A 115,343-nucleotide genomic window follows, 5' to 3' on the forward strand; every position below is an offset into this window, starting at 1 on the left:
GCATAGAGGATACCAACATTCGCCATCCCGGAAATTCCGTCGGGGTTAACCAGATAAAAGTTTCCATAGAGCTCGCGTAACTTATCGTTCATCAATCTGGCTCCAACTCCCAATGAACCCTGATCTGAATTTTCAAAACCGAAGTTCTGCACGTGCGCATTGAATCCTTTGAAAATGTAATTGCTCTTATCAAGCTTTTCAGCATTTCCTCCCATTTTCAGGTTTAGCCCTGCAGAACCATCATCATCATCCTCATCCCTCACAACAACATTCCCGTCCGTGTATAATTCATCGATGCTGCGACCACAATCAGACCCATCTGGCAAACCTCCTTTTTGTGCTGCTTCTTTGAAGAGTGATTTCAGGTCAATCTCCTCTTTGATAAGGGCCAACGCACCTAAATCTTCTTTTAAGGCCGAAATATCCTCGTCTCCGGTGATTTCATCCTGACCTTCTCGCTGCAATCTCAAAGAAGTGATTTTCAATTCTACCCGACGATTTTTTTGACGCCCTTCTTCCGTTTCATTGGAGGCCACAGGAAGTGTTTCACCATAACCAACCGCATCAATTCTTTGTCCGTTGATGCCCTTTTCGATGAGGTAATTCCTTACTGAATTTACCCGAGCCTGTGAAAGTTGCTGATTTGCTTCATCGGATCCCACATTATCAGTATGACCTCCGAATTCAATAACGATCTCGGATTTTTCCATGATGTCATACAGGTGGTTCAATTCTGTTTTTGATTCCTCTCTTAACGTGGCCTTGCCAAAATCGAAAAACAAATTGTCAACATTGAAAGATGCTCCCACTTCTATTGCCTGTACCTCATGGTCCTGAGTGATGGTTCTTTGATTTTCCAGCTCCAGTAAATAGGCATATTTGGCCTCTCTTAACAACTGTCGCACCTTTTCACTTTCAAGATCATATGAATCTGTAAGCTTAATGAAGTCATCAAAGTTCTGGAGCATATCTCCTTCAGTAGTTGCTGATAGGTGTACATTAAATGATCTATTAAACGCCTTGTAGTTACTCTCAGAAGTCTGTAGTTGGGCAAATTTGTCACCTACGATCTCTTCGAAACTTCTGATGGGATAATACTTTGATAAGTCATTGAGGTCCAAATCCGTATCGTAATACAAATACCCTTTCATGTCTACAATTACGTCATATCTTTTGTATGCGGGCAATGAAAGTGCATAGCTACCATCGTTTTCATCACTTACGGTCAGCCCAACTTCTTCCTTCGTTTCATGATCATAGTACCGAATAATAACTGGCACACCTTTGGCCTTCTCATTGACCACTGTCCCTTTGACATTAATAAATGTCTCTGGCCTTAAACTTGGAGGCAGAATGAATTCATAGATATTTCGATTTTTCGTAATACTTGTTTGATCATAGGCACCAATATACCCTCGGGTACCCGAAGAAGGTATCGCCAAGTATCGATCGGAATCTAAGGTGTTGATCTCTTTACCCATGTTGATGGGTTCTGACCAATTCTCCCAGGTATCATCCAGTCGGCGTGTTACAAAAAGATCTTGGCTTCCAAAAGAAAAGTACCCTGAACTAGAAAAATAGAGTGTTTCATCATCTGCAGCGAGGTAAGGGGAATACTCGCCTTCCGGGGTATTGATCCCCGACAAATTGATGGGTACTGACCACCCTTCACTACCGATAGTGGTCATATATAGGTCCGTTCCTCCTTTTCCTCCAGCTCGATCACTGACAAAAAGCAAATATTTTCCACTACCACTTAAAGAGGCCTGGGCTTCCCAGTCGTCAGTATTGACCGATCCTCCAAGGTTACAAGGGAATGTCCAGGTTTCTTCTTCTTTCACAGAATAAAACAAGTCACCCCCACCGAAGGACCCGGGATAATTCCCGAACAAAATGACGACATCCTGATCTGCATTGATCCCTAACAAACCTTCATGTGTTGTGGTATTGAGCACATCAAAATTGATCGGATTGCCCCAGTTTCCATCATCGAGTCGGTTGGTATAGAACAGATCCTCTCCCCCTTTCCCATCATCCCTGTCACTCCCCGTAAAGTACAGTCTACTACCATCCTTGCTGACCACAGGGTAGTATTCTAGTTTATCGGTATTGATGTTATCGATGGATCGAAGCTCTATGTCCTCATCTTGCCTTTTCAGTAATTCGATATATTTCCTGGCGTAAATAATATCTGCGCCACTATATTCATCCTTGTATTTTTCCATGGCGGAAATCGCCTTATCAAATTCTTTCAAGGCGAAATAACTTTTGGAAAGGTTCAGGTACTTGGATGCATCATTCCTAACTTCAGATTCATAGTAGCGTGCTGCATTGTAATAGTCTTTATTTTCAAAGTAACTATTACCATCTTGGGCGGCTGCAAATGTCAAACCTAGTAGCATTATGCAGGCGGTGAATATATAATGTTTCATGGCTTTAAGATTTAAACCAAAGGTCCTATTCTTTCACGGCCATGGGTATACCGTATTTACGGTATTTACATCCGTTTTATTACGTAATTAGTAACCAATAAGCTTGAATGGTGCCCAGTAATACGGATGATTAAATTGCTCTGATTGGATCAGTTTGATCTTTGCTTTTTGCAGAGATTGGGCATAATTCCCTGTGATTAGCAATTCATTGTAAAAGTTGATCATCAGTTGTTTGGTGCTTTCATCATTGACCTTCCATTGAGAGACCAGTACCCTGCGGGCTCCGGCTAAAAAGAAACTTCGGGAAAGCCCCACGACACCTTCTCCCATGAAATAGGTGCCGAGGCCTGTTTCGCAAGCTGAAAGGGAAACCAACTCAGCATTGAGTTGAAGCAATTCAATCTCATTGGCGAATAAAATTCCATCCTCGGCATTGTTAGAACTAGGATCAAGGAAAAGACCTGACTTGTTAGGATTTAGCTCATTAACAAACCCATGTGTAGCAAAATGCAGGTACTTTACTTTGTTATAATTCAAAGCTTTCACTCGATCCTCGCTAGCCTCGGATTGAAGGAAGTATTGGGCATTGATCGTGGCTCCTTCAAAAAGGTTATTCAATTGTTCTACCTCAGATTTTGTACCCGGAAGCGGCTGAAGCTCCTGATCGAATGAGAAAGATCTTGAAGTGCCTAACGATGGAGCCATGGCCTCTCTAACAAAACGGCTTGCATCCAGATTCAGTTTATTGTTTTGATCAAAAACCGGAGCAAAGGCGATCATTTCATTAGGCTTTTCCTTTACTTCTCTAGCTGCTATGGCTTCTCTTAGTGAAAGAGAATTGTGGTAGGTGATTTGATAAGTTTCTATCAAAAAGGGATGGTCCTCCGACTTCCTGAGTAATTCAAAAGGTAAGGTATTCAAAGGCCCTGAGGGAATGATAATCAAATTCGAAATGGATTCGCCTTCCAGATATCCTACAATTGGATCAAGAAGCGATCCATAAATTCTCTTACCAGCGGCATCTAAGGCAGCGCTTATTTTAAATAACACGGAGTTATTGAGTGCTAACAGGCTCTTTGAGAAAGTGTTTTCATCATAGTTGTGATAACTAACTTTTACGTTTTTTTTGGTGATCAGAATTGATACCAGCGTATCCCTGGTAAAGTCATATTGAAGCACAGCCGATCCTTCCTCCAATGATTTTTGTAAAGCTGAGGTAGAAATTCTCCCGGGTCCGTCCACCCACTTCCTAGTAGATTTTTCCAGAGACTCTATCTCGGTTAGTATCTCCAGTTTACGATCATGCAGTCGAGTAATCACTGAAGGTTGTTCTGCTAAAGCCAAAGCCGCATCTACTCGCACCAGCAGTGCTTTTTTTTCAAAAAGCTGTCGATCAGATTCCGTATTGGCAAGACTTCTATGCGAGATACTACGAGTCAATACAGAAGACTTAGAAGCCTCCATGAAATGGAGAATTCGATCCAAATTCTTCTCTGAGGGTGCCCTATCATGTGCTAACATCGCAGCTTCCAACCCTAGTGTATTACTGGATGAATAGGCGTTCGTAATTTGATCTGACTCATTCAATAACTGACTTTGCCCCTTCTTTTTGAAGTCATTGGCCAAAGCAATGGTTTCGAAAATGGGCTCTAATTGGTCGCTTTCGAATTCCAACAGGTATTTTGCTTTCTGTACGTAGAACAGATAACGCTGATGATAGGAAATTTTTTCGGCGAATAATTTCAAATCCCGCTCAGTTCTCTCGATCAATGCTTTGGCTTCTGGTAATTTCCCATTGGCCTTTAATGCTCCAATCAGAATATGCCGAACCCTTGTCTTTTCGCTTTCATCGTTGTGGGTTTGTGTCAGGATTGCCATGGCTTTATTCAGCAAAATCACTTCCTCGTTATACTTTTCAAGCACCTCTAAGGCAAGCGACTTATTCACCAAACAGGCATAAACTTTGCTGGACATGCTCCCATAGGTGCTCTCATACAGTTCGATTGCTGAATCGTAGTGAGCAATTGCCTCTTCCTCGTGACCAGCTAAGTCATAGAATCGTGCGCATTTTTCATACAGAGATGCCAATAATGTTTGATCGCTCAATTGCGTGGTAAGTGGAATGAGCTTCTTTAACGCTTTCAATGCCGCTTCATAGTCATACCCTATGGCTTCAATCGCATTGATACGGACCAAAATAGCATCACGACTATTATTCCCATAGATGTCCTCATATAGCTGAATGGCACTTTCATACAGCGTTTTTGCTTTGAATTCTTGATTAATATTTTGATATACCGTGCCCAGGTTGTTGTAGCAAAGCGCCACATCTTTCGAATGTGCATCGACACTTCTGTAAATGTTCAATGCCTTCTCCATCATTTCAATCGCTTCGTAAGGTCTTCCGATGTTGTCCAGCAGAATCCCATAATTCAAGTAATCGCCAGCCAATTCAGGACTATTTCTTTCGAAACTAGATTCAGAAATATCAACAGATCTCTTTGAGTGAGTCAATGCTTCCTCGGATCTTCCCAGATGCATCAGCGCCATAGCATAGTTGTTCAGCGCATAAGTCGCATTGTGATCCTCTTCACCGTACAACTTTTCTGTAAGCTCGATCGATTTTTCGTAAAACATTGTGGCAGAATCGTACAATCCCAAGTCTGCATAGCACAGTCCGAGGTTATTATAAAGGCTTATTTTGAATGGATGGTTTTCATTCAGCCCTTGTTCGGCCAGTTGTACCGCCAACTTAAATTCACGCAGTGCCTCCCGAAGCTGATTTAACTCTTTTAAAATAAATGAAAGGTTACGATGGATAGGATAGCGCTCTCTGGGATTCAGGTCAATTTTATCTGCCAGGGAAAGGGCCTTCTCCGCAAGGGATTTTGCTTCAAAAAATTGATAGTAGTCGTTGAGCGCCTTAGCAAAATCCGACATGCATTTGATGTGCCATTTATTTAAGGTGTCCACCTGGAAGTAATCCAAAGCAGTTTGATACAAAGCAATTGCTTTCTCGGTCTGATCCAGATCTGAGTAGCAATTAGCGGCATCCTGATAAGTCTTGGCTGTGAGTAGTGAATCGGAATCTGGCATCTTTTCAATGATCTCAATGTTCTTCAGATAAAGGGGAAGCGCCTCTTGCTCACGATCAAAGCTATTTAATGCATCCGCTAATCGCTCTCTTTCTCTTAGTGTCATGCGATGAGAATCATCATAATTAGCCTCAAAAATTTTAAGTGACTGACTATAGTGTGTTATTGCTGCCCCGAAATCCCCGTTGTTGTAGTAGTGATTTCCCTGACTTGAGTAGGCCCTGGCCGTTCCCTGAGCATTCTCTCCTTCAGTTTTTCTTCTTAAGTTGACAGCAACTTTTCCATGATAAATACTTTTTTCATGGTTATCTAGCGCATCGTATGTATTCCCTAGATTGTAATGTATGGTGGCTGCTTCCTGAGATGCATTGCCTTTCAGTTTAATATAAGCCTCAAGTGCTTGCTCATAATAGATGATCCCCTGCTCAGGATTCTTTAACCCATCACTATACACCACACCAATGTTTTGCAAGGTCCTGGCCACTTCTATACTGGCGGGACCATTTTTTACTTTTCCTAATTCGAGGTTTTTGAGATGTATGTCCAGGGCCTTTTGGGATTGGCCAATATTCTGCAAACAGAGGGCATAGTTATTGTAGAAATTGACCATCCATTTCTTGTCGCCACCTATTTCATTCAACAGGTATTCGTAGGCTTTTTCATAATAAAAAACCGCACTATCCGATTGGTCCTGCCAATTGTACATATCTCCCAGACTCTCATAAACAAAGCCCAAGAAATGCTGTGCTTTTTTCGTTTGCGGTTGAATCAAGGCAACGGACGAGTGAAAATATGCCGCGGAAGAATCATATTGCTCCTGCCAATAGAAATACTGACCTAGCAAAAAATTAAAATAGCCAGCTTCAGGAGATTGCTCTCCGTATCGGGCTAGCAACGGCTCTACGTCATCATCAATCGTCGCAAAAAACGCATCGTAATCGTCAAAAAGTAATTCCAACCATGCTCTCTCTGCCTGTGACACATAGTAATTCTCCCAATCACCAGCGGCTTTCAACACCTGTGATGCCTGTGCGTATTCTTGCAAAGCTGTGCTGTAATTCAACTCATAAAAGGATTTCTGAGCCATTTTAAGCGCTTTCTTCCCGGATTGAGCGAAGACGGAATAAAACCCGAAGATGAATAAAATCGATAGAATACGCATTTTCCTAATCATTTAACAGGAAAATTATCTTTTTGGAAGTAGTCTCGAAATACCGTGATCATGGTATTTTCGTAGAAGCCAATTGCCAGGTCACCTAACCACTTAATCCTTGACCAAGAAGATTTTCATTGTGGATGACCATCAAATTATGATTGATGGTCTTGAAAAAATCATCAATGAGATTGATGACGTTGAGATTGTAGGTATAGCCTGCAATGGCAAGGAAGCAGTTGATAAAGTCCCGATCATCCGTCCTGATCTTGTACTAATGGACTTAGACATGCCCATCTTGAATGGGCTGGAGGCTTCGCGTATCCTTTTAAAGGAGGTTAGTCATCTAAAAATTGTTATTCTCACTATGCATGGGGAGCGATCAATTGTGGAGAGAATGATGAAACTAGGTATCTATGGGTACCTTATCAAAAATGCGGACAAAGAAGAGTTGAAGTTAGGTATAGCTCGGGTGTTGAAAGGAAAAAAGTATTTCCAGACGGAGGCTATTGAAGGATTTGTTAGAAGCACCGAATCTAAAGCAACACTAGAAATGGGTCAATTGTCCGTGTTGTCTGATCGTGAAGTCGAAATTCTTTCGCTGATCGCAAAAGGAAAAACATCCACAGAAATCTCCGAAGAATTACATATTTCCTCCCGCACCGTAGAAACTCACAGAAAGAACATTCATCAAAAACTAGACATCAGGAATATTGCCGGTTTGGTAAGGTTTGCCATCCAGGTTGGTCTGGTTCAATAAAACAATCAATTTGAAATGGAATCTGGGAATAAGTCCCAGAATTCACTTCTAGTAACCAGCATGATCTTCTAGCAATGGAACAATAAAATAAATGCGTTTCTACCTCATGAACTTCGGGAATCACTGATTGGAAGCAGCGACCTGAAAGTATCGCGCGATGTTTACTGGTTCACCAGTATTCGTGATACCCCTTATTGAAACCTGATAATTCCCAACTAACCTTGAGGTGGTGAATTCTAGCACAAAGGAGCCTCCTCCGTGGCGATGCATTGGCTTCCATAAAACATTCCTCTCGTAGTGAGGCAGGTTTACAGTGGCATTGATCTCATATTCCTGATTGAAATAGGGCTGGTACTCAGATAAGGAGAAAATTTCACCTAGTCCTGGCATATTCTTACCCGATTCATCAAAAGTATGTGCAGAAATCACACCTTTATAAACCTGATCATCAACAAAATAGTAAGCGGGTAACACTTCTATTTTTTCAATATCATTTGGGTTTTGATCTAAAAGTGTTCTCGCATCGACACGCAATCCATCCAATAAAATCATAGGGGAATTGGCGTTAGAAGCCATTCCTGGCAGTTGCTCGCACCTTACAAATATTTTGTCACTCTCCTCAGATTTAGATACCCCAATAAGGATCGTCAGTTCGATGAAGGTATCCCTGATAGAGGTAAATCTTTTATAATCATCCAAATGATAAACAATGACATCCTCTCTGTTCAAATAAGTATTTCTAACCGATTGTTCGGATTGCTCCGGCAACAGATAAGCATTTTGAATTTGAGCATAAATACTTCTGTCAATCAAGGTAGACATGAAAACAGCGTCCAATACCGTCTTGCCTTGATTTAATACTGGGTAGCCGATGCGAAACTCGTCGATCAAATCAAATTCAATCGATTCATTTTCCGTTTGAATCTGAATTGAGCCATTTGAAGTTAACTCAGGCTTATAATTCATCCAAAACCTACCATACTCATCGGTTACAGTAGTGGCAACCTGAAAAAAATCACCTTTTACGGTCATGTTGATTCTTTCACCAGCTTGGTCACCAGCTATCGCTTTAATCCGCCCTTGCACTTGGGCATATTTATAGTCTGGGAGAATATTGTAGGACTCAATGGCTGCTTTTGGGCGCTCTAAGTTGATTTCATTGGTGTAAAAAAGATTAGGCTTCTTTGATACAGTGATCGAAAGTGACGATGGTTCTACGTCTCCAAGATTCATCGTAACCTGCTGTAGTTGACCATAGGTTTCATTTCTCGGATCATTGGCTTTGACCTGTACGGGAGTTCCTGAGATTTCATAGATTTTGGTTAAACCTATGTAAGGGTTTAACACGAGCAGCGATTGCTCAAAATAGGCGTCATAGTTCCTCATCCACTTAGTATATGCGACCACTCGGTATGTATTGGTTAACCAAGCCGGGTTGATGTATATCTTTCCTGCCCCTCTACCACCCCTGAGACCGACTTTGGTCTGATGAACTGGATTACCTTTCTGATCAATCAATTCGACATACAACAAGCTGCTAAGTTCACTCAGTTGTTTGGTCTTATTACTGTAAACGAAGACCGAAAAATGTAGTGTTTCACCAACCAGGATATTCGTAGTATTCAGACTTAGATGGACTTCTTCCTGGAAATCTTGTGTTTGTGCATACAGATCGAGCATCATGAAGCCGATCCCAACGATAATAATACTCCTTAGTCCCAAAATGATGGCCTTTCTAGTGATCCATAAGTTCTGCAGTCGCTACATATTTTTGGCGCCAGAATAATCGCCGTATTGTAAAATGTACCTGGCACAAAATTATCCGTAGGAGCAAAGTCATAAATGAGGCGATTACTAAAATCAAAATCACCGGCCAGGATGTCCACTGTAGGCACTGTTTCAGTCAACTCATCACAAAAATCCAATATCTTATCCACTGCAAAACCTTCGTCTCTCCATGCCCCGCCTTCAAAAACTTCAAACGTCTCTGTTACGCCAGCTACTTCGAAATAACCTAACACCGGCTCTGTTATGTCATTGACATTTTGAATATTGCCAATAAGCTGGCCCTTTTGTCGATCGAAAAAAGACCCAGCAGACTCGTTATTTTCTTGAAGGTCCTTGTAATACTGATATGCTGCCCCTGAAATGCGAAAAGCTTTGAGTCTTAATGAGTATCTCCCAAGTAGATCTGGCTCATCAGTCTTGATAAATTCAATGGGAAACTCAAGTAAATCACTATTCACTTGCCCACCTGTTGTAGCAATCAGGAGGCTCTCTGAAGGTTTATTGATGTAGCAGCGCTCAAGATCAATAAGCCTGCGATCTATTTCACCTGTAACAACATTATACTCATATAAAGACGCAAACGGCACCAGAATCTCATGGTCTTCTACATACTCAAATCTGTAATTATGATTTGCTCCACTCACCCCTGCTATGTCGGTTAAAAACTGGATGCCTACATCAAACCCTCCACTGGTCTCTGAACGAAGGGTTAAAAATCTACCATAAATATCCACTTCCTGAACCGGTGACAATAGTTCTTCTTCCCTGGATTGATATTGTTTGCCATCTGGAGTTCCAATGGACAATTGATATTTCCTTCCCACGATCCCTACAAATGAAGCATCGGGCTGATAAAGTCCGGAACCATCTCCCAGAAAATTAATTGTATTACCAAGATCATCCCTAAGGACTATGGTAGCACCTGTTAAAGCCTCGGGCTCAATTCCATCCAGGGCATATGAATATTGTAATTGGACAAATTGCTCTCCCGGGACATTGGCGACTTGTGCGTCTATCACCAACACTCTCCGTGTATCTATCACCTCAAATTCATGAGGATTGACACAAGCAGAGACGCTAAGAACGATTATAAACAAGTAGTTTCTCAAAATTTAAAATTGTAAGTCACCGTGGGTATAGGGGTTGGGAATATGCTCAGTTCATACCCCTTTATTTCGTCTTCATCAACCTCAAAAAAGATTGAATAAATGTTATCTCTGCCCAGCAAATTGTACACTGAAAATGACCAGGAAGAATGCGTAAACTGCTTCAATTTGTGACTCGCATTGATATTGATGCCCAAATCGACCCTGAAATAATCAGGTATCCTGAATTCATTTCTTTCAGAATAAAGAATATTCTCTGATGACTTAAAATCCCACTTACCCACAGGATAGGTGATGGGAATACCGCTTGCATAAACCACATTAAGTGTCATGGTAAACCTGCTCGAAAACTTATAGTTGGTCACGGAGTTCAGGTAATGTGGCTTATCGTAACCTGTCGGGAAAAAGGATCCACCGTTGATAATCTCTGACGGATCAGTACCATCGAGGCGAATAAAAGACCGGGAAAAGGTGTAGTTCAACCAGCCACTCCACCACCCTTTGGCTTTTGAGACAGAAAACTCTACGCCATATGATTTACCGTCTCCTTGTAACAAATCTGTTTCTAATGTGGGATTGAATTGGAGCTCAGCTCCTGTTTTAAAATCAAGGAGGTTCTCAATGTTTTTATAGTATGCCTCCACGGAGACTTCAATTAGGTCTTTATCGAAGATGTTTCTGAAATAGCCAACGGAAAACTGATCCGCCAGCTGAGGGGCAATAAATGGACCAGAAAGTCGCCAAACATCTGTTGGGGCGATGGATGCTGCATTTAGCAGCAAGTGTAAATTCTGCCTGGTTCGACCGTAGCCAAATTTCAGGGAACTGGAAGGATCCAATATGTACCTCCCTTGAAGTCTGAATTCCGGTCCCTGGTTTAGATGAATGATATCGCCTTGTTCATAAGTTTTGCGATCTATCACGGTCGATGACTGCCTGGGCTGCCCTTCTTCGTAAATATTGATTGTTGTTGGGCCGTAAGAAGTGAAAACGGAGTACCTGATACCTCCATCGATCGCTAACTTCTCAGATAAGTTATAGGAAGCTGTTAAATAAGGTGCTACTTCCAGGGCTTTTTCTTCGTCTATTTGCTCTTCTTCTATCAAAGAAGCGGAACCTTTCGGCGCCTTCTCTCCCGGACTAAGTGTATAAGATTTTGTTTCTGCTCCAAACTTGAAGTTCAATTTGGAATTGACGAGGTAGTCAAACTTGGCAGCTGTTCTAAATTCATTTACAGACAAATCAACATTGAAAGCCTGCGTAGGTAATACGTCAAAGCTGGAGCGATAACCAAAGTTGCTGTTTCCTACTTCCAGAATACCAAATAGCTGGTCATTAAAAACATGCTTCCAACTTGCTCCCAGAACCTTATTTTCGTAAGAGAAATCACTAAATGACAATAGTGTATCAGACTGAATTTTGAATGCATCGTAGCTGTAATACCCAGTGACCGCCAACTCATCTTTTTTACTTAGTTGCGTATGGGTTTTTACTGTAAAATCGTAAAAGGAGGCTTCATTATTGCCAAGTGTGGAATTCTTAAACTGATCCAGTATGTATTGAGAATACGTTCCTCGCCCATTCACGAAAATGCTGGTCTTCGCTTTATTGATGGGCCCTTCAAGCTGAAGTTGAGAGGTAACCAGACCAATCCCTCCACTCAATTCAAATTCCTTGTCATTCGGCCTTTTCGTCTTGATATCGAATACGGACGAAAGCCTCCCACCGTACTCTGCAGGAATCCCATTTTTGTACAATGATAGCCCCCCTACTCCCCGAGAATTAAAAGCAGAGAAAAACCCAAAGAAATGGTTGGTGGTAAATACCGTGTTATTATCAATCAGGAACAGGTTTTGATCGGCCTTACCTCCTCTGATGTTGATCCCAGCCGATCCTTCGCCCACATTCTGTACACCAGCGGTAGAAGTAGCCACACGTATGATGTCTTTTTCTCCCAGAAATGTGGGTAAAATTGAGATTTGCTTCGGTTCAATCTTTGTCAGCCCGACTTGTATCGCCTCGATGTTTTGATCTCTTTCAGCACTGACCACCACCTCTTCTAAAGCCACAACATCTATTTTCAGCTTCACGTCAAGTGATCCATTCGAAAACAAATTCAACTTGCGGCGAGTATCTATGGTCGTAATGGACTGAAAATTCAACTCATTGATACCATTTGGCAATGTGATACTGAACCGTCCCTCTTCATCGGTGATGGTACTTACGAATGGCTTGGAAGAGAAAATATATATTCCTTCCATGGGGCCATTTTCTGTCGTTACCTGCCCCCTGACCGAACTAGCCTTACCTCTCTCGAACTTCTTGATATCGCCAATGACATGCATTTTGTTCTCCACATCACTATCGTCGGTATTCACTTGAAAAATGAAGCTCTCCAGGATTTCAGAAGATTGCGATTCCCTCTGAACCTCATTATCCTGGATTTCAGGTACGACTATGGTTGTATTAGAAAGAAGGATTACGTCCTCATTATTCAGGTAAAAGTTGAGCCTGGTATCTTGTAATAGCAAATCAATGGCTGCTTCGTCGTTGAGTTGTGTATTGACTTTCTGCCTAATGATTTTGACATTTCTGATCCATTCATCGCGGTAAAAGAAGTTCAGGTGACTTTTCGATTTTTCGACCTCTTTGATCGCTTCAAATAAAGAGATACTATCCGTTACTGCGGGTGTTTCCTGAGCTAAACAAGCATCGACCGTAGCCAGTATTAGCAATATTTTGACTACCCACCTCATTTGACAATCGAATCACAATAGTTCAGAATGGAACGAAGAAATACTTCCTTCTTCTTTCTGGACAAGATGAATAAACTATTCTCTCTAATGTATTTTTTGATTTCCTTCCTATGAGCTGGAAATATCTTATATAATGATCCCTTCTGTCGGTAAGGGTGGATTTCGTCTTTGTACTTGATGTAAAAATTCGTCTTTGGGTTGAATTCGAATACAGTCCCTGCAGGTTGACCGGTTTTGGATTCCTTCGCAAAGCATTCCATGCTTTTCCCACGAATGATCAACTTATAGAATCCGGCCGATCCTATTTTAGCATGGGTGAAACGTAAAAACTTATCGTTGTGAATAGTAAAGGAATCAATCTTACTTTGCTTGATCAGCAATGATCGCTCCCCAGCCTTTTCCATGTTAAGATTCCTGATCAAGAGAAGGTCCTCAGAGGTGTTATAGATGATATCTACTCTTGGAAATAACCTTCCTTCATAAGTAATCTGTCCATAATAATCCCATCCTGTTTTGTAAAATGGTGTGTGGTATTGTGAGATCAATTCCTCATGCTCATCATAGTAATATGTCCCATTCATGAGCGGAGCCTCACTGTTTGTGGTAATTGCTTTATACCAATGTGCTATGTCCCCACTCAACGATGGAAACTGATCAAAATCCTGCGCACTCAGCTCACTGATTGTGTGAACACAAAAAAATAGAATCAGTAATTTCTTCAACAGCTTTGTTAGGTTTCGAAGGTCATTCAGAATCTCTGAAACAAACGAACCCCTACTTCACCCCTAAGTGATGAGAACGATCCCTTGAAAAACATGAGCGACTTTACAGCAGCGGCATTTTCGTTGTATCATCAGCGATAAAACAGCTCGAAAAGCCTTCGTTGAAATACATTTTTTCACAAAAACTACGGGAATCACGGTATTGACTGATATTCATTAAACACATTCCTTTGATAAAAAGAAGTCATGGAATACGCTTTCAGAAAATCCGCATTTGAAAAAGAAAAGACCTACGTACTCGCCAAGGAAGGTATTGAAGTGACTGATCACGAAGGAAATAAAGTCACGTATCAATACTCAGATATTGTTGAAGTGCATACCTCTTACGCCGCATCAAAAAACAATGCCTTTTATCAATGTGTGCTAAAAATGGCCAATGGTGCCTCGTTACAGCTCAAATCGCAACATTATAGGGGTATTGCCGATTTTGAGGACCGTAACGAAATGTATAGTGCCTTTGTACAGGGGCTTCACCAACTGTTGGCACTTGCCAATCCTGCCGTAGCTTACAAAAAAGGAGTTGGTATAGTGGGTTATGTCGTTAGTATGATCGTTTTCATTATTGCAGGCTTGTTATTCCCCATCATTTCAGTATTGGCACTTATTGCCGGTAGTCTTTTGTACGGTATTATCGGAGTGATAGGAAGCATCTTCCTTCTCATTAAAATGGTGAAATACACGAAAAAGAACAGGCCCGGGAAATACACGCCGGATAGTATTCCCGGGAATTTGTTGCCAGCCGCCTAAGTTTTTTGACCACTGCTTTAGGATTCCAAATAGAATATGAAAAAAACAAGTCCTCCCCGGCGAACCGAAGAGGACATTGATATGGTTTGTATAGCGAAAAGGCTACAACACTACATTATTGCTTCTTTTTAAATTTTTCAAAGGCGTTATCCCCTTCCACTTTAGGAAAGACGTTGTTATTCATGTCCACATCAGCAATTTCCTGATTGGGGTCCACTACGATACTGATCACTTCTTTCTCTTTGAGGAAAGAATGCTTGTATTCTGCCTCATTGTGTCTCCATACTTCTGCGGGTAGCACTTCTCTCTCAGTGGTACCATCAGCATAAGTCCATTCAATGATAATGGGCATGACCAACCCTCCTCGGTTTTTGAACGTAAGGACGTAGATGTTTTTCCCAGATAAAGACGCTTGTAGTTCATCCTCGTTAATACGACTAAGGTATTGTCCATAAGAACCATCCCCGGTAGGCAACACAGAAATCATTTCCGGGCCATTGCTAAAATCGTTCCCTTGCGAGTTCCCAGAACCAGAAATCTTCGAAGACTTACCTTTCCTTGGCCGGTTTTCAAGGCTGCCTTCTTCCTGCATGGTCTGCATCCACTTCACTTCTGCCAGCTCAATGTCTACATTATCCGTGGTAAAATACCATCCTCTCCAAAACCAGTCTAAATCCGTTGCTGTCACATCTTCTATGGTTCTGAACATATCAGCAGGATTAGGGTGTTTGAATTTCCATCGATTGGCGTATTCTTTAAAAGCCTCATCAAACAACTCCTGTCCAATGATAGAATTTCTGAGCATCTGAAATCCGACGGTAGGCTTCTGGTAAAAGTTGCTACCCATCTGAGAGAGCAAATCATTGTCCGCATTGGTCATGATCGGGCGAAGGATACTTTTGTCTCCTTTCATGAAAGGAACAATGCTCTTGGGCTCGGTATGGCTCCACTGAGGATATCGTTCAGCCAGTGTTTTTTGATGAACATAGGTATTCAATCCTTCGTCCATCCACATCCACTTTCGCTCATCAGAACTCACGATCATCGGGAACCAGTTATGCCCCACTTCATGCACGATCGTACTGGTCATTCCACGTCGAGCTCCTTCGGATATTTCTCCATTGACCGGGCGACCACCATTAAAGGAAATCATGGGGTACTCGATACCGATATTTGAAGTATTGACCGAAATACAAACTGGATAAGGGTAGTCAAAGGTTGTCTCGGAATACACTTCCAGCGCATTTTTGATGGCCATCGTAGACTCTTCTGTCCATACTGGAAGCCCTTCTTTAGGATAGAAACTCATGGCCAGGACATTGTTAGTAGGCAGTTTCACAGCCATAGCATCCCAAATGAATTTACGGGAAGTAGCAAAAGCCACATCCCTCACGTTCTCGGCACGGAATTTCCAGGTTTTCGTCGAGCTAGATTTCTTTTTCTCATTTTTTCTAGCTTCCTGAGGAGTCACAATCATTACCAGTTTGTCTGTGGACTGTCTGGCCTTCTTTAATCTTTCTATTTGCGTTGAGGACAGTACTTCTGACTCATTGATCAGTGCGCCTGTAGAAGCCACAATGTGATCTGCAGGAACCGTGATCTCCACATCATAATCTCCAAACTCCAGGGCAAACTCACCTAATTTCTGGAACTGCTTGTTTTGCCAGCCATCGGTATCATTGTAAACCGCCATTCGAGGAAACCAGTGGCCCAACAAAAAGACCTTGTTATCGTCCTCCGGAAAGTACTCATAACCTTCTCTTGAAAGTAAAAAATCTGCTCTATTCGTGATATAATTCTTCCATTTGATAGAAAAAGTAATTTTCGAATCAGGCTGCAACGATTCTGGAAGGTCCAATCGCATCATGGTCCTGATCTCACGGTATTTCAAGTTTTTACCTGCTTCATCTTTGACCGAAATAATCTCTGTGCCTGCAGGAAAATCAATGGCTCTCAAAATCCGTTGGGCCTGTAGCGATGAGATGCTATCTTTTACCCCGCCAAAGACATAATTGAAATCCGAACCGTCTTTCCTGTTGATATTTTGCTCGAGGTTGATCCACAAGAATTTCAGGGCATCAGGAGAGTTATTGTAATAGGTAATGGTCTCTTCACCCTCCAGGACATTGTTCTGTTCATCGATGGAGGCTTTGATTTGATAGTCAGCGCGTTGTTGCCAGTATTCTGCACCAGGAGTTCCCGAGGCCGTCCGATAAGGACTAGGTGACTCGATCAAGCGATCAATCGCTTCAAATTTTCCTGAATAAGGAGGGGTTTCCTGTGCAACCAGAGAAAGACTGACCGCAAACACAAGCAGCGTGCTTAATACTATGTTTTTCATAAGAAAGAATTTCGATCAGCCAAGATATACGGTTTGAATTGGCTCATGAGAGGGATTGTGGTTGACCGGTGCATTTCTTCCGTAAGTGATCATTCGCAATTCATTATTTTTATGAATTGAAACCACAGCGCATAGACACAAATGGGATTACCAGAAAACTCCAAACTCCTTGTCACGAAGGAAGGAGATCAATTAACCGTTGAATTGACACACAGATCTTTCAAAAACACCCTGTTTTGGTTCTTCATGACTGGTCTATGGGGTTTTACTTTCTGGGGCTTTATCACCAATGACGCGCCCATCGTATTTCTATTTCCTATTGGTCTTATGATGCTGTTATCCCCAATCGTATTTCTTTTCTTTTTAATCGGAAAACGAATGATTATCATCGATCAGGAGTACTTCACCTTTATCTGGTCACTCTTTGGATTTAATCGTACAAAAAAGAGAAAATGGAAGAATCTGAAAGAAATTCGGAAGGTGAGCATGTACAAAAGCAAACGAAAATGGGTCTATGGCATTGGACTCTATTTTAATGGAGAAAAAAAGATCAAATTCGGCTCGTATTTGAGTGATGAAGATCGAAATTTTTTGATGCGAACATTGGAGAAGCTTAAGTAGGGGTTAGAAAACCTCACCCCGAGATAATGCATTTCAAAATGACATCCCTTCATTAACGGGATGAATATCATCACAGCCTTCATACTCAAACGAGACCTCTCCCCTCTTCGCATTAAGTACCAGCCTATGCCTGGCTCCAATGACACGAGCATCTGCCGTACCATATCCCGCATCGCCTTCGTACATGCAAATGAAAGCGCTTTCTTTCTGATCAATCACAGGTAATACAAATACGGGTTTTAGCTCGTTCATAGCTTGTTTCGCCTCATTCACAGAATTGCACTTACTGATCAACTGTAAACTCATGATTGTCGGAGGCATCATCGCCAACTTACCTGCTTTCAATTCATCAATCGCTGCCTGCGGGTGTATCCAGAGATGTTGTTTGATTTCTTGATCATCGATGATCACTTCCGGGGCATGATCGGGTAATGCTCCAAAGAAAAACCAGGTCGCAAACCGACGAGGTTCCGCCTTGGGTGTCGTCCAATGCCTGAAGAAAAACAGATCATCCGCAAAAATGTCTACACTGGTCTCTTCTTTGGTCTCTCGAACTGCAGCAATTTTGGCGGCATCCAGATCATCTTTTCCTCGTTCAGTTTCCGAATTTTCTACCTTTCCTCCCGGGAAAACCCAAAAACCACCAGCGAAATTCAGCTTTTTACTTCTTCTCAATAATAAGACTTGTAATTCACCTTCGTGATCACGGCATAGCATGATGGTGGATGCTGGTAGGGCTTCTGTCATGGGAAGGTAAACTTAGCTTTTAGTAGGGAATATTTGGCGTAAGGGCCGCGCAACCTCGCATATATGGGATGAAAAAATACAACGGGAATTGAATAATCGCTTGATGAAAGTCGATCGCTTCAGACTAACACCGGAAAAACATACCTGACTAAATCAAAAAAACCATCCTGGAAAACCAGGATGGTTTAAATATGTTGTGCGAGGTGAATTGTTATCGAACTTCTTGGAGGGTTTAACAGCGTTTACTTAATGGGCCTATTTCTTTTTGAGCGTTGAATTGCAGGCAGATAATTTGGTTCACTTCAGCTATTCAAATCTTCTAAAGCCATTTTACTATCATTCATGCGAATCAACGTACGATTGATAATATCGGTAATGGCGATGGTTTCATCATGCAAAAAAAAGTGGCCTCCATCGAAGTAATGGGTACTACAGGTGCCAGTTGTATGTTTTTCCCATTCGCCACACTGTTCCGGGGTTAAATCATCTTCTTTTCCAAGAAACACCGTCATATTCTGGCTCAAGGCTTGAATTTCACCCTGGTGCTCATAAGTTTCAGCGATTTTAAAATCGTTTTTCAACAAAGGCAGGAATAGCTCGAGTAATTCAGGATGATTGAAGAACTCAGGTGGGGTACCTCCCAAATTGATCACTTCCTTTTTGAAATCTTCATTATCCATTAGATGATATTTTTTTTCATCTTGCCTTTCAACATGAGGGGCCCCTCTTCCGGCGAAGAATAAATGCATGGGTTCCGCTAAGGAAGTGTGATTAATTTTATGGGCCAATAGATGTGCGATTATGGCTCCCATACTATGTCCAAAAAAGGCATAGGGTGATTCAATTAGTTCTTCGTATATATGATGAAAAATGTCATCTGTTGCTTCATATATATCATTATACAAAGGTTCCTGAATTCGCTTTCCTCTACCAGCCAATTCAATGGGTCTTAGTTCTATTGAAGGATCCAAATGTTGTTTCCACTTCTTGAAAATTACGGCCGAGCCTCCTGCGTAAGGGAAACAAAATAGTTTTAGTTTATTCATATCAATCAATTCAATACGGTTCAAATCAAACCATTCACATTAATAAGGATCAAGTTTTATCCCTACTTTAATTTTATTAATTCGAGATTATTCAAATATGCCTAATCCTCATAATAGCCTGGGTATTCACCCTCTTCATTAATCTTTGGCTCGTGTTCTTGTGCCCATTCATTGACTATTTTTTGCCTTTCTTCTGCTGAAGAGCCGTTCAATAATTCATATTGTACCATTTTTATCCATGGTCCCTGAATGAACGCTTTCATAGCTTCGTTCAGCGGGTTTTCAAAGATATTTTTTATCTCTTTTTGAAGGTTCTCCGTTTCGGAAATGTATCTGCAGTTTATTGGCTTTTCATCAACAATAGCGAAAATTCCAAATACTGCTTTCTCTTCCGGCAATTCTTCCAGGTTATCTTTTTTCTCAAGATTGAAATCTTTGTGATAGACTTCCTGTCTGATGATTGTTTCCGTTGCTTCCATAGATTTATTACGTTACATGTGTATAATTTAATAGTAAGACTAGCGTAGTTGGCACATAGAATTACAGGTTTGTGATCTTTATCCGCTTCAACAAGTCGACTAATGTGATTTACCAAATCAACCCCGGCCTGAGACCTCATACCTCCAACTATCCCTATGGTGCTCTCTTTATTAAGATCCAATGGTATACTCTTAATTGGTCTTAGTTGTCATGTTGAGGCTTTCCTTTCGTGTCTCAGGTTCCGGGTAACCACCGCATTCCTAAGCCGGAAAACGGCATTACTTCTCGTTAAATTGACAAAGGAGGATCAGAAATAGATATTTTTCTCAGCACCAATTACGGTTCCTCTGAATTGTGTATTGAAAGTGTTTCTTACGATGAGGGGAATGTTATTTTCAGCAAGTAGTTCAATGGCTTTATTGTGCACCAATACATTTGAACTGCATTTTGATAAATGCAACAGTTCTTCAAAACTAATTCTATCTAATGTTTCCGGATTATTTGAAATTTTTGGATCAGCTGTCATTACTCCATTCACATCTGTCCACTTTGTAACAGATTCAGCACTCAATGCAATTGCAAAAATAGCTGCAGTATAATCCGATCCACCTCTGCCTAAAGTTGTCGTGGTTCCACCTGGGGTTGCACCTATAAATCCAGTAGCTACAAAGTCACCAACATTTTGACTCCAATGATCTATGATATTTTTTATAGATGTGCTAAGATTGACATCTGCATTACCATGTTTTTCATCAGTTAATATAACCCGACGGGTATCCAGAAAGCTTACGCGTGAACCCCCGCTATTCAAAAAACGGGTAATTAGATTCGCTGATAATAATTCACCATAAGCCAAAATCTTATCGGATTCCACTTTTGAAACTAATCCATTGAGGTATGATTCTTTTGTGAAAGAAAACAGCTCTTCTGTAATCAGAGAAAAATGCTTTTGGAATGAAATAACATCTTGTTGTTCAAGTAAAGCATTGACAAGTCGGTAATGAATTTTGAAAATATCATTCAAGACCGCTTCATAACCGCCATTTTTTTCAGTGATTAGTTTGATCACCTCATTAAGTTTATCCGTTACCCCCTCCAAGGCGGAAACTACAATTACAAAGGGTTGACCTGCTTCCTTCAACTCATTTGTAATCATTAATATGTTTTGCAAAGATTTATATGAACTTATAGAAGTGCCTCCAAACTTTAAGATCTCCATCAATTACGTAAGGTTTATAAAATTGTGTATGTTTTGAAATGCCGGATAGTACATGATCGATCTGATCTAGCAGCGAGTACTATCAAAATTGAGAATATCTGATACCAGAGATTAAAGCTCTACTGTATTCCATAAATTCTCACCTGAATGAACTTCGAGCTTACCCCTGTTCATTTTCAATACCTTATCCGCTACATCGAAATAATGATCATCATGGGTAATAGCAATGACGATTTTACCAAGCTTTTTCATCTCCGGCAAAAGTGTTCGATAGAAAAAATTACGGTATTCGGGATCTTGATCTGCGGCCCACTCGTCAAACAAATAAATAGGGGAATTTTCAATATAGCATTGCAGCAATGCTAATCTTTTTCGCTGCCCACCTGAGAGCTTGATCGTACTATAGTGGTTATCGATAATCTCAACTTTATCCTCCAGATCAAGCGTATTAAGGTATTGTTTAATTTCGTTTTCTCTGTCTTTTATATCACAGTCATACAATTTTTCAAAAAGATAAGACGGACTAAATACCGTTGAATAATATTCGCTTAATTGTGAATTTTTTAAAGCGGTATTATTGATTGATAAATGGCCTTTGTCCGGTTGATAAAGACCCGTAATTAGCTTAGCAAGCGTTGTTTTCCCACTTCCGTTCCCGCCTATGATGAACAATATTTCACCGCTGCTAACTTCCAGGTCGATGGGGCCAACTCTGAAGCCGTTTTTGTCCCCTTCCTCATTTTCAAATTGATATTCTATTCCCTTCGCTTCCAGATGATCTATCCTGTTAAATAATGGTTCAGGGACAAGGTCAAGGTCCAAGTTAGCCGGTATCTCACTGAGGAATTGATGGATGCGCCTCCAGGCTATTCTCAAAGTCATCAAGGCGGGGACACTACCCAAAATACCATTGATAGGCCCAATCAAATACAGCAGAACGATTACAAAACTCATTACAGCATACCACTGTATGTTAGGAAACAGTTCCGACATTCCTATGGAAACGACTCCCAAGAGTATTACCAGCAAGGATTCTCCTACCAAAAAAGCATTGACAAAACGAATATCTGCCGTAGATATTTTTTCCTTGTATTCTCGAGCGCTCGCAGCTACGTCTTCCTTATATTCCAATTTTTTATTGCGATGTAAACTGATCTCCTTAAACCCATCGATCATGCCATTGACCAAACGCATGAAGACATTTCGAGAATCGCGGGCCTCTTCAAAATAAATATTGGTGCTTTGAACTGCAAAATAGTAAATGGTAGATAGCGTAGCGATCAATGAAATGGTGAGTATCGTCGCCCAAAAAGCAATTGATGCCAAATAAAGAAAAGCTCCTATCGCGGTAATAATGCTAGTCGCCAATGAAACAAACAGATTTGTTGACCGGCCAATGGTATTGACATCATCATTTAAAGCGGTATAGACCCTACCGCGATCCATCTTCTCAAATTTGTCATAAGAAGTTGAGAATATTTTGTGAATCAACTTTATCCTCAAATCGTATACCAATCCCCTGGTAAATTTGATTAGGTTAACCTGAACAAACCGTCGACCAGCCAGATAGAGGCCTATTATGAGTCCGTAATAAAAAATCAGGTATTCTATTTCTGTTTCTGAATTAATGGCTGAGGTCACCATGATAATGACAGCTACATTTGAAAGTCCCGAAAGGATGCTTATTAGTAGTATCTGGGGTGCTTTTCTCTTATATTCATTTTTTTCTGGAAAACATAAACTGATCAAAAATGCAAAATATGTGAAGGCTATTGCGGCTAAAATGGCACCGATCAGTACCGTAAAGCTCGCAGGAGTCCATACCAAAATAGCTTCCCATGTGAATCCAGCGATGGCTTTAGGAAGCAGGTAAAGCCCCAACAAGAAAGGCAAAATAAGAATGAATGATTTGGCAAACCTACCGAAATCTACCAGGGATATTCCTTGCAACGATCTCCTTCTTTTCACGACATCAACGACGATCAGCAGCAAAAATGAAATGACGACCATGATGTAAATCACAAGAGCAATTGAGATGCTTGAATAAGTCTTATCGTTCCCATCACCTGGGTCCAGTTCTCGTTCAATTTCTTCGCCAGCTAATAACTTCATTAGTTTATTGCCCATAAAAGCGGTGTAGTTGCTATTAGAGTTGGCAAGTATGGCGATTGCCAGCTTTTCATTGGGACGAAATGTGATGTAGGAAGTATAGTTCGGGTTCAAACCTCCATGATAAATTTCTCCCGTGCCATCAAGGGCAACATTCCATCCTCTTGCATAGGATGACATGCCATGAAGCGCCACTGTTTCATCCCGTTGATGTGTGACTTTAGCGGCCTCGTATAGCTCTGTATCGATCATTCCCATTTGGAATTTTACCCACCTGGTGATGTCCTTGACGTTTGATATTACATACCCTGCAGCATTGTTTCCTTTATATACAGGGGCTTCATATTCTTTTGCTGCAAAGAAGCCTATTTTATATCCTTTCGATAGTATGGTACTGTCTTTGGGTTCTCCGATGGTTGTACTGTTCAACTGGAGTTGATCAATGATATTTATCTGCACATATTCTTCAAAGGGCTGACCGGTCACAACCTGAACAATAAGCGCCAAAACATCGTAGTTGATGGTAGCATACTTGAACTCTTTTCCGGGTGGTTCGTTCAACTCCTGCCCGATCAACATCCGGACAGTCCGTTCAAGGGCATCGGGGGCATTGGTTGCCGGTATTTTAGCAATGGTTTCCCAGGGAATGCCACTGGTATGATGCAACAATTGTCTAATGGTGATGACTGCCGCAGCGTCTTCAAAACTTACCCTGAACCAGGGAAGGTAGTCGGATACCTTATCATCTAAATTAATTCTGCCCTGCAGTTCCAGGTTGGTAACTGCCAGGGCTGTAAACGCTTTGCTACAAGACCCTATCTCATACAGTGTATTGGAATTAACAGGTACTTGGTTTTTCAGGTCGGAATACCCGTAATTTTTTGTGAACTGCCGGTCACCTTTTATGATTACAAGACTCAACCCCGGAATGTCCCCTTGTTCCATTAATTTTTCTACTTCCTGCTCAACCTTCAATAAAAAGTCTTTATCAATCTCTTGTGAAACAGAAAAATGACAGCTGACCAAAAGCACAAAAATTAAAGCATTTACTACAAGACTTTTAAAACCCATCTTCTTTAGTTCTATTTTTAGTGGTTGACTCAAAAAGTACATTTCTGCGACATCATGTTTCTCTAAGGCTCTGTGGACGCAATGAGCCTATTTATTCCCTTAACAACTATGTGATCCGTTTTCATATGAACACCATATGATCAAACGTTCATTTTTTTTTGACTACTCATGTATCACATGGAGAATCAAATACCCGCATCTACTAAGTTTGATTCTGGGCTTTGGATGTTTTCCTCAACCAGTTTTGCCAGCCCCTGAACACCTGGTTGCTGAAGAATAGAAAAGTGATCTCCTTCAACCTCCTCAAAGGTTACTTTAGTCTCGAAATACGTTGACAATGAACGAACATCAAAAGCTGACTCGGTCGCACGGATATAAACCAGTCTGGTTTGCAATTTTTCAATTGGTTGAAACCTGAGAGCTGCACGCTGCAGAGTTCGGATGGTATTGAGATAGTACATCATACTTCTGATGTCAATTTCATTAAAGTGAGGTATAAGCGACCAAAAATCTTCGGGAACTAACTTTCTGATCTCTTCGCCTTTTTCTTCCCGCTTCTCGAAAGAGTCCACTGTCTTGAGCCAAAGCTCTTCAATGGTCTTTGCACTTTCTAATTCTTCGATCGAATGAGCTAAACCTTTATGAAGAAGTTCCCTTTCCCCTCCTAACGAAAATGACGGCTCCCAGCCATTTGAAGTATGCAAAGAAAAATGGGAATCTATCATGACTATTTTATCCACCACTTCTCCTCTTGATTCTAGTTGATGAGCAATCTCATAGGCGATCACTCCACCCAAACTCCAACCCAGGATAGAATAGGGACCTTCTGATTGTATCTCCTTCATTGCCTCGATATAGCGTGTAGCAACTTCCTCTATGCTTATATTCCGAGGTGCAATATGATGGAGTGTCTCACTTCTCAAACCCCAGCAATTGATATCTTTTATTAGTTTAACAAGTTCAAAATAACCCTGAACATCCCCACTACCATCGTGGATCATGAACAAGTTGCTTTGAGCACTGTGGTACTGACTTAGCAAGGTTAACAAGTCACTCTTCTTGGATACTTCACCACTATTTTTATCAATTTTAAGCGCCAGGGCTTTGATTGTCGGCTTAGAGAAAAAGTCAATCAAAGGAATTTCAACTCCGAAGGACCGTAAAACCTTATTCACTAATACGGTAGCCCTTAGTGAATGGCCACCCAGCTCAAAGAAACTCCTGGTTACACTGATTACTTCCTGATCGAGTTTTAATACCTCGCTCCATAGCTCCACCAGGCGCTCTTCCACTTCATTCGACGGAGCCCTATAATCTTCACCTGCTTCGATCTTAGGATCCGGCAAGGCTTTCTTATCCAGTTTGCCGTTGCTAGTCAGTGGCCATTCTTTTAAATGGACATAGAATGATGGCAACATATATTCCGGCAATCTTTCTGACAGGTATTCCTTCAATGCTGACTCATCCAATTTCTCATCAGATAAATAATAGCCAACCAGATATTTCTCTTCTTCATTATCAATGTCTCTGACAACCGCTACGGCTTCTTTTACCAGATCATAGGTTGACAATTGGTGCTCAATTTCTCCCAATTCTATCCTGTAACCTCGGATTTTTACCTGATCATCTATTCGTCCCTTATATAGGATCGTTCCATTATCAAGCATTTGTACCAAATCACCGGTTCTGTACATCTTGGTTCCCTCCACGAATGGGTTGGCCAAAAAGCGTTGGTCGGTCAACGCTTCATTATTTACGTAACCTCTGGCAACTCCCAATCCTGAGACATACAGTTCTCCCTGGATGCCGACAGGAACCGGTCTTAAATAACTGTCCAGAATGTATATCTGTGTATTATTTACAGGGTGTCCTATCGGAACCGACTGTAATTGCTCATCAGGGACAAAGCGATGGATCATACAGCCTACTGTGGCTTCGGTAGGGCCGTATTCATTATATATTTCAACCTTTCCCTCAAACTTGCTATGAATTGACTGGGCCAGGGAGGTCTCCAACTCCTCGCCTCCTACGACTAGCTTTCTTATTTTACTAGAGGCTGGTAAGACATCACTGTCATTTAGGATTTTTAGATGTGAGGGGGTGAGTTTCAAAACACTTACTTCACCTTCTCTGAGCATTCTTTCTACCACCAGGCCACTTTGCTGCTCTTGGTAGATAATAATCTGATTACCGGAAATCAGGGGGGTGAAAATCGATGTGACTGTTAAATCAAAAGAAACTGATGTATACAATCCAAAAGTTGCGTCTTCTCCATCGAGATAGTAATCAGAGGCCCAACCAACGTAATTGATCAAAGCGCCATGTTCTATCATGACACCTTTCGGTTTGCCAGTAGAACCTGAAGTATAGATAACATAGCATAGATCAGAAGCCGTAATCCTATTTTCTACTTCTTTTACCTCAGTAAGATTTTCAGCATCTTCTACGAAAAACGTCGGAATTGTGCATTCAAGATTACCTTCTAATTCTTTTGTGACTAACAAAGCATTTGCCCCGCTATCCTTAAGCAGGTATTCTTTTCGTCCATTAGGAAGATCAGTGTCAATGGGCAGGTAGGCACCTCCGGCTTTTAGAATTCCCAAAATCCCTATGACCAAACTGGGTGACTTCTGCGTCATTAGCCCAACGATACTTCCCTGACCAATACCTCTTTCTATCAAATACGAAGCCAGGCCATTACTTTTCTGATCGAGTTCCTGATAGGTTAGTGTTGTCCCTTCAAATACCAATGCCGTCCTGTCAGGGTGTTGTATCACCTGCTCTTTGAACAAAGTCAGGGCGGTTTTTCCTTTCGAATAATCAACTTTAGTATCATTAAATACTTCCAGTATTTGAAGCCTTTCCTGCTCATTGATGATCACTATGTCGGATAATGCTGTTTCAGGGTTTGAAACGACTTGCTCCACTATCCTTAGAAAGTAGGTGTTGAATCGTTCAATCGTGTGTTTTTCGAATAATTCACTGGAATACTCGAAATTTAAATGAAGCTGTTCAACGTTTTCTGATACTGTCAATGTCATATCAAACTTGGAGATACTATGACCGCTGTTCTGAGCCGCTAACTTCAATCCAGGCATCTGCAGAGAGGACTCTTCAAAGTTTTGATAGGCAAACATGACATCAAACAGTGGGTTACGACTGGTATCGCGTGCTATTTTCAGTTCATCAACCAGCTCCTCGTATTGATAGCCCTGGTGATCAAAACAGGCCAACGTCCCGGATTGGACTGCCGACAAAAACTCCCTGAAACTCATCGTTCCATTGGGATAGTTGCGAAGGGCCATGGTGTTGACGAACATCCCGATCATGTCATCAACATCAGCATGCTGACGACCGGCTGTGGGGGTTCCAATCACAATGTCTTCCTGGTTGCTTAACTTGCTCAACAGGATATTGTAGATCGAAAGCATCAGCATAAACAGAGTAGCTCCTTCTGATTCGGCTATCGATTTCAATTGAGAAGTTTGCTTTTCTTCTATGACAAATCCCAAATTGCCACCCCGGTGATTCTTCACCAGAGGTCTTTTGCGGTCATACGGTAACTCAAGGACCGGGGGCAGGCCGGAATATTCTTCTAGCCAGAATGCTTTTTGTTGCGACAATGCGGATTGTTGCGCTTCGGCCTGTTGCCATACCGCATAGTCTTTGTAGTGTAAATGCACGGGAGATAATTCCTCTCCACCGTAAAGGGACATGAAATCCCTGGTCAAAACCCCTTGGGAAACGCCATCGGTAATGATGTGATGAAGGTCTACCATTAAAATATGGGTCGCAGCTTCTTCGTCGGAATCCTCCGCTACCGAAATCAATCCCACCCTGATCAAGGGTGCCAAAGACAAGTCAAAGGGGCGAATGAACCTGGTGATTACCTCCTGTACTCCCGCTTCGCCTGACTGGTAGTGTTCCAGATGGAAATCAATCTGGTCGGTTATACGCTGGACAGGTTCGTCGCCCTGCAAGACAAAGGAAGTCCGTAAACTCTCATGACGGGCAACCAGTTCTTTAAATGCCTGTTCAAGACGTTCTTTATCCAGTTTCCCTTCCAGACTTACCACCTGGGGCATATTATAGGTCAGCGCGTGCGGTTCAAACTGGTAGAGGAAGTGTATTCGGCGTTGTGCCGATGATAAGGGATAGTATTCCCGCTTTGCTGCAGGTGTTATGGATTGATAACTGGTCTTTTTTGCATCAATGATGTACTGACTCAAACTACGGATGTCCTGATGTTGGAAGATGACCTTTAGCGGCACTTCTACGGACAACACCTTAAAAATCTTATTGACCAGTACTGTCGCCCGCAGGGAATGACCTCCCAGCTCAAAGAAGCTTTGGGTCACACTGATCACTTCTTTATCAAGCTTTAATACCTCGCTCCATAGCGCTACCAGCTGTTCTTCTGTTTCATTCGAAGGGGCCAGATAATCGTCCCCGGCTTCAATCTTAGGAGCCGGCAGGGTCTTTCTGTCTATTTTCCCATTTGCCGTCAATGGAAGCTTGTCCAAATGCACGAAATAGTCGGGAACCATATAGTCGGGCATCCTTTCTGACAGGTAATTCCTAAAGCCGGAGGATTCCAGGGCTTCTTCGGATACATAATAGGCCACCAGGTATTTTTCTTCGTCTTTCTCTTGGGCTAACACCACCGTCTCTGTCACTTTATGATGATCAGTGAGATGATGTTCTATTTCTCCCAGTTCTATCCGGAACCCCCGGATCTTCACCTGGTCGTCTATCCTGCCCAAAAACTCCAGGTTTCCGTCCGGTAGCCACCGGGCAAGGTCGCCAGTGCGGTATATTCTATCGCCAGACTTAAAGGAACTCTCTATGAATTTAGCTCTGGTTAATTTTTCATTATTTAAGTAACCTCGTGATAACCCAATCCCTCCTATGCACAACTCACCATGTATTCCTACTGGTTGCAGAGAATTGGATTTGTCCAGAACATAAAGATTGATGTTATCTATCGGCTTTCCTATCGGGATTGTATCATGGCTTATTTCATCACCGATATTGTAGTATGATACATCAATGGTTGCTTCTGTGGGGCCATACAAATTAATCAACCTGGTTCGATTGGCCTCATAAAGTAGTTTTTTGAAGTGCTCAGCATGCGCCAATTTCAGGGCTTCTCCACTACAAAATACTTGACGTAATGAGTGAAGGTGAGAGATATCGCCCCTACTTTCAAAATAGCCTAAAAAAGCTTGTAGCATGGAGGGCACAAAGTGCATGGTACTTACTTTGTGGTCGGATATTGTTTTAGTTAATATATCCGGGGCCTTCTCTCCACCCGGCTGTAACAAACACAAGGCTGCTCCCTGCTGCGACCACCAAAACAGCTCCCATACTGACACATCGAATGTAATGGGTGTTTTTTGTATAAGAACATCCTGTTCTCCAATCGGATACTTCCGGTTCATCCAGTGAAGCCTGTTCATTAATGACCCATGCTCCACCATGACGCCTTTTGGATTCCCCGTACTTCCGGAAGTGTATATTACGTAGGCAAGCTCTTCCGGTCTGGCCCTGCTTTCTATTATTGCAGCATCTGTTGACGTATTGTTTGACGGGTCTATGAATACAATCTCTACCGATTCTTTAACCTCACCTTCAAAATCAGTTGAGACAAGCAGCCGGGTTGCACCACTATCCTGAAGGATGTAATCAATTCTTGATTGAGGATAATTGGGATCAATTGGCAAATAGGCCGCCCCTGATTTGAGAATACCAAAGATTCCTACCATCATATCAAATGAGCGATCGCACATGATCGCCACAAGATCTCCCTGGTTAACTCCGCTCTGGATAAGCATTCCGGCCATTCGGTTTACGCTACCCTGAAACGATGCATAACTCAACGATTCCTCCTCAAAAATCAAGGCTGTCTTGTCAGGAGTCTTCTCTACCTGCAATTCAAACAAATCAATGACGGTTTTGTCCTTCGGATATTCCGCTATCGTATCGTTAAATTCCGTCAGTATTTGTTGTCTCTCTGGTTCAGTTATTATTGCTATGTCAGACAGCAAGGTCTCCGGGTTTGAAACTACTTGCTCCACAATCTTTTCCAGGTAGGTATTGAACCTTTCAATGGTATGTTTTTCGAATAATTCCGAGGAATACTCGAAATCCAAATAGAGTCGCTTGACGCTTTCCGATACGGTCAAGGTCAGATCAAACTTAGAGATACTATGACCACTTTTTACGGAGGCTAATTTCAATCCAGGCATCTGCAGAGTGGACTCTTCAAAGTTTTGATAAGAAAACAGGACATCAAACAGCGGGTTACGACTGGTATCACGTGCAATTTTTAGCTCATCGATCAACTCCTCGTATTGATAGCCCTGATGATCAAAACAAGCCAACGTCCCGGATTGTACTTCCGATAAGAATTCCCTGAAACTCATCTCGCCTTTAGGATAATTCCTTAAGGCCAGCGTATTGACAAACATCCCGATCATGTTGTCCACATCAGCATGCTGACGACCAGCTGTGGGGGTTCCAATCACAATGTCTTCCTGGTTGCTCAGTTTACTCAAGAGGATATTATAGATCGAAAGCATCAGCATAAACAGGGTAGCTCCTTCTGATTCGGCTATCGATTTCAATTGAGCGGTCTGTTCTTCTTCTAAGACAAAACTCAAATTGCCCCCACGATGATTCTTCACGAGGGGCCTTTTATGGTCATAGGGCAACTCCAGGACTGGGGGTGTTTCGGAATATTCATTCAGCCAGAAAGCCTTTTGTTCTGCCAAAGCGGATTGTTGTGCTTCGGCCTGTTGCCATACCGTATAGTCCTTGTAGTGTAAACGCACAGGAGTTAAGTCCTCTCCATTATACAGGGACATAAAATCCTTGATCAAAAGGCCCTGGGCAACACCGTCGGTGATGATGTGGTGAAGGTCTACCATTAAAATGTGCGCCGAAGCCTCTCCAGCGGAATCATTCGGTACTGAAATCAGTCCTACCCTGAGCAAGGGAGCCATAGACAAGTCAAAGGGACGAATGAACCTTGTGATTACCTCTTGCACTCCTACTTCGTCCGACTGGTAATGTTCCAAATGGAAATCAACCTGGCCGGATATTCTCTGGACAGGCTCCTCTCCACGTAGGACAAAAGAGGTCCGTAAATTCTCATGTCGGGATACTAGTTTCTTAAAGGCTTCTTCCAATCGATCCTTATCCAACGCTCCTTCAAGCCTCACCACCTGAGGCATATTATAAGCCAGCGCCTCCGGTTCAAACTGGTAAAGGAAATACATCCGGCGTTGCGCCGATGATAAGGGATAGTATTCCTGCTTTGCTGCAGGTTCTATGGATTGATAGTTGGTCTTTTTTGCCTCACTGATGTACTGACTCAAACTACGGATATCCTGATGTTGGAAGATGACTTTTAGAGGCACTTCCACCGACAAAGCTTTGAATATCTTATTGGCCAGTACGGTAGCCCGTAGGGAATGACCTCCCAATTCAAAGAAGCTTCGGGTCACACTGATCACTTCCTTATCAAGCTTTAGTACCTCGCTCCATAGCGCTACCAGTTGCTCTTCCGTTTCATTTGAAGCATATACATAGTCTTCACCAGCTTCGATTTCCGGTTCGGGTAATGCTTTTTTATCTGTCTTACCATTGGCATTCAAAGGAAGCTTGTCCAGATGCACATAATAACCGGGAACCATATAGTCAGGCAATCTCTCTGAGAGATAATTCCTTAATACGGATGGTTCCTGAGTTTCTTCTGACACATAATAAGCCACCAGGTAGTTCTCTCCCTCTTTCTCTTTGGCTAAAACTACACCCTCTTTTATCTCATTGTGACTGACCAACTGGTGTGCTATCTCGCCCGGTTCTATCCTAAAGCCCCTGACTTTTACCTGATCGTCAACACGGCCCAAAAACTCAAGATTCCCGTCGGGAAGCCAGCGGGCCAGATCCCCTGTCTTGTACATCCGCACACCGGAATGAAAAGGATTCTCAACAAATTTCTCCTTTGTCAAGTCCTCATCGTTCACATATCCCCTGGCCAAACCATCTCCGGATATGTACAGTTCTCCAGCGACTCCTTTTGCTAGTAAGCGCTGACTGTTGTCAAGAATATAGACTTTGGTATTGTCAATGGGCTTGCCTATGGGGACAATCCCATCATCAACCATACCTTCAGACACTTTACAACTTACTGAAGAAATAGTAGCTTCAGTAGGCCCGTATTTATTGAAAAAATCATATCCTCCAATAAACCTCTTAGCCAGTTTCACGGAACAAGGTTCCCCTCCGGAAATGATTCGTCTTAGGTTGTTGGAATTATTGAATGTGATAGCCTGCAAAAATGACGGAGTAGCATGCAGATGAGTTACTCCATGGCTTATGATGTAATCACTAAATTTAGCAGGGTCATTGATTGTCTCTTTGTCCGTGAGCACAAGTGCGTAGCCATTCAATAAGGCTAACCAGATTTGTTCAACTGACGGATCGAAGCTTATGGTGGAGAATTGAAGTATTTTCTCCTCTTCCCTCATGCCCAACATTTTCTTCTGTGAGTAGATGTAGTTTACTACAGATTGATGCCTGACCTCAACACCTTTTGGGCGGCCTGTGGAACCGGAAGTGTAAATGATATAGGCGATTCCAAGAGGTGAAACCGAAGATTGTATTTCCTTCCTGCTCTCGCCAGAAATTTCACGATCATTTACATCAACAACATCTATATATTTTCCATATACCTTCCCTCTTTCACTATCTGTCAGCAAGCATAGCGCCCGGGCCTCTTTCAGCATTCCCTCTAGCCTTGTTTCCGGATGACTTGTATCTAGAGGCAAATAAGCGCCTCCCGCTTTAAGAATCCCTAATATGCCAATGATCATCTCCACTGACCTGTCCAACATAAGGCCTGCAGTGCTTCCCGGTTTCAATCCTTTATTTCTAAGATAATGCGCCAGCTGGTTGGCTCTTTGATTTAGCTCCCGGTAGGTAACCTTCTCTTTATAATAAGATAAAGCCGTTTTTTCGGGTGTAGCATTAACCTGCTTCTCAAACAGAGATACGAGGGTTTCTTCCCGAGGATAATATGCCTCAGTGTTATTGTATTGATCTAATAATTGGTGCTCTTCTGCTTCAGGAAGGAATTCTATAGCTGAGAGTTTTACATCAGCATCAGAAATAACAGTTGCTACAATGTTTTTAAGGTAAGCAACAAACTTTTCAATGGTTTCCTTTTCGAATAATTCAGTTGAATAATCAAAATTCAACTGGAGTCGTTCAACAGTTTCTGATACCGTCAATGTCAGATCAAACTTGGAGATACTTTGATCACTGTTCAATGATTTTAGTTTCAATCCGGGTATTTCAAGTGTCGACTCCTCAAAGTTTTGATAGGAAAACATCACATCAAAGAGCGGATTACGACTAGTATCACGATCTATACTCAATTCATCGATCAACTCCTCATACTGGAAGCCTTGCTGATCAAAACAGGCCAGGGTCTTTGATCGAACTGCAGATAAGAATTCCTTGAAATTCATCGTCCCTTTGGGATAATTCCGAAGAACCAGTGTATTGACAAACATTCCGATCATGTTGTCTACATCCATATGTTGACGACCAGCAGTAGGTGTGCCAATCACAATGTCTTCCTGGTTACTCAGCTTGCCCAGTAGAATATTGTAGAGCGAAAGCATCAGCATAAACAGGGTGGCACCTTCTGATTCGGCTATCGATTTTAGTTGTGCGGTCTGTTCTGCATCTATGACAAAGCTCAAGTTGCCGCCCTGATGATTCTTCACCAAAGGCCTCTTGTGATCACAGGGTAGCTCCAGAACTGGGGGCATTTCGGAATATTCTTCCAGCCAGAAAGCTTTTTGTCGCGATAAAGTGGATTGTTGTGCTTCGGCTTGCTGCCACACCGCATAGTCTTTGTAGTGTAAACGCACAGGAGACAATTCCTCTCCACTGTAATGGGACATGAAATCCCTGATCAAAACTCCCTGGGAAACTCCGTCGGTGATGATGTGGTGAAGGTCTACCATCAAAATATGGGTGTTAGCCTCTCCGTCGGAATCCCCGGCAACCGAAATCAATCCCACCCTGATCAAGGGTGACTTAGATAGATCAAATGGACGAATGAACTTATCGATCACCTGCTGCACTCCCCTTTCGTCCGACTGGTAGTATTCCAGATGGAAATCTGCCTGGTCGGTTATCCTCTGAACGGGTTCGTCGCCTTGTAAGGCAAAAGAGGTCCGTAAGCTCTCATGACGGGCAACTAGTTTTTTAAGTGCCAGGTCCAGGCGTTCTTTGTCCAGTTCCCCTTCCAGTCTTGCCACCTGGGGCATGTTATAGGTCAGCGCGTCCGGTTCGAACTGATAAAGGAAGTACATGCGATGCTGCGCCGAAGACAGTGGATAATACGCCTGCACAGTTGCAGGTGCTATCGGTTGGTAGATGGTCTTTTTTGCCTCACTGATGTACTGACTCAAACTACGGATGTCCTGATACTGGAATACGGCTTTTAGCGGCACCTCCACGGACAAAGCCTTAAAGATCTTATTGACCAGTACGTTCGCTCGAAGGGAATGACCGCCCAGTTCAAAGAAACTTCGGGTCACACTGATCACTTCCTTATCAAGCTTTAATACTTCACTCCATAGCGCTACCAGCTGCTCTTCCGTGGTATTTGCAGGTGCTATAAAATCTTCACCAACCTCGATCTCCGGTTCAGGTAATGCTCTTTTGTCTACTTTCCCATTAGCATTCAAAGGAAGCTTGTCCAGATGAACATAATAACCTGGGACCATGTAGTCAGGTAGCTTCTTTGACAGGAAATTCCTGAAGACGGATGGTTCCTCTGCTTTTTCCGATACATAGTAGGCCACAAGGTAGGTTTCTCCCTCTTTCTCTTTGGCTAAAACTACCGTCTCTTGCACGTGATCATGACCCGTGAGTTGATGTTCTATCTCTCCCAGTTCTATCCGGTAACCCCTGATCTGTACCTGGTCGTCTATCCTGCCTATGAATGCTATATTTCCGTCTGGCAGCCAATGGGCAAGGTCTCCGGTTTTATACATCCGCTCACCGGGACGAAAAGGATTCTCAACAAATTTGGCTTCCGTAAGTGCATCACGGTTCAAGTAGCCTCTGGCCAACCCCACCCCACCAATGCACAACTCACCGTTTACACGTGTAGGTAATAATTTACCATAGCTATCCAGGATGTATACTTCATGGTTGGAAATCGGTTTCCCGATAGGAATTTCCGGTGTGGCCTCATTAACCTCAAAACTGGTCGTGACCACTGTATTTTCTGTAGGTCCGTAATTGTTAACAAGTTTATAGCTAGCATCCTCAATAGATGTCAATTTATCGCCACCGGTAAGCAGGTATCTTAGTGAGTTGTTCTTTAATCTGACAAACTGCTCACACACCTGTGTAGGTAAAAAGGATATGGTGATATGATGTAACTCAAAATATTCATTGAGTTTATTAACATCCGTTCTGATCGATTTGTCAATGATGTGGATGCAGGCACCTTTAACCAGGTAGGGAAACAACTCCCATACCGTAGCATCAAATCCAACTCCGGCATATTTTGTACTATTATCCAAATGGCTCACCTGATAATAATCATTGTGCCAATGGCAAAGATTAACCAGTGATTGGTGTTCGATCATGGTCCCTTTGGGCGTACCTGTACTGCCTGAAGTATAGATAATATAAGCCAGGTCTGATCCTGTAATAACCGGATCAGGATTTGCAGAGGAACCTTGAAAAAAGGCTGTCCTCTGAACATCCAGGAAATCCTCCTCAATGCCGGTACGCTTTCCCAGAGATGAGGTCGAGAGTATTAACCGGGGAGCACTGTCTTTTAAAATATAATCTATCCGTTCTTTGGGGTATTCAGAGTCTATGGGAAGAAAAGCTGCTCCGGATTTAAGAATAGCCAGTATTGCGATGACCATCTCAGGCGTTTGATCCAGCAAAATAGCAATGATATCATTTGGCCGGGCTCCCAATTCTCTGAGAGCAACGGACAAGCTATTGGCTTTTTCATTTAAATCACGGTAGAGAAGCTTTTCGCCATTAAATACGATGGCTATCTCGTTCGGAGTATTCTCAACCTGCTCTTCGAACAGCTCTATGACTGTTTTGCCATGTGGATAATCAACAACTGTATTATTGAACTCTTCCAGTATTTGATGTCGTTCCTGCTCGCTGATGATCTCTATGTCAGACAATGATATTTCAGGGTTTGAAACGACTTGCTCCACTATCCTTACAAAGTAGGTATTGAACCTTTCAATAGTTTCCTTTTCGAACAATTCAGTGGAATACTCGAAATTTAAATAGAGCTGTTCAACATTTTCCGATATCGACAATGTCAAATCAAACTTGGACACTGTATGACCGCTGTTCTGAGAGGCTAATTTCAACCCCGGCATTTCAAGAGAGGACTCTTCGAAGTTTTGAAAGGAAAACATGACATCAAACAACGGGTTACGACTGGTATCTCGTTCTATTTTCAGTTCATCAACCAACTCCTCGTATTGATAGCCCTGGTGATCAAAACTGGCTAAAGTCCCGGATTGTACTGCCGATAAGAATTCCATGAAACTCATCGTTCCTTTGGGATAGTTGCGCAGTGCCAGTGTGTTAACGAACATCCCGATCATATGATCCACATCGGCATGCTGACGACCAGACGTTGGAGTGCCAATCACAATATCTTCCTGGTTACTTAGCTTGCTCAACAGGATATTGTAGAGTGAAAGCATCAGCATAAACAGCGTTGCACCTTCTGATTCGGCTATGGATTTTAGTCGAGCGGTTTGTTCTTCTGCTATGACAAAACGCAAGTTACCCCCCTGGTGATTCTTCACCAGTGGCCTTTTATGGTCATAGGGTAACTCCAGAGCTGGGGGCAGGTCGGAATATTCCTCCAGCCAAAAGGTTCGATGTTGTGACAATGCGGATTGTTGTGATTCGGCTTGCTGCCATACCGCATAATCCTTGTAGTGTAAACGAACAGGAGATAATACCTCTCCATTGTATAAGGACATGAAATCCCTAATCAAAATTCCTTGTGAAACCCCGTCCGTGACGATGTGGTGCATATCGACCATAAGCACGGACGCTATTTGTGTTTCATCGGATGACAAGGTGATCAACCCAACTCGGACCAATGGAGCTTCAGTCAGATCAAACGGACGGATGAAGTCTTTGATCACCTGTGGCTCTCCCTCTGCATCTGAATGATAATGTTCTAATCGGAAATCTAACTGATCTACTATCTTCTGTACTGGTTCTCCGTCAATCGAATCAAAGGATGTCCGTAAGCTCTCATGTCGGGATACCAGTTTCTTGAAGGCATCTTCCAGTCGATCCTTATCCAACGCTCCTTCAAGCTTCACTACCTGAGGCATATTATAGGTTAGAGCGTCCGGTTCAAATTGATGAAGAAAGTATAATCTCTTCTGGGCCGATGAAAGCACATAATTTTCTTTCGATTCAGCAGGTGAGATATGTTTGTATGACCTTTGATTTACCGCTTGAATATATTGTACAAGTTTTTCTTTGTGACCCTTTATTTCATCAAGTAAATCTTTGGTCATTACTCCGGGAGGAGCATTTATTTTCAACTTTCCTTCCTCTACACTAAGTTCTATTTTCAGCTTACGTAATCTGCTAAGAATGACCTTCATAATAATCTTGGTTCCCTATTGGTTTATGGTCAACAAACTTTTAGTCGATAACAAATTCCTCTCCCTTAGGTGAGTTTTGTTTGTCATTTTTCCTAATCCACATCTCATTTTCTATATACTCGGCCATTTTATGGACGGTGCTTTCTCTAAATACTTCTCTCAATGGAACTTCCACATTCATTTCTTTAAAGATTTTGTTCACCAGCAAGGTAGCTTTCAGGGAATGCCCACCCAGTTCAAAAAAGCTTCTGGTGACACCAATCACTTCTTTATCGAGTTTTAATACTTCACCCCATATTCCAACTAACTGTTCTTCTGTAGCATTCGAGGGAGCTACATAACTGTAAGTGGATCCGATCTCAGCGTCGGGCAAAGCTTTTTTATCTACCTTACCATTGGCATTTAAAGGAACCTTGTCCAGATGGACATAATAAGCGGGAACCATGTAATCAGGCAAATTCCCTGATAAGTAATCTCTTAGCCCCATCGTTTCTAAGGCTTCTTCTGCCACATAGTAGGCCACCAGGAAGTTCTCACCATCTTTCTCCTTGGCTAATACTATTGCTTTGTTTACTTGATCATGACTGGTGAGATGATGTTCTGTTTCCCCTAATTCGATCCTGAAACCTCTGATCTTTACCTGATCGTCTATTCTACCCAAAAACTCAATGTTCCCATCTGGTAGCCAGCGAGCCAGGTCGCCCGTGCGGTACATCCGCTCTCCAGGCCTAAATGGATTCGCAACGAACTTTTCGCGAGTTAATTCTTTGTCGTTCAAATATCCGGCTGCAAGGCAGTCTCCTCCAATGTACAATTCACCCCCAACTCCTTTCGGCAATAATTGCTGATGCACATCTAGCACGTACACTACTGTATTGTTTATGGGCCTACCTATGGGAATGCGTTCATTCAATGGCCTGTCAATCAAATACTCAATAGAGGTGACTGTGGCTTCCGAAGGCCCATATGCGTTATAAACTTTGTACTTCTTCCATAGCTCGTCGGCTATCTGAACTTTGCAACGCTCTCCACCTATGACTATCCGTCGAAGAGTTGGGTGAAAATCCGAATCCAGGTTCTCCAGAAATGATGGCGTTACATCAAGATGTGTAATATTAAAATCGGAGATGTAATCATTGAAATTCTCGTGATTAAGTATGACTTCCCTGCTCGCCAGCACTAGTGTTGACCCGCTTAACAAGGCTAACCATATCTGCTCCATGGAGGCATCAAAAACAATATTTGAAAATTGAAGAATCCTTTCATCATCACTTATGCCAAAGGTCTCCTTTTGAGAATGAACCAGGTTGATTACCGACCGATGACTGACCATTACTCCTTTCGGTTTTCCAGTAGAGCCAGAAGTATAGATTATATAAGCAATGCCTGATGACGAAAAGGATGAAATTTTCAAATCTCTCTCATCTCCCGGGTAGATATTGGGTTCATCCAGGGTGACAACATCGATATAGCTTTCATATGCGAACCTGTCATGCGTACTTGTCAACAATAGCGTCGCATCGCTTTGCTGCAAGATATCCGTGTTTCGTTTTTCCGGTTGTGATGTATCCAGTGGTAAATAAGTACCGCCAGCTTTTAGTATACCCAACAGGCCAATGATCATCCCTACTGACCTGTCCAGCATCAGCCCTATAACACTACCTTCGCCTACTCCCTTACTTTTCAGTAAATAAGCTAGTCGGTTAGATTTTTCATCTAATTCCCGGTAGCTAATTTCGATCTGGTTATGAATTAACGCCAGATTATCCGGTGTGGCTCTAACCTGACGGTCAAACAGGGATGCCAGCGTTTCTTCCCGAGGATAATCAGCCTTTGTGTCGTTGAATTTGTGCAGCAACTGATACTTTTCTGATGCTGAGATCACTTCAATGTGCGACAGTCTGATCTCTGGGTTGGAAATGATAGTGGTCACTACGTTATTAAAGTAAGTGACGAATCTTTCTATGGTTTCCCTTTCAAATAATTCGTTAGAATACTCGAACTCCAAAAAGAGTTGTTCAACGCTTTCCGATACAGTCAGCGTTAGATCAAACTTAGAAACCGATTGCCCGTTGTTCAAGGAGGATAACTTCAATCCCGGCATCTGAAGAGAGGATTCCTCAAAGTTTTGATAGGCAAACATCACATCGAACAAAGGGTTACGACTGGTATCGCGCTCTATTTTCAACGCATCAATCAACTCTTCGTATTGATAACCCTGATGATCAAAGCTGGCCAACGTCATGGATTGTATTGCCGATAAAAACTCCCGGAAACTCAGCGTTCCTTTGGGATAACTGCGCATGGCCAACGTATTGACGAACATCCCGATCATATTTTCCACATCAGCATGCTGCCGGCCAGCGGTTGGGGTTCCGATCACAAGGTCTTCCCGGTTACTCAGTTTGCTCAACAAAATGCTATAGACCGATAGCATTACCATAAACAGGGTGGCTCCTTCTGATTCGGCTATCGATTTTAATTGAGCGGTTTGCTCTACTGGTACCGAAAAACTCAAATTACTACCCTGGCTGTTTTTCACCATCGGCCTTTTATGATCATAAGGTAGCTCCAGGACGGGAGGCAAGTCAGCATATTCTTCCAGCCAGTACGCTTTTTGTTGGGACAATGCGGCTTGCTGTTCGGCTCTTTGCTGCCATACCGCATAGTCCTTATATTGTAAATGCAGAGGTGGTAGCTCTTCGTTGTAGTAAAGCGACATGAAATCGTTGATCAGGATGCCCTGAGAAACGCCATCAATGACAATGTGATTCATGTCAACCATCAGGATGTGTGCCGTGGACCCCTGTTCAGATGACTTAATTTCCGTAATTAATCCCACTCTGATCAAAGGAGCTTTAGCCAGGTCAAAAGGACGAATAAACTTATTGATCACCTGCTGAACTTCCTCTTCATTTGACTGGTAATATTCCAGCTGGAAATCAACCTGCTCTTTTATCTCCTGTACCGGTTCATCATCAATTAATTTAAAACTGGTTCTCAGACTCTCATGTCGATCAACCAGCTTCCTGAAGGCGTATTCCAATCGATCTTTATCCAGTTCTCCATCCAACCTCACTATTTGAGGCATATTATAGGTCAGGGCGTGCGGTTCAAACTGGTAGAGGAAGTACATGCGGTGCTGCGCTGAAGATAAGGGATAGTATTCCCGCTTTACAACAGGTTTTATGGGTTGATAGACAGCTCCCAGCGAGTTGAAGAATTGTATAATTGAGGGCTTTTTAGCTTTAAGTTCGTCGATTATTGACTCAGTTAGGTCTCCCTCAGAAGCTTCAACTTCAAGCTGGTTCTCCTTTACCGAAACAATGATATTGTTACTCCTCAAATGAGTAATATATTCGTCGATACTCATATTAATGTTGTAGACTTTTCACCTTTACTTACTTCGAGCTTCTTAGTTGTTTAATGGTAATGATGGAACCAGATAAATCTCGTGTTGTATGTTTCCGAAAGATTTCTCTCAAGGGAACTTCAACCTCCATTATCTCAAAAATTTCACATTTAATCTAGAATAAACTCCTCCCCTTCAGATGAGTATTGTCTGTCATTTTTCCTAATCCAGATCTCATTTTCTATGTACTCGGCCATTTTAAGGACAGTATTTTCTTTAAATACTTCTCTCAATGGAACTTCCACATTCATTTCTTTAAATATTTTATTCACTAGCAAAGTAGCTTTCAGGGAATGCCCTCCCAGTTCAAAAAAGCTTCTGGTGATACTGATCACCTCTTTATCGAGTTTCAATACTTCACTCCAAATTCCCACTAATTGTTCTTCTGTGGCATTCGAGGGAGCTACATAATTGTCTCCGGCGCCGATCTCCGCATCAGGCAAAGCTTTTTTATCTATTTTACCATTGGAATTCAAAGGCAACTTATCCAGATGCACATAATGACCTGGAACCATATAGTCCGGCAGCTTCCCTGATAAATATTTTCTTAATTCCGTCGTTCCTAACACTTCTTCCGACACATAATAGGCCACCAGGTAGTTCTCTGCTCCTATTCCGCTCGATACCACCGCTGATTCTCTCACCTGTTCATGGTCCGAAAGGTGGTATTCTATTTCTCCCAATTCTATCCTGAAACCCCTGATCTTTACCTGGTTGTCAATCCGTCCCAGGAATTCGATATTCCCATCCGGTAACCAACGGGCCAGGTCGCCAGTCTTGTACATCCGCTCACCTGACAGATGAGGGTTCTCCACAAAATTCTTCTGCGTTAATGAACTGTTTTTAATATAACCCCGAGCCAATCCAGCTCCTGAAACGCACAATTCTCCTGGAACAGAAATGGGACATAAGCCTTGATTTTGATCAATAATGACGACCCTCCTGTTTGGAATTGGTTTACCGAGATACGGAGTTTGATCTAAACTATCTATTTTGTTGTATGTAATACATACTGTTGATTCAGTAGGGCCATATGTATTATAGACTGGATAGTATTCAATTAATTGATCAATATATGAGGGAAGCAACAGATCACCACCACTGATCACAACTCTAAGATTTTTAATCTCTTCTGAATAGTGATTAAGCTCATTCAACACTAATGGTGTTGTACTCAAAATAGTTGCTCCCTGGTCTTTGATAGCTCCTACCAGATAATTGATGTCACGTCCCATATCGGGCATGATTAGTAGTGATGCTCCTGATATCAGTGTAGGGAAAATCTCTTCAATGGCTGTATCAAAGGACAGTGATGCTTGTTGTATTACCTTGTCTTCCTTAGTTAAAGAAAAATGTTCCCTAAAAGTCAGACTGTAGTCCAAAAGAGACGAATGTTCGATTAATATCCCTTTGGGAATTCCTGAACTTCCGGAAGTATAGATAATATAAGCTGAATGGCCTGGTTGTATCAAAACTTCTGGATTCGATCCACTCATCTTGTTTATACGATCCGAATCCATCACCAGGTCTACTACCGGAACCTTAGCATTAAAGCTTCTCAACTTACTGCACTTGTCGGTTACAATAAACCTCAGATCGGAATCGTCAATAATTTTGTTATTTCTTTCATCGGCGTATTCGGGATCGATGGAAATGTAGGCTGATCCTGATTTTATTATTGCCAGTAAAGTAAAAATCATGGAAGCAGACCTGTCTACATAGATGCCGATTACATCTTCGGCCTGAATTTTCTTCACATTCAACAGGTAATTGGCAAGTTTATTTACCCGTTCATTTACTTCTTCATAAGTGTATTTCTCCTCTTTAAAACTGATAGCTATCCCTTTAGGATCTTTTTCTACTTGTTTTTCAAACAAAGAAATGACAGTAGCTTCGCCTACCTGATAATTCACTGAGCTGGAGTTAAACTCATAGAGCATTTTGTTCCGTTCTGCCTGCGATAGAATCTCGATATCTGAAAGTTTCAAAAGCGGATCTGAAACAACTTGACCAACTATCCTGGTAAAATATTGGGCAAATCTTTCTACGGTACTCTTTTCAAATAATTCGGTCGCGTATTCGAATTCCAAAAAGAGTTGTTCAACGCTTTCCGATACAGTCAGCGTTAGATCAAACTTAGAAACCGATTGCCCGTTGTTCAAGGAGGACAACTTCAATCCCGGCATCTGAAGTGAGGATTCCTCAAAGTTCTGATAGGCAAACATCACATCGAACAAAGGGTTACGACTGGTATCGCGCTCTATTTTCAACGCATCAATCAACTCTTCGTATTGATAGCCCTGATGATCAAAGCTGGCCAACGTCATGGATTGTACTGCAGATAAAAACTCCCGGAAACTCAGCGTTCCTTTAGGATAACTGCGCATGGCCAACGTATTGACGAACATCCCGATCATATTTTCCACATCAGCATGCTGCCGGCCAGCGGTTGGGGTTCCGATCACAATGTCTTCCCGGTTACTCAGTTTGCTCAACAAGATGCTATAGACTGATAGCATTATCATAAACAGGGTGGCTCCTTCTGATTCGGCTATCGATTTTAATTGAGCGGTTTGCTCTACTGGTATCGAAAAACTCAAATTACTGCCCTGGTTGTTTTTCACCATTGGCCTTTTATGATCATAAGGTAGCTCCAGGACAGGAGGCAAGTCAGCATATTCTTCCAGCCAGTACGCTTTTTGTTGGAACAAAGCGGCTTGCTGTTCGGCTCCTTGCTGCCATACCGCATAGTCCTTATATTGTAATTGCCGAGGTGGTAGCTCTTCGTTGTAGTATAGCGACATGAAATCGTTGATCAGGATGCCCTGAGAAACGCCATCAATAACAATGTGATTCATGTCAACCATCAGGATGTGTGCCGTGGACCCCTGTTCAGATGACTTAATTTCCGTAATTAATCCCACTCTGATCAAAGGAGCTTTAGCCAGGTCAAAAGGACGAATAAACTTATTGATCACCTGCTGAACTTCCTCTTCATTTGACTGGTAATATTCCATCTGGAAATCAACCTGCTCTGTTATCTGCTGTACCGGTTCTTCGTCAATTAATTTAAAACTGGTTCTCAGGCTCTCATGTCGATCAACCAGTTTCCTGAAGGCGTATTCCAATCGGTCTTTATCCAGTTCTCCATCCAGCCTCACTATTTGAGGCATATTATAGGTCAGGGCGTGCGGTTCAAACTGGTAGAGGAAGTACATGCGACGCTGCGCTGAAGATAAGGGATAGTATTCCCGCTTTGCAACAGGTTTTATGGGTTGATAGACAGCTCCCAGCGAGTTGAAGAATTGTATAATAGAAGGCTTTTTAGCTTTAAGTTCGTCGATTATTGACTCAGTTAGGTCTCCCTCAGAAGCTTCAACTTCAAGCTGGTTCTCCTTTACCGAAACAATGATGTTCTTACTCCTCAGATGAGTAATATATTCGTCGATACTCATATTAATATAGTAGACTTTTCACCTTTACTTACCTCGACCTTTCTCAGTTGTTTAATGGTAATGATGTAACCAGACAAATCTCGTATAGTTTGTTTCCGAAAGATTTCTCTCAAGGGAACTTCAACCTCCATCATCTTGAATATCTTATTCATCAGTATAGTGGCTCGCAGAGAATGACCTCCCAGCTCAAAGAAGCTCCTGGTCACACTGATCACTTCCTTATCAATCTTTAATACCTGACTCCACAGCTCTACCAGTTGCTCTTCCGTGGCATTTGAAGGTGCTATAAAGTCTTCACCAACCTCGACCTCCGGATCGGGTAATGCTTTTTTGTCTGTTTTTCCATTCGCATTCAAAGGAAGCTCATACAAATGCACATAATAACCAGGAACCATGTATTCCGGTAATCTCTCCGACAGGTAATTCCTTAAGGCCGATGGTTCCTGAGCTTCTTCCGATACATAATAAGCCACCAGGTAGTTCTCTCCTTCTTTCTTTTTGACTACCACTACCGTCTCCTTTATCTCGTTATGACTGACCAGATGGTATGCGATCTCGCCCGGTTCTATCCTAAAGCCCCGAATCTTCACCTGATCATCTATTCTGCCTATATATTCTATGTTACCGTCTGGCAGCCACCTGGCAAGGTCGCCAGTTCGGTACATCCTATCACCAGGACTAAACGGGTTTTCTATGAATTTGGCTTTGGTTAATTTCTCATTATTTGCATAACCTCTTGCTACGCCTTCCCCTGAAATACATAGTTCCCCAGGCACTCCTACTGGCTGAAGTCCCATATACTGATCCAGAACCAGTAGGTTAGTATTAATTAGAGGTTTGCCTATCGGAACGGATTTTTGATCTCCTAATGATGTTGTCGAATAGCTGCAACAATAAACAGTGCCTTCTGTAGGTCCATATATATTATCAAGTGTTATACCAGCACCTAAAGCATTAAATGCATTTACGAGGGAAATAGTTAAAGCTTCTCCAGCCAGGAATATGTGTTTTAGACCACTAATCCTATCATAGCTCTTGCTTGTCAGTTCACCTACAAAAACAGCAAACATGGAAGGAACAAAGTTGATATGGGTTACATGCTTGTCATCAATGACATGCAGCAGGTTGTCAACATTTGCCTCATCGCCTTGTGGTAAAATGACCATAGATCCACCACTGAGTAACCAGCCAAATATTTCAGTCATCGAAACATCGAACATGTGGCTCGTTTTGAACAGGTAGCGATCGTCTTCAGCCAATGGATACTGGTTATCCATCCAGTTAATCAAATTGTGAAGAGATCTATGAGTGATTTCTACACCTTTAGGATTCCCCGTGCTTCCGGATGTGTAAATAATGTAAGCAAGATCTTCAGGCTGGGCTCTGCTCTCTAATACAGCACCAAATGGCTTGTCCTCAAGCGAATCGAGGGATATTAATGCTATTGGAGATAAGTCTTTCTTGCTCACAGAAGAACCAGTCAGCATCAACTGCATACCACTATCTTCTATGAGAAAGTTGATCCTTTCTGTCGGATAGTCCGGACTAATTGGCAAATAAGTCGCCCCAGCTTTCATAATACCAAATATCCCGGCCATCAAATCAAAAGAACGATCACTCATAAGACCGACAATGTCCCCTTGTTTGACACCTCTATTTAAGAGAACATCAGTCACCTGATCCACTTTCCCATGAAAAGATTTGTAACTCAGTTCTTCGTTCTTAAATATTAAAGCCGTCTTATCAGGAGTACGCGCTGCCTGGGATTCAAACAAGTCAATGACTGTTTTGTCCGTCGGAAAATCAGCTTTAGTGTCATTAAATGTTTCCAATATCTGAAGTCTTTCCTCCTCACTGATAATCACTATGTCGGACAATGTTATTTCCGGGTTTGAGATGACTTGTTCGACAATCTTTACAAAGTAGGTGTTGAACCGTTCAATGGTGTGTTTTTCGAATAATTCAGTGGAATACTCGAAATTTAAATGAAGCTGTTCAATATTTTCTGATACTGTCAACGTCAGATCAAACTTGGACACTGTATGACCGCTGTTCTGAGCGGCTAATTTCAACCCAGGCATCTGAAGAGTAGACTCTTCGAAGTTTTGATAGGCAAACATGACGTCAAACAGCGGGTTACGACTGGTATCGCGTTCTATTTTCAGTTCATCAACCAACTCCTCGTATTGATAGCCCTGGTGATCAAAAAAAGTCAACGTCCCTGATTGGACTGCCGACAGAAACTCCCTGAAACTCATCTTTCCTTTGGGATAGTTACGCAGGGCCATCGTATTAACAAACATCCCGATCATATCATCAACATCGGCATGCTGACGACCGGCCGTAGGGGTTCCAATCACAATGTCTTCCTGATTACTCAGCTTACTCAAAAGAATGTTGTACATCGAAAGCATCAGCATAAAAAGGGTAGCTCCTTCTGATTCGGCTATCGATTTCAATTGAGCGGTTTGCTCTGCTGCTAAGGCAAAACCCAGATTGCCGCCCTGATATTTCTTCACCAGGGGTCTTTTATGGTCATAAGGTAACTCCAGGACTGGTGGCAGGTCGGAGTATTCTTGCAGCCAGAATGCTTTTTGTTGTGACAATGCGGATTGTTGCGCTTCGGCCTGTTGCCATACCGCATAATCTTTGTAGTGCAAATGCACAGGAGATAAGTCCTCCCCTTCGTACAGGGACATAAAATCCCTGATCAAAAGGCCCTGGGAAACCCCATCGGTAATAATATGGTGAAGATCTACCATTAAAATATGCTCCTCGGCCTCTCTAGTGGAATCTTCCGCTACTGAAATCAATCCTACCCTTATCAAGGGTGCCTCAGACAAGTCGAAGGGACGAATGAAGCTGGTGATTACCTCCTGAACTCCCGCTTCGTCTGACCGGTAGTGTTCGAGATGGAGATCAACCCAGTCGGTTATGCACTGTACAGGTTCGTCGCCCTGTAAGGCAAAAGAGGTCCTCAAGCTCTCGTGACGGGCTACTAGTTCGTTAAAAGCCAGCTCCAGACTGTTTTTAGCCAATACCCCTTCCAGCCGCACAATCTGAGGCATGTTGTAGGTCAGAGCATTCGGCTCAAACTGGTAGAGGAAGTACATGCGACGCTGCGCTGAAGATAAGGGATAGTATTCCTGTTTTGCTGCAGGCTCTATGGATTGATAGCTAGTCTTATCTGCCTCACGGATATACTGGCTCAAACTTCGGATATCCTGGTGCTGAAAGATGGTTTTTAGGGGCACCTCTATGGATAAAACCCTAAAAATCTTATTGACCAATACGGTAGCCCGTAGGGAATGTCCTCCCAACTCAAAGAAACTCCGGGTTACACTGATCACTTCCTTATCGAGTTTTAATACCTCGCTCCATATTTCCACCAGGTGTTCTTCCACCTCATTGGAAGGGGCATCATAATCGTCACCTATCTGGAATTCCGGATCTGGCAAGGCTTTTCTGTACAGTTTCCCGGAAGGAGTAAATGGCATTTCCGCCATGTGAACAAAATGACCAGGCATCATGTAGGCCGGGAGCTTTTTTGATAAGTAGCTTCTTAGTTCCGATGGGGAGATTTCTTCTTTCGATACATAATATGCCACCAAATACTTATCTCCACCTTTTCCCTTGGTTATTACTGCTGATTCTGTGATTTGATCATGAGCATTTAACTGGCTCTCAATTTCACCCGGCTCTATTCGTATACCCCGGATTTTTACCTGCTGATCTACTCTCCCTAAAAACTCAATATTTCCATCTGGTAACCATCTGGCCAGATCACCGGTCTTATACAACCGGTCACCGGGAACAAACGGATTGTCAATGAATTTTTTCGCTGTAAGCGTTTCATTATGAATGTAGCCTTCACCGACCTGTTTCCCTCCTATGTATAGTTCTCCTGTCACATGAACAGGTTGAGGTTGCATGTATTTATCCAATATATAGATAAACGTATTTTGAATCGGTCGGCCTATGGGTGGCATCGTAGGTATTACTTCGGTAGGTGAGACCGTGTATGCCGTAACTACCTGCGTTTCTGCAGGGCCATAATGATTATGAATGTATGTTTGATTCTTTTGTAAATACTGTTTGAATAAGTCTCCTATGATTAATTGCTCTCCGGTGGTGACAATATGCTTGATCGTGGATGGCACCAGATGCATGTATTCTTTTGTATTAAAGATTTGATTTAATACAGAGGATGGCATATAGATGGCTTCTACCTCATTTTCACGGACATGGTGCAATAATTTCGAAAAATCCTGAACGGTTTCCTTGCCGATAAGGTGCAATTTTCCGCCTTTGAGGAGCGCAGAAAATATCTCCATCGCAGAAGCATCAAAACTTAAAGTGGTAAACTGCAGAACTGAGCCGTAATCAACCTTTTCTTCACTGTATTGGTGATCCAGCAAGTTTGTCATGTTGATATGGTTGAGCATCGCGCCCTTAGGCTTACCTGTGGAACCGGAGGTGTAGATCACATAAGAGAGGTCTGTGCTTACATTGACATTTTTTATGTTTTTGGTTTCGCTACTCTCGAAGTTTATTTCCTGAACATTAATACGAGCTAGCCCTTCAGTGGTCTCCTCTGCCGGCATAGACACATTGTCTGTTAGCAGTACGGTTAACTGGCTATTGAAGAATATGTATTTTATTCGTTCTGCCGGAAACTCAGGATCGATGGGGAGGTATGCTCCTCCTGCTTTTAAAATTGCCAGAACGGATATGATCATCTCAAAGGATCGCTCCTGCATGACCCCCACCACTTTGTTTCTGGTTATTCCCTTTGCTCTTAGCGTAGTGGCCAGTTGATTGGACCTGTTATTGAGTTCACGATAGGTAAGTGATTTTCCCTTGAAGGTCAAGGCTACTGCGTCAGGTGCTTTATTCACCTGCTCTTCGAAGATCTCATGCAGGGTCTTAGGCTCTTCTTCATAGTACTTCGATGTGTCGTTAAACCCGTATAATATTTTGTTGCGCTCGGGCTCGTCAAGGAGGCTAAGGGCTGATATTTTTTGATCGGGATCACTAGTAATTTGAGAAGTAAGGTATTTGAAGTAGTAAATGATCTTTTGAATTGACTCCAGAGAAAAAATAGCGGAGTAATATTCTATACCGAAGTACAACCGATCATTGTGTTCCGTAGATGATAGTAGCAGATCAAATTTTGAAGTCGTTTTTTTATCTGAGTAGGGTTTTAGTGTCAGCCCACGCATTTTCAACTCCGAGTCCTCAAGGTTTTGATAGGAGAACATGACATCAAATAGTGGATTGCGACTGATATTGCGATCCATTTGCAACTCATCTATTAGTTCATCATATTGATAATTTTGGTTGTCAAAACAGGCCAGCGTTCTGGATTTTACTTCTGCTAAGAATTCCCTGAAGGTCAACTCTCCTTTCGGATAATTGCGCAATGGAAGTGTGTTGACAAACATGCCGATCATACTTTTCAGATCTTCATGCTGGCGACCGGCCAGTGGAGTGCCGATCACTATGTCTTCCTGGTTACTTAATTTGCCTAATAAGACATTATAAACCGATAAGATCACCATGAACAGAGTGGCTCCTTCCCTATCCGCAACTGTTTTTAACCGGGCGGTTTCTTCAACAGTCAGTTCAAAGCTCAGTGAATCACCCTCATAGCTCTTGACTGATGGCCTGGTGAAATCTACAGGTAATTCAAGCAGAGGTGCTTCTTCAGCAAATTCATTCAGCCAAAAAGCTTTTTGTTTTGCTAACGTCGTTTGTTGTGATTCTCCCCTCTGCCATTCGGCGTAATCCTTGTAATGTAACGATGCATCCGGCAATGACTCATCATGATATAAGTTCATGAAGTCTTTCACCAGTATACCCTGGGATACCCCATCAGCAACGATGTGGTGGATATCTACCATTAGTATATGTTCTGGTGATGCGGCGCTTTCTTCGGTTGCGTGCGTTGTGATCAGACCAGCCCTGATGAGGGGACCGTGGCTCAAATCAAAAGGTCTGATAAATGATTTAATGACGGCAGGTACCTGCTCGTCAGTCGATTCAAAGTATTCTAATTGAAAAGCTACCTGCTCTAATATTTTCTGCACCGGTTCCTCGTCGACGACTTCAAAATAAGTACGTAGACTTTCATGATGTGCTACTAATTGCTGAAGGGCTTTTTCCAGTTGCTTCCTATCGAGGTTTCCCTGAAGTCTGACGACCTGGGGCATGTTATAGGCCAAGGAGGTCTTATCAAACTGGTAAAGAAAATATAAACGACGCTGGGCGGATGATAACGTATAATAAGCTTTTTTATCGGCTGGTTCTATCACCTGGTAAGCCGTTTTTTCCAAACCGCTTATGAATTGCCCCAAGCTTTGGATGTCCCTGTACTGAAATACTGCTTTTAAAGGCACTTCTACGGCCAGCACCTTTAAGATCTTATTGATCAGGACAGTTGCCCTAAGAGAATGGCCTCCCAGTTCAAAGAAACTCCTGGTTACACTGATGGCTTCTTTATCTAGTTTTAATACTTCGCTCCATATTTTCACCAGCAGCTCTTCTACTTCACTGGATGGTGCCACATAATTGTCATCGATTTCAATATCCGGATCGGGCAAAGCTTTTTTATCCAGTTTGCCATTGGCATTTAATGGCAGCTTGTCCAAATGAATATAATTATCCGGCACCATGTAGTCGGGTAATTTCTCAGACAGGTATTTGATTAACGTCGCTGATTCCTGGATTCCTTCTGAAGTGTAGTAGGCCACAAGGTATTTCTCTGAATCTTTTCCTTTGGCCAATACTACCGATTCTTTTATTTGCTCATGTTTGGTAAGATGATGTTCTATTTCTCCCAACTCGATCCTAAAGCCTCTGATCTTTACCTGATCATCTATTCGGCCCAAAAACTCTAGCTCTCCATTGGGCAGCCATCTTGCCAGGTCACCTGTAGCGTACATACGCTCTCCTGGACCATAAGGATTCTCGATAAACTTCTGCCGGGTCAAGGCATCATCATTGACGTAACCTTTTCCAAGTCCGTGACCACTTATATACAATTCTCCCGTTATTCCTTTAGGCAATAATTGTCTCTGCTCGTCTAGAACGTAGATTCCGGTATTATCAATTGGTTTACCCACTGGTACCCGATGACCTTTTACTCCGGATTTGGAAACTTCTCTAATGATTGATGTAACCGTTGTTTCCGTAGGGCCATATTCATTAAAGAATTGATACTTCTCGCTAAACTTATTTGCCAGCGATACGGAGCATTCTTCTCCACCAGCAACCACCCGCTTAAGGCTCGGATGATGATCCAATGAAATGTTTTCCAAAAATGACGGAGTGGCATGAAGGTGGGTAATCGCATGCCGTGACAGGTATTGATTAAATTTAGCAGTATCGATGATGATATCCTCAGTGATTAGGACCAAAGTAGCACCTTGCAATAATGATAACCACATTTGCTCCACCGAAGCATCGAAGGTAAAAGATGAAAACTGAAGGATCTTTTCATCTTTATTGATCTGGAACAATTGCTGTTGTGAACGTATGAGATTGATTACAGAATAATGTCGAGTCATTACACCCTTTGGCATACCTGTTGAGCCCGAAGTAAATATGATGTAGGCAACATCTTCTGATGATACGGGAATGTCCGGATTTCCATCACCATTTGGGGCGTATAAGCCTGGATCGTCAACATTGATGGTTTTAATGAATGGATCCCACTCCTTCCGTTTATCTTCTGTTGTCAGTAGAAGTTCAGCATCACTCTTTTCAAGCATATACTTCGTGCGCGGCAATGGCTGAGATTTACTCAAAGGCAAATAGGTGCAACCAGCTTTCAGTATCCCTAGGATCCCTATGAACATTTCCATGGACCTGTCAACCATCAAACCAATTACACTTGACTTTTCAACTCCTTCGTTTCTTAAATTATTGGCTAATTGATTGGCTTTGAGGTTTAATTCACGGTAGGTTATTGCACGCTCATCAAGCATGATAGCCGTATCTTCAGGCGTTTGATCTACCTGATCCTCAAACCATTTAACGATCGTATCATCTTTCGAGTAATCGGTAGTTTGCGTATTAAGCTCACTTAATAATTGATGCTTTTCTTCACCATTTAAAAGGTCGCCTGTGTTTAATACTTTGTCAGGAGTCCTGAATTCTAATTCCAGTACCTGCTCAAAATGGTATAAGAATTTTTGTACATACTCCTCACGAAATTCAGACTTAGCATATGAGATCTCCACGTAAAGTGAATCATTCATCGTGCTCATCATAAAATCCAAATCGTAGTTGGTCTTTTCGTAAAGCGCAATATCTAATTTATGAGAGGTCTTTTCCTGGCCGTCTGAAACGTCTTCAGATTTCAATTCCTTATAAATATGAAAATCATTGTGATTAAAGATTGAATTGAATAATGGCTTGCTGGTAGGGCCTGAATCACTTTTCTGATTTAATATTTCAAATAGGGACAGTTGCTGATGCGCTCTTATATCAGACATTTTACGATCAACATGTCGGACCAGATCACCGAAAACCATCGGTTCTGATATGCTAATCTTGAATGGAATGGTATTTAGAAAACATCCCAGAATTTGATCACCACCTTCTTTAACAGGACGGTTATTGGTCACAAGGCCTACCATTACTTCATTGTGGTAGGTCATCATCTTTGAGGCATATAGATATGCTGCAAAGCATATCTCCTTGATCCCGGTATTGTATTTTTTTGATCGCTCTTCTAGTAGTTTGTAGATCTCTTTTGGGAATCTTTTTTGAACTCTTCCTAACTCCCGACTTTCCTTATCTGTAGCATCGAGATCTTTAAATTCCATCCCAGAGACGTCATCTAATTCCGCCTTCCAGTAATTATTCGTCTCATCATTGTTTTTGATTGTCATTTGTTCTGCCACAAAATCCTTGTAATCAGCTTTTAATGGCTTTGGCTGGAAGGATTTATCTGATAGTAATGCTAAATAGGTATTATTCAGCTCTGTCATCAGTGAGGCTGAACTCCACCCATCCAATATAGAATGATGAAAAGTCCATAGAAAAAGCACATCACCTGGAGTAGTTTGAAAAACCTTGGCCCTCCATAGAGGAGCGCGATCAAATTTGAAAGGGTTTTCTCTATCAGATTTCATAAAGGCACCCACGATGTTTTCCTGCTCTTCTTTTTCTTTTGACGAAATGTCAGCAAAGGATACAATGACGGGTACTTCTTTGTGGACTATACTTACCTGGGTTTCGTAATCATCAAGGTTGAAGCTCTTTCTCAGGTTGGTATGTTTGGCCACCATCAAGGTCAACGCCTTTTCAAATATGGCTATATCAAATTGCTTGTACTTGACGTTGTATACGTTTTGATCATGATAAACAGCTTCTTCGATGTTCGAAAGGGAATGGTAGACCATGCCTTTTTCAATGTCGCTCATCGGAAAAATATCGGACACATGCGCTGTATCTTGCATTTGCGCCAATACCCTTTCTTTTAGCTGTTCGATTTCAGAATAAGAAGCAAGAGCAGTGGGTTTCGCTTTACCATTGTCAACCCCGCTTTCACTGATGTAGTCCGACAATGCAGCTATGGAGGAATGGTCAAACAAATTCTTAAGGCTTATTTTTACAGATAACCCTTTATTAATAGCAACTACCAGTCTGATCGCTTTTATCGAATCTCCCCCAATGGTGAAAAAGTTGCTACTTACGCTTATTTTCTCATGGCTTACTTTTAATATTTCAGACCATATTTCAACAAGTTTTTCCTCTGTTTCATTGGAAGGTGCTTCATAATCGTCACCTGCTACGATCTCAGGATCCGGCAAGGCTTTCTTATCCAGTTTACCATTGCTAGTCAAAGGCCATTCTTCCATATGAACATAGAATGACGGCAACATATATTCCGGTAGCCTTTCTGACAGGTATTCCTTCAATACTGACTCATCCAATTTCTCATCAGATAAATAATAGCCAACCAGGTATTTCTCTTCTTCATCGTCAACGTCTCTCACAACCGCTACGGCTTCTTTTACCAGATCATAGGTTGACAATTGGTGCTCAATTTCTCCCAATTCTATCCTGTAACCTCGGATTTTTACCTGATCATCTATTCGTCCCTTGTATAGGACTGTACCATCATCAAGCATTTGCACCAAATCACCGGTTCTGTACATCTTGGTGCCCTCCACAAACGGGTTGGCCAAAAAGCGTTGGTCGGTCAACGCTTCATTATTGATGTAACCTCTGGCAACTCCCAATCCTGAGACATACAGTTCTCCCTGGATGCCGACTGGAATCGGTTTCAAATAACTGTCCAGAATATATATCTGTGTATTATTTATTGGGTGTCCTATAGGAACCGACTGTAATTGCTCATCAGGAACAAAGCGATAGATCATACAACCTACTGTGGCTTCAGTAGGGCCGTATTCATTATATATTTCAACCTGGCCCTCAAACTTGCTATGAATAGCCTGTGCCAGAGAGGTCTCCAACTCCTCACCTCCTACGATCAGCTTTATTGTTTTATTGGAGGCTGGTACAAGGTCACTGTCATTTAGGATTTTTAGATGTGAGGGGGTGAGTTTCAAGACATTTACTTCACCTTCTCTGAGCATTTTTTCTACCACCAGGCCACCTTGCTGCTCTTGAGAGATAATGATTTTATTGCCGGAAATCAAGGGGGTGAAAATCGATGTGACGGTCAGATCAAAAGAAATTGATGTATACAATCCAAAAGTCGCGTCTTCCCCATCGAGATAGTATTCAGAAGCCCAGCCAATATAATTGATCAAAGCCCCGTGTTCTATCATTACACCTTTGGGTTTACCGGTGGAGCCTGACGTGTAGATCACATAGCATAGGTCTGAAGCCTTACTCCTATTTTCTACTTCTTTTACCTCAGTAAGGTTTTCAGCATCTTCTACGAAAAACGTTGGAATCGTGTATTCAACTTTACCCTCCAATTCTTTTGTGACCAACAAGGCATTTGCCCCGCTATCCTTAAGCAGGTATTCTTTTCGTCCATCAGGAAGATCCGTGTCAATGGGCAGGTAGGCACCTCCGGCTTTTAGAATGCCTAAAATACCTATGACCAACTTGGGCGACTTCTGCGTCATTAGCCCGACGATACTTCCCGGACCAATGCCCCTATCTATCAAATAAGAAGCCAGGCCATTACTTTTCTGATCGAGTTCCTGATAGGTAAGTGTTGTCCCTTCAAATACCAATGCCGATCTGTCCGGATGTTGTATCACCTGCTCTTTAAACAATGACAGAACAGTTTTTTCCTGAGGAATTTCTACAGCAGAATCATTAAATTGATAAAGGAGTTTTTGTTTCTCTACCTTATCAAGAAGTTCAATTTCCGATATTTTTAATACTGGGTTTTTAAGAATGGATATTAGAATCCTATTAAAATATCTGATAAAGCGAACTGCCTGTGTGCTGGAAAATAGTTCGGTACAGTATTCAAAAATGAAATCAATTTTCGTATCATATTCCAGCACTTTGAATACGACATCATAATTTGAAGGTATGGATTTACATGATTCTAAAGTAGCTTCATCTATTTCGTCGATACTCAAAACTTCCGACGAAACATGTTTGTACTTCTTATGATTTAGCACATCAAATGTCACGTCAAAAAGCGGCGACCTGGAATTGTCTCGCTGTAGATTTAGGCTTTCTACTAGTTCATCAAATTGAAAATCCTGATTATTGAAGCACTCTTTGACATTCTCTTTCAAGTCATTTAAGTAATCGACAAATGTTAAGTGGTCAGCCGGATAGGAACGGATAGGAATGGCATTAATAAATGTGCCAAACATGGTGGTTAATTCTTTACGATTCCTTCCTGTTACGGGAACACCTACTACAATATCACTCTGGCCGCTTATGGTTTTTAAAAACGTTTTAAAAACACACAACAAAACAGTAGACATAGTGGTCTCATAAGCCTGTGCTAATGATCTTATGGCCAAAGTCGTATTTTCATCAATCTTAAAGCGACAAGCTTTTCCTTTGTCGCTTTTGATCTGAGGCCGTGGAAAAGATATGGGTAATGCCAGCGGTTCCGCGGGTGTCAAAAATTTGTTTTGCCAAAAATTTTCTTGCTTCTTTATTTTCTCAATTTTCCGTGATTGGAAATACCACTCTGAGTAATCTCTGTATTGCAATGTTGGCAAGGGCCATTTCCCTCCTGCGGAAACCGTACTAAAAGCTTTATTAAATAAAGAGGTAGAAACTGCATCAAAAATGATATGATGAAATTCTATGAATAGAAATGGAGATTGCTGCTTACCTCGTGTTACATGAGTTAGACGGATTAATGGAAACTCGTCTAGCCGAAATGGTTTCATTAAAACGGAAGGAGCCTCTTCCAGTGTCAAATCTTCAGCTTGTAAATGACCAACTCTTATTTCACCCTTGTCCTGAACAACTTGTACCGGATTTCCATTGATGTTTTTGAAAGCAGTGCGAAAAATTTCATGTTGTTGAACAAATTCATTGAGCGTGTCTTCAACTTTTGTTAAGTCACCGGAATAATCTGGTATGATTTTGGTCAAATTATAGGCAACACTATCAGGATTTAGTTGTTGAATTACATACAGTCTTTTTTGAGCTGGCGACAGTCTGTAATATTCTTTTTTTTCCGATTTTTTTATCGTCGAGAGATTACTCATTTTTCACAGGTTCGATTAGTCAATTGTTGCTGAAGAAAGTCTGAATTAGCGTTTGCTTGTTATCTTGTTCCACGGGTTAGATAAACATGCCTTCTGTAGTGTAATTCACCCTGCTTCATGAATAGGAAATTTTTAAGTTTCTCGTTCTTTAAACCGGCACTCAACAAGTCCTGTATTTCAAGTTTATTTTCTTCGCTTTGAACAGCATGATCAATGTACTCTTGTACATTTAGGTCTACGTTCATCATTATTTCATTTGTTTTTTGCACCTTATGATCGATGAACAGTTGATTAAAAAAATGCTTGTCACGCGTTTTATTATGACTTACGTCAACCAGTTTATCAAATCTTTCGAAGAATTGATTCACTTCAGGATCCTCGTAAGAGGTGATATCAACGATACCTATTTTTCCCTGAGGTTGACAACATCGGATCATCTCCTTAAATACTACTTCGGCGTTTATAAAATGATGGAAGGCATACCTACAGGTTACTACTGAGAAGGAGTGATCAGCATGGGGTAAATTTTCTACATCTGCACGGTCAAATGAGACATTTTTAAGCCCCATCTTCTCACTTATCGATCTGCCAATTTCAATTTCATTATCAGAAATGTCTACGCCAGCAGATTGCGCGATCATCGTAGCGCTGTAGATCGCAAAGTCTCCGGGACCGCACGCGACATCCAATAAAGTATCATGGGGCTTAATTTTACAATAGTTAAAATAGGTTTTTAGCTTCTGATCACTGGTCACCATAGACCAATTGGCATATCTCTCAGCTTGTTTATTAAACTGATCTCTAGTAATCTGATTATTCATTTTCAAAGGAAAAAAGTCCTAACTGTTGTGAAGAAGAAATAAATAGAATAGCCTTTCATGCTACGCTCTGACTAAAAAAGCGCAGCACATTAAGCCAACAAAAATTACAGCTATCCTATCGAAGGCTCTGCGCCAGAGGAATCAATATCAAAGTGTAGGTTGCTTTGATAAAGTGTTTATCACTGGCACATGCTAAATATTTATGGAAAGATTTTTTGGGTACAGATGAGTGACATCAAAGTCAAGCTTTCAGGCTTCCAGCAACCCACTTAAAGCCTTCATTATTACTGTTTCAAGACACTTGAAGTGAGTGGCCACACCTCCCCTAACCAAGCAATTGATAAATATTTTGATTTACATAATTGACACATTCATTGACATGCCATTTATTTTCCAGAAGTTTACAAATTACCTCCACCACAAGTTTAGTCTGTTCATGTTGAAATATGTTTCGTCCAATAGATACCCCCGACGAACCACCGTACAAAGATTCATCAACGATGTGGAGAAATTCATTCAATTCGGTAATTCGTGTTCCCCCGGCGATCAAAACGGGTATGTTCACACTCTCGTTAATTTGCCTCATTCCCTCTGCACTACCCGGATAGTTCACTTTTACAATATCCGCTCCAATTTCCTGGGCCAGGCGAGCTGCATGAGCTGTGTCTTCGACAGGATGATCAGACGGTTCCGTATACATCATTGCTAATAAGGGCATGCCCCAATCGTTGCATTTTTCTGAAACGATCCCGAAATCTCTCAACATGCCAGGCTCAGCGTCGACACCTAAATTGACATGTATTGAAACGCCAACTGCACCGAGCTTAATCGCCTCTTCAACTGTTCCAACCAGGACCTTTTCAGATTGATATTGTCCTAAAGAAGTTGAAGCAGAAATATGCATGATGTAATTGGCATCAGACAAACCTGAAAATTGTCCAACTTTCGACAAGTTACCTTTATGCAATACGATAGCACTGGCTCCTCCTTTTTTGATTTCTGCAATTGCGTCATAACAATTTTCTAGTCCGGCGATGGGGCCATATGTGGCCCCGTGATCTATAGGAACAATGCATCCTCTCCTATTCGGGAAAGGAAGTATTCTCGCAAGTCTTATCTCTTTACCATTCATATCTCTGGATTGATTTTTTTAAAGAAATTAATATCACTACTACTCTTCAGTGATATGCTCATCAATTTTGATTCCCACGTGTCTCCCGGGTTCGCATACATACGCCAGCAGTTCTTCACCTACTGCTACGGTAGAAGCATTTCTCGGCTCTCCGTTTCCTCCGAAAATTCTTATATGCCAATCATCTTGTACAAAAGCGTTGATTTTTTTCCCTTCTGCTTCCACTTCAATTTTCAGCAGTGGTCTCAACTCCGTTTTAACTCTGCCTACGGTCACATCACGGGCATTCCCCTTTACATCTACACAAGTTACTTTTGCTCCACCTTTAAGTTCAGTTATATATGATGTATTATCGTCAGGACACCAAACATAAGAATGGACGGCTCCGGCGTTTACTCTGAACGGGCGTAAATCCATATAAGGCAGGTAATGCGTTTCGGAGCTAACACATAAGCCTCCGTCTGAAGTCGACCCAATGATCATGCCTTCATCTTTTTGAAAAAGGTTGGTGGTATCTATGCATGCCCTGTATCCCATTCCGGCATGCTCAACGTCAGTAACTTTTGCCTTAACAAGCTTCATTTTGTAGGTATCATCCTTTTGAAGAAGCTTATCCAGTGCTTTCAATTCATTAAAGCCATTATTCGAAAACAATACACCATCACTGCCCGACTCCATAACACCATAAGCAATTTCGGCATCTATGGCTTTGTCTACTTTCTTAATCAGAACCGTATCCGTGGGCTGTAATTTGGCAATCAAAAGTTCAAGTGGAATATTGGTTTCAGCCAGAAGCTCAATCACCAAATAATTGTAGTTTAACCCTTCCTGCCACGCTTCGTCCATTGTCTTTTGATCAACTATGGTAGTAGCGAAAGCTGTTTTATTACCTCTGGTGGCAGCGTTCTTCAATAAACCTTTATCCTCAGAGAGCACCACTGCTTCATTCGGTACTTTATCAAGATCTTCCTGGCTAAAAACTTCTACTATTAAATTGCTCTTCTTTGGAAGGCTCCGTTTGCTTAAATCTTTTGCGCTAACCAATATGTTTTCAAAACTCAGGTTATTTACCAGAGCTACTTTGTCTTTATTCTTGCTAATGTCTCTACAGTCTATCCAGACTATTTTCTTTTCTGACTTCATTCTATTTTAATAGTTTAATTTTTCTCGAAGATTCTTTTGTCTCGCGTCTTTTTTGAAAAAATCCGCACATAGGAAGACCTACAGATCAAAATGAACTTTCGATTTTTTCTGATTAGGAATTATGTTGGTATGATAAAAATTAACAGTTATGCAACTTGTTCCGATTTCGCATTTTCCAGAAACATGGCCATTTCAAAAACTGATTGATAATCAAATACAGTACTTAATTCGACTTCCATATTAAATGAAGAATGGATTTCATTGACAATTTCTGTTGCCATCAATGAGTTGCCTCCCAGTTGAAAAAAGTTATCGTGTACAGTTATATCTTCCTTCTCAAAGACTTTCTGCCATATGACTAATATTCTTTTCTGTAAATCGCTCTTTTCAACACTTTCCACTTTTTTCCTGCTGTTAACCAAGTCTTTATAACTGATTCTTGGCAGGCTGTTGCGGTCTATTTTGCCACTGGCAGTGATTGGAAATTTCTCCACCTTCACAAAAAAAGAAGGGATCATATATTCGGGAAGCTTTTCTCTCAAGCTGTTTTTAATCTTTTCAAGATCAGGCTTATCCTCAAAAGCCGTGATAAAAGCTACCAGAGAGATTTCGCTATTGTCATTCTTGACAGGCACCAAAACACTCTGTTCAATACTCTCGTCCGTATTTAGACAAGATTCAATTTCATTCAGGTTTACTCGGTTACCGTTGATCTTCACCTGACTATCTTTTCTACCCATCAGCTGAATGCTCAGGTCAGGGAGCAGCTTTCCCAAATCACCCATTCTTACAAGCTTTTCTTCCTCCCCAATGTCTAAAAACATCGCCTCGGTCATCCCCTTGTCTTTATAGTACTGAGGGTCTAAGAATTTACTGCTAAAATGAATTTCTCCAACTCCGTGAACGTGTACCTGGTTTTTATTCTCGTCTAAAAGGCTTGCCTTAATAGAACCGAACGGAAAGCCAACAGGTATCACTTTCCTTTCGTTAGAATAGTTTTTATCAATGACATACATGGTGGCCAATATGACTTCCGAAGATCCGTATAAATTAACAAACAGGCATTTGTCAGGAAAATTTTCTTTATACAGGTCTACGTCATTTTGAAGAACTTCTTCCCCACCCAGTACGACCAATCTCACATTTTTCAATTGTGATTTATCCTCCGCAGACTTAATCATGTACCGGTAAAGTGTAGGAACCGTGTGAATGATGGTTACTCCCAGCTTATTCACTAATGGCAGGAAGACTGAAGCATCCCGATCCTTCTTTACATCAATGATGGACAGTGAAGCTCCACTGAATAGGGCGCTAAAAATATCGATTACAGAAACTGTATGACTGTAGGGGGTGGTTAATAAAATATTGTCAAAATCCTTGATATCTAGTTCCTCAATATAACCGGAGATAAAATGAACCACGCATTGATGGGATTGTGCCACGCCCTTGGGTTCTCCCGTAGAGCCTGAGGTATAAAGAACATAGGCACTTTGAGTTTTATCAATTTTCAACTCGGGATTTGTCTCATATTTGTTCTCAAGCCCGGAGATGTTGATTAGGGTGATGTTTTTCTTGGAAGAACTCAACAATTTATAAGCAAAAGACATTTGATTATTGTTGGTTATCAACACATCTGTCTCCGAATCATTTAAGATTTTTTTGGCTCTCTCGAGTGGGATGAATGGATCGATTGGCACATACGTTTTTCCAGCTTTTAGCACACCCAGGAGTGCAATAATTACCTCCTCGTCATGATCTAATAATAGTGTAACGTTACGGCACTTATTGGCGGTGGACTCCCTAATGTTATAAGCAACTTGATTTACTTTTTTATTCAATTGCTCATAAGACAAATTATTGTCCTTGGTATGAATCGCTATATTATCCGGGTATTTCTCAACAGCTGATTCAAATCGTTCTACAATGTCATGGGTTTTCATGCTATACTAATTTTAACTGCTCTCAATTACTTGAATTCAAAAAATGAATTAATCTATCCTGTAGGTTTCTCTGATAGCCTCCTAGATAAAAGTCCGTTTAGTGAATGTCTTTTTATCGATTTATGATAGGTTTCCCTTATGTGATGTTGGATTACTCCAAATCCAGAGATGAATAAAGTCAGGTTTATTTTTATGCTTCTTCGCTCTTAATTATTCAGCGTGTTCTCGCATTTTTCGAGATCTTCTTTTATTCGCCAGATCGCAAAATTCAATTCTTTCGCTTTGGACAGGTTTTCATAAGCCAGGCCGTAATTTTTATTCCTCATGTGTAGTCGGCCATTGAGTGCGTATGCGGTTGAGGACTCAGGATATAATTCAATGGCCATCTCCACGATGGATTTTGTGACCTCTTTATTTCTTCCTCCAAGTAAAAACGCCAAAGTATTTAGGGTATTGATGTCCGCCTTTCCTTCCTCGCTCAACTCCTGAAGCTGCTGAAACATGGTTTCAGCATCGCTGTTATCATAGGCCTTTAGCAAGCGGGTTGTAGCGCTGGGGTATTGCCCAGAAAAGTAGAATGACTTAAGAAATGGGGTCAGGTCCATCCCGATGGTCAGTTCATTGAGCCTGGAGGTCATCAACAGTCCGCGATCACTGTTTGTGAGAAAGACAAATCCTCTTTTCTTTTTGACAGAATAGAAGAAGTAGTTTTTATGCCCCTGGTCATCTCCACCGTGGGCCACCAACGTGTCTCCATTGTGAATGGCAACTTCAAAACCCGGTCCATAGTAAACGGAATTCCGAACCCAGATTTCAGGTTCCAAAATATTCATAAGTTGCTTTTCAGAAAGCCTTTTACCATCAAATGTTGCTATGATCAGTTTAGCATAATCCTCGGCAGAAAAATGATTTCCAGCTGCCGGGTTGGTATAGGTATTAAAGTAGACCTCCCGTTCCTGACCCAATACCGAATGCCCAAAAGTGTGATTCTTAGTTGAAATTTTATAGATAGGCGTAGGGTGGCGCAGGCTGAACTTTTGATAGATATTTTTAAATTTTAATCGTGTCGTTTTTAACTTAAGTGTCTTTACTACTCTTTCGGTAATATACTCCTCATAGGACTGTCCCAATATCTTCTTAATCACAGAAGCCAGATAGTTATACCCCTCTCCTGAGTAGATATATTCTTTGCCAGGATCACTTAGTATATCCAGCGTATCTCGATGGTAGTAACTTTTAGCCCAGTTCTCTAACCCAGAAGAGTGACTCATAACCATTCTAGGAGTGATCAGTTTATAGCGCTCATCATGGTTCAGGCGATCATTAGGCAAATACTCGTACATTGGTCGGTCCAAATCCAGTTTGCCTTCATCTGCCAATTGATGGGTAACAAATACCAGATAGCTTTTTGAAAGAGAACCACCATTAAACATGGTTCTTTTATTTACTTTTTTATTTCCTTTTCTATTACCATATCCTTTAGCAAATACTACCTGATTGTTTTCAATGATCGCCAGCGACATGCCCGGTACCCCAACATCATCCATCATTTGATTGATCTGTTCGTCCAAATCTCCGGACCGGAGCCTTTTCTGTGTAGAGCTATCGGTAGAAGGGTTTTGCGGTAGAGCAACAAAAGGTGACAAAGTCAGCAGAAGCCACAATACCAAAAAGAATCGTTTGGCGTGATTACCCGAGCTTAATAAAGATGGTTTAGAGCACATAGATTGTCCTAGTTTTTGGAAATAAGTAAATAATAATTACCCAATTGAATTCGTGATGAATTTGCCATGCACGGTCAACAGACCATGTGAATATTCATTGCTACCTGTTTAATCCTGATCCTGACCAGGCTTTTACTTAATGTGTATTGACTATTTTGATTTTATTTGACGCTCCTTTATTGTGATCAAAAATTAAGTATTCATCAAGCATCAATTCCTGACTTTCTATAATTTGATCTAACAGAGAGGTGTATTCGTCCATAAAATATTTAACGGTAGATCTTTCGAACAAATCGGTCTTATATTGAATGGTTAATTGGATATCACCATCCACTATCTGGAGTAAAACCGAAAGATCAAATGCAGTAGCCTTATTCGGAATCTTATATGGAGAAAATTGCTGTTCCGATGATCCCTGTGGTTTGCCGTTCTGTTGGCCCTGGCCACTCGTAAGGGTTCTTGAATTGAACAGAATATCAAAAAGAGGGTTCCTGCCTTTTATTCTTTGGTACTTTATTTCATCTAAGAGCATTTCATAAGGATACCCACCGTTTGAAATTGCTTTTATCATCGTATCTTTTACTTCATTCAGATATTCTGAAAACCGAGTAGTTCCATTCGGGTACGACCTGATGACCAGTGTATTGAGCAGCACACCCACCATGTCTTCAAGTAAAGTGTGATCCCGGTCTAAGTACGGCATACCAATGCAAATGTCATTTTGCTTAGTCAATTTATGCAACATCACCTTAAAGACAGTGAGCATTAAAGTATACATCGTTACATCCTTATCCTTCGACAATTTGGTAAGGTCACTAGTACGATGCTTACCCATAAAAAATTCATATTCTTCCGCTTCATAGCTAGTGATTTCCGAGCGGGGATAGTCAGTAGGTAAATTGAGTGGTTCTACATCTGTTTTAAACTCATTTAGCCAATGTTGTCGCTGCTTTGATTGCGCATTAAGCTTAGCGTAATTTTTGTTCTGCCATAAAGCAAAATCTTTATAATGAACTTTTACTGGCTCCAACTCTTCTCCTGACATGATTTTAATGAAATCCTGGTTGATTATGTCATGAGACGCTTTGTCCATAATGGAGTGTTCAATATCAAACAGCAACCCCCATTTAGCCTCTTCAATGGCAACTACAGCTATTCTAAATAGAGGTGCCACGGTCAATTCAAAAGGTTGAATAAAATGATCAATTTCGTCCTCCATCATTTTTTCTATACCACTCTCATCTTTGATGTTCCTTAAATCTTTGGTAAGGATTTTTATCGGTACGCTGGCATTTACTTTTTGTACAGGACTTCCATTGATAAAATGGAATGACGTTCTTAAAATTTCGTACCTCTCTGTAAGTGATTGAAAAGCCTTCTCAAGTTGCTCTAGTTGTAATTTCCCCTCGATAAGAAACACACTCGTTGAGTTGTAACTTGTTTCGGTTTTGAACATTAATTGGGAATAAATTATTCTTCTTTGGGCAAATGATATAGGATAGTATTCTCTCTTTTCAGCTGGAAGGATCTTGAAAGTCGGTTCAGACTTATGATCATTATCCCTCAGCTTGTTCTGAATTATGTTACTAAAGGTTTTTAAATCAGAACTGACAAATATGTCTTCGATCCCAAATTGAATCCCATGAACAGCATTAAGCTTATTGATCATCTGAATCGCCAAAATGGAGTGTCCTCCCAGCTGAAAGAAATCTGATTCAAGGCTAATTTCCTGCTGTTCTATTTCCAGCACCTCGGCCCATATTTTAGCAAGCTCCTTCTCTACCGCAGTAGATGGTAACTCGTATTCATTTTTCTTTTGACTCTTGGGAGCAGGCAGCGCTTTCCTGTTCACTTTCCCATTTGAACTCAAGGGTACTTTGTCGAGCTGAATGAATTGACTCGGAATCATATATTCCGGCAGGTAACTTCTTAGAAAATCTTTAATGGATTGCTCCAGACTACCATTGTCGATTTGCTCGTATTTCTCAACGGCTTCTATTTGGTCTTCGGCTATTACCCCACCCAACAGGCTATAAACCACAGATGTGTCGGAAGAAAGATGCAAAGCCTCTGTTAATCTACTTTGATTTACCGTACCCGCAATACATAACCCAATCTTCCGGGAAGGACTGAGGTTCATCATGGCTTGTGCTAGATAACCTGAAGTGAGTTCGGAATGAGCCGAATTCTTTCCTGTTATAAATAGGCCAAAACCGCCATTCTCGTAAATCATATCATTGCCTGAAAAGACATCCATTGCTGATTTACATGGTGTCAATAATTTGAGGCTAGATGTGGCCGGCTGATATTGGTAATACCCGCCTTCTAAAGATTGCACTTTCCCTGGCTTTGCATATAGAAATAACCCCAGGCCTTCCGCTCCAAATAACGGAGAATTACTACCAGCTAATGCAGACTTAAGCAGAAAGCTCAAATCATCTAAAGACAGAGCATCGTTGAGATAAGTCCTGTAACTTTTCCGATATAGGTGAGAAAAAGAACATGTCTTGTTCAGTTCGCTTTCCGGCAACTGAATAGAAGCATGCACCATTTTTCCATTTTTAGTTTCTCCAAAAGGAGAAGACACTAGGTCATCGGCTGATTTTTCTGAGACCCTTCCCCCTGAAAATCCCTGGATAATGATATGCTCCGGATCCAGAGAAAATTTCTCATGAAGATCAGTATCATGGATTAATTCCTGGGGTGTCCAGGCCAGCTTTTCATTGAATAAGTTGATCAATAAGTTGGCCATATGGCCGGCCTCTTGATGACAGAATCCTTCTGCCAAATCACCGTATAATGGCGCTATTGCTCTCAAGTCTCCTACCAGAAAAAGGCTGACCGAACTATGATCAGTATCTGATAGATACTCTTCGTGGCATGGATTTACGAGGTAGAGGCGATGATGTTCCGGGTGGTAATAATAATAGCCCCTCTGCAAACCAGAGACCTTATTTTCTTTGACATGAAGATATGCCTGAACCGGATACAAGCTCCCCGCTGAAGGATAATAATACTTTGGTAATATTAACTCAGGACTAGTATGCTGTATTAGCCCTTCCAACATTTGGCCAAGATCATTCAGGGTAAGTCCGTCTTCGATAAAAGACTTGTTAAAAGATGACCTGGTTCTTAGTTGCAATTTTTTTGATTCTTCGATGGATGGTAATAAAACACTAACTGCTTCCGGGTCAAATGCTCTCAGACCCGGTTTGGACATTTTGAACAATTTACGTTCAACGCTATCGCTGATCACTTTACTACTTACTGTCTCAGCTACACCAATGTTATCGTCAGGATTGACGTTACTTTCCTTCCCTACCACATATGCGACCAACCGTTTCGCTTGACCTCCGGCATTAGTAGCTATGGCTACTGCATCCTGTATGTCTTCATGGTTTTTTAGCGCTTCTTCTATCTCTCCCAGTTCGATTCGATATCCCTGGATTTTCACTTGTGAATCCTCCCGACCTAAAAACTCGATGTTCCCATCAGCCAGATAGCGGCCTAAGTCACCCGTTTTATATAGTCTGTCTTTCGTATCCGGATGTATGATGAAACTTGCATCCGTCTTTGCTTTATCTTTCCAATATCCCTTTGCTAATCCTATTCCTCCTATGTATATGTCACCTGCAACATGGGTGGGGCAATCGCTTAGATCAGGCTTTAGCACATGAAATTGTTGATTTTTCAGGGGCTTACCATAGGGTATGCTCTTCCAATGATCCTCTACTTTATCAATAGGAAAGAAAATTGACCAAATGGAGGCTTCTGTCGCACCACCCAAACTAATGATGGCTGATTCCGGGCATCGGTGGGTTATCCGTTCCGGTAAACCTACTGGTATCCAATCGCCACTCATCATCACCAAACGAAGCGGTAAATGCGCCTCCCAATCCTGGGAATAATCGATCATCATCTGCATCAGGGCAGGTACCGAATTCCATATGGTTATGTGGTATGTCTGAACGTAATGCAGCCACTTTTCCGGAGACTTTAGATCTCCCTTATCTGGTATAAATACCGAACCTCCGGCAGCCAGCAGTCCAAAAATATCGTATACCGACAGGTCAAAACTTAATGATGACAGGCCAAATGCCTTATCTTTTTCAGTAACATTAAACCTTTCGTTGATGTCCAAAACCGTATTTACCGCACCTCTATGATCAATCATAACACCCTTAGGTGTACCTGTGGACCCGGAAGTAAATATTACGTAAGCCAGATCTTCTGCTGATTGAATGTCCGACAATTCATCATTCAAAGAATCGCCCTGAAAGTCTTCTGTTATTTCTATTACTTTCTTACTATCAGGAAAATCAATTCGGTTCTTAATTTCAGGAGTGGTCAATAAAATATCCACCTCACCTTGCTCCAATAAAAGCTGGATGCGCTCCAGTGGAAGGTCTGCATCGATAGGCAAATAAGCGGCTCCGGCATATAATACGCCAAAGGCTGCAGCTACCTGCTCCCAGCATTTATCCATTACCACAGCAATTAATTGGTTCGGCTGAGCGCCCGCATTCCTTAATTCATGGCCTATTTGATTACTTAAAAGATGTAATTCTCCATAGGTCAAGTGCTTATTATTTGTCTCGATGGCTATGGCATCTTTTTGCTCCTTAGCCTTTTCACGGAAAATTTCATGCAGCAGCTTTTTCGGAATCTCGCCGACAGTATTATTGATAGCTGTTCGTTGTTGTGCTTGCTGCTGTGGCAAGGGTATCAAAGATTTAGCCTCAAAAAGGATTTCAGATTCGGAAAGTTCATTTAGCAGTGTTTTATACGCTTCGAACATGACACCTATCAGGCCGTCAGGAAATAATCCTTTAATGGAATCCCAATTGAAATAGAGCCCCTTCGAATTTTCCATTAACTGGACATCAATCCATACTTGCGGCGTTTGAGTAATGGCGTAATTCAGTTTCTTTTCATCCTTTTCAGAAAGGTCTTCTTCCACTACCTCCTTATTCTCGTCTCCTATTCCAAGCGTGCTTGTCACTACTATTGGAACAAATACTGTATTTCCATGATGACGTGACAACTCTCTTAGCACCTCCACGCCACTGAAATATTTATGTTCTAAATCTTCCCACATTCGGTCTTGAATGCCTTTCAAACGATTCGAAAAAGTATTATCGCCTCTATTATCCACCTCCAGAAGCGTTAATGAAGTAAAATCTCCTAAGATTTTATCGACATCCTGGTGAAAGGGAATTCGGTTAAACAGGGTAAGATTTAGGGTAAAATGCGCTGATTTACTCCAAACTTTCAATACTTCGGAAAAACATCCAAGGAGCAAGACTGTCGGAGTGACCCCCAACTTTTTGGCTTTGTCCTGTAAATTGTTCCACTTCTGTTTTGGTAGGTATGAACCATGTCGCTCAAAGCTATGATCACTATTTGTGTCTTTGTTCTGATTGAGGGGCAATTCAGGAGCCAAGGGGAAATGCTCTATTCTGTCCAACCAATATTTCTTTGATTTATCAAAAAGATTGGTCTCCCTTAGCTTCAACTCGGTCAGTATATAATCGCGGAAGGATATATTTATCGGTGGCAGCGCAGCATCAATATCCAGATATAACTTTTTAAAGTCATTGAAAAGAATGATCAAGCTTCCTGCGTCCATAATGAGCGCGTCCAGGCTGCTATGGACCTTATAAGTGCCATCTTTAAATATGGTGATCCGAATGTCAAACAAAGGCCATTTCTCCCCTGAAAATACCTGATGGGAAAGTTCGTCTCGCAACAGATCAAATAACTTCTGACCATCTTCTTCTGAATACTTATTTAGATCAAGAACTTTTGCTTCATATCGAGATACTTCCTTCAGTATTTTCTGCTCACCCTGCTCAGTAACCACCATTCTAAGCATTTCATGGCGATCAATTAGCAACTGGAGCGCTTTATTGAATCTTTCAACATCCAATTCTTCCACGTAAGATTCTGAATAGATGTGGGTTCCTACGTTGCCATACTCGAATATATTCTTCCTTCCAATCCAGTAGGCTTGTTGTACTCCGGTTAATGGAAAGGACTCATATCTCTGCTTCTCATCTGTCAAAATTTGAGGAAGCACCTCCTGCTCTTCGGATCCCTGAGTGATCAATTTTGAGATTGCCTTTATTGAAGGGTCTTTAAAGAAGGCCGGCAGGGTCAGGTTAACCCCAAAAGAATTTTGGATCTCATTCAACAGTTTAATGGCCAGTATCGAGTGCCCACCAAGTTCGAAAAAACTACTATTCGTACTAATGGCATCCTCACCGATTGTCAATACTTCTGACCATATCCTGACAAGTTCTTTTTCTGTATTGTTAGAGGCTGCAATAAATTCATCACTGATCTTAATTTCAGGATCAGGCAAGGCCTTTCTATCCAATTTGCCATTGGGAGTTAATGGCAGCTCGTCTAACTGAACGAAATGCGTAGGAACCATATACGCAGGGAGGCAATCGATGAGAAATGCTCTCAACTCAGCGGTTTCCAATTCTTTCTCGGATGTATAGTAAGCCGCTAAAAATTTGTCATCATTTTTATCTTTTACTACCACAGCCGCTTCTTCTATCCATCTGTTCTGTAAAAGTTGGCTTTCGATCTCACCTAATTCTATTCGATAACCACTGATTTTTACCTGGTTATCAACCCTTCCTAAGAACTGTATGTCCCCATTTGGAAGCCACTTTGCTAAGTCCCCTGTCTTATAAATAATCTCCTCATTCTCAACAGGATCTTTGATGAACCTTTCTTTGGTAAGTCTGCCGCGATCCCAGTACCCTCTGGCCACTCCTTTACCACCAATGCTCAGTTCACCTGGAATCCCAATGGGTTGCAATCTCCCTTTGTTGTCCAAAATACGAATGATGGTATTGGCTATCGGGGTTCCAATATTTACGGACGTTGCATCCGTAAGATCCTTTACAGCTGACCAAACTGTTGTCTCAGTTGGTCCATACATATTGTAAATTTTCCCCGAATAGTAATTTCTTATGTCGTTAAGGAGGTTAACAGGAAACTCTTCACCACCAACCATGAGTAACTTTATGTCTTTAAGCGCATCACCCTCTCCATTTGACAATAATAATTTCAAATGTGATGGCGTGATCTGGACCCCATCTACCTTTTGGTCCTTGATCAATGTCGACAAGTTCCTGGTATTTTTCTGATCTGTGGAGCTTGCCAAAACTATTTTAGATCCATTCAAAAGAGGTAAAATGGATTCTAATACGAAAATATCAAATGAAGCCGTTGTTAGGCTTAACATCGAGAAGTCTTCAGGTATGGAAATCCTGTTGATGATGCCATGAACAAAGTTGATGACGTTTCTGTGTTCAACCATTACTCCCTTAGGGTTACCCGTTGATCCCGAAGTATAGATCAGGTAGGCAAGGTTTGAAGGGGAAACATGCACATCAACTGGCTCTTCTGATTGCTCAGTCAATTCTTTTGATGCTACATCAATTGAAACCACATCGTTGGATAGCCTATCAGAAACGGGTTGCGAAGAATTCCCAGTCAAGATGATCTTCATCTTACTGTCCTGAATGATGAAATTGATTCGCTCTGCAGGATACTCTGGGTCAATGGGAATATAAGCGCAACCGGCCTTTAACACGGCTAACATGCTAGCTACGAGTTCCACGGATCGATCCATCATTATTCCGATCAATACTTCTTCTTTCCCATCGAGATGAGCGAGTAGCTTTCGGGATAATTGATTGCTTAAATTATTTAATTCCTGATACGTTAAACTTTCTCCTTCGAATACAATCGCAGGATGATGGGGATGTCTGGCTACCTGTTCTTCAAATAATTGATGAATGGTACTGTTTGTATCAAAATCAAGTTTCGTGTCATTAAAGGCATGAATCAAGTCATCTTTTTCAGCATCAGATATCACCTGAATATCAGCAAGCTTAATTTGATCATTTCGCATCACTTCAGACATCATCGTCCTGAAGTAACCCATGAATTTCTCTACGGTCTCTTTCCTGAATAATGAAGTGGCGTATTCAAAATTCACAACCAGTTTTTCCGAGCTTTCCAGTACGACCATGGTCACATCAAATGACGATCTGATGCGCTTAGAATCAAATTGCTTTAGGGTTAACCCTGGGATTTTCAATTCTGATTTTCGGTAATTCTGATACATAAACATGACATCAAACAGGGGATTACGACTTGTGTCACGTTTAACATTTAAAATGTCTACTAATTCTTCATATGGATAGTCCTGGTTATCCAGGCAGCCTAAAGTATTCTTTTTGACCAGGGATAGCAGCTCCAGAAAGCTTACATCTTCACGGAATTTAGTACGCACGGCGAGTGTATTGACAAACATCCCAAGTATATTCTCCAGTTCAGGGTGTTGATGTCGACCGGCAACAGGTGTTCCAATCACGATATCTCGATGACTGGTGAGTTTACTGAGCAACATATTGAACATGGAAAACATGACCATGAACATAGTCGCTCCCTCACTTTCGGCAATAGATTTCAGTCGGTTCAAATCTTCCCCAGCTAGCTCAAAGCTTACCACTTCACCTGAATGATCTTTAACCGCAGGTCGGGAAAAATCCGTTGGCAAATTCAGGATCTCAGGCATTTCCGAAAATTGATTGATCCAGAAATCTTTTTGTCCGGCTACTTTATCCTGCTGAGCTTTCTCCAATTGCCACTGAACAAAATCTTTATAATTCAAGCGCAGCTTGGGTAACCCTTCATGTTCACCCTTATAGATGGCCATGAATTCTTCAATGAAAATAGTCTGAGATACTCCATCGCTAATGATATGATGCGTATCCACCATCAAAACACTATTCTCAGAGGAAGTTTCGATCAATCCTACCCGCATCAAAGGAGCAATACCCAGATCAAAAGGCCTGATAAACGCCTGAATTGTAGCAGGCACTTTGTCTTCATCTGCCTTGATATAATCAACCTCAAACGTCACATCTTTGCTGACAAACTGTACCGGTTCCGAACCATTCGTTTCAAAGGATGTGCGCAGACTTTCGTGGCGGTCAATGAGTTTCTTAAACGCATCAGTTATTTTATCTCTGTCGGGCTTTCCTTCAAGTCTGACAATTTGAGGCATATTGTACGCCAGTGCCTCAGGGTCAAATTTGTGAAGAAAGAATACTCTCTTCTGTGGCGAAGACAAAGGATAATGTTCTGCTTCCTGCGTTTTTATGATTGAAGCCTCACTTTCGCCTGTTTTGTCCTGAATATATTCCGCCTGCTCTTTGATGGTCGGATATTCAAAGATGCCACTGAGGGAAATCTCTACGTTAAAGGTCTTACGAATACGCCCAATCAAATACAACGTAGTTAAGGAATTTCCACCCATCTTGTGGAAATTGCCATGAACACTGATAAGTTCCGGCTCGATTTTCAACACATCGGACCATAAACCTTGAAGAACGGTTTCGATATTATTTGAAGGTGCCACATAATCCAGGTCTCCTGTTTTTTCCGGGTCTGGCAGGGCTTTTTTATCCAGCTTGCCATTCCTCGTGAGCGGCCAGCTTTTCATAGGAACATAAAAGGTGGGGATCATATAGGTCGGTAATGTCTCCGACAGGTAATCCACAAGTAGCGTCGAATCAAGCTCCGATTCCGACAAGTAATACCCCACTAGATAATCTGGCCCTTCTTCACCCTCGGTCCGAACAACCACCACCGAATCGGTAATTTGCGGATGACTTGACAGCTGATAGGCGATCTCTCCTAATTCTATTCGATAACCATGCACTTTCACCTGGTCATCCGTACGGCCTTTATACAGCATGCCGTCATTCGCATGACGTCTGGCTAAGTCTCCGGTTTTGTACATGATGGCTCCTTGCACAAAAGGGTTGCTGATGAAGCGTTCTTCTGTCATAGAAGTATTTCCCAGATAACCGCGGCTTAAGCCGGCACCGGATACATATAATTCTCCCGTAGCGCCAAGTGGGACCGGATGCAAATCCTTGTCCAGAATGTAGACCTGCGTGTTGTTGATCGGGTGACCAATTGGCACGGAAGTCAGTGTCTCCTCAGGAGAATAACGATGAATCATACAGCCAACCGTGGCTTCGGTAGGTCCATACTCATTATATATCTCTACTTTCCCTCCAAACTTATCGTAGATCGATCGGGCAAGGCTGGTCTCCAATTCCTCCCCTCCTACGATCAGTTTTTTATTTTTTGCAGGTATAGGAATATCTATGGCTCCATCTCTGATGATTTTCAGATGTGATGGCGTAAGTTTTAATACATCAACATCTCCCGAACTCACCAATTCTTTTATCCGTGTGCCATCATCCTTCCCGGGATAGATAATGATTTTATTACTCGTGGTTAACGGGATAAAAATTGACGTGACTGTAAGGTCAAACGAAATAGACGTATATAGTCCAAATGTTGATGGCTCTCCTTTCAAATAATAACCAGATGCCCAATTGGTATAGTTGAGCAATGAGCCATGTTCGATCATGACACCCTTGGGCTTACCAGTCGAGCCCGAAGTATAGATTACATAAGCCAGGTCTTTTCCGGTAATCTCGACGGAAGATGGCTTTTCGTCATTTGAATCAATCTTATCCAGGTCCCTGTCCAGGTCGATTACTTCCGGTGAAATGGACATGAAAGACTGTATATGGCTCTTTCTTGTAATAATTACCTGTAATGCTGCGTCTTCAATCAGGGTAGTTTTGCGATCATCAGGGAAAGACGGATCAATAGGAATATAGGTGCCTCCTGATTTTAGGATTCCCAATATGCTGGGAATCAACTGCAGTTCCCGATCAAGCATTAATCCGACCATATCACCCTTTTTAGTCCCTTTTGCTTTTTGCAGATAGGAAGCGAGCTTATCTGATCGTTGATCAAGTTCTTTGTAGGTCATCCTGTCATCGCCGATGGTGATGGCCAGGGTATCAGGGTTTTGAGCTACCTGTTTTCTAAACAGAGATAAGACAGTTTCTGATGAATCATAATCAGTTCCTGTAGCATTGAACTCATGTAGTAATTTTTGATGCTCTGCCGTGGTATTAATATCAATTTTTGATATGTCAGTTGAAGTGTCAGAAGTGATTTGTTCAATGATTTGATTTAAATGAACCAGTACATTTCTGATGGTGACACCATCGAATTTATTGGCATTATAATCAATCTTAATTCGAGTCTCCTTTGCCGGGGTGATTTCGATTGTCAAGTCGTAATTTGTCTGTTCGAATACCTCCGCATCAGCCACTTTAAAATCCTCTGATGTATCAAGACTTTCAGTTACAGGATAATTCTCAAATACCATAAGATGGTCAAACAATCCGTTATCCAACTCACTGGAAGACTGTGTTTCTGACAAGAGACTAAAATGATGTTTTTCGCTTTCTATTGCTCCTTCCTGCACTTTATTTAGCAACTCACCAATGGAGCAACCTTCATCAAAACTTATCCTTACTGGGACAGTATTGATAAATAGCCCTATCATCGTTTCAACATGCTCCAACTCTGCCGGACGCCCGGATACCACTGATCCAAACACCACATCATCAGTGTTGTTGTACTTGGCTAACAGTATAGCCCAGGCAGCCTGAAATATTGTGTTTAATGTTACCCCGTACTCACTGGAAAGCTGATGAAGTGACTTCATCACTTGCTGATCCAGGAACCATTCTTCAGACACTAAATGGTAAGGCAAAAGGTCAGAAATGGATAGTTCCTTTTGCGGTAATGTCGCTAGTTTATCATAAGAGGCCACATATTCTCTCCAATAGTCAGCAGATGCTTCTTTGTCTCTAGCCTCCAGCCACTTTATATAATTGGAATAAGGGTTAGCTATATCAGGCAAGGATGGCTCAATCTTATCAACATTACCTGCATAGATTGTTTTGAACTCATTAATTAAGATACTTAAGCACCACCCATCCATCAAAATATGATGTCTGCTCCAAATGAAAAAGTATTCATCTTTAGCGATTTTAATTACTGACAGGCGCATGAGCAGGTCCTTGCTCAGATCGAATTTTCTAAGCTTTTCTTCTTGCTGAAATGCTGATATCACTGAATCTACAGACCGGCTTTTGACTTCCTCTTGAAGATCACGGTAATCAAAATCGATACTTCGTTCACTTAAAACGACCTGTAAAGGCCGATCATAGCCCTCATTTACAAACAGGGTCCTTAAAATGTCATGTCTGTCTATCAAGACATTCATGCTTTTTTCAACCAGGCTTACGTCCAGCGTTCCTTTAAGCCTATAGGTCAACTGCGAAAAATAGTTGTTTGACTCACTATTAAGCAACGAATGGTAAAGCATCCCTTCCTGCATCGGCGACAGAGGATAAATATCCTGAATATCATATTTCGCCTGTAGTACATCTAACTGGGCTATGGATAACTCTTTATAGATTAAATCGGAAGGAGTTAATTCTAACTTATTATACGAGCAGCAGAAATCTATAATTTCCTTTAAGCTTTCTTCGAACTGCTGCATGAACGCTGTTATCGTTTCTTCGTTGAATTGCTTTTGGCTGTAAGCAATAGTCATCTTCAACTTATCAGACTGGATTATTCCTGAAATGTCCCAATCATAATTGATGGTTTCCGTATTTGCCACCGTGTTTCCTCTGCCCTCATTAGCTACCGAATAAGATCGACCGCTCGTATCAGCACCAAATTGACCTAAATAATTAAATACTATCTGTGAATTTCCAGCAAGCTGTTCTGTTTGATCATCGCTCTCTGGAGCATAATATTTGCCCAGTAAGTAATCGAGTCCATTATTAGGAACTTTTGCCAGCGCTTCTTTAATACATTTGATCTGATAAGCTAAATCACCATCCATTTTTTCCAGGATCACTGGATAGATAGTAGTGAACCAACCGACTGTTCGACTTACATTCGTTCCGTTTATCTCTTCTCTGCCATGACTTTCCAGGTCCACCTGCACTTTACTGTGGCCATATCTCATGGATACACTTAACAACAATGCGGTCAGGAGGATATCATTGATCTGGGTATTAAATGATGGGTGTACTTCCTTTAATAATTGCCTAGTTGCTTCGCTGGTTAACGTAAATGAAGCATATCGTCTATCAACTCCGGTATTACTTCCTTCATGATGGTCCTTCGGTATCCGGCTTATGTTTTTAGCATCAAAACTTTTCCAATAGGCATTTGCCTCATTGAATTGATCTCCTTTCATGTATTCATGCAGGTGTCCTGACCAGGAGAGAAATGAATCAGTCTTACCCGGCAAGGTCAGTGATTCATCGCTGTTTATCTGTTGGTATAGACCTTCAATGTCTTCAAACAAAATACGCCATGATACGCCATCTACCACCAAATGATGAATTACAATGAGTAATCGGCTACCTTTTTCCAGGTGGAACAAACCAACCTTCATCAGTGGGCCTTGCTCCAGATTGATCCCAGCTTGTATTTGATTACTAATTTCCAATAAAGACGCTTCGGTTTCTACCCCTTGATCTTTCAGGTCATATGCTTCAACCGAAACAGGTAAGTCTGTATTGAGGTTTTCCTGGATCAGCACTTCATCTTCACTTCTAAACACCATCCGTAGTGCATCATGGTGTTCCTGAAGTTTCCTGAAGATCTCACGTATGTTTTCAATTGAACCCTCCTCCTCAAAACTGAGCATTACTGCTTGGTTGTAATGGTGTTTGGCTTGGACCGGACCTTCAAAAAACCAACGCTGAATAGGCGTCAAATAGGCTTTACCGATAATGGTAGATTGATCAGATATAACCTCTAATGGCTTCAGTATGGTGGCCAGTTGTTTAATGGTTTGATGCACAAAAATGTTATGCACTGACAGCTCATAGCCTTCACCTCGAATTCTTGAACATATCTGTATGGATTTAATGGAGTCACCACCCACAGAAAAGAAGTTATCGGTTGTTCCGATTTGATCAATACCCAATACGCTTGCCCATACTTCTGCCAGGAGTTTTTCCTCCCTGGTTTGTGGTGCTACATACTGGTCTTGTATTTTAATTTCCGGATCAGGCAATGCATCTTTATCTAATTTCCCATTGACCGTCAACGGCACCTCATTCAGATGAACAAAGTATGAGGGTATCATGTAATCGGGCAGCTTCCCAGATAGAAAGCCTCTTATTGTTTCAATATCGATTGTCTCTTGAGATACGTAGTAAGCGGTCAGGAAGGTGTGATCCTGGTTTTCTTTCATGATAACAACCGCTTCTTTGACAGCTGGATAGAGATTCAATTGATTCTCTATTTCACCCAACTCTATTCTGAAACCCCGGAGTTGAACCTGATGATCAGCTCTACCGAGATACTCAAGGTCTCCTGAGCTTAAAACCCGAGCCAGATCACCGGTTCGATATAGCCTTTTGTCTGAATCATATGGACTTTGAATGAATTTTTCGTTCGTTAGCTGCTCTTTCCCCAAATAACCTCTGGAAACACCTGCTCCTCCTACGTATAATTCTCCGATGACTCCATAAGGGACCGGGTTCATGTGTTTATCAAACACAAATGCTGATAAAGTAGGGAGCGGTTTACCTATATCACTGATGTTGTTTTCAATTTCTTTCTCAGTTATTTCTTTATAGGTCACGTGAACAGAGACCTCTGTAATCCCATACATGTTGACCAGCTTAACTTCGGGATACCTTAATCGCCAGTCCTTCAACCTGCCCGGGACGAGTGCTTCTCCACCGAAAATCACATGACGTAAGCTTAGCCCGGCTTCAGGTTCAGATAGCTCTTCCTGAATAAGGTTGTAAAATGCACTTGGTGTCTGATTAAGGATAGTAACCTTTTCCTTCTTTAGAATATTATGGTAGGCTTGTGTATCTCTCGCTACCATTTTAGGTATAATGATGAGTTTCCCTCCAAACAGCAGTGCTCCAAAAATTTCCCAAACGCTAAAATCAAACGAATGGCTATGGAACATCGTCCAGACATCATCACTTTGAAAGGTGAATGGAACCTCATCACTGAAGAATAATCTTACAATATTTCTATGCTCAACCATAACCCCTTTCGGGTTTCCTGTAGTACCGGAAGTATAGATGACATAGCACAGATCTGTAGGTTCATTTATGCTATCAATTTCAGGTACCTGATCGGTTTTTTCTTGTACTTCATCGATGAAGATCGTCTCAAGGTTATATACCAGGCCTGCTTCGAACTCCTTTTTAGTTAACAGCAGCTTGGTTCCACTATTTTCAAGCAGGTATTTTATCCGTTCCTCGGGATAGTCATAATCGATTGGCAAGTAGGCGCCTCCGGATTTTAAGATCGCCAATAATCCAATTATGAACTCAATCGAACGGTCAGTCATCAATCCGACGACATCATTTGCTTTCACTCCCTTGCTCCTTAGCAAAAGTGCCAATTGGGTAGATTCCTTATCCAATTGCGCATAGTCCATGGTTCGATCCTCGTATTTCAGCGCTAATTGATGGGGAGTTTTTTCCACTTGTGCTGAAAACAAGTCTATCAGTGTTTTGTCCTTGGGATAATTTATATCTCCAAAATCCAGGTCTTGTAATAAACGGTCGTGCTCCTGCGAATCTGCAAGTATGTCGATATCACAAATTTTGGTATCTGCATTAATAATTACCGCAGATACTATTTTCTCAAAATAGGTGATAAATCTTTCTATAGACTCCCGCTTAAAGAGTGCGGTAGAATATTCAAAAGTCAGAAAGATCTGGTCATCTACTTCACTTCCCAAAAAGTTAATATCAAACTTCGCCGTGGGATGTTCTCGCTTGTACGATTCTACCTCAATCCCTGGTATCTCGAGTTCGGACTTTTTATAGTTCTGGTAAGCAAAAGTTATGTCGAATAAGGGATTACGACCAGCATCTCTTTGAACTTTTAGTTCCTCAATTAATTCTTCATAAGGATAATCCTGATGCTCTATGCTGGCAAGCACATTATCTTTTACTGACAGCAAAAACTCTTTGAAGGAAAGGTTTCCTTTCGGGTAGTTACGCAATGGCAATGTAGTGACAAACATGCCAATCAAGTCTTCCAGATCAATGTGTTGATGTCGACCGGCTACGGGTCCCCCGATCACTATATCTTCCTGGCCACTCAACTTGCTTAATAAAACATTGAACATGGAGAAAACAACCATGAACATGGTCGCTCCTTCTTCTTCAGCAATGCTTTTTAATTTACTGGTTTCCGAAGCACCTAATTCAAAATGAAGTTTATTGGCCTTATCTGCCTTTACTGTAGGTCTTGTAAAGTCAATCGGTAATTCGAGTGTTTCAGGAAGCTCGGCATACTGTCTGAGCCAATAATCTTTCTGTTTTGCTATTGTTGTTTGTTGTTCTTCGAGGTGCCTCCATTCGGCAAAATCTCGGTAATTCAACTTCAATTCGGGCAGCTTTTGTTCTGTATAAGCCGCCATGAATTCTTGAATAAGAACGGTTTGTGAAACACCGTCCATGATAATGTGATGGGCATCCAGGATCAAAAGTTGTTTTTGAGGGGCGAACTCAATCACACCTATCCTAATCAATGGATCTACACTTAAATCAAAGGGCTGAACAAATTTGTCCACTTCTTTGTCCAGGTCATTCTCCGTTGATTCAAGGTATTTGATTTCGAAATCAATTTTATCCTTGATTTTTTGAACGGGCTTACCATCTAATACTTCGAAGTTGGTTCGAAAGCTTTCGTGTCGTTCTACAAGTTTATTGACCGCCTTATTTAGTTTACTTCTATCTAATGCTCCATAAAGCTTAACAATCAATTGCAAATTGTAGGCTGTGGATTCTTGATCGAATTGATGTAGAAAGAACAACCGTTTTTGAACTGAGGTAATGGGATAATGATCTGCTACTTTCGCTTTCGGTATCGTTATTTTATTGTTCTTATTCGCCGATTCAATGAATGCAGCCTGTTTTTTGATCGTAGGGTTTTTGAACAACTCACCTAAAGAAATTCTGACATCATAAGCGTTATTGATCTTACTGATCAACGTCATGATGGTGAGAGAATTCCCTCCTATTTCATGAAAAATATCCTCTACTGAGATTTCTTTCTCTCCAAGGATCTCCTTCCATATCTTAAGAACTTCTTCTTCTATTTTGTTAGAGGGAGCAATGACCGCCCTGTCACTGATCAAAAGATTATGTAAGGCCTTGTAGTCAATTTTGCCAGTGGCCAGTAATGGGAATTTATCTACCTCAATAATCTTTGAGGGAACCATGTATTTTGGCAAGTGGTCTTGTGCATATTGTTGAATCTTTTGCTTAAAACCGGAACCCGACCATAGTTCTTTTCCAATGGTAAATGCGATCAAAGATTCATCTCCATTTTCTTCTGCATGGACCCTTACAACCACATTTTTAAGCCAGTTCGAGCTCAGAAGAACATTCTCGATCTCATCTATTTCAATTCTAATACCCCTTAATTTGATCTGTCGATCTTTCCTCCCAATTAATTCGATGTTGTTGTCAGTCAATAGCCTGGCCTGATCACCCGTTCTGAATGCCTGTCTGCCAGCGTAGTTGCCTGATTCGATTTGCACAAACTTTTGTTCGTTAAGCTCCGGTACATTCAAATAGCCTTTGGTCAGAAAATCCGAAATGATATATAATTCACCAGGCACGAGTTTATTACAGGGTTTAACACCATTTTTTGTAATTAATAGTATTGCACCATCTATTGGTTGACCTATAGGAATTCTTGACTTTCTGGCATCAGCTGGTAAAATCCTGTGGAAGGACTGAATCATGGTGGCTTCAGTAGTGCCGTACATATTGACAAGCTGTATGCGGTCATCAAATACAGTATACCAATTGATCAATTCTGCCGGGTTTATCTTTTCACCGGACATGAGCACATATTTCAGCTTCGTATAATTATCAGTTGTTACTGCCTCATTATTGATAATACGAAACAGGCTGGGCACACAATGAATAAAGCTGACTTCAGACTCGTCTAACCATGGCATTAGTTTTTCAGACACATAAAAGTCTTCCCTTTCAGGCGGTATACAAATGGTTCCTCCAGCGAAGAGAGGCGTAAATATGTCTCGGAGAAAAGCATCGAAATACGGACTAACAAATTGGCTGAATTTGCTATTTTCATCAATGTCAAACTCCTTAATCTCCCACTGAATGAACTGTAATAAACTACCGTTTTTGCCAATAATACCTTTTGGGGTTCCCGTCGATCCGGATGTAAAATAAACGTATAGGCTGTCCTCCGCATCATATTCGGGGTAATCGATATCACCCGTATCTCCAAGGGAGTCATCGTCAAGAATCTCCTTCAAACAGAAGTTATTAGCAGGCCACCATTCCTTTTCTGATTGTGTTTCTGACAAGCTATCCGACGAGATCAAATACGCTAATTGCAAATCATCCGCCATGGAAGATAGTCTACTCTCTGGTAAAGAGCTGTCGATCAATACGAAAACACATCTGGCATTGATTACTCCAATGACCGTACTAATGATATCGACTCTGTTGTCAAGCAGGATTCCAACGATCGTTTCCTTCTCTAGTTTTTGTTTCAATAAGAACGATGTAACCTTATCGGCTTTACGATGAATTTCTGAATAAGATATGGCCTTAGAATCCACTTCAATAGCTGTTCTTTGGGCATGATCAACTAGGCTTTTAATCAGTTTATTCTGAAAAGACATGGTATGATTTTATCTTAAGTAATTATAATTTTTTTCTAAATGAGCGATTGTTATTGCTCTTTGATGATCAGAAATGGAGGCTGATCTGGTAGTAATCCTGATGACTTTAAAAGAGAATCAGTTAAAAAATTCATCCATCAATATTCCGAAAGTGATCACGGTGATCAATAGATCGCTTTCGAATGGTATGTTCAACTTGAACCCTTCCTGACTGTATTCTTTTTTAAGCTGTTCTATGCGGTCCGGATTAAAAAATCCCTGTTTCTTGATTAAATCGTACGAAAGAAGATCATTCACGTATTCGACGTTGTTTTGTAGTAAATAAGGGCTGCCAGGAGCAACGAAGCCAAATTTCTCCCTATCTATGACTTCTTTAGGGACAAATCTTGACGCCATTCTTTTTAGTATATATTTCTCTGTAAAGTCGTTGAGTTTTAATGAAGCAGGCACCTGAGTGGCGAACTCAACAAAATCCTTGTCTAAAAACGGGTATCGCACTTCCACTGAGTTGGCCAATGCCATTCTGTCGCCATGGTCGGATACCAAATGATCTACTAATCTGACTTTATAATCTATATACGACCTCTTACTAATCACATCCCGGTTACGAATCCTGTCTTTATTGATGACATGATGGTTCAGGCAATTTACTTCATCGAAAGAGGCGTTGAGATCATCAGAATACAACCCCCTTTTTATTTTTTCCAGCTCGGAAAAGTTGGTTTCATAAAACATGGACTTATCACCCCAGATCTTATTTCTGAGTTCTTCCTCTTCGGGGCTTGCTGCATTTTGCACCATGTTCATTGCCCTCATTTTATCAAACCTGTATCCTACATAACCAGCAAAAAGCTCATCAGAACCCTCTCCTGACAATATGGCTTTGATCCCTCTGGACCTGGTAGACGCAGATAACGAAAGTGAAGCGGTATTATAGGTTTCTTTGAGCGGGCATTCGCAATGATATATTGCCCGTCTCAGCCCTTTGCTAATGTCATTATAAAAGAACGTCTTTTTGTTAAGGTTGGAATTGCTTTTATCAGCCACCAATACTTGATAAGGTGTTTCAGAAATGTCAGATTGCGTAAAATCAATTGAAAATGCTTCTTTGCGCATATCCGGCTGCAATTGATTCACTTTCATGGTAATCATGGATGAATCCAAACCTCCACTCAGATAGAGTCCCATTGGGACATCCGCCCTCAACCTAAGTTTAATTGATTTTTCAAATAGCTCTTCCAGTCGGTTAATGTAATACTCTTCCGATTTGCCATTTAACTGTACTTCTCCCTCGGGGTAGATAAGATCCCAGTATTCATGGTTTTCTATTTTTCCATGCCTGTCAATTGCCAAGTAATGACCATTTTCCAGGCTATGGATATTCTTGAACATGGTTCTGGGACTTATTAAACCGGCAAATGTAAAAACCTGGTCAAGTCCTACAGGATCAACTTCACGTGATACCAGAGGGTGTTGAAGAATTGCTTTTATTTCTGATCCAAAAATGAATGTATTCTGAACGAAGGTGTAATGCAGTGGGCATATTCCCATTTGATCACGAGCGCAATAGAGGGCCTTTTTATTTTTATCATAGATGGCAAAGGCGAATTGGCCATTCAATTGTTGCAGTAAATCCATTCCGCATTCTTCATACAAATGAAGGATTACTTCAATATCTGATTTGGTTCTGAACTGATGGCCTCTGGATGTCAGTTGTTCTCTAAGTTCTATGTAATTGAATACCTCGCCATTGCATATAAGAATAATGGATTCATCCTCGTTCAAGATGGGTTGCATGCCCATTTCCAAACCGATGATGCTAAGCCTGCTAAACCCCAGGGCTACATTCTCGAATAAAAGTGTGTCTTGATCGTCCGGCCCTCTATGAAAGTGCTGGGCATTCATTTCTTTGATTATTTCATGATCTTCACCTGAAATTCTTTTATCGAATTTTATAAAGCCTGTTATGCCACACATACTATGTCAATGATGGTTTACATTCTCTTTAGCACTACCGTACCAAAGTGTCCGTGGAATTGATTGTTGTTTAATAATATTTTAAGATCCCTGATGTTGAGGCGTTAAGCTTCACCAATGAATGTATACAGGGGAAGGAAAATTCTCTATTCGAAGAGGATTCTAATTTTAGCTGAATTGTAAATTCATTCGGTTCAATGAACTCTTTCCTGAATGGGATGTGCCTGTAATTTCTGCAATGTCGCAAGGTTTTTCAACCGGTCAATCACCTTTGACGGTTCAACTCCAAAATCGACCAGACAAGCTATTTCGTCTATTCCAATTTCACTCACTTGTTCAACGAACGACGAGCAATGCTCTACTGTACCAATTAAAGCAGCACTTTTGCTATATCGCTCATAGGAAAATTTTAACATGAGTTCTTTGTCCTCTTCCGGGATATCGTCTGGATTGTATCCTGCTTCTTCATAGATGATTTTACTTAGGCTGGTGGCACTCTTCAGGTATTCAATGAATGGCTGTTCAACCGCTTCCCCAATATCTTCGCCATCATCACCAACATAGGTATGCAACATTAATGCTACTCTCCCTTCTTCCGGAGCGTATCCATTTTGTAATCTGGCCTCTCTGTATAATTGAACTTTTCTTGCCACATCTGCCGGTTCCTGACCCAACAGGTGCGTCAGTAAATTCGCTCCCATTTCACCTGCTTTGATGTAAGTCTGTTCGTTGCCCGCTGCAGTTACCCATATAGGCAATTCCTTTTGAATAGGAGCTGGGAAAATACGGAACTCTATTTCTTTGCCGTGACCATTTTCCCTTATCGTACTACCTCCTTTCCACAGTTTTTTTATCAGTTCAATCTGATCATACATGATCTGGTGCCGGTCCTGATAATTGTCCTTTGCCAAAACGAAATCATTACCATTCCAGCCAGAGGCAAATGACAAAGAAACCCTGCCACCTGACAGGTTATCCACCACGGACCACTCTTCTGCAATTCTGACTGGATCATGCAAAGGAGAAACCACACTCCCACTCCTTAACTCAATGTTATTGGTGATCATAGCCAGAGCGGAACTAATGACAGACGGATTAGGGAAAAGTCCTCCAAAATCGTGAAAATGACGTTCTGGTACCCATACGCCACTAAGGCCATTTTGGTCCGCGTATTTAACCAATTCGGTCAATAAGTGATATTTGTTTTCAGCTTGAACTTCATAATTAGAAAAAAAGAAAAGGCTAAAATCTATCATGTTGGTTTCAGTTATTTAATGGACTTAATCAATAAGTTTATGACCCCTTATGGAGGCTATATGGTCTGATCTTGAAAGTCTTCTTCTAATTCAATTTCTTCAATGACTTGTTGAGGGTCATTTGAAATTACATGGAGTATGTTCCGGTAATACCCCATAAGCAATTCAATGTTTTCATCATCATACAATTCACTACTATAGACAAAAGCCACATTGATCTTTTCATCTATTTCATCAACTTTTATGACGAATTCATACTCACCCTTTATTTGTTTCCCCACACTGAAAGGAACGAATTTCAACTTACCGAGCTCTTCCGTATGATCGATTGCATTCGAAAAGGAAAAATAATGATCAAAAATGGGGTTTCTTGACAGCTCTGCATGACTTTCATTGACCATACCTACCATCTGGTCAAATTGAATATCCTGATTATCGAAAGCCTGGAGAACACAGTCTTTGACCTCACTTAAAAAGTCAAAATAAAAATTCTCAGGGTCGACACTGATCCTCAATGGTATCACGTTAACAAAGGTCCCTACAATATCCTTCCATGCAGTCTGGGTTCTTCCATGTGCCTCGGTCCCAATGATAATATCTGAATTTCCAGACATCTTGTGTAGAAGAATATAGTAAGCTGACAGAAAAACCATAAAATCCGAGACATTGGTTTTAACCGCAAATTTTTTAATGTCCCTAAGAAATTGATCGGTAATATCAAACTGCTTATAATCCACTAATTGGGTATTCGCAATATTCCGGCTTTGTATCGTAGGCAGATCAGTTCTTACGATTTCACCCGACAGCTTTTGCTTCCAAAAATCTTTCTGTTGACTTAGCTTTCCTTTAATGCTATTGATCCAATTGGCATAATCTTTATACTGGAATTCTAACGGGGTGATTTTTTCTCCGAAATAGAAATTCTTGAAATCGTTAATCAATACGTTGAGAGAAATGCGATCCGAAATAATGTGGTGTATATCAACGAACAGGAAATTACCGTCTTTACTTTTCAATAAACCACATCGCATCATGGATTTTCCAGATAGATCAAATGGTCTTATGAAATGTTTGAATGCTTCTTCAACTGAATTGAATTTGTTTCCATCAATAATTTCCAGATTAAAAGTGAAATCCTGATTTACTTTTTGGATGACCCCTTCATCTAACAGAATGAAACTAGTTCTTAAATTATCATGCCGGTTAACTAATTTCTGAAAGGAAGCATTCAACGTATCTTCATCTATTTCTCCTTTAATTTCCACTGGCATCGAAATATTAAAAGACGTATTTTCATTATGCAGCAAATGTTGATAATACATCCGCTCCTGGGCCGGAGACGCAGGATAGAATTCTTTTTTCTCTACTTTGGAAATTTGTGTACCATCTTTTTGTTTATGTTCTAAAATAAGATTCGACATTTCAATGATCGAAGTATTCTGAAAAATATCTATCATGTTAAGTCTGACAGAAAATTCCTCATAAATTCTATTGATCAAATGAAATATTTTGATCGAATGCCCTCCTATTTCAAAAAAGCTACGATCAGTACCAATCTGATTTTTCTCCAATTTCAGGACATCAGCCCATATACTCACCAGTTTGCTTTCTGATTCATTTACAGGTGACAGACCACCTTCCGTAGCACTAAAATCTGGTCTTGGCAACGCTTTTCTATCCGTTTTGCCATTCGGTGATAAAGGAATTTTATCCAGTTGAATAAAGTGAGGTGGGATCATGCTATATGGCAGATTGCCATTTAGGAATAGCCTTAATTCATCTAAATCGACGGACTCATCACTTACAAAGTACCCACATAAAATCTTTTCTCCATCTATATCTTCTATCGTGGAAACTACTGCCTCCTTTATAGCAGGATGCTTCAAGATATTTTCTTTTATATCATCTAATTCAATACGAACTCCGTTGATTTTTACCTGATTATCTATTCTACCTAAAATCTCGAATTCGCCGTTATCATTGATCCTGCCAAGGTCCCCGGTCCTATAAATCAGGTCATCTGTGTCCTTTGAAAAAGGATTAGGGAGAAATGACGCTTTGGTTTTCTCCTGGTCGAGATACCCTAGCGTTCTGTACGGGGTTCTGACATAAACTTCTCCAATAGCTCCATGGGGACACGGATTCAGCAACGTATTGTCCAAAAGCATCATTTGTGCGCCCATTGTGGCTTCAACAGCAGCGTGCTCTTTAGTAATATCTTCCGGCTGAATTAGATGAAAGGATTTGATTATAGTGGTTTCTGTTGCCCCATATAAATTAACTAGTTGAACACGGTCTCCAAAAATTTCATACCAATGCTTCAATTCGGATAGATGTATCTTTTCTCCTGATAGAAACAAATAATTCAGATCACTAAATATATTTTTCTCTATCCCTCCCTGTTGAATCAGCTTAAAGAAACTCGGGACACAATGTATGATGTTTATCCGCTCGGAGGATATCCATTCCTTTAATTTTCGGGAATTAGCTACTACAGATTCATCCGGAATACAGACGGTTCCTCCTGAACACAGAGGAACGAATATATCTTTTAGAATGGCATCAAACCCCGGATTGCTGAATTGACTGAATCTAGCTTGTTCAACTCCCTCAAACTCAATTAGGTACCAATCAACAAAATGTACCAACCCTTGATTTTGACCAAGTATTCCTTTGGGAGTGCCGGTGCTACCGGATGTAAAGTAGATATAAATGGGGTCATCCAGTTGGTAGTTATTTTTATGCTGAACAGGTTTTTCATTCTGTTTTTCAATTTCATCAATGGTTATCCATGTAATGCCATCATTTAATGAATCCAGTTGTTCATATTGCTCAGGCTTCTGATCTGTAATAATGTATTTGGTTCCTGTATGGTCAACCATTGAAGATAATCTCTCCATAGGCATCAAGACCTCTAATGGTACAAATGACATCCTTGATTTAAGAATACCCAACATGGAAGAAATCAGCCAATGACGGTCTTCAAGTAGAAGACCGATATTGGTATGTTCTACTATATTGTAATCAAGAATTGCATTGGAGACCTTGTTTACTTCGTTTTCAATTTGTGCATAGGTGAATGATCTTCCATTATACTCTATCGCACAATTCTCACTGTACTTTTGAAAGCTATCGCTCAACCTTTTTTGAATAGGAGCGATATCAAACGCATTATTAAGATCCTTAGAGAAATTTTCCCTTATTGAGACATACTCTTGATCATCGTACAAGGAAACATTTTTCACTAACGTATCCGGATTCCGGATGATCGAATAAATAATGTTCTTTAAATGCGCAGAAACATAATTCACCAACTCATCTTCAAATACATTTCCATTATAAGTGAATTTTACTTCAAATTGATCAGTCGGAGTGACTGTCAGATTGAAATCATAATTGGTCTGAACTGAATAGGTTGAATTACTTATTTCAAACGGATTACTGATTTTTTTACCCGAAACATTAATTTCCTGGGAAATAGGTATGTTCTCAAAGGTGATGATATGATTGAATAAATTCCTCCCCAGTCCACTTAAAGATTGTATTTCTGACAGAGGATGATAGTGATGTCCCTCTCCTTCTAACGCATGCTCTTGCATGTCTTTTAGCAAGTCTCCTATCTTGGAGTTTGGATCATATTTTATCCTAACCGGTATGGTATTGATGAATAGGCCTACCATATTTTCAATACCCTCAATTTCTGCCGGCCTACCTGATACTACTGTACCGAAAACAATGTCGTTAACATTATTGTATTTTGTTAGAAGGTACCCCCACGCAAATTGAAATAAAGTATTCGCGGTAATGCCATAACCCTGAGCGACTTTGTGAAACAAACTTGTTTGTTCTTGACTCAAGACAAGTTGCCTGGTTTTATGGAGGTAGGGTAATGCCTCAACAGATGTCGTTTCCTTTTGAGGTAATACCGACACACTTTCATAAGAAGCTAAATAGTTACTCCAATATTCAGCAGATGCTTCTTGATTTCTTTCCTGGAGCCATTTAATATAACCAGCATATGGATTAGACCTGGGTAGAGTTATCTCCTTGTCTTCGACATAACTTAAATAAATCGTAAAAAACTCATTGATAATAATGCCGATGCACCAGCGATCCATTAATATGTGATGATGACTCCATATGAGTGAAAATTCGTCCTCAGCTACCTTCATCACGGTCAAACGCATCAAAACATCATTACTAAGATCAAATTTTCTGTTTTTATCTTTTTGCCTGTATTTGGCAATCACTTCTTCCTCTGATCTTTCTTTAATATCGTTGCTTATGTCTGCATAGGTAAAGTCTATCTTCTGCTCTTTTAATACAACCTGAATGGGTCGATCATAATTTTTGTGCAGAAATACTGTCCTTAAAATATCATATCTCGAAATCAGGAAATTCATACTTCTTTCCATGATTCCCACATCCAGTTTGCCTTTTATGGTACCGGTTGTTTGTCCAAAATAATATCCCTCCTCCGTATCAAGAACAGAATGGAACAGAATTCCTTCCTGCATAGGCGATAGCGGATAAATGTCCGAGAAATCATATCGTCGTTGAAGGTTCTGAAACTCAGTATTGCTTATTCCTTTATAAGTCAAATCGGACTGAGTCAATTCCTGCTTGTCATAAGTACCACAATACGCAATGATCTCTTCCAGCTTTTCTTTATAGCTATTAACAAAAGCCGTTATACTTGCTTCCGAATACTGCTCCGAGCTATAAGCCAGGGTCATTCCTAATTTTCCGGATATCACACTCCCGGATATGTCCCAGTCATAGTCACTTAATACTTCAGTGTTCGAAGCATTTTTTCTTTTCTCCTCTCGGATTATTGAATAAGATCGGTTCTCCGTATCACTATCAAACTGCCCCAGGTAATTGAACAGTACTTGCGAACCTGACTGGCTATTCTCCTCTATTGCCCTAAAGTCAGAAACAAAGTGTTTCGTGAGGGGGTAATCAAAACCATCATTTGGAATATTTCTCAATCCTTCTTTTACACTTTTAATCAAATGAGATAAATCACCATCTACTTTCCCCAATATCACAGGATAAATAACTGTAAACCAACCTACGGTGCGACTAAAATCAACATTGGGTATCTCCTTCCTCCCGTGATTCTCCAGATCTACCTGAATGGTCTTGTTTCCATATTGACGTTCTACGCTTAACAGTAAAGCAGCCAATAGAAGATCATTGATCTGTGTCCCAAACGATTGGTGCACGTTGGTTAATAGTTCGGCGGTTTGTTTTTGATCAAGGGTAAACGAAGCGAATTTTCGATGTTTTCCAGTATTCGTTCCATGCTCATTATCCCTGAGCAACGGCTCAACCTTCAGGGATTCAAAGTCGTTCCAAAATGCTTTTGCTTCATAAAAAGCATCCGTCTTCATATATATTGAAAGCTGTTCCGACCATGACAAAAAGGAACTGGTTTTCTTGGGCAACGTGAGTGGCTCCTTTCGCGAGATCTTCTGATATAAGCTTTCAATATCCTCTAATAAAATGCGCCAGGATACTCCGTCAACTATTAAGTGATGAATAGTGATAAACAGACGACTACCTTCGGCCATTTGAAACAGGCCTATCTTCATCAAAGGACCTTCTTCCAGGTTAATGCTGGATTCTATTTTATGGCAAATGTTTAATAGGGATGTGGAAATGTCCTCAGACGCTTTGAGGTCATGCGCCTCCATCGAAAGGGGTACATCTGCACCCAGATTCTCCTGAACGAGGATATCTTTTTCTTCTCTAAACACCATTCTGAGTGAATCATGATGCTTTTGAATCAATTGGAAAATGCTGTTCACATTTTCTTCTGATATCCCCTCTGCAAAATGCAACATCACTGACTGGTTATAATGATGCTTATGCTCCAGTGATCTGGTAAAAAACCATTGCTGAATTGGGGTTAGAGAGGAGCTGCCTTTAACTTCCGATTGATCGATTACAGAAGTCAGGGGTTTCAATTTTTTAGACAGCTTTTTCACTGTTTGATCCGTGAAAAGGTCTTTCACAGACATCTCATATCCTGCTCGACGTATTCGTGAATTTATCAGGATTGATTTTATAGAGTCTCCTCCTAAAGAAAAGAAGGTGTCGTTAATACTTACCGGATCGACGGACAGCACCTCTGACCATGCTTTCGCCACGATTTTCTCTTCAGGAGTCACCGGAGGCTCAAAGTCCTCCTGGTCAATTTGCTCAGGATCAGGCAAAGATTTCTTATCTAATTTACCATTGGTCGTGAGGGGCCACTCTCGCAGGTGTACAAAGAATGAGGGAACCATGTATTCCGGTAAACTTGCCGATAAGTGGTTTATCAATGAATCCGCAGGTATTTCCGAATCGGATAAATAATAACCCACCAGGTATTTATCTCCTTCCTCTCCTTTGTCTTTGCCAAGGACTATGGACTCATCAATTTGATCATAGGTTGATAGTTGGTGAGCTATCTCATTTAATTCTATTCGATGGCCCCGAACTTTCACCTGATCGTCCGTACGTCCTTTGTATAGTACGTTGCCGTCGACACTCATTTGTGCAATGTCCCCGGTCTTGTACATGATGGCCCCTTCAATGAAAGGATTAGCCATAAATCGCTCTTCAGTCAATTTTTCATTGGACAGGTAGCCCCTGGCTACGCCTGATCCCGATACATAAAGGTCGCCTTGTGTCCCTGCTGTAACCGGATGCAGGTATTGGTCTAAAATATAGACCTGGGTATTATTCACCGGACCACCAATCGGAACAGTAGATAAAGATTCTTCTGGTGTAAAACGATGGATCATACATCCCACGGTAGCCTCTGTAGGACCGTATTCGTTATAGATCTCTACTTTACCATCAAACCTGTCGTATATAGCTCTGGCTAAAGGTGTTTCCAATTCCTCCCCGCCAACGATCAATTTTCTCAGCTTGGATGATTCGAGTACTTCAAAATCTAAGTCTCTCAGTATTTTCAAATGTGAGGGAGTCAGTTTCATGATCTCCACTTGTCCATCCCTGAAAATTTCCTCCACGGGTGAGCCATTGTCATCTCCCGGGTACATGACAATGCTATTACCGGTAATCAACGGAGTGAAAATCGAGGTGACGGTCAAGTCAAATGAAATAGAAGTGTATAATCCGAAAGTTGCCGCTTCTCCACTGAGATAATATTTCGATGCCCAGCTTACATAGTTCATCAGCGAACTGTGTTCGATCATTACACCCTTAGGCTTTCCCGTAGAACCTGAAGTGTATATCACATAGGCTAAATCTGAACCCTTGATTTCAACATCTGGCAATTTCTTATCAGACACAAGCGCTTCCGGGCTTTTATCAGGATTTATAAAATCGGAAATAATAGCACAAGGCACCTCTTGATAACGCTCTTTAGTTACCATCACTTTTAGGCCAGCATCTTGTGCGATTGTCGTGACATAATCCTCAGGATAGGAAGCATCAATGGGAATGTACGCTGCACCTAACTTTAATATAGCAATTATGCAGGGAACTAAATGTTCATTCCTGTCAAGTTGTACCCCGACCAGGTCACCCTTTCCGACTTCTTTCTCATGCTGCAGGTAAAGAGCAATGTTGTCAGATAGCAGGTCAAGCGCCTCGTAAGTAATTTCCTGATCACCACATAGTATGGCTTTATTATGGGGATTTTCTTTGACTTGATTTTTAAATAAGGCAAGTACGGTTTGTTCTTTGTTATAGGCTACTTCGGTCTGATTAAAGTCGTATAATAAGTGCTGTTGTTCTCTATCGTCCAGTATTTCAATGTCTGAAATTTTGATGTCAACATCTTCAATAATGGCCGCTACAACATTTTTGAAGTACGTAACAAATTTTATGACAGATTCCTCTCTGAATAAGACACTTGAATATCCCATTCTGAGAAATATTTGCCCATCTCTTTCAACAGCAGTTAAAATGAGGTCAAACCTGGATGACCCACGTTCGAAATCAAACGGAGCCAGCTCAAGGTTCGGTATTTTTAGTTCGGGTTCTTTAAAATTATGAAAGTCAAATAGGACATCAAATAGCGGGTTACGCCCGAGATCTCTTTCAACATTGATGGCATCTATCAATTTTTCATAGGGATAATCTTGATTTTCTAGACCATCAAGTACCCTGGATTTCACAGACGCCAGGAATTTCCTGAAACTTAATTCTCCTTGGGGATAATTGCGCATAGGAAGGGCACTGACAAACATACCTACCATCTCCTCTAAGTCTGCATGCTGATGGCGACCGGCGACCGAAGTACCCACTACAATATCTTCCTGGTTGCTTAGCTTGCTTAGCAGAACATTATAAAGAGATAGCATAACCATAAACATGGTGGCTCCTTCTTCTTCTGCCAGTGATTTTAGACTAGTCGTCTCATTTCTATCTAAACTAAACTCAACTGTATTTCCCTCATTTTTATTGACAGATGGCCGCTCAAAATCAGTTGGTAATTCGATCGGTTCCAAATCTTTCGAAAACTCTTTGATCCAAAATTCCTTTTGTTTTTCGAGTTTTCCCTGCTGCTCTTCCGAATGGTTCCATTCTGCAAAATCCTTATACGTCAGCTTCAGTTCGGAGAGAGGCTCATCATTGTAAAGAGCCATAAAGTCATTAATAATGATGCTTTGGGATACGGCATCCATGACAATATGGTGAGCATCAAGCACCAATAGATGCTCATCAGCTGATAGCTCCATTAATCCTACGCGGATCAGTGGCGCAATGCTCAAATCAAAGGGGCGGATAAATTTGCTGATACTCTCTTCGGGACTATCTGTTCCCTGTTCAAAATAATCAACCTTAAAATCCACTTCATCTTTGACTTTTTGCACCGGCTCTTTATCCAGCGTTTCGAAGAAAGTCCTGAAGCTTTCATGACGAAGGATCAATTTTTGGAAAGTCATTTCCAACTTTTCCTTATCGATGCTTCCTGACAGCTTAAGTGCATGCACTTCATTGTATGCAGTACTTTGCTCATCAAGTGTCTGTAAAAAATACATCCGCTTTTGAGCCGAGGACAGCACGTAATGTGCCTGATCAGCAGCCTTAGGAATATCATGCTCCGTCACTTGCTCACCGATATCATCAGACAGTTTATCCGTAAGCTCGCGAATGGTGGTATGCTTGTACAGGTCACCAATTGAAAGCTGAGTACCCACTTTTTGATTGATCCGGGCCACCAAGGTCATCCCTTTCAACGAATCTCCACCAAGTTCAAAAAAATCATCGTTGGCGGTCACTCCCTTTTTCCCAAAGAATTGTGAAAATATTGCTATCAGTGTCTTTTCAAGACTTACTTCCTCAATTGGCTCTGTAACGGGTTCGGATGAAGTTGTAAGCGATTCTACAATTTTCTTGTACTTGCTCTCATGTGTCTTAATCGCTGCATTCAAATCCCCTTTGTAAATGATATTCACCGGTACTTTGCTTTGCAAGCATTTATGGAAGCACACAGCACCTTCTTTGGGGGAAATCCCCTGCGAGGTTTCTACATCGATTTGATGGATATTTTTAGTCTCTTCTCGTTTCTTCTTTGCTTTCACGGTCATACCGACATCCAGCCAATCGCACCAGTTGATGGTAAAAGCGTGAACATTCATTTTCTTTTGCGCAAAGAGCGAATAGCTTTCTAAAAACTCATTTGAGGCATTGTAGGCCACCTCACCAAACTTTGATTGGTAAAATACATTTCCTATTGAAGAGAATAATGCGATAAAATCCAGCGATTCGAATCCCAAATATTTTTCAAACAGCAGTAGGCTTTGGACTTTTGAAGCCGTGTATTTTGTGAAGTTTTCCTTTTCTCTATTTAAAATTATTCCCCCGGCATCTATCTCGCCTGCGGCCCAAATCAAGCCATCCAGTTTAGGATATTCCTCCTTTATTTTTATTGTCAGATTTTGTACCTGGTCTTCTTCAGCAACATCAACTTGATACAAGTCAACCTGGCCTCCGGCCTCCTCCATCTCTAATATTTCCCGAATTCTTATGGATGTGGGTTCTTCTTTTTCGTTGTTCAACAACCAATCATTCCACTCTTTTCTTTCAGGAAATTTTGAACGATGTACCAGTAGTATATGTGCCTTGTATTGATTTACCAAATCTTTGGCTATGGTGAAGCCCATTCCCCCGAAGCCACCGGTGATTAAGTAAGTGCCATTTTCAACTATTTTAATGGCTGATGCTGTCTGCTCATTTTCAGGCAATGCCTCGAATGATTGAACCCATCTTTCTTTATACCGATAAGCTATGAATGCCGCGTTAGAATCGTAAAAGATTTCATTGATTACTTTAGGCAGGTAACCGTTTAGTGATGTTTCGCTCTGAAATGGATAAGGAATATCTATAACCTTACAATTAATGTCCTGTATTTCAGAAGGTATTACTTTGGCCGGACCAAGAATGGTAGCTTTTAGCGGATTTATTTCATCATCTTCCGTGACATCAGCGATATGATTATTTATTACAGTTAGGTTGATCTTTTTTGTCTGAGGGATCTGTGTGATTGACTTTGCCAGATAGGACAGCCCCATGTAACCTAGCTCGAAATTTTCTTCTAGGTCCTCGTAGCGGTGGCTTTCCGCAAGCTCACTCAATGCCGCGCAATAAATAACATTATTTATGACAAGACCTTCTGACTTACTTAAATGATTCCAAAGGTCCGAGGCATCTAAAATATTGACCTTAAATACATGGTCTTCGGTTTTTTCGAATGATTCACCTGGTCTTACTTCAATAACTTTTTGTCCTGAGGAAGCTAAATCACGAATTAAAGGTTCACTGAAATTTTCATCTCCCGAGATCACTACAATACACGACTCATCCTCTAATGGGATGGCAATTCCATTCGGCGATATAGATCTCTTCCAACTAGAAGTATAGATGTAATCATCATTTCTATGGTTAGGTGTTTGATGTGTTTCATGCCCATTACCTGTCAGTAATTTCTTGGCATCCACGTTGGCGGTATAGGAATTCTTCTCAAAAGAATAAGCTGGAAGCGCAAGCCTCCTCCTCTTTTCATCTATGTAATAATTATCCCAGTCAATCTTAATTCCATTCAACCACAACCGCCCTACTTTCTCAATCAGATATTTCTGATCATTGACCTTTTGCCTGGGTTGCCTGACCGTGTTTACTACATGATATGCTTCGCTTGATGATATGGCATCTTCCACATAATTGGATAAGCTTCTTCCCGGACCTAACTCAATGAAAACAGCCCTGCCTTTTTGCTTTAAAGTTTCTATCCCCTTTAAAAAATGTACTGTACTTCGAAGGTGTCGACTCCAATAAGAAGGTTTTCTTATCTCCTCATAGGTTATGATTTCACCATTGATATTGGAAATACAGGGTATTGCTGTTTCATTGATTTCAACCATCGACAGCTCCTGCTCGAATTCATCCAATATTTCATCCATCATATAAGAATGAAATGCATGTGAAGTATGCAGCTTTTTGCAGGTATAACCCTGGCTCAAAACTTGTTCTTCAAATTTATCCAGATCGGTTTTTTCTCCTGAGACAACTAGAGAAGTGCCGCTGTTGATGACCGCCAAATCTATATTTTCAGTTTCATCCAACAGTGGTTTTATCTGCTCCTCACTGGCATTGATGCTTAGCATACTGCCTCTCTTAGCTTTGCTCATGAGTTCTCCTCTTCGAACTACCAGTCGCAAAGCTTCATGAAGGGTAAATACACCACTTACACATGCTGCGACATACTCTCCAATACTGTGACCTATCATATAATCAGGTCTAACTCCCCACTTCATCAACAGGTGGGCCATTGAGTATTCAATGATGAATAGTAAGGGTTGTGCGTATTGGGTATCGTTAATGTTAGAGGTGGCTCCTGAATCATCTCCTTGATCGGCGAATAGAACAGAACGGAGGTTCCCTTCGAAATACAGGTGAGCAATTTCTAAACACTCCTCCACTTTGTCCCTAAATACTTTTTCTTTCAGGTACAGGCCCTTGCACATGTCCACATACTGAGAACCCTGACCAGAAAACATGAATACCACATTTTGCAGGTCCTCCTGTGTATCTAGAGTCCGCTGCTCAATGGATTGACTGTCAGATAAAATGTTGATTGCATCATTTCGATTCTCACAAACAAGCATTTTTCTGTGCTTGAAATGAAATCTCCCCTTTTGCAGTGTATAGGCTATATCCTGTACTTCGGAATCAGTATTATTTTTTAGGTGTGCTGTAAACTGACTTACATTCCTCTCAAGGCTGCTTTGGGTCTTTGCCGAAAGCAAAATCAGATGATAATCCCTGGCTGGCGTGGATGGTTCCATAACCGGAGGTTCTTCCAAAACAACATGTGCATTGGTACCTCCGATGCCAAAGGAACTGACACCTGCCCTTAGGGGCCCTGAATTATTTGACCAATCTTTTAAGGTATGATTGACGAAGAAAGGCCCGTCAGTGAAATTGATTTTTGGATTGGGTTCTTTGAAGTACAAACTCGCAGGGATCTGCTTATTTTTAATAGCCAATATCGTTTTGATAAAACCGGCCACACCTGCTGCGCTATCCAAATGACCAATATTTGACTTCACCGAGCCGATGGCACAATATTTTGAACTGCTTTTACCAAAGGCTTCATTCAAGGCTTCAATTTCAATGGGATCTCCTAGCTCGGTAGCTGTTCCGTGGGCCTCTACGTAACTAATGCTATCTGAGGATACACGAGCCATCTTATGCGCCCTTTTTATGGCTACACTTTGACCTTTGACACTAGGAGCAGTATATCCAACTTTATCATGACCATCATTATTGATCCCCGTTCCTTTAATAACGGCATGAATATGATCACGATCCCGGATTGCGTCTTTCAGTTTTTTCAATACGACTACACCAACTCCTTCACCTCCGACCGTACCGCTGGAACTAGCGTCGAATGGACGGCATTTCCCATCTTTAGACTGGATCATGCCCACCTGATGTATGTATCCCTTCTTTGAAAAGTTATGTATGGTGACTCCACCTGCCAAAGCCATGGTACACTCCCCTAATAACAAGCTACTGCATGCCTTGTGAATGGAAACCAGGGATGATGAGCATGCAGTCTGGATAAAAATTGAAGGACCTTTTAAATTCAATTTGTAAGAGATCAATGAACTTAAAAAAGTGATATTCCTTAAATGATGGGCCGAAAAATCATTAACCAGGCCTTCTCTGTTTTTACTATAGGAATGCAATTCCCAATTAACATTGGGAGATCCAGCTGCGAATAAGCCAACTATATTTTTATCATTGGGGCTGCTGTAACCACTATCTTCCAACGCTTGCCAGCAACACTCATGAAATATTCTGATCTGCGGATCCATCAATTCCGCCTCATCAGGTCTGTAACCAAAAAAATCAGAATCGAAATACGCTTTACTTTCTAAATATGCACCTGCTTTAACATATGCTGCATTCTTGATTGCATCCGCACTTTCTCCCTCTTCTAAAATTTCTTCAGTACTGAACTTGCTGATACAATCTCTCCCATTCTTTAAGTTATCCCAATACTGTTCTATATTCTCAGCTTTCGGAAACCTTCCGGCCATACCAATTACAGCAATTTCCAGACCTGTATATTTCTCCATTTCTATTTTGTTATGCAATCGAAAATTTCCTTGAACTGGTCAAGGACATGAAATGATTGGGTTCCAGCTTAGTCGGTGGTACCTCAAATTGTTTTATGAATAAACCCTGAATGGTCATGATAGATCTAACAGCCACATTTGGCCATGAGAAGGTCTGGGATTGATTCCAGATTCCTGCTATCCATTTTTATTCTCATTATACCAGGGAAGCAATTGAGTAAATTTTGATTTCCTGATTTAGTGACGTAACCACCTCTATCAAAAATTTTATGACGTAAAGCCCTGAGTTGATGAGCTTATCCTACCTTCAAAACCGCCAAGCTGAAAAGGTGACAATGCCAGATTAAAAGTTATTTAGGAGATTGACTGTTTCACTCATTTGCTCCAATCCGCTCTCTACATCAGCATCGATATCATCAGAAGATTCTGATTCTTCCTTTTTATCTAAATAACTTGCTATTCCCGAAATAGAAGGAAATTCAAACATCTTAGCTAGCGGTATAGAAACATTAAAGTGCTTTTCAACTTTATTGGTCATTCGAATGAGCTTCAAGGAATTCCCACCCAAGTCGTAGAAGTTCGTATCAACACCAATATTTTTCACTTCTATGGCCAATATGTCTGACCATATTTCCACAAGGACTTTTTGAGTTTCGTTTATCGGCAAAGTATGTTTTATCGTCTCACTAATTGCCATACCAGCAAGAGCGGATTTATCCAATTTTCCATTGGAATTCCAGGGCATTTTTTCTAAAGAAACATAAAATGCGGGAACCATATACTCCGGCAAACTATCCTTTAGGTATCCTCTGAGTACAGTGGGCTCAAGTTTTTTTGATGATACATAGTACGCCACCAAAAAATTATCTCCATTTTTTTCCTTTTTCAGTACAACAGCTTCCTGGATGTCCTCATGAGTGCTCAATTGATTGGCAATCTCCTGCAGTCCTATGCGAAAGCCATTTATTTTAACCAGATCATCGTATCTACCTACAAATTCAATGTTTCCTTCAGGTCGCCATTTTGCATAATCTCCGGTAGCATACATTTTACGACCTTTGACAAACGGGTTGTCGATAAACTTTTCATCTGTGAGTTTTTGATCATTTACATAACCGCTGGCCAAACCTTCTCCACTGATGTATAGCTCTCCTTTTACTCCTTTAGGCAACAATTTCAATTGGTCGTCCAAGACATAGAGCCACGTATTTTTGATGGGTTTTCCAATGGAAACGTGTTGTTTGTTCGCCTCACTTTCCGTTACCTGGCCAAGTGTTGAACTGACCGTGGTTTCAGTTAGTCCGTATTTGTTGTAAAACTTATAATCTTTACTCAGCCTGTTGGCCAGCTGTACCCCACACTCCTCTCCGGCAGTGATTATTCGCTTAAGGCTATTTGGCTTGTGCAACTCAATGCTTTCTAAATAGGATGGAGTAGTATGAAGGTAAGTGATTCTTTTTTCAGTGATGTAGCGATTAAATTCACCATTATCAGCAATGGTCTGTTTGTTAATTAACACGAGAACAGAACCACTGCATAATGCCATCCAAATTTGTTCCATTGAAGCGTCAAAACTGATCGTTGAAAACTGAAGTATCTTCTCTTCCTCTCCAATGTCCAGCTGCTGTTGCATCGATGTGACAAGATTTACCAGACCCTGATGTCTTACCATTACCCCTTTAGGTTTTCCGGTAGACCCTGAGGTATAAATGATGTAAACTAGATTTAAAAGGGACTCTTTTATGGGTAAGTTTTCCTTAGGCATGGTGGGTAACTGCTCATCACCCATTTCAACAATATCTATGTATTTTTCATATACATCAACATGCTTTGGCTCAGTCAATAGTAACCGAGCGCTGCTTTCATTTAAGATGTGTCTTACTCGTTCCTCAGGATGTGTACCATCTAATGGTAAGTAAGTACCTCCAGCTTTCAGAATACCGACCATCGCAATGATCATATCGAAGGACCGCTCCAACATTAGCCCGACGATACTCCCTTCTTTCACTCCTCTGCGCACTAAATAATGCGCCAATTGATTGGCCCTTTCATTCAACTCGTGATAGGTAATTTGATCATCGTTGAATTCTAAGGCTATCTTATTGGATGCTTGTTTCGCCTGCTTTTCAAACAAGGAAATCACGCTCTTTTCTTGTGGGGGACTGACCTGTGTATCATTAAACTGATGTAGGAGTTCGTGTTTTTCAGATTCACCCAGAACATTGATATCTGCTATTCTGACATTATCATCTGAAATAACAGTCAACATGATTTTCCTGAAATATGATTTAAACCTTTTTATCGTCTCCGGTTTAAACAATTTAGCAGAATATTCCAGTCTGAACGAGATTTGATTTACATCCTCAAATGCAGACAGGCTCATGTCGAATTTTGATGTTGTGCGTGTTTCACGAAGTGGTTCCAGCTTTATTCCGGGAATCTTCAACGCGGACTCTTCCACGTTTTGGAACACAAACATCACATCGAATAAAGGATTACGACCTTTATCCCGTTTTACATTTAATGCGTCAATGAGCTCTTCATAAGGGTAGGCTTGATTATCAAAATATGTTAGCACTTTTGCTCCTACTGAAGACAAAAACTCTTTAAAGGCCAGGTCTGCTTGAAAACGGCTTCGCAATGGAAGCACATTGATAATAAAACCAACCATATGCTCCAGGTCAGGATGTGATCTTCCCGAAACCGGCACACCTACAACAATATCGTCTTGATTGGAGATTTTAGATAATAAGATATTGTAAAAAGCAAACAGGAGGGTAAACATGGTGACACCTTCTCTTTCTGCTACCGATCTCAGCTTGATCGTTTCTTCTTTACTAAAATCAAAACTGATTGAGTTTCCTTCATAACTTTTCACCAAAGGTCTGGTATAATCCGTAAGCAATTCAATTGCAGGAATGTCTCCTGAAAACTCGTTGAGCCAAAACTCTTTTTGTTTGGCTATTTCCTTCTCTTGATTTTCACTTTGCTGCCATTCTGCATAATCTTTAAATTGTAACGGTAGTTCAGGGAGTTTCTTCTCATTATAGATGTCCATAAACTCCTTAATGAGAATCTGTTGTGAAACACCATCACCGATGATATGATGTACATCTACTGTCAAAATGTGCTTTTCAGGCGATGTTTCTATTAGACCTACCCGCATTAAAGGTGCCTCCCCCAAATCAAATGGTCTTACAAAACCTTCTAACGAATCCTGGACGCTATCTTCGATGGCAGAAAGGTGCTCAATCTCGAAATCAACCTGTGGTGATATTCGTTGTACAGGTTCTCCATTTATCGTTAGAAACGATGTACGTAAGATGTCATGACGAGCAATAAGTTGCTGAAAGGCATGATTGATTTTTTCTTTATTCAAATCACCCTCCATCAGGACAGAAGTTCCTCCATTATAAGCAATTGAAGGTTTATCAATTTCGTAGAGGAAGTACAATCGTTTCTGTGCCGAGGATAATTTATAATACTCCGCTGATGCCGCTCTTTCAATAGCAGCATACTTTTTGGTCTCCTTGGATTGGATATAAATTCCCAGATCTCTTATCGTCTGATAATTAAAGAAATCGTTGATCGGAACCAGCACATCAAATTCTTTCAGCACCCTGTTCAACATCAAAACGATCTTTAGAGAATGACCTCCAAGATCCAAAAAGCTTTTGGTTACGCTTAATTTGTTGCCATCCAATTTCAAAACCTCAGACCAAATCCCAACAAGTTTTTCTTCAGTACTATTGACTGATGTTACCCTTTCCTCTTCTATCTCTATTTCGGGTTGGGGTAACGCTTTTTTATCGAGTTTACCATGGGAGTTAAGGGGCATTTGATCCAAATGCATATAATAATGAGGTACCATGTATTGAGGTAAACTCTCGGAGAGATGGCTTTTTATCTCATCATTTTCTATTCGGTCTGATGCCACATAATAGGCCACAGCGTGCGAATTTTCATCCTCTTCTCTGATGGTAACTACGGCTTCTTTTATAGCACCATGTGATAGAAGATGTTTTTCTATTTCTCCTAATTCGACCCTATGCCCGTTAACTTTTACCTGATCGTCCTTCCTTCCTTTAAATACAATCTCACCGTTAAAACATCTTATTGCAACATCTCCAGTTCTATACATTTTTTCACCCTTGATGAAAGGATTCTCAATAAAATGCTGATTTGTAAGTTCTTCTCCCCCAACGTACCCTCGTGCCAGGTTGTCACCAGCAATAAATAATTCTCCGATCATTCCTGTCGGAACATGTTCCAGGGATTCATTCAACAAATAAATCTGCGTATTGTTGATGGGATGACCAATAGAAACTGATGTTGTCGTTTCCGTCGGATCAAATTTATGAATCATGCACCCCACTGTCGCCTCGGTGGGGCCATACTCATTGAATATTTCTACATTTCCTCCGAATTTTTGGTAGATATCCCTTGCCAGTTGTGTAGGAAATGCTTCGCCTCCGACGATAAGCTTCTTAGTCCTTTTTCCAGCCAGGGAGTCCGGGTCTAAACCATCATTGACGATTTTTAAATGTGAGGGAGTGAGTTTTATGACATCAACGTCCTCACTATTGATAATTTTTTCTATGAAGTTCGATTCATTTTCCTCGTAGACCATGATTTTATTACCGGTAATCAGAGGAGTGAAAATCGATGTAATGGTCAGGTCAAAGGAAATTGAAGTATATAACGGGAAAGTAGTCTTTTCATTTTTAACGTAATTTCCCGCGGCCCACGTAATGTAATTCGCCAACGATCGGTGTTCGATCATAACCCCTTTTGGGGTACCAGTGGAACCTGAAGTATATAATACATAAGCCAGATTTTTGCTATCCAACTTTTTAGCTACAGGTTCAACAGGGAACTTAATGATATCCTCCAGACATGTATCCAGATCGAGTATAACAGCGCCAGTGGCAAATACTTCCTGATACCTTGCCCTCGTTATCAAAACCTTTAAACTTGAGTTATTTAAGATAGCCTTTACTCGATTTTCAGGATAGCTGGGATCAATTGGAACATATGCGCCACCGGCTTTTAAAACTCCTAAAATAAAAGGCACCAAATACTTCTCCCGGTCAAGCATCAATCCCACCAGGTCTCCTGTTTTTACCCCCTTCACTTCCTGTAAGTATGAAGCGATGTGATCAGAAAGGGCACTAAGTTGTCCATAGGTGAGCATTTCTTCACCGCATTCCAATGCCAGGTTTTCGGGAAGTTTTTGAGCCTGTTCTTCGAATAATTCTACTACCGTATTTTCATAGGTCGAATTATACTCGGTCGCATTAAATTCCTCTAAAAGTCGTAGATCGACCTGATCTAATTTTCCGGAAATCTGCCCTACTTTTTTGCTGCAATCATCTAAGATATCATTGAGAATCGATGTATAGTTGAGTGCCAATGATTTTACAAATTCATCGCTTATCAGGTTTGACTTGTACATCAATTCAATTTCCAATTCTTCCTTAAAGAAGACGGTAATTACCAATGGTGTACTGGTGTTTTCTCTTACGTCTCTTAATTCAACATAAAAATGATCATGGTTGATGATTGATTCTTCATCGAGAGGATAGTTTTCTATCGCTATCACCGAATCATATAAATCATCAGTGGCTTTTATGCCAAGGAATTGTTTGATGTCAGGATAGGCGGTTCCGGTATACTGACTCCTGCTAATTATAGCAGAGTGTACATTATTTACCACTTCCAGGAGACTGTTTTCACCGGAGGTTTCAAGCCTAAGGGGGATTGTATTAACAAAATTCCCAATTGTTTGCTCCATACCTTTTATGGCACTGTCACGATTAGAAACGGTGGTGCCAAATACTACGTCAGAGGAGTTATTATACTTCTGTAACAGTAGGCCATAAGCCGCATAAATAACAGCTGCTTGTGTGACTTTGTGTTGCGTGGAAAATGCCTTGAGTTTGGTGGCTGAAGTAGTAAAAAGTTGTCTTTGGGTTTGTCCAAGGTCTATTTGTTGAACATGGTTATTTAAGAATAAGGATGATGCTTTATGGTTCTCCAAATAGTTTTTCCAATAGCGCTCTCGTTCATTGGGATCGATTTTTTGACGAAGTGCTCTTTGAACCGTGTTGTAATCAGGTTTTGCATATAAAGCTGGCTTTTTGGTAGTAATTAAATGTTCGTAATGTCCGAATATCTCTTTCAACAAAACGCCATTACTCCACCCGTCGTGCAAAATGTGGTGATAGGTAATGTTTAGAACGAAGGATTGATGATTCAACTGAATTAATTGAACCCGGAACGGTAAATCGTTTAGATCAAACCTTTTACTCCAATCGCTGTTGGAATGTTCTTCTACCAATCGCTGAATATCTTTTGCGTTATTTTTTAAAAGATCATAATACGAAAAATCAATGTGGTAATTTTTGAGCACTATTTGCACTGGTTTACTCACCTTCTCCCATCTAAATACAGACCTTAATGCCTCATTATTTAATTGCGTATGGTTGATTGCTTCTCTCAGTACATCCTTATTGAAGTCGCCTTTTATGTTAAAGGACAATTGGACGTTGTATAAGTTATCATCGGTTTCTTTGAGAAAATGATATAACAATCCCTTTTGAATAGAATTCAATTCAAAAATTTCCTGAACATCTGATTTTTGTATTTTATTCTTCATTGAAAAGTTGTCTAAAGATTCACCGTTAAATGCTCTTCTAGTCTATTTCTTGAATAAGGGTTCGAGTTGAATAGGCCCGCTTCCTCAAAGACCGAATTGTTGCTCTACTTTACCGTGGTTGGGATGTTAGATTGTTAGATCAACAGGTACCTGGTTAAAAATGAATTGAGGTACCTGAAAACCCGAGTTATAGGCTAAAATATGATGATCCAGGACCCCTATTTGCTACCGGATTGAAGAGATCAAATAGAAGTACACTGATTAGTCAATTTGAGACGCTCAGGATACGGCTTCTTTCAGACTGTAACTTCTTGCCATGCCTACAAGCGTTTTTCTTTCTCCCTCGAAAGGTTCTCTTCCGTGGGTAAATAACATATTATCAAGAAGGAGGAGATCATTTTTTTCCCATTGAAAAGAAAATTTGGTGCGTTCATAAACTCCTCTGATAATGGAAAGCGTATCAGCATCGATAGGAGTACCATCTCCGTAATAGGCATTTCGGGGAAGGTTCTCTTCTCCAAGGAGTTCCAACAAGCTCTCTCGCAATTCTTCGTTCAAATTACTGACATGAAATAAATGCGCTTGATTAAACCAGAGCTTCTCCTTGGTTAAAGGATGTGTGATGGCTGCTTGATTGACTTGCCTTGTTCGCAAACCATGTTCGGTCCACTCAAATTCGATATCATTATCTCTACAATATTGTTCAACTTCATGCTTATCCTCCGTTTGAAAAACTTCTGTCCAGGGCAGATCAATACTACCATAATTGCGGACATACATTACATTTTTCCTTTCAAATTCTTCTCGTATTTCAGCAGGGATTTGTTCATACGCAACCCTGCTATCTGAAATTGGGGTGTTGCCCATCCTGCTTGCCGGAGTAACACACAAAAACCCGATACGCATCGGCCAGGCATGAGCGTAGGCGTTTTCATTATGTTGAGGGATGGTTTCCGAAGCATGGTATTCCGTAGCCGTATAAATATTGTTTTTCATTTCAGTTCTTGGAGTCGACCGATACGTGTATGACGCTAATTCTTCTCCAAAAAGACCTGTTAGTACGCTTCCAAACTGCTCACTCGGAATATTTAAACCACGGACCAAAAGCAGCCCCTTCTGAGACAGCCAGTTTTCGATATCTTCTTGATTCTCCTCTACCCATTGTCCAAGTGTTAACTCATTATTTTCAATTTGGAGCAGCATTTCTTTACCTGCTATTTCCTGTATGTCGTCAGTGATCATAATTAATTTTTGTTATGTTTTTGTAATAGGCGCTTAGGGCATCATGGAGGAAATACCCTGATTATTGGTAGCGTTGAAGTAAACGATATAGAACGCTTTTAGAATAGTGAAGTCACTAGCGAATGACTAGTTGGAATGGCATCATAGCCACAATTAGTGCATTGGCAGATCCTTTCAGGCAGACCATTGCAGTAATGAATAGATACACATTTCTCACAGAAAGCACCATCCTGCCATTTGAGGATGGCAGGGTGGTTGCAATAGTTTTTAAGCGTTCAAGAGCTGTTGTGACTCAAAAGCGTAAGGCGCTCGTATTTTTTTCAAATCTCCGTACTTGAAACAACGAATTAGATGTTCGTTACCGGTGAGTTATAAAATACTCAATTCATGAAGTACTTAATTCTATAAGCCTTTTTCAGTACGCGATGAATTTCATGCTTGAATCAATCCTCTTTTAAACTGTCCACCGGATTAATTTCTGATGTCTTGAGCATATGAAACCCAATGGTTAACCAGGTGATTGCGAGGACCATTGCACCGGGTCCGACAAAATATTGCCAGTTTAAAGCAATTCTGAAAGCAAAACCATCAAGCCAATTATTTGTTAACATGTAACTTATCGGCAAACCAATTACCACAGCGATCAGTGCTGTTTTGGTAAAGTCTTTGGATAAGAGATAAATGATGCTCCAGTTACTACTTCCAAGTATTTTTCTAATACTGATTTCTTTAATTCTTCTTTCAGCGGTAAAAGCTGCCAGAGCAAACAAACCAAGACATGAAATAAGAATTGCCAATCCCGTAAAGTAATAAGACAGAGTTGCAATTCTTCGTTCCGCGACATACTGTGCTTCATAACTCTGATCTAAAAACTTGTAGTTCATAGCATACCCGGGATTTTGGTCCATATAGAATTCCTCAATCGCTTCAATCGTTCGATACTCCTTGCCACCTTCAATCTTAACCATCACTCTATCAGTCCTGTCAGGCCATAGCATAAAAACCAGCGGCTTAATGTTTTCATGGAACGATTCGAAGTGAAAGTTCTTAGCCACACCAATAATTTGGCGATCATTAAACCCCCATCCTTTTATCGTCTTGCCAATCGGATCTGACAATCCCATATAATCTATGGCCGTTTCATTAAATATCAGGTTTTTCCAATCCAAGCCGAATTCTCTGGAGAAAGTCCTTCCTTCTAGGAGTTCTATATCGAGCATCTTAATCATATCATGATTAATACAGACAACCTCAAACTCAGTTTTGTCTTCGGGATCTTTTCCTTCCCAGGTCAATCCACCCGCTCCCCATACATGGCCAGCCATATTGTGTCTCATACTAGAGGCACTAATTACTCCCGGTATATTTTTCACCTCAGAGATAAAAGTTTCCAGGTTTTCACTATCAAGCAACTTACCTTCCCGTTTCATCCAGACAATATTGTCTCTGTTAAAACCTAAGTCCTTTTTCCTGGTAAATTCAATTTGCTTGTATACCACCAAAACAAAAACAATCAAAATCATTGAGATCATGAACTGAAAGATTACCAGTCCTTTTCGCACCCATATTTGACCGCCTTTCTTCAATTTCCCCTTTAGTACCTCGGCAGGCCTGAAGCCAGAAAGATACAAGGCAGGATAACTTCCCGCCATTAGTCCGGTAAAAAGCGTAATTCCAATGATTACGGATATAAGCTTTACATCAACACTAAATGAAAGTTCCTTCCCCATGATCTCGTTGAATTGCGGAAGAAATAACAAAACAAATAAGACTGCCAAAATCACTGAGAACAGGGTAATTAAGACGGACTCACTCAGGTATTGAAAAATCAGTGCATTTCTGGTCGCACCTAAAGACTTTTTTATTCCTACCTCTTTTGCTCTCTTTGACGCCCTCGCAGTAGATAAGCTCATGAAGTTAATACAGGCAATAGCCACAATAAATACGGCGATAATGGAAAACAATTTCACATATTCTATCCGTCCTCCGGCCTCTACTCCATCTTCATATCTGCCGTACAAATACTTATCGGAATATCGTTTGATAAATGGAGTCCGATTTGTCGACTTATTTTCAGTTTTAGTTAAGATGTAATGTTTAATCTTATCGTTAAACTGTTCAACACTGGATCCTGGTTTTAAGATGAGGTATGCAAAACTGCCCGTGTTTCTCCAAGACAATACATCAGGATGCATTTCTTCATATAAATCATAGGACAAAGCAAAATCCAGCTTTTCTGTGGCGTTACTCGGAAGGGTCTCAAAAATTCCCGAAATCGAAAAAAATTTCTCGTGCTGGAACTCAATGGTTTTTCCCAGGATATTTTCGGTTGTACCGAATAACTTCTCGGCTAATTCCTCAGAAATAACGATTGAATTCTTGTCTGATAACGCCTGCGACCTACTTCCGTGAATGAAGGGGTGGGTAAAAACCTTGAAATAGTCCTGACTTACGTAATGTCCGTCAGCCTGTATGTTTTTTTCATCAAGTGACAGGTAAGCATCTTCAATTTGTTCTCCCGTAGTTGTTGCAAATTCTACTTCGGGCATTTCTGATAATAATGCATCAGCCATCGGTCCTGCAGTGGCATTGATCGTCCTAACGCCATAGCTCTGAACCATATGCTCCATGACCTGATAGAGCTGATCCTCTTTATCGTAAAACTTGTCTACCGACAGTTCGTCATTTACCCAAAAGTATATCAGTAGAGCACAGGCTAAACCAGAAGAAAGCCCCGCTAAATTGATCAAAAAAGAACCTTTATGACGTTTATAGTTTTTGAGTATAAATAATAGATTGAATTTAAGCATAGCTATATCCTGGCCTTAATTAAGATATTAATGAGTATAAATATTATTCAAGATACTGTATTTATAATTCCATATCAAATGGATTGGTCAAGCATCTGTACACCACCAAATTAAAGAGGTTTATGTCACTCAAAACCATCTTTTTTCTATGGTCCGTAAAAAATTGATTCTTTCACCAATGTAATGATCACCTAACGAGCCTTTTCCGGAACTGAAGGTGCCGAATATCTGCAGCCCCATTCGCCAAATATCCCGGATGATCATATAGTCTGCTGCTAGTTCCAGTTCATCGTCAGACAAGGTACGTATGGAATTGTATCCCTTAAGATATTGCTCCCAAATATCCCTGTTTCCTCTACCTTTATTTAGCAAAATACTCCATCGGAAAACCGAAACCTCATATGCTCGTCTGCCAAACCCACAACAATCAAAATCAAAAAAAATAAGGTCCCCGGAGAATTTATGGGCATTCCATCCATGAAGATCTCCATGACAAAATCCATAATCCACCGTATCAGAAGGTATCTTATTGATATTCTCTAAGGACTTAATACACAACGTGTTAATATAATTCCAATCATCAGGACGCTCATCCAGAAATTGTTCAATTGCTTTTAAAGGTTCAGTGATCAAATGAGTATCATCCAATTTAAATCTGTCGTGATTCGATGAGAACCCTTCTGACAAAGCATGTAATTCAGCAACACGCTCGCCATACAAAAAAGCATCGCTATTATCCTTGTAAGTCAAAACATCACCTTTAGCAAAACTCATTAGTACCGCATATCTTGTCCCTTCGGGAGCATTTAGCGCAGTAATGAATTCACCATCTCGCCGCTTGATAGGATAGGAAACCTTAGCCCCCCTATTGTGTAAATAATTCAGCGCATCGAGTTCAAAATTTATTTGTGCCTCTGTCCTCCAGTCTTTTTTGTAAACCCGAAGTATATAGTTCTCTTCCTGTGAGGTTATTTTATAGGTGTCGTTGAAACCCCTATACCAAAATTCACACTTTACAACTCTGTCAACATCGTAACTTGGCATGACTTTTTCAACCAGATCGTCGACCGACAATGATGAGTATGTTGCATTAATATTTAACATTAGAACTTACTTGTACCTCAGTCTGTATTTGATGAATATGCTACTTTGATGAGCATGCTATCGTTAAAAGGACTCTTTCAAAATAAAGAGTCTAATTCTTCCTGGTCTAAGCCAGCCATTTCGAAATCGGAAGGTGTAAAGTAAATATCGTCCTCTTTCTTAATGTGAGCTAGTACTTCGGATAAGTGATGAAAAAATGAATCGACCAGCCTCTCAATGGTTAAATGCTTATAAGCTTTGCTGTTATAAAACAATTCCAGCATAAATACTCCATCCATTACCATGCAGTTCCATTCCATCTTTGTAGTGGCGTGATTCACTTCATCGATTTCCATGCCTGTAATTTGTGGGTCATACCTAAACAAATCATTATTCAGCTCATCACCTAGTTGCCCCAGGTAATTAAAACGTATTTCCGATCTTAAGCCATTTGCGGTTTCGGCTGGGCTATTTTGGAAAGTCTTAATTCCATAACCCATTCCATGGTCAGTCACTTTTCTTAATTGTTCTTTAACTGCCTTGATATGCTCACCCAATGATTTTCCCTCCATTTCCAATAGAACCGGGTACATCGAGGTAAACCAACCCAGGGTGCGAGAAACATCGATTTCGTCGAGGTGTCTTCCATGGCTTTCTTGTTCTATAACAAACTGCTTTCCACCGGTCCACTCGTTTAAGGTCAATACGAGGGCAGTATTAAGGAGCATCGGAACATTGGTACCATAGGTTTTATGAGCCTTTTGTACCAAAAAGCCAGTTTGATCTTTATCTAAACTTCGAGTGAGTCTCTTGATATTTCTTACCCTCCAATCATTTGTATTGAAATCCTGAGGGATTTTGAAGTCTATTGATTCTAAGCCTTTCCAGTATCGTTCTTCTTCAAAGGTGAATTGATATGATCCAAATCCCTCAAACCAATCTTTTAGTGATGCTGTTTTGGTAGATGAGTAAGGATCACTACCTGACTCCAACCCCTTGTAAACCTCGTACAGGTCAGTCGTTAAAATACGCCATGAAACACCATCCATTATCAAATGATGGGCTGTAATAAACAGTTTACTCTCATTACTTTTTTGACGAATAACAACGGCTTTTAAAAGTAAGTCATGGTGAATATCTAATGAACTGCGAACGGCTTGACAGGCATCAATCAACTCAGATGAATTGGATAGCTCAATACTGTCAATATTGAAATCTTTATTCAGGTGTCGCTCGTTGTAGAACAGGACTTTTTTCACAGGATCATAATTGATCCGTAATTCATCATGACGTTCAAGTAAATTTGTAAAGGCTTGTTCAAGTAGTTTGATATCTACTGTATCATCAAGATCCAGTAGCAAAGACTGGTTAAAGAAATGAGGATTCTCAAAGTTTTGAGCAAGAAACCATGAAATGATAGGTGATAGCCCTACTTCTCCCTTAATTGTCCCCTGCTCGTACTTACTATCGCCTTCCACTCTTTTCACATAAGGCGAAACCATGCGGATCGTTTGGTAAGTAAGTATGTCTTTGGCTTCTACATTGATCCCTTTTTCATATAGTCTGGATGAGATCTGTACCGCTTTGATAGAATCCCCACCCAATTCGAAAAAATTATGAGAAACAGATAAACCCTCTCCATCCAAAATATCTGCCCAGACCTGTAGCGAGATCGATTCTATTTCATTCTCAGGGACCAAAGTCTCGCCAGTCTCCGGATTACTGTCAGGTTCTGGCAGCGCATCAACATCTACCTTCCCATTTTTTGTTAGCGGGATCTCTGATAATGGAATAAAATGCGCGGGGATCATGTAGTGAGGTAACAGATTGGCCAAATAACCTCTTAAAGTACCTTCTTCTAAAAGTCTGTTACTGTTGTCAACACTCTTATAATAAGCGCAAAGTGTTTTATTGTCCTTCTTACCCTTTTTCAATACTGCTAGCGCTTCGCTTACCCCCTCGAAGTTTTTCAGATGATAGGCTATCTCCGACAATTCTACCCGGTATCCATTGATTTTGACTTGCTCGTCGGAACGCCTTACAAATTCAAGCTCTCCCGAAGGCAGTCGTTTGCAGATATCACCCGTTTTATACATCCTCTGCCCATTTATAAAACTACTGGGTAGGAATTTTTTATTAGTCAGTGCTTCATTGAATAGGTATCCCCTCGCCAAACAGTCTCCTGAAATGTATAATTCTCCATAAACTCTTTCAGGGACTGGCTTCATCAATTCATCAAGAAGATATATCTGAGTATTACTTATTGGTGTCCCAATCGGTACTGTAACCGAGTCGTCTTTGGGATCAAATCGATGGATCATACAGCCAACCGTTGCTTCCGTAGGACCATATTCATTGTAGATTTCGATATCCCCCTGGAAAGCATGGTATATGTCTTTAGCCAGTTGGGTCTCCAAAGCTTCTCCACCGACAATAAATCTTTTAATATTGGACCTGGCAACCAACTTCGAAAGATCATTTTCTTTGAATAGCCTTAAATGTGAAGGAGTAAGTTTGATGACATTCACTTTGTTATCATCAACTACTTGATTTAATACCAGGCTATCTGTTTCCCCATAAATCACAATTTTGTTCCCTGTAATCAAAGGAATGAAAATTGATGTAATGGTTAGGTCAAAAGAGACAGAGGTGTATAATGGGAAACTCGCTTCCTGGCCATTGGTATATGTTTTCGCCGCCCAGTAAATGTAGTTGACCAGCGATTGATGCTCAATCATGACTCCTTTAGGGCCACCAGTCGTACCCGAAGTATAAATCACATAAGCCAGGTCTGCTGGCATATTACCATTTTCAACAGCCGCGTGTGAATCAAGAACCAGGTCAAGTGTGTTGATGTTGATGACTGCTCGATCAAGATCATCAGATGCATTCAACCAATCAGTAGTAATCGGCTCGTATTGATTTGTTGACAAGACAATGTTACATTGACTATCGTCAAGAATATATTGGATTCGTTCTTCCGGCAAATCACCTGCAATAGGTAAAAAGGCACCACCAGCCTTCAAAATTCCCAGGATACTGGTGATAAAATCAGGTGATCGATCTAACAGAACAGCGACAAACGTGTTCGACTTTACTCCCTTTTCTCTTAGAATCGCCGCCAATCTATCAGCTCTTTCACCAAGCTGCTGATAAGTAATGGCTTCCTCATTATACTCAACGGCTATGGCACACCCTGCATTGCTAACTTGTTCATCAAACAGTTGGTGGATTGCCTGGTCCATAGGGTATGCACTATGGGTATTATTGAACTTCCTGATATATGCATCATATTCCTCATCGGTAGCACTACAGAAGCCAGATACTTTCCCTGTCGGATCATCAAGCACTTCTTTTACCAACTGGACAAAATTCGTAGCCATTCCTTGAATGGTTGCCTCCTTGAATAACCGGGTCGAATATTCAAAGGCATATGTTAAGTCATTGCCATCATCAAGGATTTCCAGGGACAAATCAAATTTGGAAAATCCCGGATCGAAACCATGCCAGGAAACAGCAAACTCTTCACCATTTGTTTTGGGAAGTCCCATGTTTTGATAATTAAACATGGTGTCGAAGATTGGATTCCTACTGATGTCTCTTTGTTTGCTGATCTTTTCAACAACATATTCAAATGGATAATCCCGATGGTTGTGAGCATCGGAAATATTGCTTTTCTCAGCTTCCAACAATTCAAGAAAAGATGCTGCTTTATTGATATGCGTTCTGATGGCCAGGTTATTGACGAACATACCTTGCATATCCAGAACATCGGGGTGTCTCCGTCCAGCT

The 115,343-nt window shown here is 41.0% G+C and carries 33 protein-coding genes (2 of these 33 running past the window's edge); 3 read left to right on the plus strand and 30 right to left on the minus strand.

The window, feature by feature from the left end; translation table 11 throughout:
- Both R8G66_19415 and R8G66_19420 read right to left on the minus strand, forming a co-directional pair.
- Positions 1–2,432, minus strand: the 5' portion of a protein-coding gene (locus tag R8G66_19415) for an OmpA family protein (GenBank protein ID MDW3194556.1). 343 nt of this gene lie to the left of the window's left edge; only the first 2,432 of its 2,775 coding nucleotides appear in the window; the start codon lies at positions 2,430–2,432; its stop codon lies beyond the left edge, outside the window.
- 87 nt (positions 2,433–2,519) lie between these two features.
- Positions 2,520–6,689 (minus strand): tetratricopeptide repeat protein, encoded by a 4,170-nt coding sequence (locus R8G66_19420; GenBank protein MDW3194557.1) that lies wholly within the window; start codon positions 6,687–6,689, stop codon positions 2,520–2,522.
- A gap of 109 nt (positions 6,690–6,798) precedes the next feature.
- Between R8G66_19420 and R8G66_19425 the strand changes: the two genes are divergently transcribed.
- Complete coding sequence (locus R8G66_19425) at positions 6,799–7,440, plus strand: response regulator transcription factor (protein ID MDW3194558.1); 642 nt, start codon at positions 6,799–6,801, stop codon at positions 7,438–7,440.
- A 120-nt stretch (positions 7,441–7,560) separates the two neighbouring features.
- On the opposite strand, the gene R8G66_19430 is transcribed toward R8G66_19425, so the two are convergent.
- Genes R8G66_19430 through R8G66_19445 form a run of 4 tightly spaced genes read right to left on the minus strand, consistent with a single transcriptional unit; the run spans position 7,561 to position 13,812 of the window.
- The gene (locus tag R8G66_19430) at positions 7,561–9,123 is read right to left on the minus strand and encodes a hypothetical protein (GenBank protein ID MDW3194559.1); all 1,563 of its coding nucleotides are present in this window, start codon (positions 9,121–9,123) and stop codon (positions 7,561–7,563) included.
- 29 nt (positions 9,124–9,152) lie between these two features.
- Positions 9,153–10,337, minus strand: coding sequence for a DUF4249 domain-containing protein (locus R8G66_19435; protein ID MDW3194560.1), 1,185 nt, complete (start codon positions 10,335–10,337; stop codon positions 9,153–9,155).
- The gene (locus tag R8G66_19440) at positions 10,334–13,090 is read right to left on the minus strand and encodes a carboxypeptidase-like regulatory domain-containing protein (protein MDW3194561.1); all 2,757 of its coding nucleotides are present in this window, start codon (positions 13,088–13,090) and stop codon (positions 10,334–10,336) included. Before R8G66_19440 ends, R8G66_19435 begins: the two co-directional genes overlap by 4 nt.
- Positions 13,087–13,812, minus strand: a complete 726-nt coding sequence (locus R8G66_19445; protein MDW3194562.1) for a hypothetical protein — start codon at positions 13,810–13,812, stop codon at positions 13,087–13,089. The genes R8G66_19440 and R8G66_19445 overlap by 4 nt, the downstream gene beginning before the upstream one ends.
- A 246-nt stretch (positions 13,813–14,058) precedes the next feature.
- Here R8G66_19445 and R8G66_19450 point away from each other — a divergent pair, with 246 nt between their 5' ends.
- Positions 14,059–14,619 carry a hypothetical protein gene (locus R8G66_19450; protein ID MDW3194563.1) on the plus strand — a complete coding sequence of 187 codons (561 nt, stop codon included), beginning with the start codon at positions 14,059–14,061 and terminating at the stop codon, positions 14,617–14,619.
- 115 nt (positions 14,620–14,734) lie between these two features.
- Here the strand turns inward: R8G66_19450 and R8G66_19455 are convergent, their stop codons facing one another.
- Entirely contained in the window at positions 14,735–16,960 is a 2,226-nt protein-coding gene (locus R8G66_19455; protein ID MDW3194564.1) for a M1 family metallopeptidase, read from the minus strand.
- A 141-nt stretch (positions 16,961–17,101) separates the two neighbouring features.
- Between R8G66_19455 and R8G66_19460 the strand changes: the two genes are divergently transcribed.
- The gene (locus tag R8G66_19460; protein ID MDW3194565.1) at positions 17,102–17,581 is read left to right on the plus strand and encodes a hypothetical protein; all 480 of its coding nucleotides are present in this window, start codon (positions 17,102–17,104) and stop codon (positions 17,579–17,581) included.
- 33 nt (positions 17,582–17,614) lie between these two features.
- Here the strand turns inward: R8G66_19460 and R8G66_19465 are convergent, their stop codons facing one another.
- The 23 genes from R8G66_19465 to R8G66_19575 all read right to left on the minus strand — a co-directional run.
- A complete protein-coding gene (locus tag R8G66_19465) occupies positions 17,615–18,328 on the minus strand; it encodes an NUDIX hydrolase (GenBank protein MDW3194566.1) in 714 nt (237 codons plus the stop codon).
- Between the two features lie 302 nt (positions 18,329–18,630).
- Positions 18,631–19,374 carry a thioesterase domain-containing protein gene (locus R8G66_19470; protein ID MDW3194567.1) on the minus strand — a complete coding sequence of 248 codons (744 nt, stop codon included), beginning with the start codon at positions 19,372–19,374 and terminating at the stop codon, positions 18,631–18,633.
- 101 nt (positions 19,375–19,475) lie between these two features.
- The gene (locus R8G66_19475) at positions 19,476–19,853 is read right to left on the minus strand and encodes a hypothetical protein (protein MDW3194568.1); all 378 of its coding nucleotides are present in this window, start codon (positions 19,851–19,853) and stop codon (positions 19,476–19,478) included.
- A 308-nt stretch (positions 19,854–20,161) separates the two neighbouring features.
- On the minus strand, positions 20,162–21,073 hold the full coding sequence (locus R8G66_19480; GenBank protein MDW3194569.1) for an aspartate kinase: 912 nt from the start codon (positions 21,071–21,073) through the stop codon (positions 20,162–20,164).
- A gap of 111 nt (positions 21,074–21,184) precedes the next feature.
- Positions 21,185–24,253: a cyclic peptide export ABC transporter gene (locus R8G66_19485; protein MDW3194570.1), complete on the minus strand. Its 3,069-nt coding sequence runs from the start codon at positions 24,251–24,253 to the stop codon at positions 21,185–21,187.
- A 185-nt stretch (positions 24,254–24,438) separates the two neighbouring features.
- Positions 24,439–37,962 (minus strand): amino acid adenylation domain-containing protein, encoded by a 13,524-nt coding sequence (locus R8G66_19490; GenBank protein ID MDW3194571.1) that lies wholly within the window; start codon positions 37,960–37,962, stop codon positions 24,439–24,441.
- Positions 37,963–38,002: 40 nt separating this feature from the next.
- Entirely contained in the window at positions 38,003–41,335 is a 3,333-nt protein-coding gene (locus R8G66_19495) for an amino acid adenylation domain-containing protein (GenBank protein MDW3194572.1), read from the minus strand.
- A gap of 149 nt (positions 41,336–41,484) precedes the next feature.
- The gene (locus tag R8G66_19500) at positions 41,485–44,829 is read right to left on the minus strand and encodes an amino acid adenylation domain-containing protein (GenBank protein MDW3194573.1); all 3,345 of its coding nucleotides are present in this window, start codon (positions 44,827–44,829) and stop codon (positions 41,485–41,487) included.
- Entirely contained in the window at positions 44,826–57,509 is a 12,684-nt protein-coding gene (locus R8G66_19505; GenBank protein ID MDW3194574.1) for an amino acid adenylation domain-containing protein, read from the minus strand. The genes R8G66_19500 and R8G66_19505 overlap by 4 nt, the downstream gene beginning before the upstream one ends.
- A 59-nt stretch (positions 57,510–57,568) precedes the next feature.
- Positions 57,569–58,330, minus strand: coding sequence for a methyltransferase domain-containing protein (locus R8G66_19510; GenBank protein MDW3194575.1), 762 nt, complete (start codon positions 58,328–58,330; stop codon positions 57,569–57,571).
- 325 nt (positions 58,331–58,655) lie between these two features.
- Positions 58,656–59,462 (minus strand): 2-amino-3,7-dideoxy-D-threo-hept-6-ulosonate synthase, encoded by an 807-nt coding sequence (locus R8G66_19515; protein ID MDW3194576.1) that lies wholly within the window; start codon positions 59,460–59,462, stop codon positions 58,656–58,658.
- A gap of 39 nt (positions 59,463–59,501) precedes the next feature.
- The gene (locus R8G66_19520) at positions 59,502–60,605 is read right to left on the minus strand and encodes a 3-dehydroquinate synthase II (GenBank protein MDW3194577.1); all 1,104 of its coding nucleotides are present in this window, start codon (positions 60,603–60,605) and stop codon (positions 59,502–59,504) included.
- A 146-nt stretch (positions 60,606–60,751) separates the two neighbouring features.
- Positions 60,752–62,545, minus strand: coding sequence for a non-ribosomal peptide synthetase (locus tag R8G66_19525; protein MDW3194578.1), 1,794 nt, complete (start codon positions 62,543–62,545; stop codon positions 60,752–60,754).
- Between the two features lie 206 nt (positions 62,546–62,751).
- Positions 62,752–64,215 carry a serine hydrolase domain-containing protein gene (locus tag R8G66_19530; GenBank protein MDW3194579.1) on the minus strand — a complete coding sequence of 488 codons (1,464 nt, stop codon included), beginning with the start codon at positions 64,213–64,215 and terminating at the stop codon, positions 62,752–62,754.
- Positions 64,216–64,405: 190 nt separating this feature from the next.
- Positions 64,406–82,915 (minus strand): amino acid adenylation domain-containing protein, encoded by an 18,510-nt coding sequence (locus R8G66_19535; GenBank protein MDW3194580.1) that lies wholly within the window; start codon positions 82,913–82,915, stop codon positions 64,406–64,408.
- Positions 82,916–83,032: 117 nt separating this feature from the next.
- The gene (gene asnB / locus R8G66_19540; protein MDW3194581.1) at positions 83,033–84,892 is read right to left on the minus strand and encodes an asparagine synthase (glutamine-hydrolyzing); all 1,860 of its coding nucleotides are present in this window, start codon (positions 84,890–84,892) and stop codon (positions 83,033–83,035) included.
- Positions 84,893–85,086: 194 nt separating this feature from the next.
- Complete coding sequence (locus R8G66_19545) at positions 85,087–86,148, minus strand: LLM class flavin-dependent oxidoreductase (protein ID MDW3194582.1); 1,062 nt, start codon at positions 86,146–86,148, stop codon at positions 85,087–85,089.
- A 56-nt stretch (positions 86,149–86,204) separates the two neighbouring features.
- Positions 86,205–99,758: an amino acid adenylation domain-containing protein gene (locus R8G66_19550; protein ID MDW3194583.1), complete on the minus strand. Its 13,554-nt coding sequence runs from the start codon at positions 99,756–99,758 to the stop codon at positions 86,205–86,207.
- Positions 99,759–100,101: 343 nt separating this feature from the next.
- Positions 100,102–106,416, minus strand: a complete 6,315-nt coding sequence (locus R8G66_19555) for an amino acid adenylation domain-containing protein (GenBank protein ID MDW3194584.1) — start codon at positions 106,414–106,416, stop codon at positions 100,102–100,104.
- 279 nt (positions 106,417–106,695) lie between these two features.
- A complete protein-coding gene (locus tag R8G66_19560) occupies positions 106,696–107,658 on the minus strand; it encodes a TauD/TfdA family dioxygenase (GenBank protein ID MDW3194585.1) in 963 nt (320 codons plus the stop codon).
- 443 nt (positions 107,659–108,101) lie between these two features.
- On the minus strand, positions 108,102–110,408 hold the full coding sequence (locus R8G66_19565) for an FtsX-like permease family protein (protein MDW3194586.1): 2,307 nt from the start codon (positions 110,406–110,408) through the stop codon (positions 108,102–108,104).
- Positions 110,409–110,597: 189 nt separating this feature from the next.
- Complete coding sequence (locus R8G66_19570; protein MDW3194587.1) at positions 110,598–111,572, minus strand: phosphotransferase; 975 nt, start codon at positions 111,570–111,572, stop codon at positions 110,598–110,600.
- A 77-nt stretch (positions 111,573–111,649) separates the two neighbouring features.
- Positions 111,650–115,343, minus strand: the 3' portion of a protein-coding gene (locus R8G66_19575; protein ID MDW3194588.1) for an amino acid adenylation domain-containing protein. The gene runs 2,792 nt beyond the window's last position; only the last 3,694 of its 6,486 coding nucleotides appear in the window; its start codon lies beyond the right edge, outside the window — the gene reads right to left on this strand; its stop codon occupies positions 111,650–111,652.

The organism is Cytophagales bacterium (assembly GCA_033344775.1).
Taxonomy (GTDB): domain Bacteria; phylum Bacteroidota; class Bacteroidia; order Cytophagales; family Cyclobacteriaceae; genus JAWPMT01.

Bases quoted from the DNA above. Each gene is read 5' to 3' on its own strand.
- R8G66_19490 (MDW3194571.1), bottom strand. From the start codon at position 37,962: ATGAAGGTCATTCTTAGCAGATTACGTAAGCTGAAAATAGAACTTAGT.
- R8G66_19515 (MDW3194576.1), bottom strand. From the start codon at position 59,462: ATGAATGGTAAAGAGATAAGACTTGCGAGAATACTTCCTTTCCCGAAT.
- R8G66_19430 (MDW3194559.1), bottom strand. From the start codon at position 9,123: ATGATGCTCGATCTGTATGCACAAACACAAGATTTCCAGGAAGAAGTC.
- R8G66_19550 (MDW3194583.1), bottom strand. From the start codon at position 99,758: ATGGAGAAATATACAGGTCTGGAAATTGCTGTAATTGGTATGGCCGGA.
- R8G66_19440 (MDW3194561.1), bottom strand. From the start codon at position 13,090: ATGAGGTGGGTAGTCAAAATATTGCTAATACTGGCTACGGTCGATGCT.
- R8G66_19510 (MDW3194575.1), bottom strand. From the start codon at position 58,330: ATGAATAATCAGATTACTAGAGATCAGTTTAATAAACAAGCTGAGAGA.
- R8G66_19455 (MDW3194564.1), bottom strand. From the start codon at position 16,960: ATGAAAAACATAGTATTAAGCACGCTGCTTGTGTTTGCGGTCAGTCTT.
- asnB (MDW3194581.1), bottom strand. From the start codon at position 84,892: ATGTGTGGCATAACAGGCTTTATAAAATTCGATAAAAGAATTTCAGGT.
- R8G66_19420 (MDW3194557.1), bottom strand. From the start codon at position 6,689: ATGCGTATTCTATCGATTTTATTCATCTTCGGGTTTTATTCCGTCTTC.
- R8G66_19525 (MDW3194578.1), bottom strand. From the start codon at position 62,545: ATGAAAACCCATGACATTGTAGAACGATTTGAATCAGCTGTTGAGAAA.
- R8G66_19555 (MDW3194584.1), bottom strand. From the start codon at position 106,416: ATGAAGAATAAAATACAAAAATCAGATGTTCAGGAAATTTTTGAATTG.
- R8G66_19500 (MDW3194573.1), bottom strand. From the start codon at position 44,829: ATGAGTATCGACGAATATATTACTCATCTGAGGAGTAAGAACATCATT.
- R8G66_19505 (MDW3194574.1), bottom strand. From the start codon at position 57,509: ATGAGTAATCTCTCGACGATAAAAAAATCGGAAAAAAAAGAATATTAC.
- R8G66_19475 (MDW3194568.1), bottom strand. From the start codon at position 19,853: ATGGAAGCAACGGAAACAATCATCAGACAGGAAGTCTATCACAAAGAT.
- R8G66_19485 (MDW3194570.1), bottom strand. From the start codon at position 24,253: ATGGGTTTTAAAAGTCTTGTAGTAAATGCTTTAATTTTTGTGCTTTTG.
- R8G66_19480 (MDW3194569.1), bottom strand. From the start codon at position 21,073: ATGGAGATCTTAAAGTTTGGAGGCACTTCTATAAGTTCATATAAATCT.
- R8G66_19520 (MDW3194577.1), bottom strand. From the start codon at position 60,605: ATGAAGTCAGAAAAGAAAATAGTCTGGATAGACTGTAGAGACATTAGC.
- R8G66_19535 (MDW3194580.1), bottom strand. From the start codon at position 82,915: ATGTCTTTTCAGAATAAACTGATTAAAAGCCTAGTTGATCATGCCCAA.
- R8G66_19545 (MDW3194582.1), bottom strand. From the start codon at position 86,148: ATGATAGATTTTAGCCTTTTCTTTTTTTCTAATTATGAAGTTCAAGCT.
- R8G66_19465 (MDW3194566.1), bottom strand. From the start codon at position 18,328: ATGACAGAAGCCCTACCAGCATCCACCATCATGCTATGCCGTGATCAC.
- R8G66_19570 (MDW3194587.1), bottom strand. From the start codon at position 111,572: ATGTTAAATATTAATGCAACATACTCATCATTGTCGGTCGACGATCTG.
- R8G66_19560 (MDW3194585.1), bottom strand. From the start codon at position 107,658: ATGATCACTGACGACATACAGGAAATAGCAGGTAAAGAAATGCTGCTC.
- R8G66_19495 (MDW3194572.1), bottom strand. From the start codon at position 41,335: ATGAGTATCGACGAATATATTACTCATTTGAGGAGTAACAATATCATT.
- R8G66_19450 (MDW3194563.1), top strand. From the start codon at position 14,059: ATGGAATACGCTTTCAGAAAATCCGCATTTGAAAAAGAAAAGACCTAC.
- R8G66_19460 (MDW3194565.1), top strand. From the start codon at position 17,102: ATGGGATTACCAGAAAACTCCAAACTCCTTGTCACGAAGGAAGGAGAT.
- R8G66_19470 (MDW3194567.1), bottom strand. From the start codon at position 19,374: ATGAATAAACTAAAACTATTTTGTTTCCCTTACGCAGGAGGCTCGGCC.